The organism is Leeuwenhoekiella polynyae, from assembly GCF_004104075.1.
Taxonomy (GTDB): domain Bacteria; phylum Bacteroidota; class Bacteroidia; order Flavobacteriales; family Flavobacteriaceae; genus Leeuwenhoekiella; species Leeuwenhoekiella polynyae.
Genome location: NZ_QOVK01000001.1, coordinates 346,029 through 461,371 on the forward strand (window position 1 = coordinate 346,029; position 115,343 = coordinate 461,371).

The window sequence follows — 115,343 nt, forward strand, 5'->3', positions numbered from 1 at the left end:
CCTAATTTCATCGTATGAATAACTTCCGGGCGATACCCAAAACTGAACATCTGCGCACGCGTCATTACCATTTGCACGTTGCGTTTCAATTCTAAGGCAGCCAGTGTTGCCATAAATAACTGGTATTGTGGTCTGAGACCGGAACCAAAAGCACCACCTACAAAATCACTTTTTACCTGAACTTTATCGGCTCCGAGGCCGAATACGCCGTTCAGATATTTTAGTGAACTCCCAACTCCCTGTATTTTGTCATACACCACAATACTACCATCATCTTTATATTCCACGCTTGTGGCGTGTGGCTCCATCGGGTTGTGGTAATTGCGCGACTGGCGGTATTCTTGAGTAATGGTATACTCAGAATTTTTAAATGCTTTTTTAAAATCGCCCCTGTTGGATGCCGGATCCGGAGTGCGATCTGCGCTGGCATTTTTCAGGTTTTCATATAAACTTCCTTTAAATTCCTCTTCCTTGTAAGTCACTTTGATGAGACTGGAAGCATACCGAGCCTGTTCAAAAGTTTCGGCAACTACCAAAGCTATAGGTTGACCGTTGTACAGTATTTTGTTGTTATAAAAAGGCCTAAATGGTTTTCCGGGAGGTGAAAGCGGATCGGTATAATCAACCCTATTTTTTAAACGCTCGGGAAGATTCTTATGGGTAAAAATACCTTTCACCCCCTCAAATGCTTCAGCTGCCGAGGTGTCCAGAGCGGTAATACTTCCACAGGCAATGCTGCTTTGCAAAACATACGCATGGTAAAATTGTGAGGTGATATCTGCACTGTAAGTCGCACTGCCACTTACTTTTTGAGGTCCGTCAACCCGTTGTTGTTTGTTTCCTATATTGAGCATCATGATGGATTTAAAGCGTTGTTTAAAGCACGTACGATAGCACGTTTTACCAGTGGAATTTTAAAATTATTGGTCCCAAAACCCTGAGCACCTTTGATTAGTTTTTCGGCTAAGGATTTAAAATTTTCCGTGGAAGCTTCCTTCCCGATAAATTCGTGTTCTACTTCTTTTAATTTCCAGGGTTTGTGAGCGACACCACCCAAGGCGACCCGTACGTCTTCAATTTTACCCGCTGAAACTTTCAGGCATGCCGCCACAGAAACCAGTGCAAAGGCATAAGACTCCCGATCCCGGATTTTTAAATATTCAAAATTCTGTGAAAAACCTTCGTTGGGGAGTTCAATGTGGGTGATTAAATCTCCGGGCTCCAGATTATGGTCTTTTTCAGGATGTTCTCCCGGAAGCCTGTGAATTTGGTCAAAAGGCATAACCAGCGTTGCTCCCTTGCGCAGGATATGCACTTTTGCTTCCAGCGCAGCCAGGGCTACACACATATCTGAGGGGTGCGTGGCAATACAGGAAGCTGAAGTTCCTAAGATAGCATGGATTCTGTTGAACCCCTTAATCGCTGCACATCCACTCCCGGGTTCCCGCTTATTACAGGGCATTGCCGTATCGTAAAAATAGTAACAACGGGTGCGCTGTAGCAGGTTTCCACCGTTAGTCGCACGGTTGCGCAGTTGGGAAGATGCCGCTGACAGTATAGCTTTATTCAAAACAGGATATTTATTTTTTACAGCAGGATGGTAAGCCGTGTCTGCATTGGTAGCCAGTGCACCCAGTCGCAAACCGTCGGCAAATTCTTCAATTTGATCGTAAGGCAGCTGGCCGATATCTGCAATAGCGTCGGGTTTTTCAACCCCATATTTCATCAAGTCTACTAAGTTGGTACCACCCGCAAGAAAGGTTGTATCATACAGTGCAGTATCTGACGAAAGATCGTCGGTCGAAAGTCGGGTGTATTCAAATGGTTTCATAGTGGTTAGGATTCTTCGTAAATGCGACGAGCGGCTTTCGTTATATTTTTATAGGCGGCGCAACGGCAAAGGTTACCACTCATCCAGTCTTTAAGGTCTTCTTCCGAATTGATCTCCCCACGGTTGCGCATCGCAATGGTAGAGCAAATTTGTCCCGGGGTGCAGTACCCACATTGATACGCATCCTCGTCAATGAATATCTGTTGAGCTGTACTCAAATTTTCGGCAGTTCCTAAGCCTTCAATGGTGGTGATCTCTTTTCCCTCCAGACTTACTAAAAGGCACAGGCACGAATTGACGCTATTCCCGTCAATAAGAACCGTGCAGGCGCCGCATTGGCCGTGATCACAGCCTTTTTTTGTGCCAACGAGTTTTTGATTATAGCGTAAGTAATCCAGTAAGGTGGTCCAGGGTTCGATTGAAACTTCGACCGATTCCCCGTTTAAGGTAAAATGGACATGGTTTGTTTTCATAAAGATGCAGTTAGTTAGGCTGTTAGCACAACACCCTGATGTGAGAAGGGTATTCTACTTTCAATTTAGCAGGATCGATTGCGGTAGTCTGTTTAAGAATTCTTAAATAACATATTATTAAGAGATGTTCTATATTTCTAAAAAATATAGAACACTACTTTTCTAAACGCTCGATGGCCGCTGCCATATCAATCCCCGCTCCACGTACTCCTGCAAACAGATCCCCTTTTTTCTGAAGTCTGAAGGGCATTGTTTTTAGAGTGAAATCATCAATTTTCAAACCCGGTTTTACCTCGTGCCATTCGAGGGGCGCGGAGACCGTTGCACCCGATCTGGGGCGTACGCAATAGGCAGCAGCAAGGGTTTGGCCTTTTCTGTTCTGCAGGTAATCTAAATATATTTTTCCTTTTCGTGCTTTTACGGCACGGGTCATACTGGTAAGATCCGGGAGCTGTTCTTCGACAAACATGCACAAGAGTTTGGTGAAATTGCGCGCTTCGGCATACGTGTATTGTGCTGCTAGCGGAAGGTAAATGTGTATGCCGCTCGAACCCGAAGTTTTACAAAGGCCTTCAATCCCCGCCTGGTCCAGAATCTGTTTTACTACCTGAGCTACGGTGATTACGTGTTCAAAAGTGTTGGTGTCTGAAGGATCGAGATCGATAATCGCATAATCGGGTTTATCCAATAGTCCTATCCGCGAATTCCAGGGATTGATCTCAATACATCCCATATTGGCCATATACAACAGCGTAGCTTCGTTTTGACACAAGAGGTAGTTGATGGTGCGGTCTGAAGACTTTGAAAACTGTTCAAGCGTTTCTATCCACGACGGAAGGTGTTCGTGATCCTTCTGGTAAAAACCTTTGTTTTTAATGCCGTCCGGATGCCGGTGCAAGCTCTGCGGCCGGTCTTTGAGGTAAGGCAATATGTACTCAGATACCTGAATGTAGTAATCGATAAGATCATATTTAGTATAACCGGAATCGGGCCAGTATACTTTTTCCAGATTGGTAAAATTCACGTGGTGACCGTCTACGTCCAGACCTGCTTCTGAAGTGGATTGGGTTTTTTGGGAAGCGGAATGCGGCTTCTGTATATGAACGTCATGCGGAATCTTATCCTGCCGTAAGCCTTTAAAACCGGATGGCGCATGATCTTATTTGGTGTCCATGTCTGAAAACTTCACCTCACAAATGAGCTGCGGACTTACCCAATTGGGTTTTCGGCCTTTCAGGTTTATTTTTTTACCAAATGGATTTTCAGCAACCACATGTTTTTTCAGCTGCTCCAGCAACCCCTCTTGTTCGTCCTGACTAAACCCGGAACCGCAATTGCTCACGTAGATGAGTGTATTTTCAGCATACATGCCTAAAATCAAACTCCCAAACCACGTACCACCTTTATCTGAATCGGTATAGCCGCAAATCAGGGTTTCTTCAGTAAGTACGGCTTTGACCTTAAGCCATTTTTCAGAACGGTATCCCGGCGTGTAGGTAGATTCGGTATGCTTTGCAATCACGCCTTCCACACAAACCTTCTGAAGTTGGACTGTTTTATGAAGAGGTCACCTTCCCCTCTATAGATGGAGTTCCGCGAGAAGGATGGTTCCTTCCCGCTGAGGGTTCAGATAATATTATTATAATCAATCATCCCATGGGCTTTACCCGGTCTGGTCTTCCTTCACATCTGGAACCTTGGAAATCAATCTGGCAAGCTAGCGGAAATGATATGGAAGTTAATTTTATACCTGATTTAAAAATACTTGATGAGGCGGGATTCAATATACTAGCGCATGACCTGAGAAACCATGGCCATAGCGGTACAGGTAATGGAGGACTTATCTCTACCGGAATTTTTGAATCTAGGGATGTTCTGGGTTCCATTCGATATGTACGTGAAAGGCATGATACCAAATCCATGAGAATCGCCTTGTTTAGTCGTTGTTTGGGTGCTGATGCTACGTTATACGCAATGAAGCGCAATCCGAAGGATTTTGAACAAATACGATGTCTTGTGGCGGTACAACCTTTGAGCGAAGAATACATTCTCACTAAACAATTAGAGCTGGCAAATATTCCTAAAAACCGCATTAAAGCCTTAGATCATAAGATCAAAATAAAAACTGGCTTTAGCATTGAAGATAGAAATGCAGGAAAATGGGCAAAACACGTGTGTGTTCCCACCTTTATATATCAAGTACATGATGACTTACTTACTGATCCTTCAGATGTACAAGGAATGTATGATGACATTCCTCTAAAAGATAAAAAACTTCAATGGATTGATAATACGACCGCACGCTGGGATGGCTATCTTGAGTTTCAAAGAAGACCTGAACCTATGTTATAATGATTCGATTAGCCCATGTAATTAATAAATCGCTAAAAATCTTATACCAGACAAATTCAAATAAGTAAATTTTAATAGTATGAAAGAAGCAACGAAAAAATTATCAAATTTTAAGGATAACAAAATACCCCAACCATCGAACATTCATGGCTTCGTAGAAAGTAATTACTTAATGTGATCTCTATGTTCTTTTCCCCAGGCAATCATATGTTCAACCAAAGGATAGAGCGATTCGCTATATGGAGTCAACGTATACATCACATCCTTAGGAAAATCAGGATCTTCTGAACGCAAAATAAGTTTGTTCAATTCCATCAGCTTTAATTCTTTGGATAGCATAGCAAAAGTTATGTTAGGAACATTCTTTGCAATTTGTCTATATCTGTGATTACCATTGTAAATAGCTATAAAGACCAGTAGACGCCATTTACCATTGAGAACATAAAGTGTATCCTGAGCATATTTGATCTCAGTCTGATTTTTGATATTACAGATAGTATTTTGTTCTTGTTTGACCATAAAATGATTGTGCTATCATCCACTATAGCATCTCTAAAATTGACAACTAGTGATTGTAATTTAGCCCCAGCTTTAAAAACAAATTTAAAAATTCAATTCACAAAATATGAAATTATCAAAATTAAACGAAAGTCAATTTAAGACATTGAGTATATCTTTAAATGATGGAGTCGCAGAAATCGTACTTAATAGCGGTTCAGTAAATGCGTTAGGTAGTCAGATGATAAAGGAATTACGAGAGCTATTGCACCTGTTAGAAAAGGATAATTCAGTCAAAGTTATTGTTTTTGATAGTGCCAACCCTGATTTTTTTATTGCACATGTTGACATGCGTATTTTGGAGGACAAAAAACTTTTTGACAAATTGGTCGAAGAAACACCTGAAGGCGTTAATTTATTTCAGTCGGTTGGAGAAATGATAAGAACACAGCCCCAGGTAACAATTGTAAAACTAAAAGGAATTGCCAGAGGCGGAGGAGCTGAATTTGTCACATCATCTGATATGATTTTTGCATCTATCGAAAAAGGAAAGCTCTCCCATAACGAAGCATTAATGGGTATACTACCCGGTGGTGGTGGCACACAATATCTGCAAGAAAGAATGACTCGCAACCGCGTGATGGAAATCACATTAGGTGCTGATCTTTTTGACGCAGTGACTGCTGAACGCTATGGATGGATTAATCGTGCACTACCACATCATGAGCTTGACCTATTTGTAAATTCTTTAGCGAAAAATATAGCAAACCTACCCGATGGCGTAGTGAAGCACATGAAACAATTAGTTCCCCCAGCAGGTAACGCCGAAGGTTTGATTGCAGAACATAATGCATGGTTGACTTTAATTTCAAATCCTATAGCAGGCCAAATTATGAGCAAAGCTTTAGAAAACGGGGCACAAACCGTGGAAGGAGAATTAGAATTAGAAAAATTACTTAGAGCATAGAATGATTTAGAATGCTCAATTATAAATTATTAATGTTTACGGAATCCCTAAACATCAGCAATAAACAAATACTTCGGAATAACTGTGAAAAAAATATTTATTACGGGAGCAACAGATGGTCTGGGTTTTATGGCTGCCGAAAAATTTATAGAACAGGGTCATCAGGTGGTACTACCCGCGAGAAATAAAACCAAGGCGGAAATAGTCCATCAAAACTCCCCGGAGCAAAAGCTATTATCACCGGTGATCTGTCAAGCATAGCCCATACCTATGAAATAGCAGAAGCTGTAAACCAACTGGGAACAATGGATAGCGTAATTCATAATGCAGGGGTTGGTTTTAAGGAACCCTACCAAGAAACAGAAGACGCACTGCCGCATGTATTTCAGATAAATAGTCTTGCCCCTTATATTTTGACGTGTTTGATTAATAAACCCAAGCGGTTAATCTATACCAGTTCAGGCTTGCATCAACAAGGAGATACAAAGTTGGAGGACTTATTGTGGAAAAAAAGAAATGGAATGATACACAGGCATATTCCGACACCAAACTGCAGAATATTTTACTGGCTTTTGCAGTTTCCAAACGTTGGCCTGACGTATTTTGCAACGTGGTATCCCCAGGATGGGTGCCACTAAAATGGGGGGTTCGCATGCTACCGATGATTTAGAAAAAGCGACTGAAACACAAGTGTGGTTATCTTCTTCCGATGAAAAAGAGGTTGAAATTTCTGGTGAATTTTTATATCATAAAAGGCTAAAAAACTATCTGTTGGCTGCTGCTGATATCAAATTACAGAATCGATTCATGGACTTTTGTGAATCACTAACTAATATAAATCTACCTAACGGATAAGCTATTATAATTATGTTAAAACGAAATAATACTTATAGACTTACTCTCGAGATTATGAGTTAGTCCGCCCCTACACCAAGCTTCGCTATTCTGCCTCTAGTTTGCGCTATTGTGCATTTCACTTTGCATCCTGGCACAGGTTCCCGAGTTCCGTAAATAAGCCCAAATACTGGTCATGCCTCCTAAATGACGCCTGCCGACCAGCCAATAAACAGGTGTCCGCTGGACTTATAATGTTTGTCATACTTCAAACACTTTTGACAGAAGGTTGCACGTTCTCGACACTTCATCAGAGGTTCATTTGCATTCATCTCCAGTATTCATACCTGACCAGCTCACGGCATAGCCTTTTCCATAACGCTCAATACCCTGGCTCTTTACCAAAGCACCTTATGGTGGTTTAACGCTCTCCCCTGTAGGACAACATTGGTGGGTCACTTCGACTGCGCTCAGCACAGGCGGCTCCACCATCTTATAAACAGTTGCGTAACGACTTTCAGCCGGTCGTTACTCTCGGCACACGTATGATTAGTGGCGTATTTTAAGCACGGAATTTAGCAAATACAAACCGAATAGAAAATCCGCGAGGATTTTCGTAAGTAGGCGAGAACTAGCCATTAATTATACACGGTGTTACCCAACGTTTTTATTCCGCTTTTTTATTTTCAAACTTCGGCTTATTCTATATTCAGCTCTCCACCAAAATTTCTTCCATTCGTGTCTAATTCCTCCTAATTGCCAATTTACATCGAAAAGCTCTTGTTTTTCAGTCGAATTTGGTTTTTTCGCAACGTATGGTGGAATTCCAACTTTACAATGCAACATTGGTTCATTATTCTTTATTGTCGGATAAAATTCATCCGTATGCGAAGTTTTTAAAAAATATCTAATTTCGATTATTGTTTTATTCGGCAACGATTTATAAATGTAAAGATTTATGTCATATAAATTTTCATAAATCGAAGTCAAATCCGCAACAATTCCGCTTAATGATTTTGGTGATTTTCTGTCATTAATCTTTTTCCTGATTTTAGCTCTTTCAAAAAAGTTTTTTCCAATGCTTTCGTCTATTTCCGACATTATATATTCGCAATTTTCCGATATTTTATTCCAGCACATATCTTTTGCCATATCAATCAAACTTGATGTGGCTTTTCGGATTTTTTCTTGAAGTTCGATTTTTTTCAAATGTTGGGTAACTTGTTATATCATAACAAATATAGTTGATTATCAAAGTTTTCGTCGGGATATCAACACTTTTTGGTGTTCATTAGCGTTTTTCGATATTCGGGATAGGGTTACGTCTAGTGGGTTTGCAACGTCTAGCAAGTCGCGTTGAGAACCATGCGTATAAATCATTGTGGTTTCAGGCTTCGCATGATCCAGTAGTTCTTGAATATGCCGTAAAGCCACTCCGTGATCCATCATATGGGTGGCATACCTGTGGCGTAACGTATGCGGAGTTACCGCCTTGAGAATTCCTGCTCGGGTACATTCCTTTTTCAAAAACGCGCGTATAGAACCCGCACTGTATTTTTGCCCATCGCGACCCGGTATCAAATAGTGGGTAGGCGCATAAGGTTCCCTATAGTTAAGCAAAAGGCTTGGCTGATACCGAGTTTATCAGACGCTTTACATTGCACATCCTTCCTAAAGGTTTTGTACGCATCCGTCATTACGGAATCTTAAGCGCTTACCATAAACGAGAAAGTCTTGACCACTTGCATAAAACCTTGGGGAAGATACAGCTCGACGAAAAACCGCCGCTGCAACACCGAATATGCCCAACCTGTAAAAAAGGAAAACTCATAACCCTGGAGACCTTTACCGCACGAGGACCACCGCCATACTGGATCAAAAAACTCAAAAAATATACTAAAGCACACTAAAGAACAAAACGCCTCTTGAAGGGTAAGAGGAACCCTATGGCTTAAACGAAGTAAAAGTGGATAAAACATCCCAAAAAAGGGAGTTCAACAGCATCTAAAAAGCGATACGTATACTCAGGAGAAAATCAAGACCTCAAAAGCAACCAACGGGTTCAAGTGCAGACCTCAAATAACCCATCCTAAAACAGACTAAAACCCATAGCAGGCTGACCGACAATCAACCGGTTCAGTCAACACGGCGTTCATGCTAGGCTCCCGTTCTGCAACGGAACAGGCTGTACCGGCCGCAAGAACGCTAGTTATTAGCCACTGTGTTTTATTCAATTGTAAATTCAGTTTTGTGTTCACGAATATATTTAATTCTTAATTCGCTTACACTTTCTTTATCTCCTAAATCGTAAAATTCATCATCAAGTTTATTCAACGGATTGTCCTTGTATGATTCACTAAAACTTTCCATTGTTCCATCGTCAAATTCCTCTAAACGCTCTCTATTCACTGCATATATTTTATTCGCACGAGTAGTTAATTCCGCATATTTTTCCGCTCCAATTGTTTTAAATCCTATTTCAGCCATTTCAAAAAATTGCCCACTAGAATTAAAATAGAATTGGTTAAATCCTCCGTTATTAACTTCTCCTTCTAAAACCCAAGTTGACCAAAACGCTTGTTGTCCATTTGATAATTTATTTATATTTTCAAATTCATTATCAAAATCATTTTTTATATTTTCATAAATATTATCGAAAACAGCTTGTTCAAGTTCGTCATCAGGAATTTTATCGATAATTTCAGATGTAAGAACTTTATATATTTTCCGATTGTTCCAATCATCTAATATTTTGTCCATTTCAATTTCGTCTTTAGATTTTTCAGGTTGTTTTTTGCATCCGAAAAAACTTAAAATAGAAGTTAGAATCATTATCGTTATTATCCTTTTGTTCATTGGTTGGTTACATTGTGGCTAACGTCTCGGCTATGAGTAGTTGCGTGGTTTAGCACTTAACTTTGCAAGTACACACCGAGTTGGAAATTCCGCAGGAATTTCCAAAGTAGGCGAGAACAAGCAATTACTTATAGCCATTGTTGTGCGTTCGTTTTTATTCTTCATTTAGTAATTCTTGAAAGCTCTCAATTTTTGCTTTTAATTCATCAAAAGTTATAATTTCGACATCTTTACTATTACTTCTTGAAAGTTCAAATGAATATCTTTGGTCTTCGTCCAAATCTGCCAAGTTTCCAATTAATACAATGCATTTAGAATTAAAAGTTTCAAAATTCCCATTTTTCCTACTTTTTGCTTTTAATGCATAAAATTCCTTTTGAAAATTATCTCTTTGGTTCAGAACTTGAGCAGTCGAACCAGAAAGGTCTTTTGAAACACTGTAAACATCTTCTCCTCTGTAAGAACTATTCTCAACAAGTTTAGTTCTATGAGTCTTTATTTCCAAGAAAGAAACGTTATCACTTAGACTATTTTTAATTAAGAAATCATTCATTTTTCCATTTGTATTGTCAAGACTTTTTCCTCCAACGTATGCTTCTCTTTGATATAAAATAATTGGCTGTGCGAATATTGATGAAAAAACCCAGTTATTTTCTTGTAGAAATACTTGCCAATGTTTTTCAAGACTTTCTCCATCGGTTGTCAATGCAAAAAGTTCATTAAATCGTTCAATTGTCTTTTGAATAAATTTACTATCAACAATCTCTTTGGTTTTAGCTAAAGATTCTTTGCTTAAAAAGTCTGTTCCTATTGATAGTTTGTCAAATAAATCTTGAATGGCTTTTTTATCTCCATCTGAAAATTCATCTATAGAATTTCCCCAACTTGCCAAAGAAGAAGCAAGAGCATTTTCAATATATGTCTTTTCAGGTTTGTCAATTACTTTTGGAAAAAGATTGTTTAAAGTTAATTGTAATACAAAATCTATTTCAGCACGATTTTTTTTATAAATAGCACTAAATGAATCTTGTAGCTCTTGTAAGCTAGTTTCATTTAAATAAAGTAGCTTATTAGTAACATCTAATTCTGTTTTTCCTTTCTTTTCAATTATTACTTCTTGAATTTCATAAGTTTCATCAATAAAGTATGAAAATGGATTTAAAGTTTTAGTAAAACCATAACCATATGAAGTAGCTTTGACAACTCCAACAGGCAGTTTGCCACCAAATCCTAAATAGGTGAATTTTTTAATAAACTTGTATTTTTCACCACCTTCAAAGCCTCTTGGGTAATGAATAAGTTTGTCAACTTTTTTGAATACTTCTTTGGAAATTTGTTTTATGCCAGCTTCTGTGTCGTGGTAGAACCAAACTTGTTTTGTGGTTAAATTTCTTTCTATTTTTTCACCTTTAAATTCTTCTGGCATAGTTCTATGGTTATTTTTTTGTCAAATGAAGCACAACTTGTTATATCCACACAAATATAGTTGATTATCAAAGTTTTCGTCGGGATATCAACACTTTTGAGTTGCATTAATAAAAATAGACCTTAGTCTTAGAAGTAGTTTACAGAATTTTGTAATCCCTAGGGTCAACGCAAAAAGGTATAAATCCCCCTAAAACATCCTTTTGTTCGATTGTATTTCCCGTTTTCTTCGGGTGTTGTTCGAGAAACACCCCCTTTTTCCGAAGCCCTCTCGAAGGATACCCCTCTAAAAATCGAATTGCTATGCGAGAGTAGGCTATAGTATGTAAAAGTATGCTGCAGTATGCGAGACCGTGCATTGCCTGCAAGGAAAGGCCATTTAAAACAGCTTATCGTATTGGGAATTTTAGGGATTGTGTTTCTTGAAAAGGTAACATGGCATTCACAACTAGTGCATAAGAACCGCTACCCTGACGTTCCCATAGCGTTAGTATACCGTTACCATGCCTTTGCTATGCAGTATCCCCGGGTGAAACGTGGGTGAACCTCGGGTGAACTGTGGGTGAACCTTGGGTGAATGGAGTTTTGGAAATGTTTAAAATGGGATAATGGCAGCACGTAGTACTCGCTGCAGGTAGTATAGCAAGCTGCTCTTTAGAGAGCTAACTTATAAAAAAAAGAGCCTTCCCCTATCCTAGGCTGTGCGGTTAAGATAAATGCGCCTTAGCTTAGCTCTGCTAATATAAGGCATTTGTAAGGCCTTGTCAAGAGGTATAGCCTATAGCTCTCAATAGCAGTGCAAGCTCAAACATGCTTGTTTAAAAAACTTCCGTTGGCTTTCCCCTTACCTTTAATTTGAGGAGGGTAAACGATGCTTACACTGAAAAATAAATCCTCATAGGGAGGTTAGAAGATTCTGTAGATGCATCTATCGGGGCATAGCTCCAAACGAAAGAAATGCTCGTCGAGTCCAAAAAAGCAAATAGGGTAAGACCTGAGCTTTTTTATTACTCTAAACACCTAAAAACCCTCAAGTTTGACTTGAGATTGATGCTACCCACACTATTGAGGTAGTAGCTTTTTAAATACCGCGTTCTTTCTGAATGGTCTCATATGCGTCCTGCACATTTCTAAACTTTTCTTCTGCACCGGCACGATAGGCTTCATCCATATGTTGTAGTTTATCAGGGTGGTACTTTTTTGCCATCGCTCTATACGCTTTCTTAACCTCAGCATCGGTTGCGGTTTTTTCAACTTCCAGGATTTTATAGGCGCTGTCTGCATTTTTAAAGAACATCGCTTTAAGGCTTTCAAACTCCCCTCTGCTCAATCCCAGATATCCGGCAATTTGAGAGATTTGATTCACCTCTGAGGTAGAAACCGTACCATCTGCCTGAGCAATCCCAAACAAGAAATGCACAATTTGTAAACGTACTTCTCTGCGTGTACGCTGGGTTAAATAAGAACAAATACGCTGGGCATTGATTTCGCGCTTTTTGACTACCTCATTGAATGTTCTAAATGTGGCATTAGCCCGTTCTTTACCATAAGCCTGTACAAAATATTGCCGTACATAGTCCATCTCACGCTGACTTACCTGTCCGTCTGCTTTTATAACAATAGAGCACAGCGAAAGCAAATTGAGTTCAAAATCCCCGGGAGTTACGGTTTGTTCCTGGCTACCAAAAGGAGCGCTGTTTCTGCCTGAAGTTGTACCGGTATTCTTATTGAAAAATAAATTATCTATGAGCATTCCAATTACATAACCTGCAATTCCGCCCATCCAGCCGCGAAAAACCAGGCCAATAATGGCTCCTATCCATCTTACCATTTAATCTTTTTTATCGTGTTTTCGGTCAAAACCGTTATATATGCTTTTAATTGCACGGCAAAAATAAAGCCTTTACAAGATGTGAGTCTGTAAATCTGACAAAATGTTACTGTTTTGCGTATACGCAAAGGATTTAAGTCTTGTGAATCAGTTTACTTCTGGTTTCTGAGTCATTTGTCATTTTCACAAATTGCATAAAGGTAAAAGCTACAGCAGAAAGCCTGCCTATGCCGGCAGGCAGGCCTGACCCCTAGGTATGCGCTTTAAACCTATACTTTTTTAGCGAGAGACTGTAGGGTTTATAAAAAGTACCCGACTATTATTTTGTAACTTTGTAAACCAAAGCCTTACGAACTAAACAGAAGGCCTTGGTTAAACTTAAATTTTAGTTTCGAAGCCAATCTCGAATTGTTAAACGCCATAAAATGGCTAAAAAAGAAAACTTATGTATCCAGCAGAATTAGTAAAACCTATGCGTGAAGACCTTACTTCTGTAGGTTTCACAGAATTACATACTACAGATGATGTGCAGGCAGCTATGAAAAAAGAAGGAACAACCCTTGTTGTTGTAAATTCTGTTTGTGGTTGTGCAGCTGCAAATGCCAGACCGGGAGCGCGTATGGCTTTACAAAATGCAAAAACTCCAGATAATTTATTTACCGTATTTGCAGGAGTAGACCGTGAGGCTACAGATCTTGCTCGTAATTTTATGGTACCGTTTCCTCCCTCTTCGCCTTCTATGGCTTTATTTAAAGATGGGGAACTCGTACATATGTTAGAGCGCCATCATATCGAAGGACGTCCTGCAGAGCTTATCTCAGACAATCTTATTGATGCTTTTAACGAGTATTGCTAATTATTAAATGATTTATGGCGAGTCTAGAAGACTCCGCTTTAAATCTGATATTATTTTAGACTCTATACTTGAGTAAACGATTATATCCCTGCCTTTTACGCAGGGATTTTTTTGTTTTCATAAATACTGCTAATTATATGATATTTTGATTTATACCTCTTACTTTTGCGCCTCAAAACACGATTAAAATGCCTGGTAAAAAACCCCTTTTACATCGCTTTCACGCCTGGCGCTATAAGCATATCTCAAAGACCACCTTTGTTTATTTTTTAAGTGTGATCACAGGTCTCCTTGCGGGGTTAGGAGCTGTATTGATCAAAAACATCACCCACATCATTCAGAATTTGTTAGAGGGGAAACTCGTTGAGAATTACCGGTATGGTTTTTACTTTTTGTTTCCCATTGTAGGTCTGGCATTAACAGTTCTTATCGTAAAGTTTATCATTCGTAATCCGCTGAGTCACGGGGTTCCTATGACCTTACGTGCGATTGCAAAACGCAAGGGTATTTTACGCAACTATCAGGTCTATGCCTCCCTTATCACGGCACCCTTAACAGTAGGTTTTGGAGGTTCGGTGGGACTGGAGAGTCCTACGGTGGTTACCGGGGCCGGTATTAGTTCTTATCTGTCGCGCATCTTTCATATGGATCAGGCACACCGTACTTTATTGTTAGGCTGTGCTGCTGCAGGTGCGATGTCTTGTATTTTTAAGGCTCCCATCGCTGCCATTATTTTTGCAGTTGAGGTGTTTAGCCTTGATCTTACCTTGCTTTCTTTAATGCCCCTACTCTTGGCATCACTTTCTGCGATCCTTACCTCTTACTTTTTCTTTGGTTCAGACACTATTTTACCTTTTGAGCTCAAAGATGCTTTTACGATTGCAGACTTCCCTTACTACATGATTCTGGGACTGGTTGCTGGTTTCACTTCGGTTTATTTCAGTAAGGCTTATTTTGCTACTCAAAAAATTTATACCCGTTGGGATTCTGCCACCATCCGTTTGCTAGTTGCCGGTGGCTCTTTAGGATTACTCTTATTTTTAATACCGCCGCTGTATGGTGAAGGTTTTGATACGATTAACAAACTTTTAGACGGGCATGCTGTAAATGCACTAGGCGCTACTTTTTTCAGTGAATATTTAGACAATATCTGGGTGGTTATCGCCTTACTGGCCGGTCTCGTTATGTTTAAAGTCATTGCTTCGGCGATCACTTTTGCGGGTGGTGGTATCGGAGGTATTTTTGCACCGGTATTGTTTATGGGTAGCGTGATGGGGAATTGTATTGCTAAAATCATCAATAACCTGGGTATAAACGGGGTTCATATTTCTGAAACCAATTTTACACTGGTAGGTATGACCGGTTTACTTGCCGGGGTTTTACATGCTCCGCTTACTGCGATATTTCTTATTGCGGAAATTACAGGTGGGTACGGATTGTTTATTCCGTTGATGATTACAGCTGCAATTGCTTATGGTATTAATAAATATTTTCTACCGCATTCTGTATACGGGATGGAGCTTGCTGTTAAGGGCGAACTCATCACCCATGATAAAGATCAAGCGGTACTTACGCTGCTGAATGTAAATCACATCATAGAATCTAACTTCATCAGAGTGAGACCTGATATGACTTTAGGCGAAATGGTTCAGAAAGCTGTGGCAAAGTCTACCCGAAACCTTTTCCCTGTAGTCAATAAAGAAGATGAACTCGTAGGTGTCATCACGCTAGATGATATCAGAGAAATTATGTTTGACTCTTCACTTTACGATACGACTACTGTAGACAGTTTAATGCACGCCGCACCAGAATATATCTATCTGGAGTCAGACCCTGCCAAAGTAGTCATGCGTAAATTTCAGGAAAGTGGCGCGTGGAATCTTCCCGTTATTAAAGACGGAAAATACCACGGCTTTATTTCAAAATCTAAATTACTTACCGCTTACAGACGTATGTTGGTTAGTTTTTCTAGAAAATAACATCTTTAATATTAAATTTTCAATCTAAAATCTCATCTATGCGTAACGCGATACTCATACTTTTTTGCATACTTTGTCTCACATTGGGCTACGGCTTTTATTTGCGCTATTTTACTGAAGAAACCCTCACCGGAGATCGCTTTTTAGGACTCACTATTCTTGCGGTTGCGTTCATCCTTATGCCTATGTTTTTATACCACCGCTGGAAGGATCGAAAAGTAAAAGATTACATGCTTGACGAGGATAACATCAGGAGAATGAGAGCGTTCAACAACAGTAAAGAGTCCCGTAAAAATTCTGAGAATCAATAACTTTTATAAAATTATTTACGTTAAGGTAACCTTCATGTTGTTTAAACACGTAGTTTTGTATCAATATTAATTTTTTTACAATTTTATAATGAAAGGTACAGTTAAATTTTTCAATGAATCAAAAGGTTACGGATTCATTACTAACGATGACACAGGAAAGGACATCTTCGTTCACGCAACCGGTCTTAACGGTGAAGTATTAGAAGAAGGTGACCAAGTAGAGTACATCGAAGAAGAAGGAAGAAAAGGTATGGTAGCTGCGCAAGTACGCGTACTATAATCCTAAGATATATATAAGTATATTTAAGATTCCAACCCTGCTTAACTCGTTAAGCAGGGTTTTTTGTGTCCTGATTTTAAAGGTCAGGGCGTTCACCCCTGCGCTTAGGCGCTGCTATGCAGGGCTTTCCATTACAATTCCTCTTGCGCTTTGTTACGCCGTTAGGGATTTTCACTGCAATTTCTAATACAATGATACAGCTGCATTTCTATTTTGTAATTTTACGCGATAGATTGAGCGTAAATCTCATTTAATCTTGCTTTAAGATCGTATTAAATATGTCACAAACATTAGAAATCGCTGCAATTCAAGCCAATTTAGTCTGGGAAGATCCGGCTGCCAACCGGGCTTACTTTGATGAGAAGTTAGCAGCAATCAAAAAAGAAGTTGAGCTTATCATACTTCCTGAGATGTTTGCGACCGGGTTCAGTATGAACCCAGACGGTATTGCAGACACAGGCGAAACGCTTAATTGGATGAGAACCAAAGCCGCTGAGCTCAAGAGCGCTATTGCAGGGAGCTTAATGGTCAAAGAAAATGATTTACACTACAACCGCTTTTATTTTGTCACTCCTGGGGGTTTTGTAACCGCTTATGACAAACGACATACGTTTACCCTTGCAGGAGAAAACAAAATTTATAAGAATGGTACTCAGCAAGTATTTGCAAACTACAAAGGTTGGAAAATCTTATTACAAGTCTGCTACGATCTACGATTTCCGGTTTTTGCGCGCAACACGAGCAACTATGATGCGGCAATTTATGTGGCAAATTGGCCTAAGAAGCGTGTTTTTGCCTGGGATACACTGCTAAAAGCCCGTGCTATTGAAAATATGTGCTACTGCATCGGTGTCAACCGAATGGGATTAGATGGCAACAACTATGAATATAATGGTTTTAGCGGCATCTACGATAGCTTAGGCGCTACTTTAGCTTTCGCAAAAGAAAAGGAAACCACGATCTATGCTACTTTAGACAAAGCACATTTAGATGAAACGCGCAACCAACTTAACTTTCTGGCAGATCGGGATAAATTTACTCTTGATTTACAATAAAGGTGTTTTTAGGGTACCAACCCGACCTCAAATCTAGTAAATCAGGATAATACAATACTTCCTCAGGTTGTATTTGTTTTAAAAAGTTACCGCTGTCGTATTTACCATTTTGGTTAAGATCTACTATTACGCGTGCATAATATTTACCCGGCTCAATTCGGTTAAACTGAAAAAATGTTACACCAGGCTCACCAATAAGTTCTCGCTTTACATCTCCTTTTTCAGTAACTAATTGTACGATGTGTTGCACATCTGCAGCACCTTGTAAGGTGAGGTCATATTCCCCATAATCTCCGTATGCTTTTGTAGAAGCTGTAACGTTTATCGTATCGTTTTTAGTCCCGTAAAAATCAGTTAAAGCTTCCGGGAGCATTTGTATTTTGTAGGACTCATTCTCTGCTGTCTCAAAACGCAAATCAAGCTGAAGTCTTTTGGGGTATAGATTAACCTTAAAATCTTCCACTAAAGTTGAATCTTTCCTACTGATTACAATTTTTGAAGTGTCAACAGCCATAATCGGAATCGTACTATTGAGTACATAGGGCTCTTCTAAGATCAATGCACTAGAAGCCGGCTGTATTTGCAGGGAATCTGCTTTTAGCTTTCGTTTACGCACAAAAGCTGTATCGATCGTTTGATTGGCTACGGTTCTAAAAACAAGGGAGTCTGTTTCAGTTTGCGGTTTGTACCAATATTGCAAAGAATCCTGACCCATTTTACGCGTAATCAATTTTTCAAAACCCTCGGGTTTTGCGCTTATCAATTCAACAGCAATACTATCTGGATTTCCTACATAAGGAATAGCGATTCGTTGAGCAGCACCTTGTTTGGGCCGGCCGGGTTTAGGCGCTAACTCTTCATTAAACAGACGCAACACATACACAGAATCTGTGGGCACATCAATAAAGGTGTCGTAAAAAGCGATTTTATCTTTATCGGGTTGAAAGGTGTAGTTACTCGCATCGTCTTTCATCGCCACCAGCTTATACCGTCCTGCTTTTACATTTGAAAGTTCAAAAACCACAGAACTGTCTAAGGTATTGGTCACATAACGGGGTACCTCTTTATAAACTACAGAATCGCGATAGGTAGAATCTGCTTCATACAGCATTACCGTAACATAATTATCAGGTTCTCTTAGAAGTGCATCTCTAATCACACCGGTCACCGTCAACGAATCTATATAATCCCCGGTAGAAAAAACATATTTAAAAAAAGAAAAAGGATTGCCTTCATTATTATCGGTTACGCTTTCACCAAAATTAAAGACATAGGTCGTATTGGGCTCTAGCGTATCTGTAATCTGAATATCTATATAGCGTGAGGCACCGCCCTGGGGTGAGATCTGCGCCTTAGGATCCATAGGTGGAGAAATGATCAAATTCTTACTAAGGTCTTTGAGTTTAATGTATTCATCAAAATAAATACGAATCTCTTTTCCGTTAAAGTTGGTTGTATTATTAGGTGGGTCCGCACGTACCAAAACCGGAGCCGTCTCATCTTTAGGTCCGCCGGTAGGTGTACCTCTTTTAGCACATTGCACCACAAAGAGCAATAAAACTGCCACCAAAACTAGTTGTAATTCCTTTTTTAGCATAACAGCGCAAAGTAACAATTATTTTTAAAGATTAGCTGCAGATACTAGTTTCTTAGAAGCGAGAAAGCTGCTGTTTTTAAACGTAACAATCAATCTGCTATTGCCATAACAGCAACACTTAGTTTGATTCCCCGTATTTTTTGAAGTGCAATGGCACAGCCTTCAACAGTTCCGCCGGTTGTTATCAGATCATCAACAAGCAAAATGTGTTTTCCTGCCAGGCTTTCTATTTCAAGTACATCAAACGAGTCGATAACTTCAGTAGAGCGTAGACCTCTATTGAGAAAAACCTGAGTACGTGTTGCTTTTTTTCGGTATAAAACGGTGTCACAATATGGCTTTTCTAATGCCTTTGCGATCGCTTTCCCAAAACCTGCAACTTGATTATACCCGCGTTCTTTCAATCTTCTTGTATGTAACGGCACAGGCACTATGCAATCTATGTGTTGGTAAGCTTCTATTTCGAGCAACTCTGCACCCAGCCAGTTTCCAAAATAAGCACTCAAATGTTCCTGACGGCGGTATTTTAAATTATGTATAAGTTGTTGCACGCGTGTTTTCTTGTCAAAATAGAAGAGTGCTGTTGCTAATTCTAAAGTAGTACGCCCTCTCAATAATTTTTTGATAGGGTTGTACGTTGTAGTATTCAAATGAGTAACTGGTAGTGCGTGTCTACACGAGGTGCAAATGAGGTTTTCACCCAAACTTAAAAGCTGAGAGCAGGCGCTACATTGATCGGGATAGAAGAGTTTAAGTAAAGACTTCACCTCAATTTGATTAAAAATTATAACTTTCGCACTAAGATATCAAAATAGGCTGCATGAGCGCAACTCGCAATAACAATGCTTTAAAGATTCTTATCGGTATATTATTTCTATTACTGCTCGGTCTGGGTGGATACACCTATAAATTTTATCATGAACTCAGTGCAAGTAAGGTCGCCTTATCTGAAGAAAAAGAATTGCTTAAAGAAGAATTGAGCGCACTTTTGACCAATTACAATTCAGAAATAGAAAGTAATAAACTGCTTACTACAGAGCTCAAACAAGCCCGGTCTCGCATTCAAAACCTACTCGTTCGTCTCGAGAATTCAAATTCTACGCAAACCACTTTACAAAATTATCGCAGAGAACTGGCTATTTTACGAGATGAGCGGGATGCGCTTCGTAAAAAAGCAGACAGTTTGTTGCTGGAAAACGCTTTACTCGTTTCTCAGAAAACCACTGCAGAAGCAGCTTTTGATGAAACCGTTGTACAACGAGATTCACTCAAGCAACAAAATGAAGCGCTTCAAGACAACCTCGCAAAAGGTGCACAACTCAATGTAAGCAAGTTTAAAACCAGCGGTGTGATCTTACGTCGTAGTGGCAAAACAGTGCCTAACGATCGCGCCAGTCGTATTGATAAAATTGAAATTTGCTATACCGTAAATAAGAATATACTTGCAAAACCCGGAGTTCACGATTTTTACATTCAGGTTATAAATCCTAAGAATAATGTGATGGGTGAGCACGTTTCTTTAGCCTTCGGCGAGAATATTTTGATTTATAGCGCGTATCAGCAAATCAATTATCAAAACGAAGAAATTAATTCGTGCGTGTGGATCAACCCTATGGCAGAAGAATTTAAACCGGGAATTTACCGCATCAATCTTTTTGAGAATGACCGTCTGCTGAGCAATAGCGTTATAGAATTAGAATAAACTGCTACAAAGCATTTATTAAAAAAATATCAAGATCATCTTCTTAAAAATCAACCTATAAAAAAACCGCTGCATTGCTGCGGTTTTTTTATTTTTACCGCCTTGTTTCTTCATAAAGAAACAACCTATACCAAACACAAAAGCAACATACCAAATGGCACAACAGGAAGATCATTTTAAAAAGGTAATATCACACGCAAAAGAATACGGTTACATCTTTGGGAGTAGCGAGATTTATGACGGCTTGAGCGCTGTTTATGACTACGGTCAAAACGGGGCAGAACTTAAGAAAAACATACGTGATTACTGGTGGAAAAGTATGGTGCAAATGCACGAAAATATCGTAGGGCTAGACGCTTCTATTTTTATGCATCCCACTACCTGGAAGGCTTCCGGACACGTAGATGCTTTTAACGACCCGCTTATTGACAATAAAGATTCAAAAAAACGTTACCGCGCAGACGTGCTTATTGAAGATTATGCAGAAAAGCTGAATCAAAAAGCAGAGAAAGAAATTGCAAAGGCAAAAAAACGTTTTGGTGATGCATTCAATGAAGAAGAGTTTGTAACTACAAACCCACGGGTTCTTCGCTATCGTGAAGAGCAGGAAACTGTGCTTAAACGCATGGCCCGCTCTCTGGAGGCTGAAGATCTTGCAGATGTAAAAGCCTTGATCGAAGAACTGGGCATCGCAGACCCGGATACCGGTTCTAAAAATTGGACAGATGTGCGTCAATTTAACCTGATGTTTGGGACAAAACTGGGAGCTTCTGCAGAGACTGCAACCGATTTATATTTGAGACCTGAAACGGCACAAGGTATTTTTGTAAACTTCCTAAACGTTCAAAAAACAGGAAGGATGAAAATTCCTTTTGGTATTGCGCAAACCGGTAAAGCGTTTAGAAACGAGATCGTTGCACGCCAGTTTATCTTTAGAATGCGTGAGTTTGAACAAATGGAAATGCAATTTTTTGTACGTCCCGGAGAAGAATTAAAATGGTACGAGCACTGGAAAGAAACCCGCCTCAACTGGCATCTATCGTTAGGATTAGGTAAAGAAAATTACCGTTTTCACGATCACGAGAAACTGGCACACTATGCGAATGCTGCAGCCGATATTGAGTTCAATTTCCCATTTGGTTTTAAAGAATTAGAAGGAATTCACAGCCGAACTGATTTTGACCTTAAAGCGCACGAAGCGCATTCTGGTAAAAAATTACAATTCTTCGATCATGAGTTGAATGAAAGTTACGTGCCTTATGTAGTAGAGACTTCAATAGGGCTTGACCGTATGTTCTTAGCCGTATTCTCGCAATCTCTTGAAGAAGAAGAATTAGAGAACGGCTCTACACGTACTGTTTTAAAACTACCTGCTATTTTAGCTCCGGTAAAAGCAGCGATTTTACCGCTGGTTAAAAAAGATGGTTTGCCAGAAGTTGCTCAAAAAATCATTGATGATCTGAAGTATGACTTTAATGTGGCTTATGACGAGAAAGATGCTGTAGGTCGCCGATATAGACGTCAAGATGCTGCAGGTACTCCATTTTGTATTACCGTAGATCACGACACCCTAGAAGATGAAAGTGTAACAATCAGAGACCGTGATACGATGGAACAAAAACGTGTTAAGATTTCTGAACTCAACACCATTCTACATCAAAAAATAGATTTTAAACACTGGATGAAACACTAGGTTTATGCATTACAAATATCTGGGCGTCAAAATTAAAAGTATTGAATAGTCCCATTTATTATATGATTAAAAAGCTCCCACTGGGAGCTTTTTTTAAATCTCTTTATTTGTTTCTTTCGTACATTTAAAGACCACAACCTGTTCAAATGATATATTTTTATAGCCGCAAGAAACTGAATACAACCATTCTAACCACTATTTTTTTTATAGCTGGTTTTTTTCTGATTCCAGAAACGGCTATCGGCCAGACAAAAGAAAAACCTTCCTTTGTAAGATCTATAAAATTTGTTCGTGAAGTTCCCAGTATAGCTTCTCAAATACAAAACGGAACATTTACAACACCAGACAAATCTATTGAGCCACAAGAAATCAATCCTAAAAGACGCCAGGCCAATCAAGTGGTTCCGGGAAAAGGTTTACCCAAAAACGGAGATCCACTTATTAAAGAACAAAAAGATAAAACAGAAAGCAAATCATTTGATCTGGAGCCTATAAATGTATTTGAAGCAAATACCTCAAATTTTACGCCCTCAGATCCTACAGGAGCCGTTGGTCCCAATCATTATGTTGCTGCCTGGAACGCAGGATTTAAGATTTTTGACAAAGCAGGTAACGAGCTTGCTCCAGAAGCAAGTCTAGGCTCTCTTTTTGCCGACAATAACGCAGGAGACCCTATCGTTCTATATGATGCCCCGGCAGATCGCTTTATTATCACCCAATTTGAAAATGAAGATGAAAGCACTGATAAAAATGAGTTTGTAAACGGATTAAACATTGCCATTTGCCAAGGTTCTGATCCTGTAAATGACGGCTGGTACATCTATACTGCAGGTTTTGAAACCGGTGCCTTCCCGGATTATCCTAAATATTCGGTATGGAGAGACGGTTATTATATAACCTCAAACATCCGGTTAAGCGGTGGAGAGGCAACAGGTAATGCAATTTTTGTGATGGAGCGTGAAAAAATGCTTCAGGGTTTAACTGATGTTGGCTTTATTGGTTTTCCATTACCTACGCTGCAAACTAACGGCTTTTACAGTCCGCAATTTTTCAACATCAGCAGTCCAGATGCTCCTACAACTGGCGGTGCAACTGTTGTGTATTATCAAGACGACTCGTGGTCTGGTGTAGCCGAAGATCACTTAAAATTATGGACCGTTGCTGTAGATTGGACCACACCTGCCAATTCTTCAATTTCTCAACCTGATGTTATACCGGTAACAGATTTTAATGGTGTTTTTGATGGAGGAAGCTTCTCGAATCTGCCGCAACCATCCGGACCAGATATTGATGCCATGCAAGGTACCGTGATGAATCAGGCTCAGTTTAGGAAATTTGATGATCACAACTCGGCAGTTTTCAACTTTGTTGTCAATGTAGCACCTATTGGTGAAGAACAAGCGGGTATTCGTTGGTATGAATTACGTCAAACAGCAGACGGCCAACCCTGGTCAATCTTTCAAGAAGGAACCTATGTATCTCCTACCGGTAATAATGCCTTTGCAGCAAGTATGGTTATGGATGGCTCTGGAAATATAGGTATGGGATACACAACCGTAAGTAAAAATCAGCCGGTCACCATCAACTTTACCGGAAGATACGATAATGACACAGCTGGAGAAATGTCTATTCCCGAAGCACTTATTGCTACCAGTACCGGTGTAAGTTCTTCAGAGCGCTATGCAGATTACACACATCTTACCGTTGACCCTTCAGATGAGGAGACGTTTTGGTTCATCACAGAGTATTTCAACACCCGTCGTAAAGACCTTGTAAGCGTTTTTAGGCTTGCAGTAGATGAAGCTAATGATGTTCAGGTGATCGCTATAGATAATCCCCAAGATGGCGCGTTAACCGATTCTGAAGCAATAACACTTACGATTAGAAATGCTGGTAATTCAACACAAACTGCGATTCCGGTTAGTTATACCCTAAATGGGGTCACCGTCAATGAAACATTTACCGGAAATCTTGCATTCAATGAGACAGGCACCTATACGTTTGCGCAAACAGCAGACTTATCAACCATAGGGCAAGAATATGAAATCACAGCAAGTACCCATCTCAATGGCGATGAGGATACCTCTAACGATGCGATGACTGTGATTGTTCAAAATCTATGGCAAAATGATATTGGTGTTTCATCTATAGACACTCCACAATCTGATTCTGGTTTGGGTTCTGCTGTTTCAATTTCTGTAACCGTAACCAATTACGGTCAGGATGCGCAGAATAACTTCCCGATTTATTACAGTATAAATGGGGGTGAACAAGTTATCGAAATCTATAACCGCACTATTGCAGCTCAAACTTCAGAGACTTTTACTTTTAGTATCACAGAAGATTTTTCTGAAATAGGTTCTTATGAAATAGTTGCAGGCACCAATCTAAATGGAGATAGTGATCCTGCTAACGATGAAGTCAGCAAAACTGTAACCAACAATTATTGCCAGCCGGTTTCTAATTGCGAAGATTTTGGAGATGGAGTTACCTTACTTACCCTTGAGGGAACTCTGGTAACACCAGCGTGTTCAAGTACAGGATATAGTGCAGATCTTGACACTACATTTAACTTAAATGTACAAAAAGACTCTTATATGGGTACTTTGCAAATGGGCTATCAAAATTCTGGCTATGTGATCTTTATTGACTTTAATAACAATGGTGGCTTTGAAGCTTCTGAACTGGTTTCTAGCGGAACAGTACAAACAGCAGATACAGATGCTGTGTTCACAGTCGATTTACCAGACAATGTTGAGCTAGGCACTTACAGAATGCGCATACGCGGAAACGATAATAATGAAGATGGTGACCTCAATGATGCCTGTGGCACGTTAGCCTATGGTCGTACTAATGATTATAGCGTACGCATTTTTAACAGCCTTTCGGTAGAAGAAAATATTTTCCCAGATAGTGAACTGGTAGTTCTTGAGCCTGAAAAAAATCAATTTCAAATCTCGTTAAGCACCAATACAACTACCGAAAAAATGGCAGTAACGGTTTATTCTATTCTAGGTCAAAAATTAGCTGAAAACTGGATCGAAAATGAATACGGAAGCTATGTCTATGATCTGGATATGTCGTACGCTTCAAGCGGGGTTTATATCGTACGGTTAGGAAACGGCGATGGCGGACTTTCCAAAAAAATAATAGTCAAATAATCTAACGCATTTTATTCTAGAAAAATGCACGCAACTGTACCGTACCGGTATGAATGGTGCGTGTAGTTTCACTTTTACGACCAAAATACGACAGATTCAAATCTAAGAACTGAGTAAGTCTTTTTTGTGCCAAAAGATTCCATGTAAAATTGCTTCCGGGTTGTAAACCTTCTAATATTTGATATGCCACAGGCGAAAAAGCACTACCGGCAAAGTCATTTTTGATATATTTTATTTCGGCATTTAAAGACAGTTTTGAAGCGTCACTAAACGAGAATCCCATCCCCAGATCGTGACGGGTAAGGGCTTCTTCATCCCCTATCGTATTTGTTTTTGTATTGAAGGCATAAAATGCTTCAATACGGCAGTTATCACTAAATAAATATGAAAGTTTTGGACTTATTTCTGTAAGCGATAAGTCATAATTACGCTGTTCAAAATTTTCTGAAATACTGGTATTAGAGCCTAGATCTGCTTTTAAATTGATCAGGTAGCTAGCCTTTACTTTATGTAAAAAAACCAGTTGATGACTGCGCAATTCATTAGTTTGCAATCCTAACGATATTAGATTTTTAGTTGAATTTGCTAAGTAGGTGTAACTCGTAGTATACTTTTGTTTTCCACGATTGAAGAAAAGAGAATTTCTAAAATTAAGGTTTAAACCCAGCGTGCTTTCGCTATCATTAAACGGGTTCAAATCAAAACTTTCTCCAGATCTCAAAACTTTACGGTCGATTAAATAACTCGTCTGGTTGTAAAAATGGGAAGCTATTTTTTTAAAGCCTGTTTTACCGCTCCACTGCTGTAAATTGAGGGTTATGATTTGGCTTAGTTTGTTCTGATGTGTTTTTACAAAAACCTGATTGGGCAACAAAACCCGGATAAAATCTGCCTCATCGCTAAATTGAGCCACCTCAAATTCTTGCAACTGCTGCACGCCATCACCGTTATAATCATTCCACGTAAAAACACCCTGACCTTCATCAACTTTTACATAGGTAAATTCTTGCTGCGGAAGCGTCCCACTACTGGTTTCAAAAACCGTGTTGAGCCTGATTAGATTTTTAAACAATTTCTGATCGTATAACAATCTTGAGTTCAACGACTGCTCTGCCTCTATAGCTTGGTTTTCGTAATTCAGTTTGCGGTAATTGGTAAAAATACCCAGTGAAGTGTTTTTGCTTTTTACAAGCTGCGACTTGAAATAATACGTATTGCTGTGGTTTACACGCGTTAAATTGTTACCGCGCAAACTATCATTTACCCGGTAGCGATATCCTACCTCAACAAAAACACCCGTACTGTCTCCCCTACCCACAAACGCTTCGTATGCCTGAAACCGTTGACTCAGCGGATCATAAATTTCGGTTAAAGGGTTTTTACTTTCATTGCTTTCTGCGCGTACTTTTGCACCTATCCAGTTCTTTTTTAATCCATATATAGCGGCGGTATTCAGTCTAAAGAAAGAAGTATTTGCCGTGTCTGCTTCAGTTTTGAGATAACTTCCATTAAACAGGGTTCGCAAGTTTTTATGCCGAAATGCTCCGGAAACACTATTGCGTGATCCGGTATAATTCTCGGCGAAGCTTAAATGCTCAAACTTATAATCAATAAATCCTAAAGCCGTATCTTGATACTGCAGTCCCGAAGTTACCAACGTCTGATTTCCTTGTGGAACAAGCGTCAAATTCCAATCTCTACTGAATTCAATAGCATAGGTACGTTCTATATTTCTAAAATCATCCTGAATGTAATCCAGATCTCCATAGGCATCAAGCGTTTGCTTTTGAGAATTTCCTAAAAGTCGCTGCTTTACCTGAAGTCTTCCGGCGAAGCCATCGTTATTAGCATCGTTCAGATCAGAAAATAAATTGAGATCCTGTTTGCTTCCTGCCCCTTCAAAAGAAATCGCTGTTTTTTCCGAAGGATTATAAGCCCCTTGCATGACTGCCATTTGCAATTTAGTGGGTGCAAAAAGTCGAATTACGGGCGCATAGTTTCCCTGAGGCACTCCGTTTACCGGAGCTACATACTCATAAATTCGACTAATAGCGTTCTGATTTGCCAATATATAATCACCCTGATTGACCCCTACTTGTGTAAAACGCACATTAAAAAGTTCGGCTTCAGGATCGTTAGAAAACACAAAAGCCTCCCGACCTTGAATATTCACTTTTTGATACAATATCTTGTTTTCGTTATAGGCATCAGGATTGGCACTAGGTGCGATCATTTGAGTAGCATCATCACCGGCCTGCTGCAAAACAGCCACCTGTTCCTGATTCAAATTTTGCAAAAGCGGCTGATTTTTAGCATCACTTTCAGAATAGACATGAGCACGTAACTCTAGCTTACTATTTTCAGTTGTATGACCGCCTCCCGCATACGCAATAACACGGGTATAATTCTGCTCACTATATTGATATTCTACCGAAATACGCATCTCACTCGTGATGGGAAACGTGGGATTAAATCGCAATTCACCGGCATTGTAATCTATTACATAATCTGCGGTTTCGCCACGCTCCAGCAAAACGCCATTTACAAAAACCCGTTCGCTACCGCTCACAATAAGCACGTATAACTCGCCGTTAGGTCCGCTTAACTTATACGGCCCTTGATTGCCTTCCTGCCCTGTAAATCTGCTTTGTGTAAACACGCCGCGCACCAATGCGCCAGTCGCAAAAAGATCAGTCTCTGAGTTAGCATGATCCAGTCTTCCGCCCAGCGAAAGTCCCTGAACTTTTTTTGTAAAGCGCCCAAAATAGGAAGTTGAATTTTCAAGATTGATGTCTCCTGCCCGTATGCTCCAATCGTCACTGTAGAGCTCTATAAAAATCTGGTCAAACTCATCCAAACGTTGCGAATACCCGCCGTTTTGCTGCGGAATATTAGCATCTTGTAAAGAGGCACTCAAGGATACCTTTTCACTCAATTTACCGGTTATTTGCAGATCGAGTTCGCTGTTGAGTGTGCTGTTCTGGTTGTTTCCGCTGGTTATCCCGCGCACTAAACTTCCCGAAGTCGTCAAGCCATCAAAAGGCTTAAAAGCCGGTTTCTCGTCTTCTTCGGTTAATGCATAAACTCTGCTTAAGTTTCCTTCGCTGTTTACAACCCGTGCAGGATCATATTCAAAATAAATTTTGGTTAAAAACTCAGGATAAACGCGATACTTAAAAGTCAGAGAATCGGGTCTGGATTCCTTCCGCTTAAGCGAAAAAAGAGATCTACCATAATCTATCGTATAAGCCGAAGAATCAACCAAAACACCTGCTGTCGTATAGACCTCAAAATCAATCGGATTGATACTTACCGAATCTAAACGTATCGTGTCCTGTACCGCAAGAGTCCTGGTCTTATTTTCTTTAAACCGAAGTTCCTGCGCAATACTTGTCGCAGAAAACACCAGTAGAACTATAATTACAAGACTTCGCATCGGCTATAAATCTACGGGAAAAAGTATAAAGGTTACGCAACTCACAGACATTTGCGCACGTGATACACGCTTCTGATTTCTGCTTAAATCGCTACCTTCGCCAAAACCCAAAATGTAAGCATGAAAATTATCACCTATAACGTAAACGGTATCCGAGCAGCGGCACGGAAAGGCCTTTTTGAATGGCTCAAAGCTGCAGATCCTGATGTATTGTTATTGCAGGAAACTAAAGCGCATCAAGAGCAATTAGACATGAATATTTTTGAAGAAACGGGCTATCACGATTACTGGTTTAGTGCTCAAAAAAAGGGATACAGTGGGGTCGCTGTTCTTACTAAGAAAAAGCCAGATAATGTAGTTCACGGCACTGGGATTGAATATATGGATTTTGAAGGCCGAAACATCAGAGTAGATTTTGGGGACCTGAGCATTATGAGCATGTATTTACCCAGCGGAACCAATACAGACCGACTGGATCTCAAATTAAAATATATGGCAGATTTTCAGGCTTATGCTAATGACCTGCGCAAAACCAGACCTAATCTTGTGGTAGGTGGAGATTATAATATTTGCCACGAGCCTATTGATATTCACGATCCTGTGCGGCTTAAAAACGTAAGCGGCTTTTTACCGGTAGAGCGTGAGTGGCTAAGCGGATTTATAAATAGTGGTTTTACAGACAGTTTTAGACATTTAAATCCTGATGTAGAGCAATACAGTTGGTGGAGTTATCGCGCCAATGCCCGCGCTAACAACAAGGGCTGGAGATTAGATTATAATATGGTGAGCGAGCCTTTAAGGAATAAAATAAAACGTTCGGTTATTTTACCCGAAGCGAAACACAGCGATCATTGCCCGGCATTATTAGAGCTTGAACACGACTTTTAAAAATTGTTATTTTCATGGAGCCGGTAAGCCAATATAATAGCTATTGTAAACGTTACTCAACAAATTAACAAACAGATTATATGCTTAAAAAAGTTTGCCTTATCGCTTTTACCGCAGCCACATTGACTTCTTGTGTTTCGGCAAAAGTTTACAAAGATCTTGAAGCACGCTTCGCAGATCTAAAAGCCGAAAACCAAGACCTGGATCACGACTTGACAACTTCAGAACGTTTGCGCAAGCAGTTTGAAGAACAAGCTGCTCAATTAGAAAAAGAGCTTGCAACTACCACTGCAGAACGCGATGATTTACAACGTAAATATGCTGCTGCACAAGCAAATCTTAAAAACCTGCAAGAATCGTATGATGCATTAGAAGCAAACAGCTCTAAAGCACTTGCCGAAAATTCTAAAAAAAATCGCGAGTTATTAGGTGAGTTGGATGAGAAACAAGCTGCACTTGCTGCAGAACAAACCCGTCTTGAAAAAATGCAGCGCGATCTTACAGAGCGCTCTCGCAGGGTTGAAGAATTAGAATCTATGATTGCAGCAAAAGATGCTAAAATGCGTGCGCTTAAAGATGCCATCTCTAAAGCTTTGGTTGATTTTGAAGGTAACGGTCTTACCGTAGAGCAACGCGATGGTAAAGTGTATGTTTCTTTAGAAAATAAACTGCTTTTTGATAGCGGAAGCTGGACAGTAGGAACTAACGGTCGTCAGGCTGTAAACCAATTAGGAAGCGTCTTGGCTCAGAATCCTGAAATCGCTGTCCTTATTGAAGGTCATACAGATAATGTGCCCTATGGTGGCAACGGACCGCTGAAGAACAACTGGGATTTATCTACTAAACGTGCTACTGCTATTGTTGAAATCCTAAGTCAAAACGGTCAGATTGATCCTAAAAACCTTACAGCTGCTGGTCGCGGGGAATTTGCTCCTGTAGCACCTAATACTACTCCAGAAGGTAAAGCTAAAAACCGCAGAATTGAAGTGATTCTTACCCCTAAACTGGATGAAGTCACTAAACTTTTGAATGATATTTAAATATATTTCAATAACCTCATAATCAAAAAACCTCTGCAAATGCAGAGGTTTTTTCTTTTATAAACGTCAGATAATACCTTTGCGAAAACCTTATCGCTTAGAATACCGTATGTTTTTAACAGGATAGTGATTTCAATATCAACTCCTCACCCCGTTTCAACCTTAAAAACTAACAAGTGCTTATGTAGCAACTTTAAAAACTCAGTATTATGAATAGAAAGGACTTTATTTTTTCAGTAGGAAAAGGGGTATTAATCGCTTGTTCTGGTTCGTGTTTACTCGCTTCCTGTAGCAGCAGCGATGACGGTATGGGAGATATGGGCGGTAATACTGGCTCAGGAGGCAACGGCGGTAGTGGTGGTAGCGGCACAACAGTTAATCTGGCCATATCAGATATACCTAATGTAGGAGATCAAAAACGAGTAAACAGTGTTTTATTTATACGCATCGCCACCGGAAATACTGCAGATTCGTTCATTGCTACAGAGGCAGTTTGTCCGCATCAGGGCGGGCAATTGATTTTTAAAGGAGCGCAAAATATTATAGAATGTCAATTGCATTTTGCTACCTATGAGCTTGACGGAGATACTGTTCAGGGGCCTCAAAACTCAGCCGGAAGCACCCGAGATCTAAAAATATATGCAACAACCTTGAACGATACTACTTTAACCGCTACGGTAAGCTGATTGCTATATTTATTGTAATAACTTCGCATCTCGATTTATAAAACTAAAAGAATCTAGATCACATGCGATATACAAAACTTCCTGATACAGAGATCGAAGTAAGTAAAATATGCCTCGGGACGATGACCTGGGGCGAGCAAAACACAGAAGCTGAAGGACACGCTCAGCTTGATTATGCTATTGAACAAGGTATTAATTTTATAGATACAGCAGAACTTTACAGCGTTCCCGGAAGAGCAGAAACCTACGGAAGCACAGAGCGTATCATAGGCAGTTGGCTTAAAAACCGCGGTAAACGAGACGATCTTATTATCGCTTCAAAAATTGTGGGACCGGCAGAAATGTCTAAACACATCAGAACCGGCGGTTATACTAAAGCGGAGTTTAAAGACGCGATTCATAAAAGCTTAAAGCGCTTACAGACTGATTATATCGATCTGTATCAACTGCACTGGCCAGAGCGTAATACCAACTATTTTGGCAAATTGGGCTACAGCCATGATGCCAATGAAAGCTGGCAAGATAACTTTGCTGAGATTCTTGAAAATTTAAAGGATTTTGTAAAAGAAGGTCTCATCAGGCATGTGGGGCTAAGCAACGAGACACCTTATGGTCTTTCCCGTTATTTAGAAGAAAGCCGCAACGGACTTCCTAAAATGATCACGGTTCAAAACCCATACAGTCTTCTTAACAGAAAAGATGAAATAGGTCTTACCGAGATTATGCATCGCGAAGATGTGGGTTACTTAGCCTATTCGCCTATGGCTTTTGGGGTACTCTCGGGTAAATATATAAATGGCACAGATAAACCAGATTCGCGAATCAACAAATTTCCACAATACAACAGATATTCTAATGAGCAGGCGGTTGAAGCCACAAAACGTTATCAGGGAGTTGCTAAAAAGCACAACATTTCTTTAGCACAAATGGCACTGGCTTTTGTCACAGACCGGCCATTTATGACTGCTAACATCATTGGGGCATCTTCTTTAGAGCAACTTAAAGAAAACATAAGCAGCATAGACCTTAAACTAACTCCTGAACTATTAGAGGATATCGAAGCAATACATACTTCAATCCCTAACCCTGCACCCTAATTTTAAAAATATTGATAATAAGAAAGCCCGCTAGTTTAGCGGGCTTTCTTATTATCAATATATGGTTTTACTTTACTTCAAGTAATTCTATATCAAAAATCAAAGTTGAAGACGGTGGAATTTCTCCCATATCACGATCTCCGTACGCCAAATCAGCCGGGATATAAGCACGGTATTTGGCTCCTTCTTTCATCAATTGTAAAACTTCGGTCCAGCCCTTTATAACCTGGCCTACCCCAAAAGTTATGGGTTCTCCGCGCTCGTATGAACTGTCAAAAACGGTACCGTCAATTAATTTACCTTCATAATTTACCTCAACTTTATCTGAAGCTTCGGGCGTAGCACCATTACCTGCACGTATGATTTCATACTGCAATCCGCTTTCGGTAGTGATTATTCCTTCTTTCTTTGCATTTTCGGCTAAGAATTCTTTTTGCGCTTCTATGCGCTTTTTTCGCTCTGCTTCTTTAAGGTCAGAAAGCTCTTGGTTGAACTTTATCATTACCGCTCTCCCCTCTTTCTCAGAAATCGCAGAACTGTCTTTAAGCGCTTCCTGAAAGCCTTCTAAAAAAACTTTTTTCTCAAAATAGTTGTCATAAGCAACCGGGTCTTTTTTAATACTTTCTGCAATGGTCACGCCCATGTAATAGGCCACAGAATCCTGAAAACTTTGAAGTAAAGGTTCCTCTTCAACAACAACTTCTTTTGTGCCACCACAATTTAAAAACAAGAATCCCAACGGGATAAAAAGCAATATTCTTTTCATATAACAAGTATCAAATACAATTAAGCTGCTAAACTACTCATAAATACGCAGTCTGTTTTGAGTTTTTACAAGTTGTCTGTTTAATTTATCAATTTTATCAAGCAGATTGAGAATGACATCTATACCTTCAATATTGATATCTAGTTCATTGTGAATACGCATAATTTTTTCAAAAACAGGAATGCTGTCGTGATGTAAACAGCGCATCTGAGATACGGTAACCACTTCAAGAACTCCCTTGTCGTGTAATTCGGTAAAAAACGTGTGCTCTATGTGGTATTGCTCACATAATTCTAATACTGGTATATAATCTGGAGTGCTCATCAGGACCTTAATTTTGCAAGTTCTTCAAATAATTCTTTTTCCTTATCCGAAAGGTTTTGAGGCATTTTAACCTCGTAAGTGATGTATAGATCACCAGCCTGACCTTCCTTCTTATAAACCGGAAAGCCTTTGCCTTTGAGTTTCACTTGTTTGCCGTTAGGAGTCTCTGGGGCAACTTTGAGCTTGACGCTGCTATCAAAGGTCTCTATGACAAGTTCGCCTCCTAAAATTGAAGTATACAGGTCTAGAGGAACGGTTTTATACAGGTTAGCACCATCTCTTCTAAAAGAGGTGTTGTTGTTTATGATAAATTGAAGGTATAAATCCCCGTTAGGACCCCCACTTACACCCGGACCACCGTAGCCTTTAATCTTTATGGTTTGCCCATTTTCTACTCCGGCAGGTATTGTAAGCCGTATATTTTTACCATTAACGGTAAGTGTGCGTTTGTGTTTCTCAAAAACTTCGCGCAGCTCAAGTTCTAGTGTTGCATTAAAGTCCTGCCCTCTAAATTGTGCCTGGCGACCTCCACCGCGAAAACCACCACCGGCACCTCCGCCAAACATAGAACCGAAAAAATCTGAAAAATCTCCTTCATCAAAACCTCCACTGTATTGGGCGCGTCCACCACCAGAAGCAGATCTGGAATATTGATTGCGCTGTTGTTCTGCCTGCTCGTAAGCGTCAGCATGTTGCCAGTCTTTCCCGTATTTATCGTATTTCTTTCGGTTTTCAGGATTACTCAGAACTTCGTTTGCCTCATTAACCTGTTTGAATTTTTCTTCAGCTTCAGTATCGCCGGGATTCACATCAGGATGGTATTTTCGGGCCAGTTTGCGGTAAGCCTTTTTAATTTCAGCTTCAGTAGCCGATTTATCAAGACCCAAAACCTTATAATAATCTATGTAAGCCATTTTGCTAAATGATTAAAGAATTTAGAAACAGAAGACCTCTGCCTTTCTTCCTTTAAAATTACGCTGTTTGGCGCAAAAGCGATTGCATACTCTTTTAAAATTTAGTTAGAATATGGGTAGATCTGAAGAGTTTCCGCGCAAGCGAACTATTAGCTAAAGCTGTTTAAGTAAAAGGCGAGAACAAGACCTATAGCAGTAGCGATACCTGCCCAATAACTGTCATCTTTGTATGCTTTAGGAAAAACTTCTATAGCGAGAGAAGCAACTACGGCACCCCCTGCAAAGCAACGGATGTAAGCCAGCGTTTCATCTGGAACGTCAGCAAGCAGTTGATTGCCTAAAAGTGCTGCAAGCGATAAGATTAAAGCTGTTGCAGACCACAGCAAAAGCACTTTCTTTTTAGAAGAACCGTTTTTGGTCATTTCTTTAGCTCCGCCTGCTGCTTCAGGAAGATTGGATAAGAAAATAGAACCGGACAGCGCAGCAACGGTAAGCGCATCGGCACCAATAAGTGCCACTCCCAGTGCAAGATTTTCAGGAATTCCGTCCAGAGTAATTGCAGCGAGTAACCCCCCACCACTATCTGAACCCCATTTTTTCTTCACCAGATAATCAAGTGCGGTAAAAACACCTGCACCTGCCATAACAATACCCAGCGCAATACCAATACTGGCTTTTTCTATCGCCGGGTTAATCAATTCTAATACAGTAGAAACAATAAGGGCTCCTCCTGCCAAAGCAACGAGAAAGCCCTCTGTTTTCTTAGATAAACTCCCGTAAATCCCCCAAAAAGCACCTAATATAAGCGCGCCGGATACTACGGAAATTACTATAAATGTCAATTTTTATTCTGAATCTTTAACGTCGATCAATTCTACGGTAAATATAAGTGGCTCTCCCGGACCTATTTTAGCACCAGAACCTCTTTGACCATACGCTAATTCTGAAGGGATATAGAACTCATATTTTGCTCCTTCTTTCATCAACTGAAGACCTTCTGTCCATCCTTTGATTACTTGATTTACACCAAAAGTAGTTGATTCTTCACGCTCGTAAGAGCTGTCAAAAACGGTTCCGTCTAGTAATTTACCTTCATAATTCACTTCAACTTTATCGGTCTCAGATGGACTGTCACCGCTTCCTTCTTCGATTATTTTATACTGCAATCCGCTTTCGGTAGTTTGAACACCCTCTTTCGTAGCATTTTCTTTCAAAAATACCTCTTCTTTTTTCTTATTCTCTTCTGCTTTAGCTTCTTGCTCTTTTTGCTGCTTTTCGCGCAATTGCATCTGGAACTTCTGCATCACTTGCTGCATCACTTGCTGTGGCATTTCTACACTATCAGTAAGCGCTTTGCGCACACCTTGTTCATATACATCAACATCAAAAAACTCATCAGGATTATCTCCTAAAGCTTGTTTAAATTGTGCTCCGGTATTCGCACCTATGATATAAGAAACAGAATCTTTAAAGGTTTTTAAGTCTGCGTCACCTCCTGAGTTCATTTTAGAATCATTACAATTCACTAAGGTAAGTGCAACAGGTAAGGCTAGAAATAATCTATTGAATTTCATTTTATAAATTTTAAAATTTTCAAGTGCAAATAACGGGATATTAAAACACCTATAAAAATCTTTTGGAATCTATTATAAAATAGGTTTAGCTCACAAAAGCACTATAACCGGTGATCGCTCTACCTACAATAAGTGAATTGATCTCCTTAGTACCCTCATAACTGTAAATGGCTTCGGCATCTGCCACAAAACGTGCTACATCATACTCCAGTAGAATACCGTTACCGCCCATTACTTCACGGGCGCGACTTACGACATCGCGGGTGCGCATCGAACAGAAGACTTTTGCTAAAGAAGCGTGCTCATCAGTCAACTGGCCACCATCTTGCATCTCGCTTAAGCGGAAACAAAGCGTTTGCATAGCGGTGAGATTTGAAACCATCTCGACCAAATGGTTTTGTATCAACTGAAAACTAGCAATTGGACGACCAAATTGCTCCCGTTTCTTGGTATATTTTAACGCTGCTTCATAAGCACCACGGGCACAACCTACTGCCTGCCAAGCCACGCTGGCGCGTGTCATTTGCAATACTTTTGCGGTATCTTTAAAGGAGTTGGCATTTTGCAAGCGATCACTTTCGGGAACACGACAATCTGAAAGTGTGATCAACGCATTTTGAACAGTACGCAACGCCATTTTATCTTTCATCTTCTCAGCTTTAAAACCGGGGTTTTCTTTGCGCACGATAAAGCCTTTTACCCGACCGCTTTCTTCATCACGTGCCCAAATGATTGTTATATCAGAGAATGTGGCGTTACCTATCCATTTCTTTTCTCCGTTTAATACCCACTCCTCACCTTCTTTTCTACATGTTGTTCCCAATCCGCCGGCAGCACCAGAACCTACATCGGGCTCTGTAAGACCAAAAGCACCTATTTTTTCAAACTTCTGCATTTTAGGCAACCAGTATTGTTTTTGCTCTTCGCTTCCGCAGAGGTAGATAGAGCCCATTGCCAAACCACTATGTACACCGAAAAATGTCGAAATAGAAACATCAACTCTGGCAAGTTCCATCGCTAAGATTCCTTCCATCAAAAAGGATTCACCGGGACAGCCGTACCCTTTATAAGCGATACCGGCTAAATTAAGTTCAGCAAACTTGGGGATAATCTCATGCGGAAACTCGGCTCGATTCCAAAAATCGTTAGCAATAGGTTTTACCTCGTCTTCCATAAAATTCCGCATCTTCATCTGAAGCGCACGCTCTTCAGGAGAAAGCTTTTGCGCAAGGTTGTAAAAATCCCCATCAATGGGTGGTAATTTATGCTGACCTTTTTTTGCTTGAGAATTCAGCATTTTCATCAAACCTTTCAGTTGACGATCATCAAGATTTCCCACAGCACTCATTACCTGAGACAGATCAACTTTTTGAGAGAGTTTTGCCAGAGCATCTAAATCTACCGATTTCAACAGGCCTATTGTATTTTTTACTTTTCCGAATAACGACATCGTTTGCGTTTTTATAATTCAGTTTAAAAATACCAAGGTTTTGGTGCTCTTGCAGCCAAAAAAACGTTAATTACAACTAAAGCGGAGTCACTAAACTTTTATGAACAAATGCTCGCTTTGCCGTTGAAGTTTCAACATGCAACCAATCTGCTGTTTCACCTAGAAGATTTACTGTATCTAACCGCGTGAGTGAACCTATTTGCTGAGATTTTGCCGAAGCGCTACTTCTCAAATTAGCACGGACTGACTTAACCAAATACCTGTTATAAATTTCTGAAGCTTTCTGATTGTCCGCCAGTTTAGCCTCTTCTTTTACAAACGGCAACGGATTAATCGCACCACTACCCCGACTGTAAACCCCAAAATGCAAATGCGGTGGTGTTGTACGCGCATTACCCGTATTGCCTACCAGACCTAGAGTATCCCCAATTTTCACGCGCTGACCATTAGTTACAATAATACTGTCTAAATGCGCATAATATAAACTGTTACCCAAAAGTCCGTCTCGCAACCATACCTGCTTACCACCCAGACCGAGATTGCCGGTTCTACTCACCTTACCGGCTACACTAGCGAGCACAGGCGTACCCCGTGATGCAAAGATATCTACACCCTCGTGACTGCGTTTACCACCATCCCTGGGCGCTCCCCAATAACTTTGTATGGCTTTACTTGAAATGCCCGCTACCGGAAAACTATAGCCGGGTGTGCTCGATATAGTTAGTGTAAAATTTGACGCAGCGTTCAATTGAGGTTGAAAAACCACTTTAAAAATCGCTGACTTTTTAGGCGAAAAATTCAACGTTGATTGTTCATAAGCCGCCTGCTCCTCAAGTTTAAAAGGAGATATACTATCTGAAGTTTTCTCATACAGATCTATAAAAACTAATGGATTTATGGTATCTGTCAAAACACTGAAATCGTAGTTACGGCCCCGTTCGAGATAGAGTTCATAGGCATAAACCGGATTAATTTTAGGATTGAATATCCCCATTTCCTGATAGGGGGAATTTACGTGTAGACTGTCCTGAAGTGCTTCTTTAAATGCCATATTCCAAAAAATATAGGGCAAAGAATCCGATTCAAAGTTGCGTGCATAAACTTCCCGCGCTGTGGGCTGTGTTATAAAATCGGTAGCCTTAGTCAGCTTGCTACATGAAGCGAATAAGAGCAACCCGATTAATCCAAAATATACCTTTTGATTATTTAGCATAGTTTATAATAATACACAGAAACTATGCCACTTTAAAATATTTAAAAGAGTGAAAGTTGCCCCGGCCTGTATTGCTCAAACAAATCACAATTGAGCGGTGCAATGCTTCTTCCTTTGAGGAATTTGTTACGTCCCAATTCCATTTGCGCTTTTATCTGGTTAGCAAACTCACCACTTCCGCGCATTCTGCGACCAAACTGGGAATCGTTTAAATTGCCCTCGTGACAAGCCGCAATCTGATTGAGCACTTTATCTGCGCGATCTGGCATCGCCGATTTAATCCACTGTTCAAAAATTTTACCGATGGCACCATTGAGCCGCACTACCGTGTACCCTACTGAGCGCGCACCGTGATCAGCTGCTGCTTTGATGAGCGGTAACACTTCGTGACTGTTGATTCCCGGGATTATGGGTGCGGTCATCACATTAACCGGAACGCCCAATTCTGATAACTTTTTTACCGTTTCTAAACGTTTTTTGATACTTGCGGTACGCGGCTCAAGCAAGCGTCTGGTTTTTTCATCTAAAGTTGTAATAGACATATTTACCTGAATCAAGTTGTTTGCAGCCAATTCTTTAATGACATCAAGATCTCGCTGAATCAATGCATTTTTAGTGATAATAGCTACCGGATGCCGGTATTTGTAAAAAGCCTCTAGTAAGTTACGCGTAATTTTAAAACGCTTTTCTGCAGGCTGGTAACAGTCGGTATTTCCTGAAAGAACGATGGGAGCAGCTTTCCAGCCTTTTTTGGTGAGGTGCTTTTCTAGCAAACGCACGGCATTGCGTTTGACTAAAATGCGACTTTCAAAATCGAGACCGGCACCGTAGCCCCAATATTCATGAGAATTGCGCGCATAGCAATATACGCAGCCATGCTCGCAACCCTGATACGGGTTAAGGGAATATCCCATTCCCACATCTGGACTTTCTACTTTATTGACTATAGTTTTGGGAAATGTATCTATAAAGAGCGTCTTGAGATTTTGCGGCTCATCGCCTTCCTGCGCACAGTAGTTTAAAAAATCATCCCGCAGCTCGTGCCTGTTTTGATCAAACCGATTGGCAATATGTTTTTGCGCTCCCCGCCCTTTTAAGTGTTCACCTTCTGCTTGCATAAAATAGGATTTATTACAAATATATGGAATATTTCCTGTTTTGTTAAGATCAAAAAAACCGCTCGTAAGCGGTTTTTTAATTACTCAAATGCAGTGCCTTTAGTTCCCCGGAAACTCCGGTTTGCGCTTTTCTAAAAACGCACTGGTACCTTCTTTAAAATCTTCGGTACCAAAAGAAGCTCCAAAACCTTCGATCTCGGTATCATAACCGTTGACTCCGGTTTTAAAACCGGCATTTACAGCGTGTATCGCTGTAGCAATTGCTACCCCACTGTTGTTTAAGATTTTTGCTGCTATTTTTTCGGCGTGCGACATCAATTCTTCCTGCATCGTCACGTGATTCACCAGACCGTATTGTAAAGCCTGATCAGCATTGATCATACTCGCGGTCATGATCATCTCAAATGCACGACCTTTCCCCACGAGTTGGGGTAAACGCTGCGTCCCCCCATAGCCGGGAATCAGGCCCAGAGAAGTTTCCGGCAATCCCATACGGGCGTTGTCACTCGCAATGCGAATGTGTGCTGCCATCGCCAATTCTAGTCCGCCTCCTAAAGCAAAACCGTTAATGGCTGCGATCACCGGCGTGCTTAAATTTTCGATAAAATCAAATAACAATTTTTGTCCTTTTCGCGCCAGCAACGCTCCTTCTTCTTCTTCAAAATCAGAAAATTCACTGATGTCTGCACCGGCAACAAATGCTTTCTCGCCGCTTCCGGTCAAGATGATAACCCCTATATCTTCATCAGCATCTGCTTCAGCAAAGGCATCATGCAGTTCTTGTATGGTATCGCGGTTGAGTGCGTTTAACTTTTTAGGTCGGTTGATGGTTATGACAGCCAATTGATCATCGACTTCATAAATAAGATTTTCAAAATTCATAGTCGTTATTTTATTCCACAAGGTGGAAGTTATTGCTAGATGTAAGGCTCAATTTCAGGTAGATCTATACCTCAGCAATAGGAAAAGTTACTTTAAAAACGGTTCCTCTTTCAGCCTTAGAAGTAAAGGTAATGGTTCCGTTATAGGTTTCCACAATATTTTTTACCATCGCCAGCCCCAGCCCCATTCCGCTGGATTTTGTGGTAAACTTAGGCTCAAATATCATTTCGGCATTCTCTTCAGAAATACCGTGACCGTTATCACAAACCAGAATGCACACCGTGTCTGCATCGCCTTTAATCTCAACCCTAATTTTAGGATCTTCTACATCTTCGGTAGCCTGAATGGCATTTTTTACCAGATTGGTGATCACTCTAATGAGCTGGGTACGGTCTAACTTTACAATAATTTCTTCGGAATCTGTACCAAAAGTAAGGTAATGCTCTGTGAAAATATCCAGTGCTAATTTGGTCACAAAAACCACATTAAGCGTTTCGTTTTGCTGTGCAGGCATTTTTGCAAAATTGGAAAAAGCCTCCGCAATCGAACTCATCGTATCTATCTGCTGAATGAGGGTTTTGCTGTATTCATCTAACTTTTTATGAATCTCTGGATCTTCAGGGTCAAAACGTCGCTGGAAACTCTGCACTGTCAAACGCATTGGCGTCAAGGGATTTTTGATCTCGTGTGCTACTTGCTTGGCCATCTCGCGCCACGCCGCTTCGCGCTCACTTTGTGCAAGTTTTGCCGCACTATTTTCGAGCTCGTCGATCATCCCATTATAGGATTTTACCAGATTGCTGATTTCTTCACTGGCATCATCAATCTCAATGCGCTGGTTGCGTTTATCTAACCGCGTCTGGATCATCTTATCACTTATGGTTTTTAAACTACGCGTGATGTATCGCGATAAGAAATACGATAGCGCAGTTGCGATCAAGAGCATAAACAAATACCCTTCTGCCAGACGGCGTAAAAATTCGTCCAGTTCACGCGTGATGAAATCATCATCCTGAATGTACGGCAGATTCATAATCGCCAGCGGCTTAAACTGGTTGTCGTTGATGTACGTATATGAAGATTGATATTTAACGCCGTCAATCTCAGATTGTACCACCCAGCGTTTAGTAGGCATGTTTGCTAAACCTTCTAATACATTGGGGTTTAAGGAAGTTTCTAAGGTGTCTTCGGTAAAACTTTCCTTTGATTTGACTAGAAGCTTTCCGTTGAGATCATAAATATTGATGGGTAAATCGTGAACATCTGCAATGCGGTAGATGTCGTTATTAAACTTTAAAATAAACGGAATATTCTCAGAAATAACCTCATAAGTCGTCTGGTCTAAAACATAAGCGATCTCTGCCCTGATCTGATCTTCTTTACGCAACAAACGATCTCTGTGATATTCTTTAGCCTCTTCTTTATATTGAACGACACTAATAATCCCAATGAGGATCGAAGCTCCCAAAATGAGAAATACCATCCCAAAAAAGATGCGCAGGCGTAAAGAAAGCTTATTGAATTTCATTGGCAGATAGGTATCAAAAACCGCGCCGTTAGGCATTGGGATTTTTGTCGCGTATGCTTTTATAGAGTTTTATGCCCAACATTAAAAGTATGGCCAAGGTAATTAAACCGGCCAATCCCCAAATCCAGTTGGTTGTACTTTTTGTAATTACCAGAAAAATAACTGCGAAAAGAATAAGCGTTGGTCCCTCATTCCAGATGCGCATAAACTTGGTGGTGTATTTAAAATTACCGGCCTGCAATTGCTTATAAATCTGATGATTTTTAAAATGGTAGGCATACAGTAAAACCACAAATCCCAGTTTGATCTGCATCCACGGAGCATATAAAATCCCCGAGTTTAAATGCAGCATCATAAAGGCAAAAAGACTGGCTAAAATCATCGAAGGCCAGGTTATTATTTTCCAGAGACGTTTAGTCATCAAAGCCAGTTGATCTCCCAGAATCGTTCTGTCTGGTTCGGGTTTTTCAGAAGCTTCAATCTGATACATAAACAAGCGCGGCACATAGAATAAGCCTGCAAACCACGTCACAATAAATATAAGATGTAGGGATTTTAGATAGTTGTAATATTCCATATCGCAAAGGTAAAGCTAATTGCGCGTTGTGTGAAGGGATAATATAGTGCTAAAACAACTGCAGTAGTATTAAAACCACCCCTCAATTTCTGCGAAATTGTTTCCCCTCCTTTGAAAAGGAGGGAAGCTTCAAAAGGACTAGTCCTTTTGAATAAAAAGGTAGTTGAGCTGCATCGCGTTAAATTCTTTGTTGAATGCAGCAACCTCATCGCTAACCAACTTGTCAAACCTGTTTAATTCTGAATCTATTTTTGCTGTTAGCTCGTCTTTTACCGCTACATCTTGATCTGTAGGAGCAAAATCTCCCATTCCCACCAGTGCATTTAAATGTGCTAATTTGTTAGTGAGTTTTATTGGGAAATTCAAGGGATCCTGACCGCTTCGGTTTTTAGTTTGATACAAGGCTTTTTCAACTTCTTCCAGATCTTCACGCAGCTTTTTTGACTTTTCGCGCAGTTCTTCGGTATCCGGATTGGTTTTGTATTGCTTTTCAAAAGCACTCAACTGTCCGGTAATATTTCTGATCTTTTTGATGCTTTTGTGCGCGTGATCTACCGTTGCATTTACATCGTCTATAAAATCGAATTGCGCCTGCATATCTGCTACAGAAGCTTCAGATCGCGGATCTGCCAAAACCGTATATGGCTGTGAATAATCCGTTCCGTTCACATTGAGTTTAACCGTATAATTTCCGGGAATTTGTTTAGGTCCTTGTGTGCTGGCCCACCATAAAATCATTCCGGGAAGGCGCTCTGCTCCTTCATAAGTCATATCCCAATTGAACTGGTTAGCGCCTTCTTTTACTTCTAATTTATCTTCTTCACTTTTAGTGCTGTAGGATTTGATCGTATCATTTTTAGCATCAAAATAGGTTAGCGATATACTGTCTTTTTCAGCATTGTATTTTGGCAAATAAAAATAAGTCATCACGCCACTGGGATGATTCGTTCCTACGGAATTAGAGTTGTGACTACCTCCATCCATTCTATACGTGTCTTTGGGTTTATACAAATGCACGGCATCTGCATCATTCATCGCTGAAGCCTGATGCAACACACTCAAATCATCTATGATATACAAACTACGCCCCTGAGTCGCGACGATAAGGTTGTTATTTTTCAATGCTAAATCGGTAATGGAAACGATAGGCAGGTTTAGCTGAAAAGGCCTCCAGTTGGCTCCTGCATCAAAGGAAATGTACATTCCGGTTTCGGTACCGGCATATAGCAAACCTTCCTGATCCGGATCTTCGCGAACCACGCGGGTAAAATGCTCGGGAGCGATCCCGTTGGTGATTTTTTTCCAGCTTTTTCCGTAGTCTGTAGTCTTGTATAAATACGGAGCAAAATCTCCTGTTTTATATTTTGTTCCGGCAATGTAGCAGGTTCCTTCATCAAAATAACTCGGTTCTATGCTGTTGATCATCATCCATTCGGGCATTCCTTTTGGAGTTACATTTTCCCAGTTTTTACCTCCGTCACGGCTTACATAAACCAATCCGTCGTCACTACCCGTCCACAGCAATCCTTCTTTCAACGGACTCTCATTTGCTGCGAAAATGGTGCAATAATATTCTACGGAAGTATTGTCTTGTGTGATTGGCCCACCAGAAGAACCTTGTTTTGATTTATCGTCAGTCGTTAAATCGGGACTGATGACCTCCCAGCTTTGACCTTCATTGGTGGTTTTGTGCACGTGATTACTGAAGGTGTACAACACATCAGGGTTGTGTCTGGAAAACATAATGGGAAAATTCCATTGAAAACGGTACTTCATATCTTCGGCACCGTGCCCCATCGGATTATCGGGCCATACCGAAACCGAGCGCACGCTGTTGTTCTCGTGATTCACGCGGGTTAAAAAGCCGTCGTAGCTACCGCCGTAAACAATATCCGGATTTTCCGGATCTACCGCGATATGAGCACTCTCACCACCGGCGGTGCTTTCCCAGTCTTCTTCACTTATGCTATATCCATCGGTGCGATGCGGAATGCGAACAGTAGAATTATCCTGTTGCGCGGCATAAATACGATATGGAAACTGGTTGTCTGTTGTTACCCGATAAAATTGTGCGGTAGGCTGGTTGTGATAGGTGCTCCAGGTTTCGCCTCCATCATAGGTAATCTGCGCACCACCGTCATCGCCCATAATCATACGCATAGGATCCTCGGGAGCAATCCATAAATCGTGGTGATCGCCGTGTGGGGCGTTGTTGCTTTCGAAAGTTTTACCGCCGTCTGTACTTTTATGATAGCTTACATTAAGCACATAAACCACATCTTCATCTTCGGTATCTGCATAGACTTTGGTGTAATACCAGGCACGCTGGCGTAAGTTTCGGTCGTCGTTAATGAGTTTCCAGGTGGCACCGGCATCTTCACTGCGGTAGAGTCCGCCTTTGTCTTTATTTTCAACCATTGCGAAAACCCGCTCAGAATTTACAGGCGAAACGGCAACACCAATAATTCCTAAAGTATCACTAGGAAAACCTTCATTTTTTGATATTTCTTTCCAGGTGTTACCGCTGTCTGTAGATTTCCATAAAGCTGAACCTTCACCTCCGCTTATAAAACTGTATGGTGTTCTTCGGCTGTGCCAGGTTGAAGCATATAAAACGCGTGAATTATTGGGATCAAAAGTAAGGTCAACCGCACCCGAATCTTCATTAGAAAACAGCACTTTATTCCAGCTTTTACCGCCGTCTGTAGTTTTGTAAACACCACGTTCTTCGGTGGGTTTGTAGATATCACCTAAAACTGCCGCATATACCACATCGGGATTATCAGGGTGAATCACAATTTTTGAAATGTGCCTGCTTTTAGGCAAGCCTGCCTGTTCCCAGGTTTTACCGGCATCTGTGGTTTTCCACATGCCGTAGCCGGAAGAAACATTTCCGCGCAGCGTATTTTCTCCACCACCCACATACATAATATTATGATCGCTGGGTGCCACGGCTACCGAGCCGATACTTCCACCAAAAAAGCCGTCTGAAATATTTTCCCAGGAGCGCCCACCGTCTTTGGTACGCCAAACCCCGCCGCCGGTTGCGCCAAAGTAAAACAGATTGGGTTTACCGGGAACTCCGGTTACTGCTGCGCTACGACCGCCACGAAACGGACCCACCAAACGGTATTCTAATGCTTCATAAAGAGACTCGTCAACATCCTGACCAAAACCTGAATAAGTTGAAAAGACTAAAACTGAAAAAAATAAACGAAGTAAAAATTTTTGCATACTTAAAAAACTTAGTTAGTAGCTAACTAAGTTAATCAATCAATTCTTTTCTATAGTACCCGTTTCTAGTTTTAGCCGGGTTTCTCGCCATAAAAAGTATCCTGTAACGAGTGTAGATAGCGTATCTGCCAGCGGAAAAGAGATCCATACGCCTAATTCTCCAAAATAATTGGGAAGTATAAGCACCAGCGGAATGAAGAAAAAACCCTGTCTGGTCAAGGTTAATAATAAAGCCGGTGTCGCTTTACCTATCGCCTGATAATAAGCTGACCCTATCAACTGAATCCCGATAATCGGAATCGCGGCAAACACCCAGCGCATGGCCCAAGGCGTGTCACGTAAAACCGCTTCGTCTTGCGTAAATACCGAAACTATACTTTCGGGAAAAATCATGATCAACGCAAAAATGACCAAAGCCACCCCACAAGCATAGGTAATGGCAAGTTTGATGCTTTCGCGAACGCGTGAATAATTTTGTGCTCCATAATTGTACCCGGCAATCGGTAAAAAACCTTGTGTTACACCCAGAACCGGAAACAGGGCAAACATCAACATTCGTCCAATTATCGCATAAACGGTTACCGAAGCTTCCCCACCCAATTCAAAAAGAATGTTATTCATCAATAAATAAGTAATGCTCACCACCGCCTGACGCGCAAGAGTTACAAAACCCAAGGCAGACATTTCTTTGAGAATGGGAAGATCAAGACCAAAATGACTGATGTCAATTTTCAATTCTGAATTGTCACTCAAAAAATACCAAAGCACATAGAAAAAACAACAGATATACGAAGCCGTAGTTGCCCAGGCAGCTCCTGCCATCCCCATATCGAGAACGTTGATAAGCAAGTAGTCTAGAATTAAATTCCCCAGCGACGGAATGATCATCGCAATCATCGCAAACTTAGGTTTTCCTTCTGCTCGAATCACGTTATTGCCCATCATACAAAATGCCAGTACCGGTACGCCATACAACACAATTCTATAATAAATTTTAGCCGGCTCAAAGATGTCTCCTTTTCCTCCAAAAGCAGGAATCAATTGATTTATAAAAACCAACCCTAAAACCACCATACTCACCGTTAGCAATAACGTAATTGTGATTTGATTGCCAAAAGTTTTTAAAGCCTTTGCCTTATCATTTGCTCCCAAAGCCCTGGAAATAATAGAAGAACCACCAATGCCAATTGCCATACCCAAAGCCGCAATAAAAAATGAAACCGGAAGCACTACGTTTATTGCAGCAATGGCAATACTGCCAATCCAATTACCCACAAAGATGGTGTCTACCAAGATATTAAGTGACATTACCAGAATACCTATTGATGCCGGCAAAGCCTGCTTAATCAATAGAGAACTGATAGACTCATTACCTAAAGCTTCAGATTTATTTGGTTTGAGCAATTTGTATTCTATTTAGAAAGATTTCAGCCTAATCAAGAGATTCCCGCCTCCGCGGGAATTAAATTATGCTATAGCTTTTGAGGCTTCTACGAGCGCCCAATCGTTGATCCAGGTGGCAATTACGTGCGCCCAATCATCCCGGTCATTCAAACACGGGATTGTCGTGAATTCTTTACCGCCCATCTCGTGAAAGATCTCTTCCCCTTCCATCGCGATTTCTTCTAGCGTCTCGAGGCAATCACTTACAAATGCCGGTGTAACGATCGCTATTTTTTTGATTCCTTCTTTACCAAAACGCTCTATGGTACGATCTGTATAAGGCTGCAACCAAGGGTCAAAACCTAAACGCGATTGAAACGAAGTAAAATATTTATCTTTTTCTAAACCTAACTTTTCTGCAACCTGTCTGGTTGTATCATAACACTGATGCCGGTAACAAAACTGGTGTGCTTGTGATGGTGTCTGGCAGCAGCTGCCATCTATTTTACAGTGGCTTTTTGTAACATCACTTTTTCTAATGTGACGCTCAGGAACCCCATGATAACTAAAAACCAATTTTTCAAAATCGAGATCTTTAATCTTTTCCTGAATGCTTCGGGAAAGTACTTCTATATATTCAGGTTTGTTGTAAAATGCCGGGATATCTGAAAAACGCATATGCGGAAAATGCTCTTTGCGCAACTCTTCAGCTAAAACCAAAATAGTTTCGGTAGTTGCCATCGCAAATTGCGGATATAACGGAAGAATCAAAACCTCATCTACTCCTTTTGCATTGAGTTCTTCAAGACCTTCTCTTAAAGATGGAGTTCCATAACGCATTGCCAAAGCAACAGGAACATCTACTTTATCGGAAACCTTTGCCTGAAGTCTTTCACTTAACACAATTAAAGGCGAACCTTCATCCCACCATATTTTTGAATAAGCTTCTGCAGATTTTTTTGGCCTTGTATTCAAGATGATGCCTTTTACAAGCAGCGTACGCGCCCAAAGTGGAACATCAATCACGCGCTCATCCATCAAGAATTCACCCAGATATTTTTTTACGTCTTTAGGGTCTGTGCTATTGGGAGAGCCCAGATTGACCATAAGTACTCCTTTTTTCATGCTTATTTTTTGAATTTCAAAATTACAACTTATACCCCTGTTAAAACAAAAAAGCTATAAGGCTTGTCAGGGCAGGTATTGATGTTTTCTATTGATTTGATTATTCAACCAACCACTTCATCACATCCTCAAGATGTTGCCTAAACTGCGGTTCTGAATACGACTCTTCTGTATGACCGCCGCCTGTATAATACATTTTACCATCGCCTACTTTATGATACCAGGCGTGGGGGTGGTACACCCCGTTTTTACCTCCTTCATAAGAAGACTCATCAAGTGTAAGCGTGACCTCAACATCAGGATTCAGGTTTTTGAAATTGTACCATTCATCGGTACGTTCAAAACTATCGGGGAACGCTTCAACTGTTTTGTGTTTTTCTTTTTTAACGACCCGAGCTTTTTGAGTTTTTGGATGACTCACAAAATACCCCCCTATAAATTCCCCATACCAAGGCCATTCATATTCTGTATCAGAAGCTGCGTGGACACCAAAGAATTTTCCGCCTGATTCCATATAGTTTTGAAAAGCTACCTGTTGCTCTTCGCCAAGAATATCACCGGTTGTATTTAGAAAAATCACTAAATCGAAGTCTTTTAGATTTTCAGAATTAAAGATTAAAGAGTCTTCAGAATGTTGAACTGCCCATTGGTTTTCAGAAGCTATTTCTTTTAAAGCCTTAACACCAGTTTCTATAGAACTGTGTCTAAAACCATTGGTTTTTGTAAAAACCAGGACATTTTTCTTTGTTAAAAAATCACTTTTTTTTGTTGAGTTACAGCTCAGAATTAAAATCGAGACAGAAAGTAAGAGAAATATTTTTTTCATAATTAGCTAAGAGATTGAATGTATTTTTTAGGTGTGGTACCGTATTGTTTTTTAAATGCTGCAATAAAATGACTTGCCGTGCTGTAGCCTATTTTTAGTCCTACTTCATTTACATTATGTGAACCGCTAGCAAGTAACTGCCTCGCGACTTCCATCTTATAATCAAAGAGAAAACTATATACCGAATCCCCATAAATCTGCTTAAAACCTTCTTTCAGTTTATTTAAACTCAGATTGATCTCGTCTGCAAGTTCTTGTAAAGAAGGAGGCTCTGCCATACGTGCAATGATGATATCTTTTGCTCTTTTGATTTTTACTACATTATCTTCATCTACTAAAAACGGACACTGTTCCACATCAGCTTCAGAAGGGCGGTTAAAATACAAACTGAGCAATTCATAAGCCTTTCCCTTAAAATAAAGCGCTTTAACGGAAGCATGCAAATTATAGTTCATCAATTGGTTGAGCACAATTGCCATTGAAGGTGAAATCACACCATCTTTATAATATTTACGATCGCGGTTTTCATCGCTTAAAAAAGTTATGAAATCGGCTTCACGAGAAAATAAAGAATGAAATTTTTTAATAGAAATGAATACTGAAATCACCCAGCTATCCGGAGCGATTTCAAGATTTATAGGTAAATCCCGTTGCGGGTTGTAAAGCAATAAGGAGTGTTCTTCACTTAACGGAAGCTTATAATTACCTTCATTAAACTGAAATACAGAAGTACCTTTTGCACAAAAATGAAACTGAATATAGCTGCTGTCAACCTCACGTGTTACTAACTGTTTTTCAGCAGTTTCATTATTAAATTTCAGTATAAAAAAACCTTCTTCAATATTGGTTTCGCTATACAAACCTGCAGCGATATTTTTTAATGTTTCCATACTCAGAAAAAAGTATTTTATTTAGATTTATTCTAAACAAATGTGAAGAATCACATTCAGAATTCCTCACTAAATTAGCCTATTTTCAGCTTTTTGAAGTCAAAAACGACATTTTATTCGGTCATCGTTAAAAATCATACCTCTAGCGTTACTTTTTAAAGTTTACTCGAAATACATTTGCAGCCGAACTTATGAATACAAACGGCAAACGACATTTTTATCCGGCTTATCCCGGTGATTTTTTCGCCATTGGCTTAAGCTATTTAAAAGCAGATGCTGAGACGCGCGGGCATTTTAGTGTTGACAGTACTATTCAAGAGCAAATTTTAAAACGCGCTCAAGAAGAAGGTATTGAAGGGCTGAGTATCATTTCTACTTGTAACCGTACCGAATTGTATGGTTTTGCTCAAGAACCTCTAGATCTTATTAAATTATTATGTGAGCATACCCGCGGTACCATCGCAGAATTTGAAGCGGTATCGTACTCCTATAAAAATGAGAAAGCCGTTGAGCATTTATTTAAAGTAGGTACCGGGCTTGACAGCCAGATTTTAGGAGATTTTGAGATTATTAGTCAGTTAAAAAATGGGTTTAAGCGTGCTAAAAAACTCAAACTGGTCAACCCATTTATGGAGCGACTTGTAAATGCGGTGATCCAGGCGAGTAAGCGCATTAAAAATGAAACCAATATTTCTAGCGGAGCGACTTCTGTAAGTTTTGCTTCGGTTCAATATATTTTATCACGTGTTCCGTTTATTTCAGAAAAGAATATTTTGCTTTTCGGTACCGGAAAAATTGGGCGTAACACCTGTGAGAATTTGGTTAAACACACCAAAAATGATCACATCACGCTCATCAACCGTACTAAAGATAAAGCGGAAAAAATTGCCGGAAAGTTTAACCTCATCGTTAAAGATTATGCAGACATCCAGTCTGAAATCGCACAAGCAGATGTGTTGATTGTAGCTACCGGCGCACAAAAACCTACCATTTCTAAAGAGCTTTTATATCTCAAAAAACCACTTCTTATTTTAGACCTGAGTATCCCTAAGAATGTAAATGAGAATGTAGAAGAAGTTGAAGGTGTAAGTCTGGTTCATCTAGACCAACTTTCAAAAATTACAAACGATACGCTTAACCGTCGCAAAAAGCAGTTACCACAAGCACAGGCAATAATCACTGAAATTCAAGACGAATTTTATGAGTGGTTGACCACGCGTCAATTTGCACCTACTATTAAGGCTTTAAAATTAAAACTGGTAGATCTTAAAGATGGTGAGATAGACAATCAACGTAGAAAAATAGCCGGTTTTAACGAAGAACAAGCTGAAATAATCAGCGAGCGTATCATTCAAAAAATCACTACACAGTTTGCAAAACACTTAAAGACGGAAGACATTTCACATACTGAAAGTCTTGATCTTATTCAAAAAGTGTTCAAACTTCAAAATCACTAAGCTTTGGCAAAAACCATACGCATAGGTACCCGCGATAGCGAGTTAGCGCTTTGGCAGGCACATACTGTGCAAGATCAATTACAAGCTCTGGGGTATAAAACCGAATTGGTTTCGGTAAAATCTACCGGAGATCTTATTCTAGATAAGCCACTTTACGAATTGGGAATCACTGGTATTTTTACTAAAACACTAGATGTCGCAATGATCAACGGGACGGTTGATATTGCTGTACATTCTATGAAAGACGTTCCTACTCAGCTTCCAAAAGGTATTGTACAAGGCGCTGTTTTACCACGTGCTGCTCAAGAAGATATTTTTGTTTTTAAAGACAACAAAAGCACTGCAGCTTTTGATGAACCGGTAACCATTGCAACCGGAAGTCTGCGGCGAAAAGCGCAATGGCTCAATAAATATCCGCACCATAACGTGGTAGATTTACGCGGAAATGTAAATACCCGTCTACAAAAAGTGGCGGATAACGAATGGGCGGGAGCTATTTTTGCTAAGGCTGGTTTAGAACGCATCAATCTAAAGCCTGAAAATCACGATATTCTTGATTGGATGATCCCCGCACCGGCGCAAGGTGCGATGGTTATCGCCGTTATGGAAAATGACACATTCTGTAAAGAAGCGTGTAACCAACTGAACGATGTGAATGCTGAATTAGCAACACGGATAGAACGTGAATTTCTTAGAAAATTAGAAGGTGGCTGTACAGCTCCAATAGGTGCTTATGCTGAAATAAAAGAGGGACACATCTATTTTCATGGAGCGCTTTTTAGTCTTGACGGAACTCAAAAGTTAGAGATTGAAGAGACCATATCCGTTTCTGAAAGTGAAAATTTTGGAGCCTTGTGTGCGCTAAAAATCTTAGAGGATGGAGGTCGCGAATTGATGGAAGCGATTAAAAAAGAATTGTAAAAAACCCTCATCCTCGATCCTTCTCCCCCAGGGAGAAGGAAGCAATATGGAAAGAAGTAATCACATAAAGTTAGCACGCTTGCTCAGGCAAGATCTTACCGAAGCAGAAAAAGAGCTTTGGGGGTTGCTTCGTGGTCGCAGAATAGACGGATTAAAATTCAGAAGGCAGCATCCTTTAAAAAACTATATAGTTGATTTTTTTTGTTATGAATTAGAACTCGTTGTTGAACTTGATGGCGGGTATCATAATTTCCCAGAACAAAAGGAAAAAGATGAACTACGTGATTTGCATTTGAAAGCATTGGGTTATAAAGTGCTTCGTTTTTCAAATGATACGGTATTCAAAAATCCTAAAGAAGTAATAGAGTCTATTTATGAATATAGCATAATTTACAAAAAGAAGAACAACGCCCCCCTCTCCGTCGGGAGAGGGGCTGGGGGTGAGGGAAAAACAGTCCTCTCCACAAAAAAACTAACACCTTCTCAAAAGAATTTAATTCTTGGAGCAGGATTTTCAGTTGTGGAATATGACGCCATAAAGATTGAACCCTTAGATTTTAAACTTCCGGAGGAATTAAAAAATCTGATTTTCACGAGTAAAAATGGGGTTTATGCTTTTTTAGAGAGAAATCATATTTCTCCAGAAAAAACAAATTGTTTTTGCGTAGGTTCTAAAACTGAAGGTTTACTTAAAGAAAAAGGCTTCCATGTGATTAAAACCGCTCAAAATGCATCAGAATTGAGTGATTTTATTGTAAAAAACTATCAAAAAGAACATTTTACTTTTTTTTGCAGTGCTATACGCAGAAAAGAATTACCTGAGAAATTGACTGAAAATCTGGTGAGTTTTGAAGAGATTATAGCTTATAAGACTCAATTAAATACTAAAACATTCAACAGAGAATTTGATGCCGTTCTGTTTTTTAGTCCGTCTGGAGTAGAAAGTTTTACTTCAGTAAATACATTAAAAAATACGCTTGCTGTTTGCATTGGCCAAACTACCGCAAACGAAGTACAAAAACATACTGAGCATTTTACCGTTGCTAACGCTACCACTGTAGAAAGTGTGATCGCCAGGGCGGTAAAAGCATTAAACTAACATTATGATCAAAAACGATTTATTTTTAAGAGCATTAAAAGGAGAAACGGTTGAGCGTCCTCCGGTTTGGATGATGCGTCAGGCGGGTCGCTACTTACCCGAATTTCAAGAGATAAAAGCTAAATACGATTTCTTCACACGCTGTCAAACTCCGGAACTTGCGAGTGAGATCACCGTACAGCCCATCCGTCGTTATGGTATGGATGCTGCGATTTTGTTTAGTGACATTTTGGTAATTCCACAGGCGATGAATATTGATGTGGAAATGAAACCCGGAGTTGGGCCGTGGTTACCAGATCCTATCCGCTCGATGAAGCAATTAGACCAAGTAATTGTTCCTGATATCCATGACACCTTGGGATATGTGATGGATGCGATCAAAATGACTAAAGAGAAACTCAACGACGAGATTCCTTTGATTGGTTTTGCTGGTAGCCCGTGGACGATATTATGTTATTGTGTGCAAGGTCAAGGTTCTAAGAATTTTGATATCGCAAAAGAATTTTGCTTTACGCAGCCTGAAGCTGCTCACGCATTACTTCAGAAAATCACAGATACAACGATTCTTTATTTAAAGGAAAAAGTAAAAGCTGGTGTTAATGCGGTTCAGGTTTTTGACAGTTGGGGTGGCATGCTTTCTCCTGTTGATTATCAAGAGTTCAGCTGGAACTATATTCAGCAAATAATTGATGCTTTAAAAGACGAAATCCCGGTAATTGCTTTTGGTAAAGGTTGCTGGTTTGCCTTAGGCGATATGGCAAAAAGTGGTGCTTCGGCATTAGGTGTAGATTGGACGTGTAGCCCACGAAACGCTCGTTATTTAAGTGGTGGTAACATCACACTTCAGGGTAATTTTGACCCAACGCGCTTGTTTTCGCCTCCGGCGGAAATCAAACGCATGGTGACCGAAATGATCGATGCTTTTGGTAAAGACAAATACATTGTAAATCTGGGTCACGGTATTTTACCTAATATTCCGTTAGAAAATGCAGGAGCATTTATTGAAGCGGTAAAAGAATATAAAGCAGAACGATGAGCATACGGGCGCGTTTAAAATCAATGAGCCTTGCTCAACTTTTTAAGCTTGCCTCTCTTTTTATTGCGCATCCCGGTTATGTATTTTTAACAGCTCGTGCGTCAAAAAAAGCGATGCACGTTGCAACTCAGGTTTATGGGGATACCCACCATAAAAGCAATCGTGCCAATGCATTTAGACACGCGTTTTGGACGGTTTTATTAGGAAAAGCAGTTTATCAGAAAACCCATAATCTAGAAAAAGCTAAAGGCTGGGCAAAACAATTTACCGATTTGCATGAAGAGTTATTTGTAAACAACGAGTTAGATCGTGCAATGGATTTGCAGAATAACAACTTTGGAATTCAAAAGTTGAAAGAACTGGTTACAACAACCGAAGCAGATACGATTGCATTTTTGAAAACCGAAGCAGAGAAAGCTGTTCAAATAACACAAACTGGAGAAACTAAGCAACATCCGTTAAATTTGGTTTATATTTCAGAATAATGATACAATCTATTTTTAGCGGACTTTCGGCTTATAAAGATTCTATAAGCCTGATGCGCAAACTGCGTTTATGGAAGTTTTTTGCCGTGCCTATGGCTATTAGTTTTTTTACGGCTCTTGTGATTGGTATTACCGCTTATGGGCTTTCAGGTAATATTGGCCATTTTATCGCACAACTTTGGGTATGGGAATGGGGTGCACAAACCGTAGAAACTATAAGTACAGTAGTTGGCGCTCTAATCATTATCGCACTGGGTCTTATTGCTTACAAACACATTATCATGGCTTTTTCTGCGCCATTTATGAGTCCGGTTTCAGAGAAAATAGAAGCGCATTTTTATCCTGGAGTGCATCAACATCGTGATACGACAAATGCCGGTCAACTCGTTCGCGGGATAAAAATAAACTTACGAAACTTAGCCTGGGAACTCCTCATAAGTATTCCGCTTTTGTTGTTGAGTCTTATTCCCGTTGTAGGTATTATTGCCACAGCTTTACTGTTTCTCATTCAGGCATATTATGCCGGTTTTGGAAATATGGATTATACACTAGAACGCCATTTTCCGTACCGTGAAAGCGTTAACTTTGTAAAAGCTAATCGCGGATTTGCCATAGGAAACGGAATTGTTTTCATGCTGTTTTTATTGATTCCTGTTGTAGGAATTATTTTGGTTTTGCCCATTTCGGTTACTGCCGCAAGCAAAACAACGCTTGAACTTTTAGAACAACAAAACAATGAGTGAAGAACCACAATATGAACTGAGGCTTTTAGAAACCGATGATGCTAAAGCATTGAATTTTCTTTTTAAAGAAAATAAAGACTCTTTTAAAGAATATTTTCCCGAAACCTATAAACAAACCAAAACCATTAAAGCTTCTAAAGCTTTGATTGAACAAATCATCAAGCTTGCTGAAGAAAAGAAGTCGTTTTACTTTGGCTTGTTTACCAGCATTCACCCTGAATTAGTCGGTTTGGTAATCTTAAAAGAAATAGATCTGGATAAAGGCGAAGGCGAAATCGCTTATTGTCTGGCAAAACGCTTTAGAGGTCGTGGCTGGATCTCAGAAGCCGTTGAACTCGTAGCAGATTATGGTTTTGTAAATCATAACATACACCACTATAAAATCATTACACATAACAGTAATGAAAAAAGTATCGAAGTTGCTCAACGATCTGGTTTTATCTGGCACAGCACCTTAGAAAAAGAATTTAAACCCCTGCGAGGCAAAGCTCAGGATATGGAGCTTTATGTCTTAAAAAAGTAACATACAAATGAGAGATCAGTTTGTAAACTACATAAAAAAATTACAAAATACCATCACCGCAAAGCTTGAAGCTATTGACGGTGAAGCAACTTTTAAAGAAGATTTGTGGCAACGCAAAGAAGGAGGGGGCGGTCGCACGCGAGTACTTGAAAACGGTGCGGTTATCGAGAAAGGTGGCGTAAACATTTCTGAAGTTTACGGTCCGCTTGCACCGGCGATGCAAAACTATTTTAACGTAGGCGATGTTGATTTTTTTGCCTGTGGATTGAGTTTGGTGATTCACCCTAAAAATCCATTTGCTCCTACGGTGCATGCTAACTGGCGGTATTTTGAAATGCTTGATAAAGAAGGAAACATCGTAGATTCCTGGTTTGGTGGCGGGCAGGATTTGACCCCGTATTATTTATTTGAAGAAGATGCCGTGCATTTTCACCAAACTTGTAAAACAGCCTGTGATGCGCACGACCCGGAATTCTACCCACAATACAAAATGCGCTGTGACGAGTATTTTCACAACAGTCACCGTGGTGAAGCGCGTGGATTAGGCGGTTTGTTTTTTGATTATCTCAAAGCAACAGACGAGCGCTCTATGCAAGACTGGTATAATTTTGTAACGCAAGTGGGCGATAGTTTCCTGGATGCCTATGCTCCTATTTTAGAAAAACGGAAAGATTTGCCTTACGGCGAAAAAGAGCGCGACTGGCAAGAAGTGCGTCGTGGCCGTTACGTAGAATTCAATTTAGTTCACGATAAAGGAACACTCTTTGGGCTCAAAACAAACGGAAGGATTGAGAGTATTTTGATGAGTTTACCACCCAATGTGCAGTGGCGTTACGACCATCACCCGGAGCCCGGGAGTGAAGAAGCTAAGCTGGTTGAAGTGTTAGAAAACCCTAGAGATTGGGTTTAATTATTTCCAGATAGTAGCTTGTTTAGTCTTAACGTGTGTATCTTTTTTGAGCTCGTTAAAGCGGGCTTTTAGAAGTAATTTTCGACCTTTGAGATTTCTGGTGAATATTAATTCTGAAGTTCCTAAATACTGTTTCCAAAACTCATGAAAAACAGACGCTTCTTTCTTTCGCTGTGCAAAAATTTCAGGAATTGTAAAGCAGCTTGAAAAGCCTAATTTTTCTCTTAACCAGTCTGTTTGATTGATGATATACCGTGGGTTATTTACAGGTGCCAGAACTTCTTGTAAATACTTCACAAAAAGCTTCTCTTCTTTTTCTGTAGCACCTTTTAAAAAACAGTTTAATATTCCCGCTTTGGGCTCTTCGATCACTAACTTGATCTGATCAGGAGCTGTATTTATATGTTTCAATCTTACCATAGTATCAAAAACCACCTTTGCAATAGCTTCGATTTCTTTATCTATTCTGCCATAATACAAATACAGTTTTGTCGCTCTGTAAAGCTTAGGTACTAATGTAACAGCCATTGCAGCTGCTAAAGCTACAATAAAATGAATGATTCCTTTTGCAATTAATAAACGTAAATAGCTCAAAAATAATTCTGGAAGAACAACTGTAAGGATGAGTACAATTTCGGCTAAAGCAAATTTCAAAGTACTGTTATAGGCTACTTTTCGCTTTACTGCAAACGGCTTATTATCATCGAAATTCAACTTTAATTCATTGACCATAATAGAGCCAGATTCAATAGCTTCATCCCAGCGTTGTTTTACATTTTTTCGATTTTTAGCCACCTGTACCATATGCTCATTAAGCTCTGGCAATTGATCAGCATTTACATCAAGATCCAATCGTTCGCTACCGTTTTCAATAACCGGTTTTCCGGTTAAGGTTACACCACAAAAGGCTTCAAACCTACGTTGGAGCAATTCATAATCTGCACCACCATTTGTTGCCGTGGGATCTAAACACGCCAAATGCCAGATGGATGCGATCTTGTCTGGTGACTTTGGAGAAACACGTATCGCTCGCCCCCGCATTTGATTAGACATCACAAAAGAGCCTACAAAAGAAGCCAGAATAAGTGTGTTTATCGCAGGACAGTCCCAACCTTCACCAAGCAATGATTTTGTCCCAATTAATATTTTTATAAAACCATCTTCAAAAAGACTAGTGATAATGCCAATTAATTTTGTTTTTGATACAGAATTCGGTTTAATAATTAAATAGGGTGAATCAGGAAGTTGCTCCCAGGTAAGATCGCCGTCAGCCGTTCTTTGCCTTAATACTTCAATAACCGAACTGTGTAAAATAATTAGTGATCCCGTTAAAACAGCAAGGTCTTGTTCTGCAATCTCACTATATCGCAAATGCTGAAAAATTGGGATGACACCCAGTTTATTTAAATCTGAAAGTTGACTTTTTTTAAGTTCTAAAAATTCTTTTCTAATATAATCTGATAAGATTACCGCTCTTAGTGAAGAACCTAAAGATTCAGATTCTGTTTTTGTAATCTCGAGTATGCTATTGAGCTTGGTCGTACTTTGTGAAAGTGATTTGTAAAGACGCTGCTCCCCAATAAGGTTCACTCTTTTTTGATCTAAACCTCCTACTTGCCGAAGCTTCTTTTCTATAGCTATTAGTACAGGCTCTTCTTCAAGATAGTGCTCCCGATGATCTATAAGATAATGCTGCAGTAAAATTTCAACCCACTCATATGAAAAATTAGGAATATGCACTTGCTCTTTTTCATCAAGGCCTAAAACTTCTAGTTTTTCTTTTGGAATCAGTATTCCTGAAGCATTTAGAAATATGAGAATCGCAGAATAACGCTCCGGGTTTTCATAAATATCAGGCAAAACCTCATTGGTTTTTGCGTAAAATGAATGGTCCTTTACAATCTTAATAAATGCTTCATCAAGCGTAAGTGCAGTTACAAAATGATGCAATTGTTCCCGGTATTCCTGAATGTATTTTATACGCTCCTTGCTGGGTTTTGAAAAATGAATATAGTCCTGATGTGGACAAAGATTATTTTCTTTTACGAGTTCGGGTACTGTAATCTCTACATCTACCGGTCCGCACAAATCAAAATAATTGCGCAATTCACGCGGCGAACTATCATACGGAGGTGTAGCTGTTAAACTCGTATAAATACCGTTTTCAAGTTTTTTAAGCTCAAAAAGCGGGACCCACCATTCATTTTTTAAATGATGCGCTTCATCCAGAACAATATGTGTAAGGTCTTGTTCCTTAAAAAAATTGATTAAAGCCTCTGAAGAAGCATTCATTTCATTTTTAAAGAAAGCATGCAACGATTGATACGTAGAAAAAGTTAGCGTTGCTGGTTCTTTTAAATTATAGGAGCACGAAACAGCATCTCGATCCTTAAGAAAACAATTTTGCAAGCGATCGTTCCACTGATTTCTAATCGTAAGCGTAGGGCATAAAACCAGTGTTCTTCGGTTTATTCTACGAATCATTTCGAGTCCTAAAACTGTTTTTCCTGAGCCTGGAGGAGCAATAACATGAAGATGACCATCATTAATATGGGTGTCAAATTCTTTTAAAAATTTAGCTTGATACGATCTCCAAGGAAAAATAAAATTGAGGTGCCGGGTAATAGCAAAATCAGACTTTAAGCTCAAAATATAATAGTAAATTTACCGTGTTATACACCAATACAGGCATTAAAGTAAAACTGTCTTAAATTCGATTCGAGCTCTGAAAGATTTAGTCTCGATTATCGAGTAAATTTGCCCGTAAAATACAGAATATTATGTTCCCATTAAGAAGAAATCGCAGATTACGTACCTCTGAAGCTATGCGCTCGCTTGTGCGTGAGACCAGTATATCACCCAATGATTTTATCGTACCTCTTTTTGTTGTTGAAGGAAAAGGGGTTAAAGATGAAATCGCATCGATGCCAGGCTATTACCGCCTGAGTTTAGACAATCTCGCAAAAGAGATAAAAGTACTCTGGAAAATGGGCTTAAAAAGCGTTTTGCTTTTTGTGAAAGTAGACGATAAACTTAAAGATAATGTGGGTACCGAAGCTTTAAATCCTGACGGATTGATGCAACGCGCGATTAAAACGGTTAAAGATGTCGAGCCTGAAATGGTGGTAATGACTGATGTAGCACTTGACCCGTTCTCTTCTTTTGGCCATGATGGTATTGTGGGCGGCGGAAAAATCATCAATGATGATTCTAGTGCAGTGCTTGCAGAAATGGGACTTTCGCACGCGAATGCAGGAGCAGACTTTATCGCTCCCAGTGATATGATGGACGGTCGCATTTTTGAAATGCGCACCCTGCTTGAAGACGAAGGTCACCACGATGTAGGTATAATGAGTTATTCTGCTAAATACGCCTCTGCATTTTACGGTCCGTTTCGGGATGCGTTAGACAGTGCTCCGGTAGATTTAAAAGACGTGCCTAAAGACAAAAAAACCTACCAGATGGACTACGCAAACCGAAACGAAGCAATCAAAGAAACCTTGATGGATATCGAAGAAGGCGCTGATATTGTGATGGTAAAACCCGGATTATGCTATCTGGATATCGTACGCGATATTAAAAATGCGGTAAACATTCCGGTGTCTGTGTATCAGGTAAGTGGTGAATATGCGATGATCAAAGCTGCTGCAGCAAAAGGCTGGCTCGACCACGATGCAGTAGTTCTGGAACAGACCTATGCTATTAAACGTGCCGGCGCAGACCTGATCGCAAGCTATTTTGCAAAAGATGTGGTTAAATTGATTTCATAGTTATGCGTAATTTTTTCATCTTAATAATTGCCGTTTTGAGTTTCAGTCATATTTCAGCTCAGGAAAGTCTTTACAAAAAGGTCTGGCTTGAAAAATGGCAAAACTCAAAGAACTATTTGATCGCTATTGCCGAGCAAATGCCTGACTCGATGTATAATTACAAACCTACCGAGCGTGAAATGAGCTTCGCGGAGCAACTCGAGCACATAAACGGGAATATGGAATGGCTGGCCACTACTTATTTTGATAAAAAAGAAGCCGAAGTGAGTACTTCAGCGAACCCAAAAAAGCGCATCATTGCCAATCTTGAATCTTCATTTGATCAAATTCAGGAAACCATAAAAAGCTATCCCGAGAATAAACTGGAAGAATCTGTAGATTTCTTTGCAGGTGAAAAATCGCGTTTGCAGATTCTTAATTTGCTTCAGGATCATATCACCCATCATCGCGGGCAACTCATTGTTTATTTAAACCTAAATGATATTAAGCCACCTCGGTATACGGGGTGGTGATTAAAATGATTTCATAGTCCTAATTAATGTTAAATAATGTTATTGACAAATACGGTTCGTTTTCAGATTCCTGGATCAACTCTGTTGAAGCAAGTAAAGAGCACAGTGAAATTAAAATTTCCATAACCTGTTCAAACCTTTTGAACGGTTATAAGTAAGAAACCATTTATTTGATTTTAAGTAATATCGTTTTTTCAAATATTGATATGTTTTGGTTAAAAAAAATAATGGCATTAAAGATGGGCTTCTAGAAATGAAAGGAGATTATATTTTGCTAGATTTTGACCCAATTGATCACTTTGATTATTTAAAAGAGAATTCAGATTCATCATTCCTTGTCATTTGTAAAAAAATAGAAGCCGTGTTTGTTAAGTATCATGATTGCTAAACTACTTCCTGAAAAGGCTTTTTTATTTTAAAATAAACTAAGCTTTTCTTAACCCATTGGTCAGACCTTTTGATTTATAGTATATTTATCGCAAATCAAACTAACCCATGGCTCTACTCATCGCGTTTGCGTTTATATCGATATTTTTCTCCTTTCTCTGCTCGATCTTAGAGGCAGTTTTACTGAGTGTTACTCCAAGTTTTATCCGTATTAAAACCAAAGAAGGTCATGCCTACGCCAAAACTTTGGCCAACTTTAAAAAGGATATAGACAAACCGCTTATCGCAATTTTAACGCTCAATACTATCGCACACACAGTAGGTGCGATTCTCGTGGGTGATCAAGCCGGTACAATGGCAACGGAGTCTGGATGGAATTTCTCGATTTTAGGATTAAATTTTGTCGCGATTGTTTCTACTATAATGACCTTGCTCATTCTGGTTCTTTCAGAAATTATTCCAAAAACCATAGGCGCTACCTACTGGAAATCTCTGGGGAATTTCACGGCTAAAACGCTCTCTTTAATACTGATTTTATTAAAATACACCGGTATTCTCTGGATCTTAATGCAAGTGACTAAGCTTGTCGGAAAATCAGCGCACGTTAGCACCATGAGCCGCGAAGAATTTATGGCCCTTACCGATGCCGCTGAAAAAGAAGGGGTGTTTGAAGACAACGAGACCACGGTGATTAAAAACCTACTCGTCTTTAAATCGGTTATGGCCAAAGATGTCATGACCCCATTTCCGGTTGTGGTTACCGAAGATCAGAGCATGACCTTAAAGGAATTTCAAAAAGAACATCCGCATCTAAAATTTTCCAGAATCCCGGTTTATGAAAACAAATCGCATAACATCACGGGTTTCATTCTTAAAGATGATGTACTTGAAGAGATCGTAGAAGAGCACGGCGAAAAAACACTTGCCGATATCAAGCGCGATATTCTTATTGTAAATTCAGACCAACCCATACCGTTACTTTTTGACACCTTCGTAAAAAGCAGGGATCACTTAGCGCTGGTAACTGACGAATTTGGAAACACCATCGGTATCGTTACCATGGAAGACATTATTGAAACCCTTCTGGGGCTTGAAATAATGGACGAGAGCGATACTATTGAAGATATGCAGGTACAAGCGCGTAAAAACTGGGAACGTCGCGCAAAACGTATGGGAATTCCGTTAGAAAAAGTTAATACGCCACCTGTTAACGTAAAGCTCTCACCACAACATGATACCGACGTGAAGCGAGAAGATATGCCCGATTCTGATAAACCTTCAGCATGAGTGAAGCATTTGTAGATTCGCCATTGGGAACACTCCTAATTCAGGGAGATGAATCGGGACTGCAACGTGTTGAATTTATAGATGAAAAAATTCCGCAAAGTGAAAACATTCCGGTTGCTTTACAACAAGCAGTGTTTCAGTTAACCAATTATTTTGATGGAAAACGCAAAAGCTTCAACCTGAAACTGAATCCACAGGGAACCGATTTTCAGAAACGTGTTTGGCTTCAACTTGCACAAATTCCTTTTGGCAAAACTATTTCCTATCTACAAATGGCTAAAGATCTGGGTGATCCTAAAGTCATCCGTGCAGCGGCCTCAGCAAACGGGAAAAACCCAATCGCCATTATTATTCCGTGCCATCGGGTAATAGGTAGCGACAGCTCTATGACCGGCTATGCCGGCGGAATCTGGCGAAAAAAATGGTTGCTGGAACACGAAAGTCCGGTAATGCAACATTCTCTTTTTTAGAAGTACGGATTTCCTTAAAAAATCATAACCCTTTTTCGGTATCTTTAAGTTATGAAATTTCTTAAACGCCTCTTTATTGGTTTAATAAGCTTTTTGGTCGTACTCATCATTGCATTGTATGTTTTTGATTATGACTATCTGCTCAAGGCTGTACGCACCATCTATTTTACCGGTCACACTACGGCATACCTTGAAGATTACAAGAAGTTTAACAATACGCGTATTGAAGCCGGCAACCCACAGGCCTGGCCACAGGCAAAGAACTACAACACCTATGAACTCAGTGATACGCTACGAAACATTCATAAAACATACGGTTCTATTGCCTACGTGGTGATCAAAAATGACAGCCTAGTTTTTGAAGATTATTATGATGGCTTTGGACAGAATTCTAGAAGCAATTCGTTTTCGATGGCAAAAAGTTATGTTTCAGCAATGCTGGGCAAGGCCATAAAAGATGGGTACATCAAAAGTCTCAATCAGCCGGTTGGTGATTTTATTTCTGAATATTCCACAGGAACAGCAGCTCAAATGACCGTTGGTGATCTGGCCTCTATGGCCAGCGGCCTCAATTGGGACGAGACGTATTACAGTCCGTTTTCAGTAACTACTCGAGCCTATTTTGACGATGATTTAGAGCCAGTAATGCTCAATTTAGGAATGAAAGAAAAACCAGGTACCTGTTACAAATACCTCAGCGGCAACACACAACTTTTAGCAATGGTGCTCGAAAAAGCCACCAGCAAAAAACTCGCAGACTACCTTTCTAAAAGTTTTTGGAAACCTCTGGGTTCCCCGGAAGATGCGCTTTGGCAGCTAGATAGTGAAGAAGGTGGTCTCGTAAAGGCCTATTGTTGTATTGCCTCTAACGCACTTGATTTTGCCCGTCTCGCAAAACTTTACAAAGACTATGGCAACTGGAAAGGAACCCAAATTTTAGACTCTATGTTCGTCACCAAATCGATCACACCCCGATTCTCAGGGGAGCCCTACGGATACGGATTTTGGCTTAAAGATTTTAAAGGCAAAAAGGTCTTTATGATGCGCGGCCATCTGGGGCAATATGTGATGGTAATTCCTGAAGATGATTTAATCGTAGTAAGATTGGGTCACAGTCGCGGTAAGGTAAATGAAACTTTTTATCCCGATGAACTAGACAGCTATCTTGAAGAAGCCTATAAAATGAATTGAATATGATCTCTCGAATCCAACTTGAAAACATCCTGTTTCTGGATATTGAAACCGTACCACAGCATGAGAATTTTAATGATTTGGATGCTGATTTACAACAGCTGTATGCAGACAAAACCGAATATCAACGGAAAGATGAATTCACTGCTGAAGCGTTTTATGACCGCGCGGGTATTTGGGCAGAGTTTGGGAAGATCGTGTGTATTTCAGTAGGCTATTTTCACAATTCCGGGGAGCAACGTAATTTTAGAACCACTTCTTTTCACGGTTCTGAACACCAACAATTATTGGATTTTAAGAAGCTACTTAGCGAGCATTACAACAAACCACAGCACGTGCTTTGTGCACATAATGGTAAAGAATTTGACTTTCCGTTTATTGCCAGGCGAATGATTGTAAATGGCATAAGGCTTCCGTTTAAGCTGGATCTCTTTGGTAAAAAACCATGGGAAGTTCCACATCTGGACACCTTAGAATTATGGAAATTTGGTGACTATAAACATTATACTTCCTTAAAATTACTTACTAAAATTCTGGATATTCCTTCTCCTAAAACAGATATAGACGGGAGTCAGGTACGTGATGTTTTTTATAAAGAAAAAGACATCGAGCGCATAATTGAATACTGCGAGCGCGATGTGGTTGCAGTTGCTCAGATCTTTTTACGGCTACGCAATGAAAAACTTCTGGAGGAATCTGAAGTCACTTCGGTATAGAACAAACAAGATATTGTAATTTTAAAGTGTGAACAAAACAGCACTTCTTTCAGTAGAAAATCTAAGCATAGGTTTTAAGACCGGCAATAAACTCAATCAAGTTTTACACGACATCAACTTTGACGTTTATAAAAATGAAATTGTAGGCGTTGTGGGTGAGTCTGGCTCGGGTAAATCTGTGACCAATCTGGCTGTTTTGGGTTTACTTCCTAAACGTATTTCTGAAGTAATTTCCGGTAAGATTATTTTTGAAGGAAAAGATCTCTTGACGTATTCAGATAAACAGCTTCAGAAGATACGAGGGAACGCGATTTCTATGATTTTTCAAGAACCTATGAGTTCATTGAACCCTTCAATGCGTTGTGGTAAACAAGTCACCGAAATTTTAAAAAGACATCAGCAAATCAGTCACGAAGCAGCAAAAGCTGAGACTTTAAGATTGTTTGAGCAAGTAAAACTTCCCCGTCCCGAGAGTGTTTTTAAAGCGTATCCACACGAGATAAGCGGTGGTCAGAAACAGCGTGTCATGATTGCTATGGCAATTGCTTGTAAACCGCAACTACTCATCGCAGACGAGCCTACAACCGCGCTTGACGTTACTGTTCAAAAAGAGATCATTCTGCTTTTAAAAGAGCTGCAACAGCAAACAGCAATGAGTATTCTCTTTATTTCGCACGATTTGTCTTTAGTTAGCGAAATAGCAGATCGGGTTCTGGTTATGTACCGGGGTAAAATTGTCGAAAGAGGCACTGCAACTTCAATTTTTAAAAATCCACAAGAAGATTACACGAAGGCTTTGATCTATGCCCGACCTTCGACTACCGAACGTCTGAGTAAGCTACCCACTGTTGCTGATTTTTTAAGCGGAAAACCCTTAGCTCAAGCATTGAGTTCCCAATCTCGGGAAAAACAACATCAGGATATTTACAGCAAATCACCCTTATTAGAGATTAAAAACGCACAGAAAGAATATTACTCAAAAGTTTCCTTTTTTGGTAAAACCGAAACCGTAAAAGCAGTTAATAATGTGAGTTTTAAAATTTACGAAGGCGAAACGCTGGGGCTTGTAGGTGAGAGCGGCTGCGGAAAATCAACTTTAGGGAATTTAATTCTTCAGCTCGATAAAGCAACTTCCGGAAGCATTTTCTACAACGGAAAAGATTTGACAAAACTGAAGTCAAACGAACTGCGCAAACTTCGGAAAGATATTCAGATCATCTTTCAGGATCCCTACTCGTCGCTGAATCCACGGTTGACAGTAGGTCAATCGATCACAGAAGCGATGCAGGTTCATAAACTGTATGGCTGTAAAAAAGAGCGCAAAGCAGAAGCATTAAAATTGCTGGAGCAAGTTGGCTTATTGCCTGAGCATTATGATCGCTATCCACATGAGTTTAGTGGGGGTCAACGTCAGCGCATTGGCATTGCACGTACAATCGCGGTAAAACCCAAGTTTATTGTTTGTGACGAATCGGTGTCTGCTCTGGATATTTCGGTGCAGGCTCAGGTTCTTAATCTTCTCAATGAGCTTAAGGAAACTTATCAGTTTACTTATTTATTTATCTCTCACGATCTGGCTGTAGTAAAATATATTTCAGACCGCTTACTAGTAATGCGTAACGGGCAATTCGAAGAAACAGGTGAGGCCGATGCTGTGTATGCAAATCCTGAAAGTACATACACCAGAGAACTTATAGATGCCATTCCCAAAGGGATTTAAAACATAAAAAAGAATACTTTTTTAGCTAAAAAAATAAAAGTATTTGCAGTCGCTAAAAGTTCTTTAAGGGTAATTTTTGTTTGTTGAAAAAAAGCATTCATATCGTATTTGTCAACTAGTTATCTGAAATTAAAAGCGCGGAGCTCCCCCCGCGCTTTTTAACAAATCATAACATCAAAATACTCCTATTCTGAAGTTAACACATTAAGGACTCCTCCTTAATTAAAGTTTCTTGTAAATCGTTGATTTGGGCTTTGCTAAAATAACTTATTTTATAATTATTACAAGTTCAAAGCAACAAAATCTTTAATAAAAGTTAAAAAAAAGTGTTTTTAATCCTTTTTTAGATGTTCCTAATCGGTGATTTGAATAACCTGTGTATGTTACCGTATTAAAAAATCACTTTATAGAATAAACTACCTCGGGGCAAGCCAACGAAGCATTCGTTAGAAATAAATTTTTAATTTCTAGGCAAGACTTAGGGTATTAAACTCTTTGACGACGCCAATAAAAAAAGGGAGCCGTTAAAACGACTCCCTTTTTTTTATTCTTTCTTTTAAACTATCAAGCTAAAATCATTTCAGGGACTTCATCTGGAATTTCTAGTTTCCCTTCTGTAGCGGCCTTGATCTCATCTACGGTAACTCCCGGAGCACGCTCCAGAAGTTTAAAACCGTTTTCAGTTACCTCAAGAACTGCGAGGTTAGTCACAATTTTGGTAACACAACCTACGCCTGTTAGCGGCAAGGTACAGCGTTTTAAAAGTTTAGATTGCCCTGCACGGTTGGTGTGCATCATAGCGACAATAATATTTTCTGCACTGGCAACAAGATCCATTGCTCCGCCCATACCTTTTACCATTTTCCCCGGAATCTTCCAGTTTGCAATATCTCCATTCTCGGCAACTTCCATAGCGCCTAAAATAGTGAGGTCTACGTGCTGTCCCCGAATCATCCCAAAACTCAATGCAGAATCAAAAAACGAAGCTCCTTTAAGCGTGGTAATGGTTTGTTTTCCGGCATTAATAATATCAGCATCTTCTTCTCCTTCAAAAGGAAAAGGCCCCATACCTAAAACCCCATTTTCACTCTGAAATTCGACTTCTATATCGTCTCTTACATAATTGGCTACCAGCGTAGGTATACCAATACCAAGATTGACATAAAAACCATCTTTAACTTCCCGAGCGATCCGCTTAGCGATTCCGTTTTTGTCTAGCATCTTATTTATTGGGTTGTGGAGTCATTCTTAAATAAGGTTTGATCTCTTTATGCCCTTTAGGGAAAAACTCCGGAATTTGTTCGTTGCTTACACTAGGTGAAATCACACAATCCTCACCATCTTTCCAGTTCGCCGGTGTAGCTACTTTATGATACGCTGTAAGCTGAAGCGAATCAATAACACGTAAAATTTCATCAAAATTACGACCTGTCGAAGGCGGATACGTCAATGTCAATTTAATTTTCTTATCCTGCCCGATTACAAATACCGAACGTACCGTTGCTTTCTCACTCGCGTTTGGGTGAATCATATCGTAAAGCTCTGCGACTTTGTGATCTTCATCTCCGATGATTGGGTAATCTACCGTTGTATTTTGAGTCTCATTAATATCTTTAATCCACTCTTTATGCGAAGCAACACCGTCAACGCTCAACGCGATAGGTTTTACATTACGCTTTTTGAATTCGCCATGGTAGTTTGCTACAGTACCCAACTCTGTTGTACAAACCGGTGTATAATCTGCCGGGTGCGAGAATAAAATCCCCCAGCTGTCGCCCAGCCATTCGTGAAAATTGATTTCTCCTTCAGTAGTGTCTACTGTAAAATCTGGTGCTGTATCTCCTAATCTTAAATGTGCCATTTGTTGTATTTAGTTTTAAATTATTTGGAAGTTAATTTTATCGTTTTCTTACTGTGCGTTGTTCAATACGCTTTTCGTAATTCTTTCCTTCAAAAATACGTTGAACAAAAACTCCCGGAATGTGTATCTGGTTAGGATCGAGTTCTCCCGCCGGAAGCAACTCTTCTACCTCAGCAACTGTTACAGTTGCCGCACCACACATTATAGGGTTAAAATTACGCGCAGTTCCTTTAAAAATGAGATTTCCGGCAGTGTCGCCTTTCCAAGCTTTAATGAACGCAAAATCAGCCTTAAAAGCGTGTTCTAAGACATACATTTTACCATCAAACTCACGGGTTTCTTTACCTTCGGCTATTTCTGTACCGTAGCCTGCAGGCGTGTAGATAGCAGGAAAACCAGCTTGCGCAGCACGGCAACGCTCAGCGAGTGTACCTTGCGGAATCAGCTCAACATCAAGTTCGCCACTCAACATTTGGCGTTCAAACTCGGCATTCTCCCCTACATAAGAAGAAATCATTTTTTTGATTTGCTTCTTTTGAAGCAACAAACCCAGTCCAAAATCATCAACTCCTGCATTGTTAGAAATACAGGTCAATCCTTTAACGTTGAGTTTAACTAAATGCGAGATTGCATTTTCCGGAATACCGCTCAGTCCAAAACCGCCAAGCATCATCGTCATATTGTCTTTGACACCTTGCAATGCTTCTGAAACCGAGTCTACCGTTTTTGTTATCATTTTCTCATTTTAGAATAAGAAAATTACAAAATACGTTTTCTAACAGCAATCTTTTAGCAGTATTTTATGCTATCTATAATCTCAGAAAAATTACACTTTCACACTTAAATCTCAGCTCTTAAAAGTCTAACTCATCTGGTAAATCAACTCCTTGATTTCCTTCAGCAGGAACAGAACAATCTACACGAATAGAAAGGTTTTCGGGTCTCTCAAAATCTTCTTTAGAAATCTTAAGGTCTTCATCTGCATAGCATTTTTTCATAAAAACACCCCAGATTGGTAGAGCCATTGTCGCTCCCTGCCCGTAAGTTATAGAAGGGAAATGCACCGAACGGTCATCACCACCTACCCAAACGCCGCTTACCAGATTGGGAACCATCCCCATAAACCAACCGTCACTCTGATTTTGAGTCGTACCGGTTTTACCGGCAATAGGGTTTTTAAACATATAAGGATGACCGGTGATTACATTCTTATAAACACTATTGTTAATTGCTCCTGAGCGCAAACGTGCACCAGAACCATATTGAGTTACTCCTTCCATCAAGTTAACGGTTACGTAAGCAGATTCTTGGCTAATAACATCTTTTGCTTGTGGAATGCTTTGATATAGAATTGTTCCGTTTTTATCTACAATCGTTGATACGATTTGCGGCTCTACATGAACCCCTTTATTTGCAAAAGCAGAATAGGCCGAAACCATCTCAAATAAACTCAAGTCTGCCGTACCTAAAGCAATTGAAGGAACTGCAGGAATATTTTCAATATCTACACCTAACTTTTCAATAAGGTCTATAACCGGCCTGGGACCTACACGATGCATTAAACGTGCAGAAACGGTATTGATTGATTGTGCTAACGCAGATTTCAACGTTACCATACCACCATAATCACCACTTGAATTTTCTGGACACCAGTCTTTTTGTGCCCCCATCTCTCCTGCCGGAATACAATAGGGAATATTAGGTATGGTATCGCAAGGCGAAAGGTGTAATTGATCTATTGCTGTCGCGTACAAAAACGGTTTAAAGGTAGAGCCTACTTGTCTCTTTCCGGTTTTTACGTGATCGTACTGAAAGTGCTTGTAATTGATACCGCCAACCCATGCTTTTACTTCACCGGTTTGTGGCGTCATACTGAGTAAACCTGCTCGCAGAAAACGCTTATAATATAAGATACTGTCTCTGGGTGTCATCACCGTATCAATCTCCTTTGCGCCATCTTTCCAAACAAAAACACGCATATCAGTCTCTTTATCAAAAGAAGCTTTGATTTGCTCAACAGGAATATCACGTGCAGTCATTTTTCTCCAGCGATCAGAATTACGCATTGCACGATTTAAAATACTTGTTTCTTCTTCTTCAGTAATATCCCTAAAGGGAGCTGTTTTGTTTCTTTCGTTTTGTCTGTCAAATTCACGCTGCAGGTTTTCCATATGGGCGGTTACTGCTTCTTCTGCATAACGTTGCATACGAGAATCTACTGTAGTTGTGATTACGAGTCCGTCGCGGTAAATATTGTAATATTCCTCATTACCATCTGCATCAACACCCTTAGGGTTTTGTTCGATCCAATCTGACATAAATGCGCGCAGATATTCTCTAAAATATGTTGCGATACCATCTGCATGACCTTCTGGAGAAAAATTTATCTTCATAGGCATAGCGATAAGACTATCCCGTTCTATTTCGGTGATCTTATCGGTTTCGGCCATTAACGCTAAAACGGTGTTTCTACGCTCTAGTGATTTGTCTTTTGAGATCTCTCTGTACGGATTATACTGACGCGGGTTTTTAAGCATTCCCGCAATGATCGCGGATTCCTCAGGACGTAATTCTATGGGCTCTTTGTCAAAATAAATTTTAGAAGCAGAACGTATTCCCACTGCCTGAAACAAGAAATCCTGCTTGTTCAGGTACATGGTTATTATCTCTTGCTTGGTGTACTGTCGTTCAAGGCGTGCTGCAATAATCCATTCTTTTACTTTTTGAAGAACACGCTCAAATTTACTACTAGGCGTATCAGAAAAAAGCAATTTTGCCAATTGTTGTGTTATGGTACTCGCTCCACCTTTTGAACCTAAAAATGCTACTGCACGCGCAGTACCACGCATATCAATGCCCGAGTGCTCATAAAAACGTCTGTCTTCGGTAGCAACGACGGCATCGATAAGATTTTGAGGTAAATCTTCATATTTAACCGGAGTACGGTTCTCATTGTAAAATTTTCCCAGCGTTTTTCCGTCAGAAGAAAGTATTTCTGTTGCGAGATTACTCTCTGGATTTTCTAGCTCTTCAAATGTGGGTAGTTTACCAAAAACTCCCCAAGAAGCCAATAAAAATATTAAAACTATCGATGCTATTCCGCCTAAAAATAAAATCCAAAAACCCTTAATATACGGGCGATAATTGGTTGATTTTGCCTGTTTTGCAGACTTTTTTTTATTCTGAGCCATTTAATTATTCTTTTGTTTTTTCAATTCGTAGGCCCACATCTCTGATTCCTTCTAAATCTGCAATAGGGTTCACATCTCCATTGCCACGCATTGCCTGTTTTATAGAAAAGGTGTAGGTGCCTGCTTCGTTAAATTGTATATTTTCTTTGTACCAAAGTTTGCTTTCTTTTAAGTCTCCAGAACCGCTGCCCAGCCAAGTGCCGTCTGGTCTGGCCATCTCATACTCTAAGGTATCTGTAATGGTTTTACCATTAGGAAACTGCATATCTGTGATTAAAAACAAATTACTAAAAGCGTACGAGTTGTCATTTCGCAGGCTTATAAACGCATTATAATGTGCTAAAGTGTCTAAATCTTCAATTTTAAATACCACAACAGAATCACTTTGCCAATGATCTGGCAAAGATTTGAATTCATGAAAGACAGCTGTTTTATCACAAGAGGTGAAACAGATCAAACCCAGAATCGCACCAAAAACTCTATGCATCTTTTTTAGGCCCCTTTTTGCGATAATTACCTTTTTTTCTTCGGCTCTTTGAATGCTTTTTTGAAGTCTTAGGCTTATCAAAACGCGTTAAACTGTCTTGACCAACTACGTTACCAAACTCTACTTTAGAATCTGTAAGAAGCTCTACTGCATATTCTTCTAAGCTGGCAACCGGTTGATTTTTCTTGTTTGCTTCTAGAATCTCGTTAGCTTGTGTAGTAGTTAGTTTATGCCAGTTCATCCACTCACCTTCATAAGCGTACCACAAATGCCCCTGAAAAATATCTATCTTCTGGCAAACTGCTGTCCCTTTTTCAGTTTTGAGCTTTTGTTCTGTTTTAGGAAAGTCTTTAAGCGCATCCAGATATGCGTCTAGCTCATAGTTTAAACAGCATTTAAGCTTACCGCACTGACCGGCTAACTTTTGAGGATTTAGAGAAAGTTGCTGGTAACGCGCTGCGCTTGTAGTTACCGATCTAAAATCTGTTAACCAGGTAGAACAACACAACTCGCGACCACAAGAACCTATGCCTCCCAGACGCGCGGCTTCTTGTCTGAAGCCTATTTGACGCATCTCAATACGTGTTCTAAATTCTTGTGCAAATTCTTTGATCAATTGTCTAAAATCTACACGTTCTTCTGCTGTGTAAAAGAATGTTGCTTTAGAGCCATCTCCCTGAAATTCTATATCAGAGATTTTCATCTGCAAGCCTAAACGTATTGCAATCTGACGCGAGCGTACTTTAATCGCCTCTTCTCTGTCTTTTACGTTTTGCCAAACCTCAACATCCTTTTGGTTAGCTTTTCGGTATATTTTTAAAAATTCGTCTGTATTGTAGGGTACTTTTTTCTTTTTCATCTGTATGCGAACCAATTCACCAGTAAGCGATACAATACCTATATCGTGACCAGAAGCCGCCTGTACAGCAAGCACTTCTCCCACATTAATCTGAAGTTTATCTATGTTTTTCACATACTCTTTGCGACCATTTTTAAACCGAACTTCTACGAAGTCAAATTCTTCCTGGCCGTCTGGCAAACTCATATTTGAGAGCCAGTCAAAGACTGTTAGCTTATTACATCCGTCAGTACCACAAGTACCATTATTTTGACAACCACGTGGCTGACCATTTACGGTCGTACCACAATTTCCACACGCCATGAGATCCTATATGTTTGTAAATCTCTGATCTAAAATGATCAGGATTTAGTTATTGGTATATATTGAAAACGGAAGTCTTCCGTCTTAATTGCTGCTAAAGATAACATTTTAGACATGCAAAAATATAGTAAATCTAATTGGTGTTTTGCTTTATCAACACAGAATTTATACTTGAGACTAGATACTTAAAAATGCAGCCGACAATTGCCGGCTGCATTTTATTTATAAACTCTAAGCTTTCCGTTGAAACTTTAATTTCTCAGACCTACCCTTTTTAAAAATCTTATTGCTGTTGGGTATGCCCTTTCTCAATTCTTTTTGCACTTCATAAGGCAAAGCGATTATTTCTTTACACTCGTCTGAGCAGGTATGATTCATGGCCTCTGCACACTCTTCACATTGTATAAATAATAAGTGGCAGGCTTCGTTTTCACAATTTACATGCGTATCGCAAGGTTTACCGCATTGATGACAATTAGAGATAATATCTTCAGAAATACGCTCGCCGCGACGATGATCAAATACGAAATTTTTTCCTTTAAATTTATTCTCAAGTTTCAACTGCTCCACCTGACGGGCGTATTCAATTATTCCGCCCTCAAGCTGATATACTTGTTTAAACCCTTTGTGTTTATAATAAGCGCTCGCCTTTTCACAACGTATTCCACCGGTGCAATACATCACCAGCTTTTTATCTTCCTTATGATTACGCAGGTCTTCTTCAATAAGATCTAAGCTATCGCGAAATGTGTCAACATCTGGAGTTACCGCATTTTTAAAATGGCCTATCTCGCTCTCATAGTGATTGCGCATATCTACCAGCACCACATCATCACTCTCTATAAGTTCATTAAAGGTAGCTGCATCTACGTGAATCCCTTTATCAGTAACATCAAAAGTCTCATCATTCAAACCATCTGCTACAATTTTATCACGCACTTTAACTTTCAGCTTTAAAAAAGACTTGGCATCCTGTTCTATTGCAATATTGAGGCGTACATTTTCAAGAAAGCAAATTCCGTCTAGAAAATTTTTAAAAGCCTCAAAGTTTTGAGCCGGCACAGAGAGCTGGGCGTTAATCCCTTCGTGTGCGACATAAATACGACCTAAAACGGCCATTTCATCCCAGGCGATAAAAAGGTGATTTCTAAAAAGATGTGGATTTCCAATTTTTGCATATTGGTAGAACGAAAGCGTAAGGCGATCTTCGCCGGCCTCATCAATGAGCGCTGCACGTTCTTTTGCACTTAATTTGTTGTACAGTTGCATGCTATACTAGATTTTAAGGTTAAAAGTGGCGCAAAAGTACAGTTTTTAGACGGTTGCGACAACTATGTCTTATATGTAACAAAGCGAAAGCATAGAGTACAAAAAAAATGCCCGCGATAGTTTTCGAGGGCATTTTTCTTGAACGGCTAATTCAGGTTATATATTATTTTGATTTTATCAAAACTTAAACAACCTAACCACCGTCCAATCTGGTATTGCAACTTACAGTGATGCTGATACATCCTAGAAATTTGCAATATCTAACTTGTGTTTTCTGCATCATAGCACTACACATTACTTTGATCTATAGATACACGCATACGCAAAAGGTTGCCTGACACTATGTTAAAATAGCTATCTAGGAATTTTTCCAGATTAATAGTTGTGTATCTATAAAAAGCAATGTATTGTTGGAATTTTTCCAATAATTTAGCAAGCTATCGTTGTTTCCATAAAAAAGAAATGGTACTTTAGCACTTTGATTTATCTTTTCAATTTTTGAAGCATTTTTGCTCAAAAGCACTTGTAAATCAACTTGTGCGGAGAAACATAAGATAATCAAGAGGTGTCATTTATTTTTAGACATCTACAGAATAAGACCTTAACAGGTTATAAAAGAAACTAAAAACTATGAGTAAAGAACAAGAAGCCAAATTAAAAGCCTTAAAGCTTACCCTTGATAAAATGGATAAAACTTACGGTAAAGGTACCGTAATGAAAATGGGAGATAATGCTATTGTAGAGGTTGAAGCTATTTCTACAGGTTCATTAGGACTTGATATTGCATTGGGCGTTGGCGGTTTACCTAAGGGTAGAGTTATTGAAATATATGGTCCTGAATCTTCAGGTAAGACCACATTAACTTTACACGCTATTGCAGAAGCACAGAAAAAAGGAGGTATTGCAGCATTTATAGATGCGGAGCATGCTTTTGACCGTTTTTATGCTGAAAAATTAGGTGTAGATATTGAGAACTTAATCATCTCGCAACCAGATAACGGGGAGCAGGCTCTTGAGATTACAGATAACTTGATTCGCTCTGGCGCTATTGATATTATTGTAGTCGATTCTGTCGCTGCCTTAACTCCAAAAAGTGAGATAGAAGGTGAGATGGGAGATTCTAAAATGGGGCTTCACGCACGTTTGATGTCTCAAGCGCTACGTAAACTTACAGGCTCTATTAGTAAAACCAACTGTACTGTAATTTTCATCAACCAACTTCGTGAAAAAATCGGAGTGATGTTTGGTAATCCTGAAACTACAACGGGTGGTAATGCACTTAAATTTTATGCATCAGTACGATTAGACATACGTCGCTCTACTCAGATCAAAGATTCTAACGGTGCTGTACAGGGTAATAAAACCCGTGTAAAAGTGGTTAAGAATAAAGTAGCTCCTCCTTTCCGCCAGGCAGAATTTGATATTATGTACGGTGAAGGTATTTCTAAAGTAGGTGAGATCATTGACATAGGTGTTGAATATGAAATCATCAAAAAAAGCGGTTCATGGTTTAGTTACCAAGACACAAAATTGGGCCAAGGTCGTGATGCGGTAAAAGCCATCTTAAAAGACAACCCAGATTTATTTGAAGAACTAGAAGTTAAAATAAAAGAAGCTATTAAGCTTGCAATGCAAGCTTAAACTTTTTTTTGCTCTAACGCGCAACCTTTTTCATCATTTTGTATCTACTCTAAAAAAGCAGATAAAAATAAAATGATGAAAAAGGTTTTTTTATTAATTGGTTTATTAGGTTTAGTCGTTAGCTGTTCCCTAGATGATAACAACACTAATGTAAATTATGAATTTGTTCCGGTAGTAGATTATGAGCTACCAGACACCCTGGTATATGGAAAACGTTATCAGTTTCCTGTTAGTTATGTATCACCCTCAAGCTGTAACCAGTTTTATGGTTTTGATTATGACATAGAAGACAGTACGCGTTTTGTATATGTGGTAAACAAAGTTTTTGAAAACGAAACGTGTACCGAAACCCCAACAGATACAATTGAGGCAACACTCAATTTTGAAGTTGTTTATAAATACAGTTATATTTTCAAATTCTTTAATGGCCTTGATGAGAATGATGAGCCTACCTTTCTTACAGACACTATACCTGTAAAGAGGTAAAACCAACTGATTTTAATTAATAGTAGAACAATGTGAGTCAAGAACAACTCATAAAAGACTGTAAAAAGAAAAAGCCAAAGGCTCAGGAAGAATTGTATCGGCGCTACGCTCGAACTCTATTTTCTGTGGCTTTGAAATATGCTCGCAATTATAGTGAGGCAGAAGATATTTTGCAGGAAGGTTTCATAACTATTTTTAATAAAGTAGAGCAGTTTAAATTTAAAGGTTCTTTTGAAGGGTGGTTAAAGCGCATTGTGATCAACACTGCTTTACAACGGTATCGAAAACAAAGTGTTTTTGAACTCGTCAACGAAGAGAACATTGAACAGGTTGAAGTAGAAGTTGATGAAGACGAAATTTCCCTTCAGTTTCTACTTCAGATTGTTCAAGAATTACCAGACCGGTACCGACTGGTTTTTAATCTATATGCATTAGACGGTTATTCTCATAAAGAGATCGCTCTAATGCTCAAAATAAGTGAAGGCACTTCAAAGTCAAATTTGTCACGTGCCCGAATAATATTAAAAGAGAAAGTAGAAAACTTTCAAAAAGATACAACCCTACAAGCATCAACGCCGTGAAAGAGCAAAAAAACATAGACCGCTTGTTTCAGGAAAAGTTTAAAAACTTTGAAGCAGAACCCGGCGACCAAGTCTGGGCAAATATCGCTGCTCAACAGCAAAGTAAAAATAAGACTATCATACCATTATGGCTTAAGATAAGCGGTGCTGCGGCAGCTCTATTACTATTATTTTTAGCAGGAAATGTCTGGTTTACAACTAATCTAAATCCAGAAGAAAACCCCGCTGTGGTTATAGAAGAAACAGCCACAGATAGAGAAAAAGAAAATACAATTGAAGTAACTAAAAAAGAAACTCCTGTTGTAACTTCTCAAGAAACTGAGAACAATACAGAAAGTTCAGAGCACTTAAAAAATACTCATAACGCTTCAAAAAATCTAGGTACAACCCCAAAAAACAACACGGTAGTTTCTACTAAACAGAATAATTCGTCAAGCACTAAAAGTACTCAAAATTCTTCATCTGAGAAATCTAATATTCTTTCGCAAAGCGGAAATGACAATGACAACGCTGTTGCAAATATTCCATCTTCTGAGATTCCTAAAAAGGATGAAGTTTTAACTGAAAATACTTTCGTAGAAAAAGCAGAAAAAACTAACGAAGTAGCTGTTGCTGACAATACTGAAGAAACTAATGTTGAGAGCGAAACCACAATAGACCCAGATGCTTTAGAAAAAATTGCAAATCAAAGTAAAGAACAAGCTATAGCTGAAACTGAAGAAACCTCAGAAACTATAAGTCGCTGGGGAATTTCACCAATGGTTGCACCGGTTTACTATAACAGTTTCGGAGGCTCTGGTATAGATGCCGAATTTTCAAAAAATAAAAAAAGCGGAGATGTTAATCTGAGTTATGGTGTACAAGTAAGTTATGCTGTAAATAACCGTTTAACAGTAAGGTCTGGTATTAATAGAGTTGACCTCGGGTATAAAACAGAGCAGGTTAGCTTTTCGCCAAGTATACAACCAAGCACTATTAGCAGTATCAACTATAATGATAACGCAGGTTTGATCCAGCTATCTAGCTCTAATAAAAGCTCACTTGTTAATTCTCCAAGTTCAAACGCTGCAGAATTTGACACAAATACCATAAACTCTTCAAACGCTCTAAATCAACAAATGGGTTACATAGAAATACCTGTTGAAGCAGAATACGCTTTAATCAATAATAAAATAGGTGTTCAGCTTATAGGAGGTTTAAGTACTTTATTTCTGAATAATAATTCTATTACTCTTGAAGAAGGCAACAATATAGTTTCAGAATTGGGTGAGTCAAATAGTTTAAACGGAACTAGTTTTAGTACTAATGTGGGGCTGGGATTTGATTATAAATTTACAGATCGCATACAGTTCAATTTAGAACCTATGTTTAAATATCAAATTAATGCATATAACAAAAGCGTTAGTGACTTTAAGCCTTATTATTTAGGTCTTTACACCGGGTTTAGCATTAAGTTTTAACAATACATGAAAAAGAAGGGTACAAATCTAAAGTTAGGTTTAGGTTAGTTTTTTAGTTGGTTAGGTTAATTGTTGCGCAAGCAATGATGATAAAAGGTCGCCTCTGGTTAGGGCGACCTTTTTGTTTATAGCGTTTGATCTTTTAAAAGTTCTGCGTGAATCGCTTTAAATGTTTGATCTCTCAAATCACGACGCTCATTAGCTACTTTACCTTTTGTTTCAATAAAGTTTAGAACTTTAACCCGCATTTTACCCGGTGATCCAGTAAAGAAGTCATAAGAAAAGCGCTTTTTATTATCATAAAAAACCATAGGTACAATAGGTATCTGATGGTCTATCGCTAGACGGAAAGCACCATCTTTAAAAGTATCTAAGACTAAAGACAAATCATCGGGCACGCCACCTTCAGGGAAAATGCAAATACTCAATCCTTGACTTAAGCGTTGTTGTGCACTTTCAAAAACTGCTCTTCTGCTTTTAGGATCTCCACGATCTACCAAAATACATGTTTGCTTGTAAAAATATCCAAATAACGGAAAACGTGCCAGCTCTTGCTTACCAACAAAAACAAACGGATTACGAGCGGTATGCAACATGAGCATTATATCGGTCATTGAGGTATGATTAGCCACATACATATAACTTTTACCGGGTTTTGTTTTCTGAAGTCTTTTTACCTGAGGCCAAAACCCCATGCCAAATAATATAAAACGCGCCCAAAATTGTGCCATTCTAAAAAAGTAAACATACCATGAATCTTTTGCCACCGAAATGATCAAAAACGGAAACAAAATCAGAATAGGAATAAGTAAAACAATGTAAAACCAAATGCGCCAAAGCAAAATAAAAAATTTACGCAGCAGAATTATCATAGGTTGTTTGAGTCAGTTAAGGTTTACTCGATAATCGAGATCAAAAATACTCTGAAGCTTGATAAGAAATTAAAAATTTCTTCATTTCAATATCTTACAGGCTTGTCAAGGTGGTTTATTAATTAGGTTGTTTGAGCTATCCAAAAATAGGCATTTTAAAAGGAGTTAATTCGTCAAAAGGGGTAACTTTGCCTAAAATATTAGTTAAGCATGTCACGAATTTTGACTGGTGTTCAAAGTACAGGAACACCTCATTTAGGAAATTTATTAGGAGCTATCATCCCGGCTATTGAAATGGCAAACGACTCAAACAACGATTCGTTTTTATTTATCGCCAATCTGCATACACTTACTCAAATAAAAGACGCCAGCATTTTAAAAGAAAACACCTATTCTGTGGCAGCTACTTGGCTTGCTTTTGGGTTAGATATAGAGCAAACTGTATTCTACAGACAGAGTGATGTACCTCAAACTACAGAATTGACTTGGTATTTAAGTTGCTTTTTTCCTTATCAGCGTCTTACTCTAGCCCATTCTTTCAAAGACAAAGCAGATCGATTAGCAGATGTAAATTCAGGATTATTTAGTTATCCTATGTTGATGGCTGCAGATATTTTATTATACGATGCAGAGTTTGTTCCCGTTGGTAAAGATCAATTACAACATATAGAAATGACTCGTGATGTAGCATCTCGTTTTCACGCGCAAATGGGAGATACTTTTGTATTACCGGAAGCTAAAATTGAAGAAAACACAAAATACATTCCGGGAACCGATGGTGAAAAAATGAGCAAATCCCGAGATAATTATATCAACTTATTTTTGCCTGATAAAAAATTGAGAAAACAAGTGATGGGCATTCAAACAGATAGTACTCCCCTTGAAGAACCTAAGGACCCTGACACCTGTAATGTTTTTAATTTATATAGAGTAATTGCCTCTGAAGAACAAGTGGTTCAAATGCGTCAAAATTATTTAGGTGGAAACTACGGCTATGGTCACGCCAAGCAGGCTTTATATGAGCTTTTAGTTGGTAAATACGAAAAGCAGCGTGAAGCTTATCACTACTATATGAACAATCTTGAAGAGATTGACGCAGCTTTAGAAAAAGGAGCCGAAAAAGCACGTAAGGTTGCTAATGAAGTTTTAAATAGAGTCCGTACAAAGCTCGGATACTAAGTCAGTTCAAATTGCTTCCCGGGAAGTGGTCGTACCACACCTTTCAACTCCATATTAAGGAGTAAACTGGCAACTTTAAATGTGGGCATTTTACAATGGAGTGCAATTAAATCTAATTGTTCTTTGCCCGCATCTCTTAAAAATTTCCAGATTAGTTTTTCTTCCTCAGTAAGTTCTACAAAGAGTTGTTTTTGTACAGGTTTTAACACCTCATCTACTTGCCAATTGAGTAAATAGATCAGATCTGCAGCACTGGTAATGAGTTGCGCTTTTTGTGTTTTAATGAGATTGTTACATCCCAGACTTTGCGAATCTCCAGGTCTTCCGGGTACCGCAAAAACATCTCTGTTATACGAATGGGCAATATCTGCCGTGACTAGAGAACCTCCTTTTTCGGCACTTTCAATAACGACTGTTGCTTCACTAATACCCGCAATGATGCGGTTACGTCTTAAAAAATTAGTGCGGTCAAAATTATCAGAACTCCAAAAATCGGTTACAAAAGCACCTTGGTTTTCTACCGCTTGCGCATATTTAACATGTACTTTAGGATAAATCTGGTTCAATCCGTGAGCGACAACTGCTAGGGTATCTAGCCCGTGATCTAAAGCCGCCCGGTGTGCAGCTATGTCAACTCCGTATGCAAATCCGGAAACGATCAAAGGGTTTAACAGCGCTAAATCTTCAATAAATTTTTTAATGAAATCAATCGCGTGAGTAGTGACTTTACGTGTACCTACTATAGAAAGTATTTTTGGATGGTTATAAGCAGCTTTTCCTCTTTTGAAGAGTAAAATGGGGCCGTCTATGCAATGTTTTAAGCGATCAGGATAATTTGCATCTTGATAACAGCTGTATTCAATTTTGTTTGCTTCAATAAACTCCACTTCATTTTCGGCTTCCAGAGCGTGCTCTTTATTGAAAAACTCTTTCAGTTTATACTCCCCTATTCCTTCTATATTGAGCAAAATTGCTTTAGATTGCCGTAAAACATTTTGAGGAGATTCAAACCTATGCACCAGTCTTTTAATGGAAGTATCTCCCAGATTAGGAATGTGCTGTAATGTTAAATATGCGTGTAATTCTTCTTGACTCACCGTTATAGTATATTGAAAATAAATATATTACAAAATTGTTAACAATTACCGGTTAACAAGATTAGGTCAGAAGGATTTTTTTCTAATTTTACATTATGCATTTTTCAACTTACATCAGCGACCTATTATACAGATACGAGTGTGTGATCATTCCCGGCTTTGGGGCATTTTTAGCACATCGTGTTTCTGCATATCACGATTCTAAGACACAAACTTTTTTTCCACCTCAAAAGCGTATTTCGTTTAATGCTCAATTAAAAGAAAACGACGGCCTTTTGGCTAATTACGCTGCATCTGCAGAAAATTTAAGCTATACAGAAGCCTTAAGGAATTTACAAGAGTTTGCATATGAGCTGGAGCAAAAACTTATAAAAAACGAAACTGTAGTTCTTGATAACATAGGAATGCTTTCTCAAAATGAAGCAGGTAAAGTGATTTTTGAACCGGCAAAGACTACTAATTACCTTACAGAAGCTTTTGGACTTTCTTCTTATGTTTCAAAACCTATTACGCGTGAAGTGCTTAATGAAAAGGTCGAAACTCTTGAAGAAAAAGCACCAATTCATATTTCTGCTGGCCGCCGAAACAACTGGATGAAGTATGCTGCAGTAGGCTTGCTTGCAATCGGGTTATCGGGATCTTTGGGATTCTTCTATTTCAAAGATATTGCTGATCACAATTTTGCTGAAAAACAAAAAGCAGAAACTGCAGTAGAAAATACAATTCAACAAGCAACATTTACGATAGACAATCCGTTACCGGCAGTTACCTTGAACGCGTTTAAACCTAAAGGAAATTATCATATAGTAGCAGGAGCTTTTAGAGTACCTGAAAATGCTGAGACTCGCGTAGAACAACTGCGGGAAGCCGGTTATAAAGCGCGAAGCATTGGTGAAAACAAATACGGTTTACATCAGGTTGTTTACTGTAGCTATACAGACCGTTTAGAAGCAATAAAAGAATTGAGACAAATACGAAACAATGACAATCCTAATGCCTGGATGCTTGTTCAGGAATTGAAATAAGTCAGTGTTTTTAGAGAACATAGTATTTAAGAGCCTCCAACTTTGGAGGCTTTTTAATTTTTAGAAGGTCTATTCTTACTATTTTTACGCAAAATCATTTTATGAAAGAAAAAACTCCTTCAGAATCGCGTACCATGCAGACTGATTTGGTGTTACCTAACGAGACCAACCCATTGAACAATATGTTTGGTGGTGAACTCTTGGCACGTATGGACCGTGTAGCGAGTATAACAGCAAGAAGACATTCGCGTAGAATTGTAGTTACCGCATCCGTAAATCACGTTGCTTTTAACAAAGCGATACCTTTAGGTAGTGTTGTTACTGTTGAAGCATCTATTTCACGCGCTTTTAAGACTTCGATGGAAGTTATCATAGATGTATGGGTGGAAGATCGTGAGAGCGGCTTAAAATCAAAAGCAAATGATGCTATTTATACCTTTGTTGCCGTAGATGAAACCGGTATGCCAGTACCTATTCCTCAAATAAGACCAGAATCTGAACAGGAAGTTCAGCGTTATGAGGCAGCTTTACGCAGAAAACAGTTGAGCTTAGTGCTTGCTGGCAAAATGAAAGCTAAAGAAGCTACAGAACTCAAGGCTCTTTTTGAATGAGTTTTGATAAAATTCAATAAAAAAGGGAGGCAAACAATGCTTCCCTTTTTTGGTTTGTTTAATTCTCACTCTAATTTCTATAATCTAATGCCGGTTCCCGATCTCCCAATAATGGAATGTATTCAAAGTCAGTACCGCGCTTTTCTATGAATTCTTTTTTTGCCGCTTTTAAAATAGAAGGATCATTCAGTAAATCCATTCCGGTCTTAGCAATAGTTTTAGCTGCGATCATCATTCCCTTTTCACCAATGCTCATGCCGCCGGCAGCGACAGCTTGCCAACTGTGAGCCGGAGTTCCCGGGACCCAGGTAGCAGTATATAAACCAACTGTAGGCACTTTAAAACTCACATCACCCACATCTGTTGAACCGCCTGCTTCCGGATTAGGGTTGTAATCGCTAATACCTTCAACATTTTTGATATCTAGTTTATTTCCTAGTGTTTTTGAAATTTCTTCAGCAAACTCGCGTTCTTCAGCTGTATACGTGTAACCTCCCACTTCCTTCAGGTTAGAATACATCAGCTTTTGCAGCGTGAGATTAGGAAGCAATTCATGCGTTCCTCCTATCATCTCATAGTCCATTGTGGTACCTGTTCCCATAGCAGCACCTTCTGCGGCTTTTACCATTCGATCAAAGATTTCAATCACAACATCTCTTGTAGTATGACGGGCATAATAATACACCTCAGCAAAATCAGGAACCACATTAGGAGCCTTACCCCCATCTGTAATTACATAATGAATACGCGCATCTTCGGGAACATGCTCGCGCATCATATTTACCATATAATTCATCGCCTCTACGCCATCTAACGCAGAACGACCTTTTTCAGGGGCTCCTGCTGCGTGGGCAGCGATACCGTGAAATCTAAATTTAGCTGATTTATTTGCCAAAGCGGCTCCGGGATTTGCTCCGTTAGAATTTCCGGGGTGCCAGTTTAATGCAGCATCCACATCATCAAATAAGCCCGCTCTGGTTAAATAAACTTTACCTGAACCGCCTTCTTCGGCAGGGCAGCCATAAAACCGAATGGTTCCTGACTTACCGCTTTCAATTAAATACTTTTTAATACTTATTGCCGCAGCTGCAGAAGCAGTACCAAAGAGATGATGCCCGCAAGCGTGACCGGCTACACCACCAGCAGATTCTTTATGCGTGACCGCTTTTTGAGATAAGCCTGGCAGAGCGTCATATTCACCCAGAACTGCGATCACCGGTTTTCCAGAACCGTAACTGGCAATAAAAGCTGTAGGCATACCGGCAACACCATCTTCAATTGTGAAACCTTCATCTTTTAAAGTTTCCTGAAGCAGTGCAACGCTTTGCTCTTCTTGATACCCCATTTCAGCAAAAGACCAAATTTTATGTGCTATAGCGCCATATTTATCTGCATCTTGCTCAAGTTCTGAAATTATTTTTTCTTGTTTCTTTTGGGCAGAAACTAAACCCGAAATCATTAAAATGGAAAAGAGAAGCGTAATTTTTTTCATAAAACAGAATAGTTTAGAAGATAGAATAGAAGTCTTGTCTAGCTCTAAAATACAATAATCCTATTAATGAATAAATGAGCCGCATAGAAAACACGGAGCTATCGAAGGTTTTTTATCAAATTGAATTCACGATGGAACAAAAATCAGATTTACATATTATAAATCCAATCTTCAGGATTTAAGCGCTCTGAATCTTTATAAACCAAAAACTTTAATATGGTTTTACCACTAAAGGAGTTTTCTGCGATTTCGCCAATGGCTTGCTTTGTGTCAACCTGATCGTTCAATTTAACCTTCAGGTTTTTTAGATTTTGATAAACGGTTAGGTAATTTCCATGTCTGATAAAAACGGCATATCCCCCACCTTTAATTACCTGAATCTGAAATACGGTACCCTTAAAGGAAGCCCGCGCAACGCCACCGGGAGCAGTTTCTATCTCAACTCCGCTATTATAGGTTGTAATATTTGGCAAGGTAGGGTGCTGTGAAGTCCCAAACTTCTTATAAACACGACCGCGTTCTACCGGCCAGTCTAACTTACCTCTATTAGAAACAAAGTCGTTAGCAAGAGCCTTTGCTGCAGGAGTAAGTGCAAATGTTGCGAGTTTACCAACCTCTGGCTTTGCCGTTGTTTTTGTGGCTGTATTTTTATTAGAAGCGGCAATTGCTTCTCTAATAATTCGATCTATTTCTTTATCTATCCTGTTTGCTTCTGCCTGCTTTTTATTGATCTGAGCCACGTAGGTAGATTCTTTTTCACGGATGGTAGCAATGAGCGCATCTTGCTGTTTTTTCTCTTCCTGAAGCTTCTGCTGCTCTAGTTTGTTCTGAGCGATCAATTGTTGTTTTTGCTCTTTCTGCTCAATAAGTTTGGTATTGGTTTCCTGCAAAAGTGCAGTACGCTCTTTAATCTGATCACCTTGTTTTTTACGGTAGTTGCTGTATTGTTTCATATACTGCACCCGCTTATATGCCTGTAAAAAACTCTCAGAAGAAAGCAAAAACATAATTCGACTTTGACTGCTTTTACTCTTGTATGACTTTTGAACCATCGCCGCATAATCATCTTTCAGCTTTTCTAACTCATCCCGCAAAGCGGAAATTCTATTGATATTCTGATTGATTTTTTGCGTAAGTAAATTGGCTTGTGAGTTGGTAACCTTGATCAGGTTTTCACGTGTTTTAATTTTTGAATCCAGATCTTCAACCTGATTCAAAACATTCATTTCCTTTTTCTTATTGCTTTGACGCAGTTTACTCAGTTCTTCAATCTGACTCATCAATGCCCGGCGCTGACGCTCCAGCTCTGCCTGTTTATCATTTTGAGACCAAAGGTTGGCGCTTCCTCCTAAAAAAAGAAGAATCAGTAAACTGAATGTATAAAACTGCTTCAACTGCATTAAAGTTTAATTTCTTTTAACCCGCCGGGAATATTAAACGGAAAGCTTACATCTGCGTTAAAATCAATTCCGCGGTATTCAATATCTATAGTTGTTGTCTTTTCTGTTTCCTGAGCTCTTACGTGGATTTCTGACGGAAAGTAACCGTTTTCCTCCTGAATATAATCGTCATATTGGATGGTAAGATCCCTATTTTCTTCCTGCTGTGTAAGGCGTTGCTCCTGAAGTGTAAATGCTCCAGAATTCAAGTAGAAAAATAGATTGAAAAGTTTAGATTGCTTTCTTGGCGCAATGAGATAACGAGATGAGGTTGATCCTGCACTAAAACCACCATTTCTTAGATCATAAATTGGCTGACCGGTCAATAAAGCTTCAACCTGATCATAGTCTAATTCTGTGCCTAACAAATCACTCAGCAACTCAAAATCACCGTCAAAATAGGTGCCCTCTATCTTCTCATAAAACTGAACGCGATCTCTGGTGATCATTGCTTTTGCAAGAGAAATTCCCAAAACAGAAGCACTCATCCAGATGGTTTCTCCTTTCTGCATACGCAAACTCACCGTCACACTTTGATTGGTTTCCGGATCAGAATATTTAATCTTTAAACGTGCCGCAAGTGTTTCAAATTGCGGGTGTGTCTCATAATGCGTTGCAATTATTTTTGCAGAAGCAAGATCTTCTACTGAAGCGGTGTTTTTTGTAGACTTACAAGCTGCCAAACTTAAAAGAGTTGTAAGCACTAAAACTTTATGGAGTATTCGCATATTATTGTGTCAAATTTGTAAGGCGTTTACGGTAATCTGCAGCTTTAGCCGCGTTACCTAATTTATCATAAGCGCGTGCCAGTTCACTATAAAAATCAGCTTGCATCTTTGGGTTGTCAATGATGTAATCCAAACCCATTTCCAAATAATCTGCAGCTTCTTTTGTATTGCCTAGTCCATTTTGAGCAACACCGTATACTAAATAAAATAAAGCCTGAGCCGGGTATAGCATAAGTGCCTCCTCGCTAAGTGCAGCAGCCTTATCAAACTGACTAGCCTGAAGTTGCAACATAATCAGATTACGCAAAACATTAATATCTGAAACATCTTTTTTGTAAGCAGCTTCGTAGTACGATAACGCCTTTGTGCTATCTTTATTTTTTAAATAGTAAGCACCCAGTTCTTCATTTACATCGGTTTGTTCTTCCGAAGAAAATAAAGCGATCGCCTGTTCCAGTTCCGGTTCATACTCAGGGTTTCTATCCACATAGATCAGAAAATCGTTTAGAACGCTGTGTTTTGCTTTGGGTTCAATGCGGCTGCTTTTCATCACCTTCTCTAAAGAATTGAAGGCTTGCTGTACGTCACCATTCTCTAAATGGAATTTATAAAGCGCCAAATGCACAGCATCTGCTTTAGGATTTATCTTTAATAAACGCTGAGCGATTACATAAGCTTTATCAGTATTGCCTTGCTCGCTGTAAACATAAATGAGATTGAGGTAATTTTGCTCATTCTCAGGGTCTGCATCAATCTCTTTTAGAAGCACACGCTCTTTAACATCACCTCCACTCAGTGCCAGCGCCTGCTCTCTTATCTGGCTGCGGTAGGCATCTTTACCCAAATTGTCATCCAACTCATCCAGAACAGTAAGTGCTTTTTCAAAAGCCCCTTTACGAACATAAATTCGTGCTAAATCTTCTTTATATCTGATATCAAATTTTACCAGATCCTGCACCAAATCTATCGCCTTATCAAAATCCTGACGTGCATAATAAACCTCATAAAGGCTTTCCATCATATCGCGTTGATTCGGTTTGAGCTGTAAGGCTTTTAGGTAATTATTTTCGGCTTCCTGAACATTACCCAGAGCTGCTTCGTTTTTTCCTTTTTCAAAATAGAGAATGGGTTCTTGCGGGCGTAAGGCTATGCATTTATCTAAAGCTGCAATCGCCCGGTCGTAATTCTCGATTCCTTTCTGCTTTAAAGCTTCAAAAAAAGACTCCTGAAAATCATCTGTAACATCTTCAAGATCATCCACATTTACATCTTGTAAAGGATTAGGCTCTTGCGCTTCCGCCAACGGCGAAAACAACAAAGTGATCAACAAGATTATAAATGCTTTCATCTTTATAAATTAAATCAGCTCTGAATAATCTCCGATGCTGATTGCTGTAAAGTTACCATCGAATTTAGCATAATTACCTATCATCGCGTTTTTTAACTGCGCGTTAGTAATTTCACTAAAAGTCTGAATTAAACTTTCTGATATTGTACTGTTCTCTATTACTGTTCCTTCACCTACCGAAACATTAGGGCCAATTGTTGAATCTTTTATCACCGCATCATCGCCAATAAAACAAGGTGGAATTACCGAAGCATTCTCTAATTTAGCCGAAGTTGAAACCATATGCTCCCCTTCCTTATGTAAAAACTGAAGCATTCTTCCGTTTGTTTCAACAGTAACATTTTTGTTTCCGCAGTCCATCCACTCATCGATTTTGCCGGGTTTAAAGGTATAGCCTTTAACCTGCATTTGCTTGATACCGTCATTGATCTGGTATTCGCCACCGTGCATCAATTTAGCATCTAAAACAGCCTGCAATTCATTTTTAAGAATAGCGCCATCCTTAAAATAATAAATGCCAATAACCGCCAAGTCTGAAACAAAATCTATAGGTTTCTCAACAAGTCCTACAATATCGTTTTGCTCATTAAGTGAAACCACACCATAAGCCTCCGGGTTTTTAACCTGTTTAACCCAGATCACACTATCTGCTTCTTTATCTAACGTAAAATCTGCTCTGAAGAGTGTGTCTGCATATGCAATAACACAAGGTCCGCTTAACGAATCCTGAGCACACATAATCGCGTGGCCGGTTCCCAAAGGTTTGTCCTGATAATAAATAGTTCCTTTAGCACCTAAACTTTGAGCGATTTGCTTGAGATTTTTTTCGGTTTCAGCGCCAAAGTCTTCTGCGATCACAAACGCGATTTCTTCAATGTTTTCTTCTAAAACGTGGGCAATATCTTCAACCAGTCGCTGAACAATAGGTTTACCCGCAATAGGAATCAAAGGTTTTGGGACGGTTAAGGTATGTGGACGTAGTCGCGAACCGCGACCTGCCATGGGGACAATGATTTTCATCTTTTGTTTCTGGTTTTTCCCTGTAAAAGGAAGGTTTATACAAAACTCATCTGGTGAAAAAGTTTTGCTTGTTAGTTTTCCGCCTTAGCGAAAAAGAAAAATAGATATTTATTATTTAGTACCAGTACTTCCAAAACCACCGGCTCCGCGTACCGTTTCGCTGAGTACTTCAACTTCATTCCAATCTGCTCGCTCATGTTTTGCGATAACTAACTGTGCGATACGCTCACCGCTTTCTACCGTAAAATCTTCATTAGAAAGGTTCACTAAGATCACTCCTATTTCACCGCGATAATCCGCATCAATGGTTCCCGGAGCATTAAGAACGGTGATTCCTTTTTTTGCTGCAAGACCACTACGCGGTCTTACCTGAGCTTCGATGCCTACCGGCAATTCGATAAACAAACCGGTTTTTATAATGGCTCGCTCCAAGGGTTTTAAAGTTACCGGAGCATCCAAAACTGCTCTGAGGTCCATTCCTGCTGAAGCTTCGGTCTCATAATGAGGTAAATCGTGACTCGATTTATTGATGATATTTATTTGCATACTGTGCTTGATTTAAAGAGCTGCTATTTATTTCGGTTTAAAATGCTTTTCAATTCGGTCTTTTCTAAAAAGAAAATGAGACTTACAAAAGCCAGAATCAACAGCGTGCTCACGATATAATTTACTCTAAATACGTAAAACGAAACTAATGCTCCGGCTGTCGCTACAAAAAGATACAGCCCGATGCGGGAAACGTTATACGGAATATGATAATATTTTTGACCGTAAAAGTACGAAATCAACATCATCACGCCATAAGCCGCAACTGTAGCATATGCTGAAGCCATAAAACCAATAATTGGTATAAAATACCAGTTTAACCCAATGGTAAGTGCTGCTCCCAATACTGAAAAGTACATTCCGTAATGTGTTCTGTCTGTTAGCTTGTACCACACCGCCAAATTGTGATAAATACCTAAAAAGAGATTTGCTAAAAGTATATACGGTACAATCTCTAAAGCTTTAAAGTAATCAGGATCGCCAATTAAAATATCTTTAAAAATATCTATAAAGCACACTATAATCAGCAAACCTCCAGCACCAACGATGACAAAGTATTTTAGAATAGTCGCATAGGTTACAGGAGCATTTTTATTTTTAGCATGATTGAAGAAAAACGGTTCTGCTCCCAATCTAAACGCCTGAATAAAAATGGTCATAAATACCGCCAGTTTATAGCACCCGGAATAAGCACCCATAATGTCTTTGTCTAGCATATCACCCAGCATCAATTTATCTAAGTTCTCATTGACTACAAATGCAAGACCCGCAACAAGAACCGGCCAGCCGTACTGCCAGAGTTCACCAAAGAGTTTTCGGTCAAAAACCAGTTTGATTTTAAAGAAGTCTGGAGCGATCAATAAAAAAGTTACCGCACTTGCAGCAAGATTTGCGATAAAAACGTAGGTAAGTAATTCCCTTGAGTCGTACCAGCTGAAATTTAAATTAAAGTGTGGTATTGCCCAAAGCAAAACCACATTGAGCAAAACATATATTGCCAAATTGACCAATTTAATACCCGCAAACTTTAAGGCTTTGCCTTTTGCTCTCAGATAGGCAAAAGGAGCGACAACCAGCGCATCAAGTATTACAACCCCTACTAGATATGCAAAATACGATGAAGGGAGCTCTAAAGCTTCTGTAATAGGTGCTCTCAACAACCAAAGAATTCCAAGAGCGAAAAGTGTAGTTGTGGTAAGTGCAATTAAAACCGTACTGTAAACACGTTGTTTATCTTCATAGTTTGAAAAGAACCGAAAAAATGCAGTTTCCATCCCATAGGTGAGCAATACGTTAAGAAAAGCAGCTCCAATATAAAAAGAAGTTATACCTGCATAACCGGTCGTGTCCACTTTATCGGTATGCAAATAAACCAGGAATATATTCATAATACGCGGCAGTATAGTTGCCAGACCATAGACCGCTGTATCTTTTACAAAACGTTTCAGTACACTCAAAAAAAAGGGATTTAAATAGTTCTAAAAGGAGTTATATTAATTCAGCAGAAGTTGTTTACACCTTACTGTTATGGGTTAAGCTCAAGTATGGTGAAAAAAGTTTTATCCTTTACTTGATAATTCAATAAGGCTTGATTTTCTGAAATTTTATAAGGTGGTTTAACAGGCACTTGAGGTAAGGGATTATTAGCTTCCTGTGCTCTATCAGCAGAAAGAACACGATCTTCTGAGTTTACTTTAGCATTTGAAAATGTAGCATAATAAGTAGCTCTACTATCCCAAAGAACGCGTGATTTTTTATTCTGAAAATATAGGTCTTTAAAAACTACATCAGCAGGTAATTCTGAAACATCAAAAACAACCTGAACTTTATCAGGCTTCTCAGCTTTTGTTTGTGTTTTATCGACTTTAAATGGAGGGTTCTTCACTAATTCGCTACTACCTCCACAAGAGATATTTAGAATCAAAAGAAGGAAAAAAGATGCTCTGTAAATCATATATACTTTTATATAACAAACGCTTTATAGGGAATCCGATTGTACGGGTTAATACTAAATAATCTTAGTTATGCAATATTGATAATCGAGTAAATCAAAAAAAGCCTTGCAATTGCAAGGCTTTAAGATATGAAATAAAATAGTTTCTAATTATTTAATGCTTCTGCACCACCTACGATCTCAAGGATTTCATTGGTAATCGCAGCCTGACGTGCTTTGTTGTAAGTCAACTTAAGCTGATTTCTCAACTCGGTAGCATTATCAGTTGCTTTGTGCATAGCAGTCATACGCGCACCATGCTCACTAGCAACAGAATCTCTGATTCCTTTAAAAAATTGTGTTTTTAACGCTTTAGGAATAAGCTGCTTAACTATCTCTTCTTTAGAAGGCTCAAAAATATAGTCTGAAGTATTTTCAGGTGTTACATCTTCAAATTGCTCTTTTAAAGGAACAATAGGTAGAAATTGCTCACGAGTTACAATCTGTGTTGCTGCATTTTTAAATGAGTTGTAAAGCAATTCTACTTTATCGTAAGTACCTTCAACAAAAAGGTTCATAACACGTTCTGCAATTTCCTCTACGTTTTCAAAAGTCAAATCATCAAAAATCACAGTGTCGTTAAAAACAACCGTATGTGTTTTTTTAAGAATATCATTTGCTTTTTTTCCCAAGGTTAGAAAGTGAACTTCTTTACCTGCATAGACATTAGCTGCAATGTTCTTAGCTTCTTTAACAATGTTAGAGTTAAAAGCTCCTGCAAGACCTCTGTTAGAAGAGATCGCTACTACAAGTACTTTTTCTACAGGTCGTTCTTCTGCAAAACGGCTCCCGCTATCCCCTTCCATCGAAGCGCTAAGATTTTGAAGTAACTCGGTCAATTTATCAGAATACGGGCGCATAGCTGTAATAGCATCCTGAGCCTTCTTCAATTTTGCAGCAGACACCATTTTCATAGCACTGGTGATCTGCATCGTAGAAGATACTGATGAAATTCGGTTACGTATTTCCTTTAAATTTGCCATTTTTTTTAATTCAAAATGTTGAATTTGGAATTATGAATTTTTGATTATACTAACCAATAACTTTATTAACTCCTCACAATTTCCCGGAAGCTCTTGTGGAACACTAGCTATCCCGGTGTGTTCTATAATTTGCATCCAATATTGAGTTTCTTCTGCTTCTTTTAAAGCGATACCCAACTTATTTTTAAAATCTTTAGTGCTAACAGCTCTTTGAGATTCCCTTATATTAGCTCCAATACTTGTTCCTGATTTTAAAAGCTGACCTCCTATTTCATAGAATCCATTTGATTTCAACGATTGTGTATAAATAACTATATCACAAGCAAAATGAAATGACTTATCAACAATTGCATTATTTCGAGGAACATATGCCATCTTAATTCTCCATTCAGAATTAAGAATTACTTCTTATATCGAGAAGCAAGGTCATTTGCAACAGTAGTCAGCGTATCGATAACTTCGTCTGTTAATTTACCTGCTTTTAAAGTATCTAAAACGTCTCTGTGCTTAGCATTCAAGAATTCAAGATAGTCTGTCTCAAATGCTTTTACTTTATCGATAGGCACATTACGCAATAAGTTCTTTGAACCTGCATAAATAATAGCAATCTGATCTTCTACGGTGTATGGTGTATTCTCAGCTTGCTTTAAGATCTCTACGTTACGTTTCCCTTTTTCAATTACGCTTAAAGTAGCAGCATCAAGGTCTGAACCAAACTTAGCAAAAGCTTCTAATTCTCGGAAAGCAGCCTGGTCTAATTTAAGAGTACCAGAAACTTTCTTCATAGATTTAATCTGTGCTGATCCACCTACACGTGATACCGAAATACCTACATTAATCGCGGGACGTACACCTGAGTTAAACAAGTCACCATCTAAGAAAATCTGACCATCAGTAATCGAAATTACGTTAGTAGGGATATACGCAGAAACGTCACCTGCTTGTGTCTCAATGATAGGAAGTGCAGTTAATGAACCACCACCTTTTACGATAGGTTTTAAACTATCAGGAAGATCATTCATGTTTTTTGCAATATCATCATCTGCAATAACTTTTGCAGCACGCTCTAATAAACGAGAGTGTAAGAAGAAAACATCACCAGGATATGCTTCACGACCGGGTGGACGACGTAATAAAAGTGATACCTCACGATATGCAACCGCTTGCTTAGATAAATCATCATAGATGATCAAAGCAGGACGACCTGTATCTCTAAAGTACTCACCAATTGCAGCACCTGCAAAAGGAGCATATACCTGCATAGGAGCAGGATCTGATGCATTTGCAGCTACAATAGTAGTATATGCTAAAGCTCCCTTTTCTTCAAGAACGTTAGCAATACCTGCAACGGTAGAAGCTTTCTGACCTACAGCAACATAGATACAGTAAACAGGCTCACCTGCATCATAAAATTCTTTTTGATTTAAAATGGTATCGATACAAACGGTAGTCTTACCAGTCTGACGGTCACCAATAACTAGCTCACGCTGACCACGACCTACCGGGATCATTGCATCAATAGATTTGATACCTGTTTGAAGCGGCTCATTTACCGGCTGACGATAGATTACACCAGGGGCTTTACGCTCTAATGGCATCTCATATGTCTCTCCTTGTATAGCACCTTTACCGTCTATAGGCTGACCTAGCGTGTTTACTACACGACCTACAATACCTTCACCTACATTAATAGAAGCAATACGTTGTGTACGTTTTACTGTAGCACCTTCTTTTACTTCTTTAGAAGGACCTAAGAGTACAACCCCTACGTTATCTTCTTCTAAGTTCAATACAATACCTTCAAGACCTCCGTCAAATGATACGAGTTCTCCGTATTGTGCGTTAGAAAGACCATAAACACGGGCAATACCATCACCTACGGTGAGTACTGTTCCTACCTCATCTAATGAAGCTGATGCTTCAAAGCCTGAAAGTTGTTTCTTTAAAATTGTTGAAACTTCAGCTGGTTTTACTTCTGCCATTTTGTTTGATATCTAAGTAAGCTTTGATACAACTCAAAGCTAAGTTGTAATTATAAACGTTTACTAAATTCTTTTTGTACGCTTGCCAGTTGATTATCTATACTTGCATCGTACTGTACATCTCCTACACGAAGAATAAACCCACCTATAATGCTGGAATCTATGTGATGTTCTAAGGTTACTTCGGTACTGTTTGTAAGCTCTTTTACTTTAGCCAAAACTTTAGATTCTAAACTAGAATCAAGTTCTACAGCTGTTGTAACGTGAGCTACTATAATTCCTTTAGACGCATTGTAAAGGTCTAAATAACTTTTTGCTACCTGACCTAAAAGAGAGGTACGCTTTTTATCTACTAAAAGTTCGATTAAGCCTAAAGTGCTGGGATCATATCCTGCAAAAATAGCGTTTAGAGAAGCTCTTTTATCTTCAGCTTTAATAACCGGACTCTTAAGCACACTGCGTAATTCTTTACTAGCACTTAGTGTCGCATCAATAGATTTCATATTACCAAAAACAACTTCTTCAGTACCTTTATCTTTGGCCTGATCTAGAATTGCTTTTGCATAACGTATTGCTGCTCTTGAAGACATGAACTGCTGGTTTTATTAGTTAAGGGTAGCGTCTTGCAGCATTTTTTCTACATACTGCATTTGTTTTTTCTTATCAGAAAGTTCGTCTTTAACCACTTTTTCAGCAATCTCTAAAGACAATTCTGCTACCTGACTTTTAAGTTCTGCCACAGCTGCACGTTTTTCTGCAGCGATAGCTTCCTGAGCCTGAGTAATGATTTTATCAGCTTGTGATTTTGCATCATCTTCAGCTTCTGAGATCATCTTTGTTCTGATCTCACGAGCTTCTTTTAACATAGCATCACGCTCAATACGTGCTTCTTGCAAAGCTTTCTCGTTATCTGCCTGAAGATTTTTCATCTCCAAACGCGCTTTTTCTGCAGCTTCTAATGCTCCTTGAATACCTTGCTCACGCTCATCAAGTGAGTTTAAAATAGGTTTCCAGGCGAACTTCTTCATCAATAAGATGAGGATTAATAAAATAACAGCTTGCATAACAAACAAGCCCGGAGAAAAATCATTTAATAATTGATCCATCTTTAATTTAATGTTTTAAATAAAACAACTCCTGTAACCAACCGTTACAGGAATTGCTTAGTTGTTTAAGCTATGATTATTTACCTAAGATCAACGCACCGAAAGCAAGACCTTCTAAAAGTGCACCAATGATAATCATCGCAGTTTGAATCTTACCAGCCGCTTCAGGTTGACGCGCGATACCTTCCATCGCTTTACCACCGATTTGTCCTAGTCCGATACCTCCACCGATAACGATTAATCCAGCTCCAATTAAATTGTACATAACAATTGATTTAAAAATTAAACAAACTCTTCTCTTACATCCTCTACATCATCTATCTCGTGACCCGCTGCGTCATGCTCATGGTGATGATCGTGTTCTGCCACGGCCATCCCGATGAACAATGCAGATAGCATCGTAAAGATGAATGCTTGCAAGAATGCAACTAATATTTCAATAACCGAGATGAACAAGGTAAGAACCAGAGATAATCCTGTAGAACCTACAGCGCCAAACTGGGCTTTTAATGTAATCATTAAGGCAATTAATCCCATTACCACCACGTGACCTGCGGTGATGTTTGCGAACAAACGAATAAGAAGGGAAAAAGGCTTGGTTAACATACCTAAAACTTCGATAGGTATTAAAATGATTTTCATAATTACGGGCACATCTGGCATCCAGAAAATGTGTTTCCAGTAATCTTTGTTACCGCTAAATTGTACTATAAAAAATGTAAATAATGCTAAACAAACTGTTACTGCTATTTGACCGGTAATATTGAAACCAAATGGCGTCATCCCTAATAGGTTAGAAACCCAAATAAAGAAAAATACCGTGAGCAAGAAGCCCATATACTTACGGTATTTATGTTCCCCAATGTTAGGACGCGCAATCTCATCGCGCACATAAATAACCAAAGGCTCTAATATACGACCAAATCCAGTTGGTATTTTTTTCTTTTTGTATTGCTTTCCTAAAGAAGCGAACCAGAAAATCAATAGTAAACCAACTACCAGAATACCCAATACGCTCTTTGTAATTGATAGATCAAAAGGCTTGTGTGCATTTTCAGGATGGTGATCTTCTCCCATCACAATTGCATCTGCTCCTTCTTCTAATTCATAAATTTTATCGTGAAGATTAACAAAACGGCTTCCGCCCTTTTTTACTACTACTTCCCCATCAATATCGTGATGAAATTCTGAAGACATAAAAGCTACAGGACCATTACTTGCCCATAAAATTATTGGCAGTGAAAAACCCACACTATGACGCTCCCCATCGCTTCCCTGATAAGAGAACAAGTGAAAATCGTGAGAATCCTTTAAGTGATGATTAGTGTAATCGGTAATTTCCTGTTGTGTATTAACAGGTCCTTCGTCATTGGCTTCCGCGACACTATGCTCTTGTGCATTTATCAGTGATCCACACAATAGAAAACTGATAACAGCTAGAAAATGAATGGGTAAAGAAGTTATCTTCATTATAGTTTTTTAAAAAATCAGGCTTGCTAAAATTTGGTGCAAAACTAAACATTTTATTCACAAATGCACCTTTTTTATCAAGAAATAGACTTAAGAATGTTTTTTTAAGATTTTAACAATTACCAAGACCTCATAAATTAAGAATATAAATATGGGTATCAGCATACTAAGGCGTTCCATTCTCGTAAAAACTGTATCTGAAAAAAGTAGATTCTTAAAAATTAACGCCAGTAAAAAGAGTTTTGCAAAAATGGAAAACAAAAACATAAATCCCAGCTTATCGTGAAGCTCCGGAAGCAACTCAGGAAGCGTTATAAATGTTAGGCATATGATTAAACTACTAATCGCTCCAAAAAGATAAAAGTTGAGCAAATTATAAGGCAATTCTATATCAAGCAGGTCTAAAACACCCAGATGTAAAAAATAAAAAACAACACCTAAAGCCACGATAATCAAGGCAGCTGTTGTTAATGGTTTTGTAAGATTCATGAATTAAGGCTTTTTACGGCACGTATGATGACATACATAGACAAGAAAACAGCTATTAGTGACACGACAGGCTCTAAAAATGTGGTTTCAAATTTACGGTCTAACCAGGCTCCAAAAAGATTACCCAGATAAATGGTTACACCCATCTGTATAGCTATGGTCGAAAATTTTGCCCAGCTCTTAAGCGGACTTTCCGGCTTCTTTTCTGACATCGTTGTTGCTTAGATTTTTTACGCCGTTACCCATATTACAGCTCGCATTAAAGTCGGCACCCGGCTCTATCGCTAACCTACCCGTAGCAACATCACCTTTTACTACAGCAGATGCTCTCAAATTTAATAAACCCTCGACATTGAGGTTGCCATCTACAGTACCTTCAAGATCAGCTTCTTTACAAATCAATGTTCCCTTCAGGAGACCATTTTTACCAATTACTACTTTGCCGGTACTTTCAATTTTTCCTTCGAGTTTGCCGTCTATTCTAAAGTCACCTTCAGATTTAATTTCACCTACAATAGACGTCCCTTCACTGATTCTGTTTTGTTTGTTTCCTCCTTCCGGAAGTTTTGCAGATCTGTCTTTTCTCATTGTTCTGATTCTAAATTTTGATATGCATCTATATTTTTATGCAGCTGTATAATTCTGTAGTTTGCAGAACTTATCACAACCGGCTCTTGCTCTTCTTTTCGCGCTAGCAATTTTGCTTCTATCAACCGTTCCTTAAAATATAAGGCTTCGACTTTAGACTTAAAACCGTGAATGGTCAGAAAACTAATCTCACTGTTGTAAACATCTTGAGAAACGCTTATATCACCTAGATTATTTTTTGTTAAATAACTACTTATAGAATCGCGTGTTTTACCAATTGAATCGCGCTGATTGGCTTTAAACTCATACAATAACTTGTAGTTTTTAGCTTCGGTATCAGCTACAAAATTTTTGCTCTTCAATTGAGGTAAAGCTTTATCTAAAAGCTCTTTTGCTTTTTTACCTTCTTCTTGATTGGGGTAATTGAGTGCTACATAATTTAAAGCATCCTCATAAGCCTCATAACCTTGATAACGGCCTATCGCAGTTGCTTTTAGCAGCTCAAATTTTGGAATAAAAGCATCTCCTGCAAACTCATCTATATAGCTGTCTGCCTTTGATATCACATCAGCGTACTGCTGATTTTCAAAACTCTGGTACAATTTGTTATACAACACTTCAGGACTATCTTCATCCTGACTTAAAGCCTCATTAGGATTTCTAATTATACTGGCATAACGTGTATCTGCATAATTCTGAAGGATATCAAACTTGTATTTATCACTGTTGAAAGCATCTCCCTGCGCTTCATAAAGTTGATACAAATTGTATTTAGCCGGAAGCACTAAACGCTCTTCAGGGTCATTAAGTAATAAACGCTCTAAACGATCTATTGCTAAAATAGGTTCTCTCAATTTTTCTTTATAAATCAAACCAAGCTGATAATAAGCAAAATTACGCTCCGTACTAATACTGTCTATTATAGGTTTTTCTGAAGGAATTTTACTAATATAATTGTCTGCATTATACAAACCGTTCTCTGCTGTCTCAAGCAAATCTTCTTCTCCGGCAATCTCATTTTGCTCCAATGCGCTTGCCTGCTTATCAGAAAATCTCCAGTTGTCTTCGTTAGGGCGGTTTCCCCAGCGGGTTTTAAAATCAAGTTTACCCTGAGCTATTTGCACCGGACTATAAAAATAAAATCCGCTTGCAGATGGTGGACTGTTATTGTTATCTGCCACAAAAAATTCGTTGTTAGCCAAAGTAGCTTCAGCAACCTCAGCTGCGATAGAATCTTTTGCTTTTTGCTCTTTTAACTTTGCTATATAACCTTCAAAATAGGCTAAACGATCAGCATCATTCATCTTAACAAGATTTAAAATACTGTCGTTGCGGGTAGCGAGACCTTCATAGAGAATCACGTCGCTAAGATTTTCACGCTTTTTATTGATACTGCGATATTCACGCGTTTTTTCAGGTACAAAAGCAAGCGTACTATCGTAGTAAGCTCCTGCTGTAATATATTCTGAATTATTAAAATTAAGATCTCCCAGACTTAAATAATTACGTGACGTGAGGTATTTGTCTTCGCCTTGAGAAGCGATCGATTTGTTGTAATACGCAACTGCGGAATCTTCACGCCCTACATTGCGGTAAAATTCTGCAAATTGATTCTGAATGATATCTAAATAGGGGCGGTTCTCGCGGTTTTCTTCTAAAGCTGTAAGCAATTCAAAAAGTTGTTCCTGATCCTGAGTTTCGTAGTCAAAATTCCGGATTTTATTGATGTAGGCATTAATCATATACCGGCGTGGTGAACGACGGTTCAAATCGATTACTTTATCATAATTTGCATTGGCCAATTGGTTCTGACCTATCACGTCATACAATTGCCCTTTTATAAAATAATATCTACCTTTTTCTTCACTCTTACGGGTAAGATAAGCGGCTTTTTCAATATAAACCAATGCGCTATCCAGGCGATCTTCATAAATATACCCTTGTGCCAACATCGCTGAAGCATCAGCAAAATCCTGACGATCTAACGCGTCTTCTTCTTCAAGAAGTTTGTGCAAGCTTTCTATTGCAATTTTGGTTTTCTCTAAACGTAAATTGGTTTTTGCCTTCCAAATTTTGGCTTGTGCAATAGTGTTACTCGCAGGATAATACGCTAAGATATAGTTGAAAGCTTCCAGAGCGCGCACAAAGCGCAAATCGTAATAACGGGATTTACCAAGTAGCATAAAAGCCTCATCTATTTGAGGATTCCGCTCGGTGCCGTTAATTTCCATACTGTGTTTTTGTATGGCTTTAATAGCTTTTTCTTCAGAACGTTCAAAACTGGGATCTTTAGCTTCTCCCGGTAGAGGAATAAAATCTGGTGAATCTAAACGCTCAATGGGTAAAATAGCCCAGAAATTATCTTGATAACCATTAATAAGTGCATCACGACCTTCCTCAAAGGCTTGCCGCCCGTTAAAAAGTATGTTATACTCAGCCGTTATCGCGTGAAAATTACGCGACAAAAACTTGTCTTTCTTGCGGGAGCACCCCACAAGAACAGCCAGTATCATTAGAAAAACGAGTAATTTTTGTACCAGAGTTTGCAAATCGTTTTAGAGTATATAGCAATAACTGCAAAGTAGCAAAATTAGTATGAAGGGGTTAAAAAGACGTTAAAATAATTCATTTCATTTTAATCGTTTTTGCTAATCATAAAAAAAGCCCGGCATTAAATACCAGACTTTTTGAAATAATTGAATCTTTTGCTTATAATTTAATTCCGACACCAACACCTATTAACCAGGGGTTTATGTCTACATCAGCATTTACAGTAGCATTTAATGCAGTTGTTGCATTTACTGTAGCATCTGTTTGTAAAAAGAGCTTTTTGACATCGAGGTTGATAAACCATTTATCACTAATCATATAATCAATACCTACCTGAGCCGCATAACCTAAACTATTATCATAATCTACGTCATCAATTACAGAACCAGACTTTGAACTGTAAAAAATAGTGTAGTTAAGACCTGCACCTACATAAGGTTTAAAATTACCCAACTCGGTAACGTGGTATTGAAATGTTAATGTAGGCGGTAATAACCATACACTGCCTAAATCAACATCACCCGCTGCTGTATGTACCGCTTTGACATCGTGCTTTGTAGTTCCTAAAATCAATTCTAAAGACCAGTTCTTTGTGAAATAATACGAAATATCTAATTCTGGAATAAAGGAAGTGGAAATATCTGTACCACCACCAATTACTTCTATTGAAGCGCTCTCATCTGGAGCAACTAAAACACCCCGTACTCTAAACTGCCATGGATTGTCTAAACCATCTGCTTTTGTCTCTTGAGCTTGAATTCCTAACACACCAAATAGTGCGGTAAGACCTGTTAAAATTATTTTTTTCATCTGTTTTTATGTTTAAAAGTTGCCCAAAATTATTGAGAACATTTAACCTAAAAACTGATAAAAATCAGTTGAAAAATCAGCTTTTATATTTCATTGACACCTAAACTCTCCTTACTAAAATAAGCTTCCAGCTCTTTAAGTGTAGCCTCAGAAGTTTTGATGTCGTTTACCACGCTTCCTTTTTCAAGTACTACGATGCGCTCGCAGACATCTGTAACGTGCATCAGGTCATGACTAGAAACCAAAACCGTAACTCCGGTTTCTGATGCTAGTTTTTTGATGATTCCTTTTAAACGAATTTGTGTGGTAGGATCCAAATTTGCAAAAGGTTCGTCTAGAATCACAACTTCCGGATTCCCGATTAGTGTTGCTACGATACCCACTTTCTTCATATTTCCTTTAGAAAGATCGCGTAGGTATTTGCGTTTTCCTAAAATCTCATCATTAAAGAAATCTTCAAAACCAGCAAGTAGTTTGTCTACGTCAGCTTTATTTTGACCGCGTAGTTCACCAATAAAATAAAAATATTCTTCCGCAGTGAGATAGCCTATTAAGAAGCTTTCATCAATAAAAGATGCCGTGTGCGATTTCCAGGCTTCGCTTTCATTCACTTTAGCTTCTCCGTTTTGAATATATCCGGTAGTAGGTTGGATCAAATCGAGCAAAGCACTAAACAATGTGGTTTTACCTGCACCATTATTTCCTACCAAGCCAAAGGATTCTCCTTTAGGAATATGAAGTTCGTCTATTTTTAAAACGGTCACACCGTTGTAGGTTTTTGATAAGTCGTGTATATGTATCATAATTTTAGTTTTTATAGTTCCCTTCCCTTGGGGAAGGGTTAGGGATGGGACATTAGTTTTTCTGTTTGTAAGCGGCTATGGTTTTATACTTTTCGGCTTTATAAATACCAATGATTTTTTTGAACATAAAATCTCTAAATGCAAAACCGGCAACTCCGGCTAAAGCTACTAATGCATAACCAAATACAGGTCCTAGTGTAAAATGCCCAATCGCGTACAAAGCTATTGGCAACAACAGCTTAGGCATCGTGATCAATAACGTTTTTACATTGAAAGACGAACTATCACCAAAGGCTTTTTTATTACTCGTTAGATCAATTGGAGTTTTAATATACGCACCACCCCAAAGCACCACGTGACCGTTAACACCCATATTGTAAATTCCGCCAACGAATACCGCGGCGTAAGCTTCCCAACCAAAATACAAATAGCCCAAACCTAAAATGGTAGAAATCCCAGCAGCAATAACAACCAGCATCCATTTTGACTTTAAATATTCTTCATAACTGATGTTTTGAGTCATCATTAGCGGGTAGTAAGAACTGTCCCAGCTGGGAACAAACTGCCCAAAACTGAATAAGAAACCACCGGTGACAAATATCCCGGCAAAAATCTTCATAAACGGATTATCGTAGCTTTCTATTCCGCCGGTAAAAAAGAGCAATCCGTAGAATAAGAACACAACACTCATAATCACTGTGGTTTTAGAGCGTTTATTGCGTTTAATCAGCTTGATATCATTTTTAAGAAAAAGCGCAGTTTTTCCGAAGCGGTCTAACCAATCTAAATTTTCTGTAGTTGCTTCTTTTGCTTTAGCAGACAAGCCTTGGTCAAGATATAGGCGTTTTAAGAAATACGCGTGTGCTACTTTATACAATACAAGCGCAAGCACAACAGGAATGGCAAACATCCATAACTGCTCAAATAAACCTTGAAAATAAGCTCCTGTATAAGGTGTAACGTCAAAAATACCGTAATACTGCAAAGCGCCAATTCCAATAATTACTGATGCCAGACCAATAACAAGCGGCATCGCATCATTGAGAAAAACGTTGATAAAATTATTGATGTAGATCATTGCCAGCATTCCCAGATGCCAAGTAATTACATGAACAGGGTCATAGCCTTGACCAATTAAAACCACACTAAAAGGAATAAAGAAAAATGCGTGTACGATATTAAAAAACGAGAGCATGGTTTTGCCCAAAGCAAAATCAACAATTTTAGCCTTTTTAAAAGGCAACAACAGCAAGGGCTTGATGTTGACAACCGGCATTTTTTGAAGCATATATTTTATCACAAGATCCAGAACCACATAATAGATCATAAATCGGTTTATGGTTTCTAGTGGTTCAAGTCCGGCTTTTTCCAGTCCAAAATAAGCACCTACTCCGGCAAGCGTAAAAATCCCTATAAAATAAAGCGCACCCAGCGCCATAAAGATTTTTAAAACCAGATTGGTTTGAAAAGCAGCAGACCTAAAAAAGCTCTTCCATTCCAGATTGATAAAGTGTTTAATCATCTATTTTGTTTTTTTAGGATTTTTAGTTAATGCATTAGTGCATAAATTATAAAAATGTTACGCCTCAAAACCGTCTTGCTTTGTATTTTTGCCAAAATTTTTAAGCAATGAGCGATTTTCACGCACTTACTATACAAGATATTACACGCGAGACCGAGCAAGCCGTAAGCATTACTTTTGGTGTTCCAGACGCGTTAAAAAAAACCTATTCGTTTAAAGCCGGTCAATACATCACGATAAAAACAACTATTGACGGCAAAGAAGTTCGTCGTGCTTATTCCTTATGTTCTACTCCGCAAAGCGGAAATTTAAAAGTAGCCGTAAAAGAAGTTGAAGGCGGAACCTTTTCTGTACTCGCAAACAACAAATTAACCGTAGGTCAATCTCTAGAAGTGCATCCACCAGAAGGAAAATTTATTGTTGAGCCTAACGGTAAGAATGCTAAAGATTATGCTGCATTTGCTGCAGGAAGCGGTATTACTCCGGTACTTTCAATAGTAAAAACAATTTTAGAAGAAGAACCTAAAAGTAGATTTGTTCTCGCTTACGGAAACCGTACAGTTGAAGAAACCATCTTTCACAAAGAACTTCTGGAGTTGCAATTACAATATCCCGATCGCTTGTTTATTGAGTTTATCTACAGCCGTAAACAAGAGACTGATGCGCACTTTGGAAGAATAGAAAAAGCAACGGTTAATTTTATATTGAAGAATAAATTTAAATCTCACGATTTTGACCAGTTCTTTTTATGCGGACCAGAAGAAATGATAAATGGAGTTCGTGGAGTTCTACAAGAAAATGAGATTCCTAAAGAAAATGTGAAGTTTGAACTTTTTACCTCTTCTGATGATGGTGAAGAGATCGCCGAAGCTTTAGACGGTCAAACGAATTTAAAAATCATTTGTGACGATGAAGAGTTTGAGTTGGTTATTCCACAGAATAAAATAATTTTAGACGCCGCTCTTGATAATGATATTGATGCGCCACACTCGTGCCAGGGAGGTATTTGCAGCAGCTGTATTGCTCGCGTTACCGAAGGAACAGCCGTGATGCGTAAAAATCAGATTCTAACTGATGATGAAGTTGAAGAAGGATTGATTTTAACTTGCCAGGCACTGGCTACCTCAACAAATCTGGTTGTTGACTTTGATGATATTTAAAGCCCCCTAATCCCCAAAGGGGGAATTTGAAAAAGACCTCAAAAGTTTAAACTTTTGAGGTCTTTTACTTAGTTAGAACTTATCCGCTATATTTTACCATCACCTTGCTTATGGGAGTAAACTCAAGTTCTCCTCCTTCTAATTTTAGAAGCATATCGTTCATCATTGATTTATAGTTTTCCGAAAACTCGAATCTATTTTTGGAATTTTTATCAGACATAATTTGAGAATTTAAACAAACCGTTTAATAATTTTTATCACTGGTTCTATAGCTTTACTATGCTCTATGGTGGGACCGGCAACCCAAACGGTTTTATAGGTAGCTTCGGTAGCGGCTTTAGTCACCATATTGGTTCCTTTTAAAAAACGCAGCATTTTCACGTATTTCTTGAGCCATTTATTTTTATTCAAAAGCTTTTCTAGCCATGTTTGCTCGGTGCCTATTTCTTGCACATAAGGTGTATTAATAACCGTACACGGCGTTCCGCTAATCTTTTGGGTTAGTACGATATCATTAGCTCCATACTGCACACAGGCCTCCTTATATTCATTAGAAACACCTGCTTCTTCTGAAGCAATAAACGGACTCCCAATACTCACGCCAACTGCACCAAATTTTAGCTTCTCTTCCAGCTCTGCTTTAGTCCCCACACCACCTGCAGAAATCACCGGTATACTAAGAGCTTGATTCAATTCTTCAATTAAATTTTGAGGTGAAAGGCTTCCGCGATGACCGCCGGCCTCATTGTTAACAGCAATCACTGCATCACAACCTAAGCTTTCTACTTTTTTTGCCTGCTCTAAATTTACCACATCACAAAACACAAGAATTCCTTTTTTGTGTGCCTCTTCAATCACTTGTTTTGGGTTTCCTAAGGAAGTAATAAAAAAGTCACAACCCAACTCACAGCAAACAGCGAGTTGCTCTGGAAACTTAAGGTTTGATTTATTTACAATAAGATTAAAACCAAACGCACCGTTCTCCGTTTTTGAAGTCTTTAAGTCTATTATTGCCTCTTGTAATTCAGGTATTGTGCGGTAATTTAAAGCTGGGATACAGCCGGCAATCCCGGCATACATGGCGGCTTTTACCATCGCTACATTAGAAACCAAAAACATAGGTGCCATAATGATGGGATGCTCAATTTGTAAGAGTTGCGTAAGCGGAGTTTTCATAACACAAAAATTAGAAAAGGAAGATACCTAAACTTTTTTGTGTTTCTGGCACTATTAACAGTGGTAAAAGTCTAATCTAAAATTTGAATGAGGCGGTTGAAAATGGTTTTAGGCTTAATACTTTGCATTACTTTATCATAACCTTCCGGGACTTTATTTCCATAGGCTGAAGTAGGAATCGCAGGATATTCTTCACGATCTGCTTTAAGCTGATTTTCTTCTGGTTGCATATACGGCGCAAAACCTAAATAAGGGTGTGTCACGCCCCAAAGTGTTACCGTAGGAACACCAAAAAGTGCTGCCATATGACCATTGCCACTATCCATAGCCAGCATAGCATCTAAATGTGAAATGAGCGCAAGTTCTTCTGCAAATGAAAACTTACCGGCTACATTAACCACATTCTTATATTTCGACTCAAAAGCATTCAGCAATTGCTGCTCTTTGGCTCCACCGCCAAAAAGAATGATCTTATACTTTTTAGAAGCCAGATCAGCCAGTAAGACATCTAATAATTCCAGCGGATATTTTTTACCATCGTGTGCTGCAAAAGGAGCTATTCCCAGCCATTTAAAGGGTTCGTTTCCCAATGCCTGAGAAACAGTATTGCTTAATTTTTGCTTCGGTAACACCTCTTCTCCTTTGAGATCAACAGGGAAACCCAATTCTTCAAAAACATCTGCATAACGCTGATGTGTACTTTTAAGAGGCTTAAAGACTTTATTAGTTTCTTGAGTTAGCGCTTTCTTTTCAGCTCTGCCCTTATCTATCTGCGCATTTTTAGTTCCGCGTAAGCGAAAAAAAGATAGCAACACATTAGACCGAAGCACATTATGCAGGTCTGCAACTGCTGTAAACTGTTTTGGTTTTAAAGTTTTATAGAGTTTAAAAAGTCCGCAAACACCTTTATACTCTTCTTTAACGTCAGCGCCGTAAAAAGTGACATTCTGAATTCCGTTAAAAAAAGGTGCAAAAAATGGTTTAGATAAAACCGTTATTTTAAGTTCTGGATACTGGCGGGTAAGTGCCAGCAACACCGGAACTGTCATCGCCACATCTCCCATTGCCGAAAACCGGATGCATAGAATATGTGGCGCTTTTGGAGAAGGCATAACCTACTTTTTATTTTGCCCGCGCAATACAGGGTTGAGCTCGTCGTCGTTATACATTTTCATCTGTTTGTAGACTTTCATGTATTTATCGCCATTGCGAATATCTTTAACCAAGGTGTCTATCGCGGTACACAAATCTACACGCTGCTCTAGTAAAATATCTAGTTTTTGCTGGCAGGACAATCTATGGTCTTCAGAGGCATCTTCACGACTTGCTTCTTCTTCCATATGATAAATCTTTAAAGTAAGAATGGATAAGCGATCTAATGCCCAAGCCGGACTTTCGGTATTTATAGTAGCAGATTTGTTAGGCTCAACATCTTTATATTCATCTAAAAAATAGCTGTCAATATACTCTACCATATCCGTTCGCTCTTGGTTAGAAGCATCTATCTGACGCTTTAATTTTAAAGCAGCAACAGGATCAATTTGTGGGTCTCTAATGATGTCTTCATAATGCCATTGCACGGTATCTATCCATGCCTTACGGTATAATAAATGCTCTAAAAAATCAACATCTGTGTCATACGGATTACTGAATGGCTGATCAACGCGATCTTTAATGTGGTAATCATCTACGGCTTTCTCAAAGATGCGTTTTGCAGTATGTGTAATCATAATATTTTATTTTTCTAATACGTGTAAATATTCGGTTGTTGCGGTTGCTTTATGGTTTCTGCTTTCAGTCTTATCTGCTTTAAAACGCTGATATTCTTTAGTGACTAAATCATATTTACCATAACGCTGCATAATACTTTTTACGGTTTCTGCAGGCATCAACCCCTCGTTGTTATAACTCAAAAAAATCGTTTTAAACTGCGCAGTTTCAATCAACTTTTCAAAGCTTTCTGCAACTTTAACTTTACTGCAAAAAGCACTTTTTGAATAGGTACGCAAACCAGTTTTTCCTTTAGGTACAAAGGTATCTTTTTTTGCGATAGTATTGAGCACATGATAATTGGCGCCATATTGTCGTGCATTGTAGGGCGGATCTAGATATAAAATATCGCCCTCAATATCAGCTATTAAGGAATTACTATCCTGATTATAAACCGAATGCTCATCGGCAGTTATTTTAAAATTTGCAGGCTGAATTTTTAATTCTTTTTGAGCCGATTTTTTAAGCTTTTTTAAATAAGCACCATAAACCGAAGCAGTATTGGCAACCTTATCAGCGCTTTCTAAAAGACTTGCTAAAAGGAAAAAATAAAGATCTTCGTTAATTTTTTTCTTTGTAAACCACTGTTCAATCTGTGCTCTAATGGCATCTATTTTTTTACCATTATCTGAGGAAAAATACAAGCGGTTAGAGCTGCCGTTCTCGCTGTAATTATTAAAAATAAAGCCTTCTATTGCGGTAAGTGTGTTCAGTTTTTCAATATAAAAATCAGCTTCGAGAGCCGTGTTGTTCCCAATATAATTTCGGTTTAAAACATAGCTGTAATACTCTAAATCGTTGGCGATAACATGTTTCACTAGTGGTTTAAATATTTTGCCCACGCTACCTGTACCTGCAAACAAATCACAAAAAATCTGATCAGAAAGGTCGTCACCAGAAACCGCTTTTATGTTGCTAAGCAGCCACTCTGAAAGTTTATGTTTTGAGCCTATATAATTCATCGTATTGCCCAGATTATATCAGAATATGCCGGTTTTGTCTCATCAATATGTGGCCTCTTCAATTGCTCAGGATTAAACTGAGCCACATAATTTTCAACCACCGTACGTAACCAGGCAATTTCGGCTTTCAGTTTATAATGATACCCATCACTACTATACACGATTAAAAACAGTCTATTTTCGGTATGAAATCTTCTACCCATGCTTTGATTTAAATACAACCACTTGATGAGTTTTTGTTCATGACTCTGAGCATATTTTAGATTCCATCCAAAACCTCTGGGAAACTTTGTGGTTTTTAAATCAAATTTTACGCGCTGAATACTAAAATCTACCAGGCGATCTTTTTTATTTTCTGCAGCTATAACGCCCTCAAGCCCGGTGAATATTTGCTCTACAGCTCGAGAGCTCCAGTAATTATACCAGCGGTTGACGGTATAATAGAAAAAGTGCTTTTTATTTAAATCAAATTTCTTTACAGTAAATTCTATACGTTCAATAAGGTTTTCAAATTCCTGAGTATGATAAATAAAATTGCTGTGATTATCCCAAAGATCATTCTGCTTTCTAAACCAGAGATCCCGGTAAGGCCAGCGCTTTTTAAGCTCGGTCTCTAATGCTACTAAATCTAACTCTTTCAAAATAATATCGCTATAGGTAAAAGGAGTGCTAACCACAAAATCATTTCTTTAAACCAAAAACTTTTACTAGTCTCTATGTAGCTGGCCGTTATAATTGCCAGCGGACCAAAGAAAAAATACAATTCGCTCCCATCGTGTAAAGGAGCTAAAAATATAGCAATGGTTAATGCTACCAGCGAACTTATTAAAATAAGAATGTATGAAGCTTTTAGATTTTGAGGTGCATCAGAAATCTGAGCTAAATATCGCAGTCCACACCAAACATAGAGTGCTAAAAAGAATGATGCCGGTATGAGTAATTTTATAGTGCTGTAATTTGTAAAATCTAACGTTGGCAGTTCTACATAATTGAGTGTAAACTCCAGCACGCCTTCATAGTATAAACTGAAAGTAAAAGTTAATATAGCTACTACAAAAATTCCCCCTAGAGGCATCAGCCAGTTTCGATATTCTCCTCTGCCATAAAAGAGTATTGCAAAGTATAATACGATTAAAAATAGAATACTCCAGAAGAAAAAAAGCGATGCAATCGCTATCCAAAAAGCCGCGTCAAATATTTTTTTACTGAAATCAGTAACAGACTTTAAACTGATGATTCTACGTAAGGCTAAAAAAACAAATACCCCAGAAAGTATCACTCCGGTATTGAAAAAGCTCACCGGCACAGCAAACGTAAAACACACAAATAAATACAAAATATAGGTGTTGCGCTTGGTAAGCGTATTGCGTTTTACCACAAAATTGAGTACTCCTAAAGAAAAAAGATAGACTAAAAGAACCATAAACTGACTCAATATCCCATAAGCTGTTAGCTCATAACGATCTGAAACAATGTAAAATCCGGTAAAGTATACGACAACTGCTAAAACAATCATCGCAAAACTTATAGGTTTTGAAACGCCAAAAAAGCTTGTAAGCATTCTAGTTTTTTCTATTTTTGCATTGCACGAATTAAAATAAAATGTGCAAGTGTGGTAATCACGTTGTAAAAGTATACAATTATGGAATTGAAAGATTTATTTTACGGAATTCAAGATTTTTTTGTCAACGTAGCGTTTGCACCTCTAGATGCAATCCGTAGTTTACAAGACAGCAGCTGGTTTGCCGCAAACTTATTAAACTTTGTTTTTATCATTATAGCTGCGTGTGCATTTACATACTGGTGTCTACAATTAAACAAATTTGATAAAGACGAACATCACAACATTCACGGTTAGAATAATCTTGAATACAACATATTAGAAAAAGCCTGCTGATAGCAGGCTTTTTTAAAGCTATCTTTTTTTAATCTTATAGATCAAAACCTATATCTGTACGGTAATTCATTTGATCAAATCTGATCTTCTTAATATTAGTATAAGAAGTTTTAAGTGCTTCTCTAAAATCATCATTTAATGAAGTTACAGCCATTACCCGTCCACCAGCCGTAACAACATCACCATCTTTTAAGCTTGTACCTGCGTGAAAAACCAAAGAATCTTCAACATCTTCACTGCCGGTAAGTACTTTGCCTTTTTGATAAGCTTCAGGATACCCACCACTTACAAGCATTACAGTCGCAGCAGATCGCGGATCCAGATCAAGCTCAACCTCATCTAATTTTTGAGCAGCCACTTTTTCAAAGACTGATACCAGATCATTTTTAATTCTAGGAAGTACAACTTCTGTTTCTGGGTCGCCCATACGCACGTTATATTCAATCACTTTAGGCTCATCTCCTACTTTGATCAAACCAATAAAAATAAAACCTTTGTATTCTATCTCTTCAGTTTTTAAACCTTCTACCGTAGGCTTGATGATTCTATTTTCTATTTTTTCCATTAAGGAAGCGTCTGCAAAAGGTACCGGAGAGATTGCTCCCATTCCGCCGGTATTTAAACCTTTATCACCTTCACCAATACGCTTATAATCTTTTGCCGTAGGTAGCGTGATGTAATTTTTACCATCGGTAAGTACAAAAACACTCAACTCTATACCATCTAAAAACTCTTCAATCACAACCGTTTCACTTGCTGCACCAAATTTTTTATTGGTCAGCATGTCGGTTAATTCAGCTTTTGCCTCATCGAGATCATTCAGAATTACAACACCTTTTCCGGCTGCTAATCCGTCTGCTTTTAGTACATACGGAGGCTTCAATTCTTCTAAAAATGCTTTACCCGCTTCCAGGCTTTCGGCTTTAAAACTTTCGTAAGCTGCTGTCGGGATATTGTACATCGCCATAAATTCTTTAGCGCGCTCTTTACTTCCTTCTAGCAAGGCTCCGCGTTTTGACGGACCAATTACAGCAATCTCACTAAGTGCTGCATCGTTCTTAAAAAAGTCATATACCCCGTGTACCAGCGGATCTTCTGGTCCTACAACTACCATCGTGATGTTCTCATCAAGCACTAGTTTTTTAATGGCTTCAAAATCGGTCACACCAATTTCTACATTTGTGGCTAATGCAGCAGTACCGGCATTCCCGGGAGCTACAAAAAGACGATCACATTTAGAACTCTGTGCAATTTTATAGGCAAAGGTGTGTTCACGACCACCAGCACCAAGAATGAGAATATTCATCGTAATAGCTTAAGATTTGTTTAAGCGTCAAAAATAAATGTTTGTAAATTGACCTACTAATTTTAGTCTTGTGAATTTAACCAACCTCAGTTTACAGCTTACCGGATATGATATCGCTGCCGCGAAAAAAGAACTGGAGGAGTATAATAAGCACATAACTGAAGATTATGAGGGGTATATTGAAGAAAAAAAGACCGAAATTTTAAAGTTTCATCTTAAAAACAATCTGTTTTATTCAACTTTAGTGCAAGATAAACCTCAAAATTGGGAAGATTTACCGGTTTTGACCAAACGAGACTTACAGCAACCCTTGCTAAATCGGTTGTCAAAAGGATTTTCTGCAAAAAATATACACATTCATAAAACATCTGGTTCTTCAGGGCATCCGTTTATTTTTGCCAAAGATAAATTTGCACACGCGCTCACCTGGGCTTCTATTAGCGATTTATATAAGTTAAACAACTTAGACCTCAACAGCTCATACGAAGCACGATTTTATGGCATCCCAAATCACGGATTACCACATTATAAAGAGCGGTTAAAAGATTTGCTGAGTAACCGCTATCGGTTTTCAATATTTAATACTACTTCAGAAAATTTTGATCAGTTTATTACGCGTTTTCAATCTAAGAAATTTGGGCATCTCAACGGCTATACCAGTGTATTGGTACTTTTTGCAAAGTATTTGGGAGAAAAAAAGCTGATTTTAAAAGACCTCTGCCCTAGCCTAACGCATTGTATTGTAACTGCAGAAATGCTTTTTAAGGAGGATTTAGAATTATTAAAAAAGCAATTTGGTGTACAAATTCTTAATGAATACGGTTCTTCTGAAACTGGGATTCTCGCTTTTGGTCCTGCAGAAAATGCTCTAAAAATTGATAGCAGATTGCAATATGTTGAAATTTTAGACGAGCAAAATAAACCGGTTCCTAAAGGAACCTCTGGGAAAATAGTTGTGACTTCTCTTTTCAACAATGCACATCCTTTTATTCGTTATGAAATAGGAGATTTAGGGACGCTCGATTTTGTAAATAATCAACTCGTTCTGACAAAATTAGAAGGAAGAACAGGTGATTTTGCGCTGCTTCCAGACGGAAAAAAAATTCCTGCACTTTCTTTTTATTATGTGACTAAAGAAATAATTAAAGACACTGCAAACGTAAAAGAGTTTGTGATCGTCCAAAATCAGCCCGATACTTTTACGATAGATTATGTTGCTGGTATAGCGTTTTCAAATGCTGAAATTGAAAAAATAAAAAGAGCGATAGGCGTTCATTTAGGCGGAAATATTCAGATTAACATCAATAAAAAATCATCTTTAGACCGAAGCAACCGCGGTAAATTGAAACAGTTTAGACGCGCGTTTTAATTTTGGTATTTGATAAAGCCTTTATACGCCCAG

General features: G+C 39.0%; 111 protein-coding genes and 1 pseudogene (2 of these 112 cut by a window edge). 42 read left to right on the forward strand and 70 right to left on the reverse strand.

What is annotated here, in order from left to right:
* The 5 genes from DSM02_RS01435 to DSM02_RS20530 all read right to left on the reverse strand — a co-directional run.
* Positions 1–857, reverse strand: partial view of a xanthine dehydrogenase family protein molybdopterin-binding subunit gene (locus DSM02_RS01435; protein ID WP_128763975.1) — the beginning only. Its footprint begins 1,336 nt before the window's first position; 857 of the gene's 2,193 nt are visible here — the first part of the coding sequence; it begins with the start codon at positions 855–857; its stop codon lies beyond the left edge, outside the window.
* Positions 854–1,831 (reverse strand): FAD binding domain-containing protein, encoded by a 978-nt coding sequence (locus tag DSM02_RS01440; protein WP_128763976.1) that lies wholly within the window; start codon positions 1,829–1,831, stop codon positions 854–856. Before DSM02_RS01440 ends, DSM02_RS01435 begins: the two co-directional genes overlap by 4 nt.
* Before the next feature lie 5 nt (positions 1,832–1,836).
* On the reverse strand, positions 1,837–2,304 hold the full coding sequence (locus DSM02_RS01445; RefSeq protein ID WP_128763977.1) for a (2Fe-2S)-binding protein: 468 nt from the start codon (positions 2,302–2,304) through the stop codon (positions 1,837–1,839).
* A 154-nt stretch (positions 2,305–2,458) separates the two neighbouring features.
* A complete protein-coding gene (ligD, locus tag DSM02_RS20525; RefSeq protein WP_240673952.1) occupies positions 2,459–3,328 on the reverse strand; it encodes a non-homologous end-joining DNA ligase in 870 nt (289 codons plus the stop codon).
* A gap of 135 nt (positions 3,329–3,463) precedes the next feature.
* On the reverse strand, positions 3,464–3,835 hold the full coding sequence (locus DSM02_RS20530; protein ID WP_240673953.1) for an ATP dependent DNA ligase: 372 nt from the start codon (positions 3,833–3,835) through the stop codon (positions 3,464–3,466).
* Between DSM02_RS20530 and DSM02_RS01455 the strand changes: the two genes are divergently transcribed.
* Positions 3,817–4,656 (forward strand): alpha/beta hydrolase, encoded by an 840-nt coding sequence (locus DSM02_RS01455; protein WP_205875044.1) that lies wholly within the window; start codon positions 3,817–3,819, stop codon positions 4,654–4,656. The two genes, DSM02_RS20530 and DSM02_RS01455, sit on opposite strands and share 19 nt — an antisense overlap.
* A gap of 165 nt (positions 4,657–4,821) precedes the next feature.
* Here the strand turns inward: DSM02_RS01455 and DSM02_RS01460 are convergent, their stop codons facing one another.
* Positions 4,822–5,175: a winged helix-turn-helix transcriptional regulator gene (locus DSM02_RS01460; RefSeq protein WP_128763979.1), complete on the reverse strand. Its 354-nt coding sequence runs from the start codon at positions 5,173–5,175 to the stop codon at positions 4,822–4,824.
* A 106-nt stretch (positions 5,176–5,281) separates the two neighbouring features.
* Between DSM02_RS01460 and DSM02_RS01465 the strand changes: the two genes are divergently transcribed.
* The 3 genes from DSM02_RS01465 (at position 5,282) to DSM02_RS20490 (ending at position 6,976) form a co-directional block, all read left to right on the forward strand.
* The gene (locus DSM02_RS01465; RefSeq protein ID WP_128763980.1) at positions 5,282–6,121 is read left to right on the forward strand and encodes an enoyl-CoA hydratase/isomerase family protein; all 840 of its coding nucleotides are present in this window, start codon (positions 5,282–5,284) and stop codon (positions 6,119–6,121) included.
* Between the two features lie 84 nt (positions 6,122–6,205).
* Entirely contained in the window at positions 6,206–6,382 is a 177-nt protein-coding gene (locus tag DSM02_RS20760; protein ID WP_205875046.1) for an SDR family NAD(P)-dependent oxidoreductase, read from the forward strand.
* Positions 6,383–6,745: 363 nt separating this feature from the next.
* Positions 6,746–6,976 carry a Rossmann-fold NAD(P)-binding domain-containing protein gene (locus DSM02_RS20490; protein WP_205875048.1) on the forward strand — a complete coding sequence of 77 codons (231 nt, stop codon included), beginning with the start codon at positions 6,746–6,748 and terminating at the stop codon, positions 6,974–6,976.
* Positions 6,977–7,609: 633 nt separating this feature from the next.
* On the opposite strand, the gene DSM02_RS01480 is transcribed toward DSM02_RS20490, so the two are convergent.
* Positions 7,610–8,164 (reverse strand): hypothetical protein, encoded by a 555-nt coding sequence (locus tag DSM02_RS01480; RefSeq protein WP_128763981.1) that lies wholly within the window; start codon positions 8,162–8,164, stop codon positions 7,610–7,612.
* A gap of 42 nt (positions 8,165–8,206) precedes the next feature.
* Positions 8,207–8,575 carry a tyrosine-type recombinase/integrase gene (locus DSM02_RS01485; RefSeq protein WP_128763982.1) on the reverse strand — a complete coding sequence of 123 codons (369 nt, stop codon included), beginning with the start codon at positions 8,573–8,575 and terminating at the stop codon, positions 8,207–8,209.
* Positions 8,576–8,580: 5 nt separating this feature from the next.
* Here DSM02_RS01485 and DSM02_RS01490 point away from each other — a divergent pair.
* Positions 8,581–8,865, forward strand: a pseudogene (locus DSM02_RS01490) (transposase); the annotation flags it as partial.
* Positions 8,866–9,181: 316 nt separating this feature from the next.
* On the opposite strand, the gene DSM02_RS01495 reads toward DSM02_RS01490, so the two are convergent.
* From DSM02_RS01495 to DSM02_RS01505, 3 genes are all read right to left on the reverse strand, one after another.
* Positions 9,182–9,787 (reverse strand): DMP19 family protein, encoded by a 606-nt coding sequence (locus DSM02_RS01495; protein WP_164918207.1) that lies wholly within the window; start codon positions 9,785–9,787, stop codon positions 9,182–9,184.
* A 178-nt stretch (positions 9,788–9,965) separates the two neighbouring features.
* Positions 9,966–11,237: a Shedu immune nuclease family protein gene (locus DSM02_RS01500; protein WP_128763984.1), complete on the reverse strand. Its 1,272-nt coding sequence runs from the start codon at positions 11,235–11,237 to the stop codon at positions 9,966–9,968.
* A 1,080-nt stretch (positions 11,238–12,317) separates the two neighbouring features.
* Positions 12,318–13,067, reverse strand: a complete 750-nt coding sequence (locus tag DSM02_RS01505) for a TerB family tellurite resistance protein (RefSeq protein ID WP_128763985.1) — start codon at positions 13,065–13,067, stop codon at positions 12,318–12,320.
* A 445-nt stretch (positions 13,068–13,512) separates the two neighbouring features.
* Here DSM02_RS01505 and DSM02_RS01510 point away from each other — a divergent pair, with 445 nt between their 5' ends.
* From DSM02_RS01510 to DSM02_RS01530, 5 genes are all read left to right on the forward strand, one after another.
* Complete coding sequence (locus DSM02_RS01510; protein ID WP_128759427.1) at positions 13,513–13,923, forward strand: BrxA/BrxB family bacilliredoxin; 411 nt, start codon at positions 13,513–13,515, stop codon at positions 13,921–13,923.
* 188 nt (positions 13,924–14,111) lie between these two features.
* Complete coding sequence (locus DSM02_RS01515; RefSeq protein ID WP_128763986.1) at positions 14,112–15,902, forward strand: chloride channel protein; 1,791 nt, start codon at positions 14,112–14,114, stop codon at positions 15,900–15,902.
* A 38-nt stretch (positions 15,903–15,940) separates the two neighbouring features.
* Positions 15,941–16,213, forward strand: coding sequence for a hypothetical protein (locus tag DSM02_RS01520; RefSeq protein WP_128763987.1), 273 nt, complete (start codon positions 15,941–15,943; stop codon positions 16,211–16,213).
* Between the two features lie 88 nt (positions 16,214–16,301).
* Positions 16,302–16,493, forward strand: a complete 192-nt coding sequence (locus DSM02_RS01525) for a cold-shock protein (RefSeq protein ID WP_009781881.1) — start codon at positions 16,302–16,304, stop codon at positions 16,491–16,493.
* Between the two features lie 278 nt (positions 16,494–16,771).
* Complete coding sequence (locus DSM02_RS01530; protein WP_128763988.1) at positions 16,772–17,548, forward strand: amidohydrolase; 777 nt, start codon at positions 16,772–16,774, stop codon at positions 17,546–17,548.
* Here DSM02_RS01530 and DSM02_RS01535 read toward each other — a convergent pair.
* The gene (locus DSM02_RS01535) at positions 17,529–19,145 is read right to left on the reverse strand and encodes an Ig-like domain-containing protein (protein WP_128763989.1); all 1,617 of its coding nucleotides are present in this window, start codon (positions 19,143–19,145) and stop codon (positions 17,529–17,531) included. The two genes, DSM02_RS01530 and DSM02_RS01535, sit on opposite strands and share 20 nt — an antisense overlap.
* A gap of 89 nt (positions 19,146–19,234) precedes the next feature.
* Complete coding sequence (locus DSM02_RS01540; RefSeq protein WP_240673955.1) at positions 19,235–19,795, reverse strand: ComF family protein; 561 nt, start codon at positions 19,793–19,795, stop codon at positions 19,235–19,237.
* A gap of 170 nt (positions 19,796–19,965) precedes the next feature.
* Between DSM02_RS01540 and DSM02_RS01545 the strand changes: the two genes are divergently transcribed.
* The 3 genes from DSM02_RS01545 (at position 19,966) to DSM02_RS01555 (ending at position 25,701) form a co-directional block, all read left to right on the forward strand.
* Positions 19,966–20,847, forward strand: a complete 882-nt coding sequence (locus DSM02_RS01545; protein ID WP_128763991.1) for a hypothetical protein — start codon at positions 19,966–19,968, stop codon at positions 20,845–20,847.
* A 154-nt stretch (positions 20,848–21,001) separates the two neighbouring features.
* On the forward strand, positions 21,002–22,540 hold the full coding sequence (locus DSM02_RS01550) for a glycine--tRNA ligase (protein WP_128763992.1): 1,539 nt from the start codon (positions 21,002–21,004) through the stop codon (positions 22,538–22,540).
* A gap of 146 nt (positions 22,541–22,686) precedes the next feature.
* Complete coding sequence (locus tag DSM02_RS01555) at positions 22,687–25,701, forward strand: GEVED domain-containing protein (RefSeq protein ID WP_128763993.1); 3,015 nt, start codon at positions 22,687–22,689, stop codon at positions 25,699–25,701.
* A 16-nt stretch (positions 25,702–25,717) separates the two neighbouring features.
* Here DSM02_RS01555 and DSM02_RS01560 read toward each other — a convergent pair whose 3' ends face one another.
* Positions 25,718–29,137 carry a hypothetical protein gene (locus tag DSM02_RS01560; RefSeq protein ID WP_128763994.1) on the reverse strand — a complete coding sequence of 1,140 codons (3,420 nt, stop codon included), beginning with the start codon at positions 29,135–29,137 and terminating at the stop codon, positions 25,718–25,720.
* A gap of 120 nt (positions 29,138–29,257) precedes the next feature.
* Between DSM02_RS01560 and DSM02_RS01565 the strand changes: the two genes are divergently transcribed.
* The 4 genes from DSM02_RS01565 (at position 29,258) to DSM02_RS01580 (ending at position 32,848) form a co-directional block, all read left to right on the forward strand.
* On the forward strand, positions 29,258–30,025 hold the full coding sequence (locus DSM02_RS01565; RefSeq protein WP_128763995.1) for an exodeoxyribonuclease III: 768 nt from the start codon (positions 29,258–29,260) through the stop codon (positions 30,023–30,025).
* An 80-nt stretch (positions 30,026–30,105) separates the two neighbouring features.
* On the forward strand, positions 30,106–31,065 hold the full coding sequence (locus tag DSM02_RS01570) for an OmpA/MotB family protein (RefSeq protein WP_128763996.1): 960 nt from the start codon (positions 30,106–30,108) through the stop codon (positions 31,063–31,065).
* Between the two features lie 209 nt (positions 31,066–31,274).
* Positions 31,275–31,751: a QcrA and Rieske domain-containing protein gene (locus tag DSM02_RS01575; RefSeq protein ID WP_128763997.1), complete on the forward strand. Its 477-nt coding sequence runs from the start codon at positions 31,275–31,277 to the stop codon at positions 31,749–31,751.
* A 62-nt stretch (positions 31,752–31,813) separates the two neighbouring features.
* Positions 31,814–32,848 carry an aldo/keto reductase gene (locus DSM02_RS01580; protein ID WP_128763998.1) on the forward strand — a complete coding sequence of 345 codons (1,035 nt, stop codon included), beginning with the start codon at positions 31,814–31,816 and terminating at the stop codon, positions 32,846–32,848.
* Between the two features lie 67 nt (positions 32,849–32,915).
* Here DSM02_RS01580 and DSM02_RS01585 read toward each other — a convergent pair whose 3' ends face one another.
* The 16 genes from DSM02_RS01585 to DSM02_RS01660 all read right to left on the reverse strand — a co-directional run bounded on the left by DSM02_RS01585 (position 32,916) and on the right by DSM02_RS01660 (position 50,652).
* On the reverse strand, positions 32,916–33,614 hold the full coding sequence (locus DSM02_RS01585) for an FKBP-type peptidyl-prolyl cis-trans isomerase (RefSeq protein ID WP_128763999.1): 699 nt from the start codon (positions 33,612–33,614) through the stop codon (positions 32,916–32,918).
* A gap of 33 nt (positions 33,615–33,647) precedes the next feature.
* Complete coding sequence (locus DSM02_RS01590; protein WP_128764000.1) at positions 33,648–33,938, reverse strand: chaperone modulator CbpM; 291 nt, start codon at positions 33,936–33,938, stop codon at positions 33,648–33,650.
* Positions 33,938–34,852: a DnaJ C-terminal domain-containing protein gene (locus tag DSM02_RS01595; RefSeq protein ID WP_128764001.1), complete on the reverse strand. Its 915-nt coding sequence runs from the start codon at positions 34,850–34,852 to the stop codon at positions 33,938–33,940. Before DSM02_RS01595 ends, DSM02_RS01590 begins: the two co-directional genes overlap by 1 nt.
* Before the next feature lie 149 nt (positions 34,853–35,001).
* Positions 35,002–35,694, reverse strand: coding sequence for a ZIP family metal transporter (locus tag DSM02_RS01600; protein WP_128764002.1), 693 nt, complete (start codon positions 35,692–35,694; stop codon positions 35,002–35,004).
* Positions 35,695–35,697: 3 nt separating this feature from the next.
* The gene (locus tag DSM02_RS01605; protein ID WP_128764003.1) at positions 35,698–36,426 is read right to left on the reverse strand and encodes an FKBP-type peptidyl-prolyl cis-trans isomerase; all 729 of its coding nucleotides are present in this window, start codon (positions 36,424–36,426) and stop codon (positions 35,698–35,700) included.
* Positions 36,427–36,511: 85 nt separating this feature from the next.
* A complete protein-coding gene (locus DSM02_RS01610) occupies positions 36,512–37,876 on the reverse strand; it encodes an acyl-CoA dehydrogenase family protein (protein ID WP_128764004.1) in 1,365 nt (454 codons plus the stop codon).
* A 76-nt stretch (positions 37,877–37,952) separates the two neighbouring features.
* A complete protein-coding gene (locus DSM02_RS01615) occupies positions 37,953–39,089 on the reverse strand; it encodes a M23 family metallopeptidase (protein ID WP_128764005.1) in 1,137 nt (378 codons plus the stop codon).
* 41 nt (positions 39,090–39,130) lie between these two features.
* On the reverse strand, positions 39,131–40,207 hold the full coding sequence (locus tag DSM02_RS01620; protein ID WP_128764006.1) for a PA0069 family radical SAM protein: 1,077 nt from the start codon (positions 40,205–40,207) through the stop codon (positions 39,131–39,133).
* 99 nt (positions 40,208–40,306) lie between these two features.
* Positions 40,307–41,089 carry an enoyl-CoA hydratase/isomerase family protein gene (locus DSM02_RS01625; protein WP_128764007.1) on the reverse strand — a complete coding sequence of 261 codons (783 nt, stop codon included), beginning with the start codon at positions 41,087–41,089 and terminating at the stop codon, positions 40,307–40,309.
* Between the two features lie 64 nt (positions 41,090–41,153).
* Positions 41,154–42,617: a sensor histidine kinase gene (locus tag DSM02_RS01630; RefSeq protein ID WP_128764326.1), complete on the reverse strand. Its 1,464-nt coding sequence runs from the start codon at positions 42,615–42,617 to the stop codon at positions 41,154–41,156.
* Positions 42,618–42,645: 28 nt separating this feature from the next.
* On the reverse strand, positions 42,646–43,194 hold the full coding sequence (locus tag DSM02_RS01635) for a CopD family protein (RefSeq protein ID WP_128764008.1): 549 nt from the start codon (positions 43,192–43,194) through the stop codon (positions 42,646–42,648).
* A 138-nt stretch (positions 43,195–43,332) separates the two neighbouring features.
* A complete protein-coding gene (locus DSM02_RS01640) occupies positions 43,333–46,428 on the reverse strand; it encodes a WD40/YVTN/BNR-like repeat-containing protein (protein ID WP_128764009.1) in 3,096 nt (1,031 codons plus the stop codon).
* 39 nt (positions 46,429–46,467) lie between these two features.
* Entirely contained in the window at positions 46,468–47,832 is a 1,365-nt protein-coding gene (locus DSM02_RS01645) for an MATE family efflux transporter (RefSeq protein WP_205875051.1), read from the reverse strand.
* A gap of 63 nt (positions 47,833–47,895) precedes the next feature.
* The gene (gene hemH, locus DSM02_RS01650) at positions 47,896–48,936 is read right to left on the reverse strand and encodes a ferrochelatase (protein WP_128764010.1); all 1,041 of its coding nucleotides are present in this window, start codon (positions 48,934–48,936) and stop codon (positions 47,896–47,898) included.
* Between the two features lie 100 nt (positions 48,937–49,036).
* On the reverse strand, positions 49,037–49,762 hold the full coding sequence (locus tag DSM02_RS01655; protein WP_128764011.1) for a ThuA domain-containing protein: 726 nt from the start codon (positions 49,760–49,762) through the stop codon (positions 49,037–49,039).
* Between the two features lie 2 nt (positions 49,763–49,764).
* On the reverse strand, positions 49,765–50,652 hold the full coding sequence (locus DSM02_RS01660; protein WP_128759456.1) for a helix-turn-helix domain-containing protein: 888 nt from the start codon (positions 50,650–50,652) through the stop codon (positions 49,765–49,767).
* Between the two features lie 191 nt (positions 50,653–50,843).
* On the opposite strand from DSM02_RS01660, the gene hemA reads away from it, so the two are divergent.
* From hemA to hemF, 8 genes are read left to right on the forward strand one after another with little or no spacing between them, the layout of a single operon-like run.
* Complete coding sequence (gene hemA / locus DSM02_RS01665) at positions 50,844–52,109, forward strand: glutamyl-tRNA reductase (protein WP_128764012.1); 1,266 nt, start codon at positions 50,844–50,846, stop codon at positions 52,107–52,109.
* 3 nt (positions 52,110–52,112) lie between these two features.
* Positions 52,113–53,030 (forward strand): hydroxymethylbilane synthase, encoded by a 918-nt coding sequence (gene hemC, locus DSM02_RS01670; RefSeq protein ID WP_128764013.1) that lies wholly within the window; start codon positions 52,113–52,115, stop codon positions 53,028–53,030.
* 46 nt (positions 53,031–53,076) lie between these two features.
* Positions 53,077–54,129, forward strand: a complete 1,053-nt coding sequence (locus DSM02_RS01680) for a DUF559 domain-containing protein (protein WP_205875053.1) — start codon at positions 53,077–53,079, stop codon at positions 54,127–54,129.
* A 4-nt stretch (positions 54,130–54,133) separates the two neighbouring features.
* Positions 54,134–55,165, forward strand: a complete 1,032-nt coding sequence (gene hemE / locus DSM02_RS01685; protein ID WP_128764014.1) for a uroporphyrinogen decarboxylase — start codon at positions 54,134–54,136, stop codon at positions 55,163–55,165.
* Complete coding sequence (locus DSM02_RS01690; protein ID WP_164918208.1) at positions 55,162–55,650, forward strand: DUF6973 domain-containing protein; 489 nt, start codon at positions 55,162–55,164, stop codon at positions 55,648–55,650. The genes hemE and DSM02_RS01690 overlap by 4 nt, the downstream gene beginning before the upstream one ends.
* Positions 55,650–56,393 (forward strand): EI24 domain-containing protein, encoded by a 744-nt coding sequence (locus tag DSM02_RS01695; RefSeq protein WP_128764016.1) that lies wholly within the window; start codon positions 55,650–55,652, stop codon positions 56,391–56,393. The genes DSM02_RS01690 and DSM02_RS01695 overlap by 1 nt, the downstream gene beginning before the upstream one ends.
* Positions 56,386–56,916: a GNAT family N-acetyltransferase gene (locus tag DSM02_RS01700; RefSeq protein ID WP_128764017.1), complete on the forward strand. Its 531-nt coding sequence runs from the start codon at positions 56,386–56,388 to the stop codon at positions 56,914–56,916. Before DSM02_RS01695 ends, DSM02_RS01700 begins: the two co-directional genes overlap by 8 nt.
* 7 nt (positions 56,917–56,923) lie before the next feature.
* Positions 56,924–57,826, forward strand: a complete 903-nt coding sequence (hemF, locus tag DSM02_RS01705; protein ID WP_128764018.1) for an oxygen-dependent coproporphyrinogen oxidase — start codon at positions 56,924–56,926, stop codon at positions 57,824–57,826.
* On the opposite strand, the gene DSM02_RS01710 is transcribed toward hemF, so the two are convergent.
* Positions 57,827–60,475 (reverse strand): DEAD/DEAH box helicase family protein, encoded by a 2,649-nt coding sequence (locus tag DSM02_RS01710; RefSeq protein WP_240673956.1) that lies wholly within the window; start codon positions 60,473–60,475, stop codon positions 57,827–57,829.
* 131 nt (positions 60,476–60,606) lie between these two features.
* Between DSM02_RS01710 and hemB the strand changes: the two genes are divergently transcribed.
* The 7 genes from hemB to DSM02_RS01745 all read left to right on the forward strand — a co-directional run bounded on the left by hemB (position 60,607) and on the right by DSM02_RS01745 (position 67,879).
* Positions 60,607–61,596: a porphobilinogen synthase gene (gene hemB, locus DSM02_RS01715; protein ID WP_128764019.1), complete on the forward strand. Its 990-nt coding sequence runs from the start codon at positions 60,607–60,609 to the stop codon at positions 61,594–61,596.
* Positions 61,597–61,598: 2 nt separating this feature from the next.
* On the forward strand, positions 61,599–62,108 hold the full coding sequence (locus DSM02_RS01720) for a DinB family protein (RefSeq protein WP_128764020.1): 510 nt from the start codon (positions 61,599–61,601) through the stop codon (positions 62,106–62,108).
* A gap of 495 nt (positions 62,109–62,603) precedes the next feature.
* Entirely contained in the window at positions 62,604–63,782 is a 1,179-nt protein-coding gene (locus DSM02_RS01725) for a CNNM domain-containing protein (RefSeq protein ID WP_128764021.1), read from the forward strand.
* Positions 63,779–64,252 carry a methylated-DNA--[protein]-cysteine S-methyltransferase gene (locus DSM02_RS01730; RefSeq protein WP_128764022.1) on the forward strand — a complete coding sequence of 158 codons (474 nt, stop codon included), beginning with the start codon at positions 63,779–63,781 and terminating at the stop codon, positions 64,250–64,252. Before DSM02_RS01725 ends, DSM02_RS01730 begins: the two co-directional genes overlap by 4 nt.
* A gap of 51 nt (positions 64,253–64,303) precedes the next feature.
* A complete protein-coding gene (locus tag DSM02_RS01735; protein WP_128764023.1) occupies positions 64,304–65,443 on the forward strand; it encodes a serine hydrolase domain-containing protein in 1,140 nt (379 codons plus the stop codon).
* A gap of 2 nt (positions 65,444–65,445) precedes the next feature.
* A complete protein-coding gene (locus tag DSM02_RS01740; RefSeq protein ID WP_128764024.1) occupies positions 65,446–66,159 on the forward strand; it encodes a 3'-5' exonuclease in 714 nt (237 codons plus the stop codon).
* 28 nt (positions 66,160–66,187) lie between these two features.
* Positions 66,188–67,879, forward strand: a complete 1,692-nt coding sequence (locus DSM02_RS01745) for an ABC transporter ATP-binding protein (RefSeq protein WP_128764025.1) — start codon at positions 66,188–66,190, stop codon at positions 67,877–67,879.
* A 564-nt stretch (positions 67,880–68,443) separates the two neighbouring features.
* Here the strand turns inward: DSM02_RS01745 and DSM02_RS01750 are convergent.
* The 7 genes from DSM02_RS01750 to trhO form a co-directional block, all read right to left on the reverse strand.
* Complete coding sequence (locus DSM02_RS01750) at positions 68,444–69,100, reverse strand: 3-oxoacid CoA-transferase subunit B (RefSeq protein ID WP_128764026.1); 657 nt, start codon at positions 69,098–69,100, stop codon at positions 68,444–68,446.
* A gap of 1 nt (position 69,101) precedes the next feature.
* Positions 69,102–69,740 (reverse strand): peroxiredoxin, encoded by a 639-nt coding sequence (locus DSM02_RS01755; RefSeq protein ID WP_128764027.1) that lies wholly within the window; start codon positions 69,738–69,740, stop codon positions 69,102–69,104.
* Positions 69,741–69,777: 37 nt separating this feature from the next.
* A complete protein-coding gene (locus DSM02_RS01760) occupies positions 69,778–70,476 on the reverse strand; it encodes a CoA transferase subunit A (RefSeq protein WP_128764028.1) in 699 nt (232 codons plus the stop codon).
* A gap of 118 nt (positions 70,477–70,594) precedes the next feature.
* The gene (locus DSM02_RS01765) at positions 70,595–72,931 is read right to left on the reverse strand and encodes a penicillin-binding protein 1A (protein WP_128764029.1); all 2,337 of its coding nucleotides are present in this window, start codon (positions 72,929–72,931) and stop codon (positions 70,595–70,597) included.
* 4 nt (positions 72,932–72,935) lie between these two features.
* Entirely contained in the window at positions 72,936–73,418 is a 483-nt protein-coding gene (locus tag DSM02_RS01770) for a gliding motility lipoprotein GldH (RefSeq protein WP_128764030.1), read from the reverse strand.
* The gene (locus DSM02_RS01775; protein ID WP_128764031.1) at positions 73,411–74,580 is read right to left on the reverse strand and encodes a PSP1 domain-containing protein; all 1,170 of its coding nucleotides are present in this window, start codon (positions 74,578–74,580) and stop codon (positions 73,411–73,413) included. The genes DSM02_RS01770 and DSM02_RS01775 overlap by 8 nt, the downstream gene beginning before the upstream one ends.
* 231 nt (positions 74,581–74,811) lie before the next feature.
* Positions 74,812–75,849, reverse strand: coding sequence for an oxygen-dependent tRNA uridine(34) hydroxylase TrhO (gene trhO / locus DSM02_RS01780; RefSeq protein WP_128764032.1), 1,038 nt, complete (start codon positions 75,847–75,849; stop codon positions 74,812–74,814).
* 630 nt (positions 75,850–76,479) lie between these two features.
* Between trhO and recA the strand changes: the two genes are divergently transcribed.
* The 4 genes from recA (at position 76,480) to DSM02_RS01800 (ending at position 80,017) form a co-directional block, all read left to right on the forward strand.
* Positions 76,480–77,490, forward strand: a complete 1,011-nt coding sequence (recA, locus tag DSM02_RS01785) for a recombinase RecA (RefSeq protein WP_128759480.1) — start codon at positions 76,480–76,482, stop codon at positions 77,488–77,490.
* A gap of 72 nt (positions 77,491–77,562) precedes the next feature.
* The gene (locus DSM02_RS01790; RefSeq protein WP_128764033.1) at positions 77,563–77,976 is read left to right on the forward strand and encodes a hypothetical protein; all 414 of its coding nucleotides are present in this window, start codon (positions 77,563–77,565) and stop codon (positions 77,974–77,976) included.
* Between the two features lie 32 nt (positions 77,977–78,008).
* Positions 78,009–78,557 carry an RNA polymerase sigma factor gene (locus DSM02_RS01795; protein WP_128764034.1) on the forward strand — a complete coding sequence of 183 codons (549 nt, stop codon included), beginning with the start codon at positions 78,009–78,011 and terminating at the stop codon, positions 78,555–78,557.
* Positions 78,554–80,017, forward strand: coding sequence for an outer membrane beta-barrel protein (locus DSM02_RS01800; RefSeq protein WP_128764035.1), 1,464 nt, complete (start codon positions 78,554–78,556; stop codon positions 80,015–80,017). Before DSM02_RS01795 ends, DSM02_RS01800 begins: the two co-directional genes overlap by 4 nt.
* Positions 80,018–80,142: 125 nt before the next feature.
* Here DSM02_RS01800 and DSM02_RS01805 read toward each other — a convergent pair whose 3' ends face one another.
* The gene (locus DSM02_RS01805; protein WP_128764036.1) at positions 80,143–80,889 is read right to left on the reverse strand and encodes a lysophospholipid acyltransferase family protein; all 747 of its coding nucleotides are present in this window, start codon (positions 80,887–80,889) and stop codon (positions 80,143–80,145) included.
* 210 nt (positions 80,890–81,099) lie between these two features.
* On the opposite strand from DSM02_RS01805, the gene trpS reads away from it, so the two are divergent.
* Positions 81,100–82,068 (forward strand): tryptophan--tRNA ligase, encoded by a 969-nt coding sequence (trpS, locus tag DSM02_RS01810; protein WP_128764037.1) that lies wholly within the window; start codon positions 81,100–81,102, stop codon positions 82,066–82,068.
* On the opposite strand, the gene dprA is transcribed toward trpS, so the two are convergent.
* Positions 82,065–83,165, reverse strand: a complete 1,101-nt coding sequence (gene dprA, locus DSM02_RS01815) for a DNA-processing protein DprA (protein WP_128764038.1) — start codon at positions 83,163–83,165, stop codon at positions 82,065–82,067. The genes trpS and dprA overlap by 4 nt on opposite strands.
* 95 nt (positions 83,166–83,260) lie before the next feature.
* Between dprA and DSM02_RS01820 the strand changes: the two genes are divergently transcribed.
* Both DSM02_RS01820 and DSM02_RS01825 read left to right on the forward strand, forming a co-directional pair.
* Positions 83,261–84,190 carry an HU domain-containing protein gene (locus DSM02_RS01820; RefSeq protein WP_128764039.1) on the forward strand — a complete coding sequence of 310 codons (930 nt, stop codon included), beginning with the start codon at positions 83,261–83,263 and terminating at the stop codon, positions 84,188–84,190.
* A gap of 101 nt (positions 84,191–84,291) precedes the next feature.
* Positions 84,292–84,801: an acyl-CoA thioesterase gene (locus DSM02_RS01825; RefSeq protein WP_128764040.1), complete on the forward strand. Its 510-nt coding sequence runs from the start codon at positions 84,292–84,294 to the stop codon at positions 84,799–84,801.
* Between the two features lie 70 nt (positions 84,802–84,871).
* Here DSM02_RS01825 and DSM02_RS01830 read toward each other — a convergent pair whose 3' ends face one another.
* From DSM02_RS01830 to DSM02_RS01935, 22 genes are all read right to left on the reverse strand, one after another.
* Positions 84,872–86,293 carry an amidohydrolase gene (locus DSM02_RS01830; RefSeq protein ID WP_128764041.1) on the reverse strand — a complete coding sequence of 474 codons (1,422 nt, stop codon included), beginning with the start codon at positions 86,291–86,293 and terminating at the stop codon, positions 84,872–84,874.
* A gap of 149 nt (positions 86,294–86,442) precedes the next feature.
* Complete coding sequence (locus tag DSM02_RS01835) at positions 86,443–87,693, reverse strand: murein hydrolase activator EnvC family protein (RefSeq protein WP_128764042.1); 1,251 nt, start codon at positions 87,691–87,693, stop codon at positions 86,443–86,445.
* Complete coding sequence (locus DSM02_RS01840) at positions 87,693–88,460, reverse strand: DUF4292 domain-containing protein (protein WP_128764043.1); 768 nt, start codon at positions 88,458–88,460, stop codon at positions 87,693–87,695. The genes DSM02_RS01835 and DSM02_RS01840 overlap by 1 nt, the downstream gene beginning before the upstream one ends.
* Before the next feature lies 1 nt (position 88,461).
* On the reverse strand, positions 88,462–89,808 hold the full coding sequence (locus tag DSM02_RS01845; protein ID WP_128764044.1) for a tetratricopeptide repeat protein: 1,347 nt from the start codon (positions 89,806–89,808) through the stop codon (positions 88,462–88,464).
* A gap of 9 nt (positions 89,809–89,817) precedes the next feature.
* Positions 89,818–90,828 (reverse strand): sugar phosphate nucleotidyltransferase, encoded by a 1,011-nt coding sequence (locus DSM02_RS01850; RefSeq protein ID WP_128764045.1) that lies wholly within the window; start codon positions 90,826–90,828, stop codon positions 89,818–89,820.
* A gap of 111 nt (positions 90,829–90,939) precedes the next feature.
* Complete coding sequence (dut, locus tag DSM02_RS01855; protein WP_128764046.1) at positions 90,940–91,374, reverse strand: dUTP diphosphatase; 435 nt, start codon at positions 91,372–91,374, stop codon at positions 90,940–90,942.
* 23 nt (positions 91,375–91,397) lie between these two features.
* A complete protein-coding gene (locus tag DSM02_RS01860; protein ID WP_128764047.1) occupies positions 91,398–92,831 on the reverse strand; it encodes an oligosaccharide flippase family protein in 1,434 nt (477 codons plus the stop codon).
* Between the two features lie 68 nt (positions 92,832–92,899).
* Entirely contained in the window at positions 92,900–93,328 is a 429-nt protein-coding gene (locus DSM02_RS01865) for a hypothetical protein (RefSeq protein WP_128764048.1), read from the reverse strand.
* A gap of 146 nt (positions 93,329–93,474) precedes the next feature.
* Positions 93,475–94,350 (reverse strand): ATP synthase F1 subunit gamma, encoded by an 876-nt coding sequence (gene atpG / locus DSM02_RS01870; protein ID WP_128764049.1) that lies wholly within the window; start codon positions 94,348–94,350, stop codon positions 93,475–93,477.
* Between the two features lie 30 nt (positions 94,351–94,380).
* Positions 94,381–94,725 carry a four helix bundle protein gene (locus DSM02_RS01875; RefSeq protein ID WP_128764050.1) on the reverse strand — a complete coding sequence of 115 codons (345 nt, stop codon included), beginning with the start codon at positions 94,723–94,725 and terminating at the stop codon, positions 94,381–94,383.
* 26 nt (positions 94,726–94,751) lie between these two features.
* Complete coding sequence (gene atpA, locus DSM02_RS01880) at positions 94,752–96,332, reverse strand: F0F1 ATP synthase subunit alpha (protein WP_128764051.1); 1,581 nt, start codon at positions 96,330–96,332, stop codon at positions 94,752–94,754.
* Positions 96,333–96,382: 50 nt separating this feature from the next.
* A complete protein-coding gene (gene atpH, locus DSM02_RS01885; protein ID WP_128764052.1) occupies positions 96,383–96,922 on the reverse strand; it encodes an ATP synthase F1 subunit delta in 540 nt (179 codons plus the stop codon).
* A 15-nt stretch (positions 96,923–96,937) separates the two neighbouring features.
* Positions 96,938–97,438, reverse strand: coding sequence for a F0F1 ATP synthase subunit B (locus DSM02_RS01890; protein ID WP_128764053.1), 501 nt, complete (start codon positions 97,436–97,438; stop codon positions 96,938–96,940).
* 76 nt (positions 97,439–97,514) lie between these two features.
* The gene (gene atpE / locus DSM02_RS01895; protein WP_004569351.1) at positions 97,515–97,703 is read right to left on the reverse strand and encodes an ATP synthase F0 subunit C; all 189 of its coding nucleotides are present in this window, start codon (positions 97,701–97,703) and stop codon (positions 97,515–97,517) included.
* A 17-nt stretch (positions 97,704–97,720) separates the two neighbouring features.
* Positions 97,721–98,908 (reverse strand): F0F1 ATP synthase subunit A, encoded by a 1,188-nt coding sequence (atpB, locus tag DSM02_RS01900; protein WP_128764054.1) that lies wholly within the window; start codon positions 98,906–98,908, stop codon positions 97,721–97,723.
* A 90-nt stretch (positions 98,909–98,998) separates the two neighbouring features.
* Positions 98,999–99,397: a DUF6168 family protein gene (locus DSM02_RS01905; protein WP_128764055.1), complete on the reverse strand. Its 399-nt coding sequence runs from the start codon at positions 99,395–99,397 to the stop codon at positions 98,999–99,001.
* Positions 99,394–99,609: an AtpZ/AtpI family protein gene (locus DSM02_RS01910; protein WP_073095719.1), complete on the reverse strand. Its 216-nt coding sequence runs from the start codon at positions 99,607–99,609 to the stop codon at positions 99,394–99,396. Before DSM02_RS01910 ends, DSM02_RS01905 begins: the two co-directional genes overlap by 4 nt.
* A complete protein-coding gene (locus DSM02_RS01915; protein WP_128764056.1) occupies positions 99,578–99,985 on the reverse strand; it encodes a bactofilin family protein in 408 nt (135 codons plus the stop codon). Before DSM02_RS01915 ends, DSM02_RS01910 begins: the two co-directional genes overlap by 32 nt.
* A complete protein-coding gene (porW, locus tag DSM02_RS01920) occupies positions 99,982–102,498 on the reverse strand; it encodes a type IX secretion system periplasmic lipoprotein PorW/SprE (RefSeq protein ID WP_128764057.1) in 2,517 nt (838 codons plus the stop codon). The genes DSM02_RS01915 and porW overlap by 4 nt, the downstream gene beginning before the upstream one ends.
* Before the next feature lie 196 nt (positions 102,499–102,694).
* A complete protein-coding gene (locus DSM02_RS01925; RefSeq protein WP_128764058.1) occupies positions 102,695–103,345 on the reverse strand; it encodes an OmpW/AlkL family protein in 651 nt (216 codons plus the stop codon).
* A gap of 83 nt (positions 103,346–103,428) precedes the next feature.
* Positions 103,429–104,148 (reverse strand): ABC transporter ATP-binding protein, encoded by a 720-nt coding sequence (locus tag DSM02_RS01930; RefSeq protein WP_128764059.1) that lies wholly within the window; start codon positions 104,146–104,148, stop codon positions 103,429–103,431.
* Between the two features lie 52 nt (positions 104,149–104,200).
* Positions 104,201–105,670 (reverse strand): DUF5687 family protein, encoded by a 1,470-nt coding sequence (locus tag DSM02_RS01935; protein WP_128764060.1) that lies wholly within the window; start codon positions 105,668–105,670, stop codon positions 104,201–104,203.
* Positions 105,671–105,777: 107 nt separating this feature from the next.
* Between DSM02_RS01935 and DSM02_RS01940 the strand changes: the two genes are divergently transcribed.
* Positions 105,778–106,830 (forward strand): ferredoxin--NADP reductase, encoded by a 1,053-nt coding sequence (locus DSM02_RS01940; RefSeq protein ID WP_128764061.1) that lies wholly within the window; start codon positions 105,778–105,780, stop codon positions 106,828–106,830.
* A gap of 231 nt (positions 106,831–107,061) precedes the next feature.
* Here the strand turns inward: DSM02_RS01940 and DSM02_RS01945 are convergent, their stop codons facing one another.
* From DSM02_RS01945 to DSM02_RS01970, 6 genes are all read right to left on the reverse strand, one after another.
* Entirely contained in the window at positions 107,062–108,006 is a 945-nt protein-coding gene (locus DSM02_RS01945; RefSeq protein WP_128764062.1) for an NAD(P)H-dependent flavin oxidoreductase, read from the reverse strand.
* 71 nt (positions 108,007–108,077) lie between these two features.
* Positions 108,078–109,118, reverse strand: a complete 1,041-nt coding sequence (locus DSM02_RS01950; RefSeq protein WP_128764063.1) for a glycosyltransferase family 9 protein — start codon at positions 109,116–109,118, stop codon at positions 108,078–108,080.
* Positions 109,119–109,121: 3 nt separating this feature from the next.
* The gene (locus DSM02_RS01955) at positions 109,122–109,736 is read right to left on the reverse strand and encodes a DUF4254 domain-containing protein (protein WP_128764064.1); all 615 of its coding nucleotides are present in this window, start codon (positions 109,734–109,736) and stop codon (positions 109,122–109,124) included.
* Between the two features lie 6 nt (positions 109,737–109,742).
* Entirely contained in the window at positions 109,743–110,738 is a 996-nt protein-coding gene (locus tag DSM02_RS01960) for a DNA adenine methylase (RefSeq protein WP_128764065.1), read from the reverse strand.
* The gene (locus DSM02_RS01965; RefSeq protein WP_164918209.1) at positions 110,735–111,379 is read right to left on the reverse strand and encodes a hypothetical protein; all 645 of its coding nucleotides are present in this window, start codon (positions 111,377–111,379) and stop codon (positions 110,735–110,737) included. Before DSM02_RS01965 ends, DSM02_RS01960 begins: the two co-directional genes overlap by 4 nt.
* Complete coding sequence (locus DSM02_RS01970) at positions 111,376–112,299, reverse strand: DUF6427 family protein (RefSeq protein ID WP_128764067.1); 924 nt, start codon at positions 112,297–112,299, stop codon at positions 111,376–111,378. The genes DSM02_RS01965 and DSM02_RS01970 overlap by 4 nt, the downstream gene beginning before the upstream one ends.
* Positions 112,300–112,380: 81 nt before the next feature.
* On the opposite strand from DSM02_RS01970, the gene DSM02_RS01975 reads away from it, so the two are divergent.
* Complete coding sequence (locus DSM02_RS01975) at positions 112,381–112,596, forward strand: DUF6341 family protein (RefSeq protein ID WP_240673957.1); 216 nt, start codon at positions 112,381–112,383, stop codon at positions 112,594–112,596.
* Positions 112,597–112,669: 73 nt separating this feature from the next.
* Here the strand turns inward: DSM02_RS01975 and purD are convergent, their stop codons facing one another.
* Positions 112,670–113,941: a phosphoribosylamine--glycine ligase gene (purD, locus tag DSM02_RS01980; protein WP_128764068.1), complete on the reverse strand. Its 1,272-nt coding sequence runs from the start codon at positions 113,939–113,941 to the stop codon at positions 112,670–112,672.
* 70 nt (positions 113,942–114,011) lie between these two features.
* Between purD and DSM02_RS01985 the strand changes: the two genes are divergently transcribed.
* The gene (locus tag DSM02_RS01985) at positions 114,012–115,310 is read left to right on the forward strand and encodes an AMP-binding protein (RefSeq protein ID WP_128764069.1); all 1,299 of its coding nucleotides are present in this window, start codon (positions 114,012–114,014) and stop codon (positions 115,308–115,310) included.
* On the opposite strand, the gene DSM02_RS01990 is transcribed toward DSM02_RS01985, so the two are convergent.
* Positions 115,307–115,343, reverse strand: partial view of a glycosyltransferase family 2 protein gene (locus DSM02_RS01990; RefSeq protein WP_128764070.1) — the 3' end only. The gene runs 734 nt beyond the window's last position; 37 of the gene's 771 nt are visible here — the last part of the coding sequence; its start codon lies off the right edge, out of view — the gene reads right to left on this strand; it ends in the stop codon at positions 115,307–115,309. The two genes, DSM02_RS01985 and DSM02_RS01990, sit on opposite strands and share 4 nt — an antisense overlap.

Excerpts from the sequence above, each read along its gene's own strand:
- DSM02_RS01620 (WP_128764006.1), bottom strand. The coding sequence starts at position 40,207 with ATGCAAGCAGAAGGTGAACACTTAAAAGGGCGGGGAGCGCAAAAACAT.
- DSM02_RS01915 (WP_128764056.1), bottom strand. The coding sequence starts at position 99,985 with ATGAGAAAAGACAGATCTGCAAAACTTCCGGAAGGAGGAAACAAACAA.
- DSM02_RS01740 (WP_128764024.1), top strand. The coding sequence starts at position 65,446 with ATGATCTCTCGAATCCAACTTGAAAACATCCTGTTTCTGGATATTGAA.
- DSM02_RS01925 (WP_128764058.1), bottom strand. The coding sequence starts at position 103,345 with ATGAAAAAAATAATTTTAACAGGTCTTACCGCACTATTTGGTGTGTTA.
- DSM02_RS01775 (WP_128764031.1), bottom strand. The coding sequence starts at position 74,580 with ATGGCGTGTGGAAATTGTGGTACGACCGTAAATGGTCAGCCACGTGGT.
- DSM02_RS01495 (WP_164918207.1), bottom strand. The coding sequence starts at position 9,787 with ATGATTCTAACTTCTATTTTAAGTTTTTTCGGATGCAAAAAACAACCT.
- atpG (WP_128764049.1), bottom strand. The coding sequence starts at position 94,350 with ATGGCAAATTTAAAGGAAATACGTAACCGAATTTCATCAGTATCTTCT.
- atpB (WP_128764054.1), bottom strand. The coding sequence starts at position 98,908 with ATGAAGATAACTTCTTTACCCATTCATTTTCTAGCTGTTATCAGTTTT.
- DSM02_RS01825 (WP_128764040.1), top strand. The coding sequence starts at position 84,292 with ATGAAAGAAAAAACTCCTTCAGAATCGCGTACCATGCAGACTGATTTG.
- DSM02_RS01445 (WP_128763977.1), bottom strand. The coding sequence starts at position 2,304 with ATGAAAACAAACCATGTCCATTTTACCTTAAACGGGGAATCGGTCGAA.
- DSM02_RS01555 (WP_128763993.1), top strand. The coding sequence starts at position 22,687 with ATGATATATTTTTATAGCCGCAAGAAACTGAATACAACCATTCTAACC.
- DSM02_RS01975 (WP_240673957.1), top strand. The coding sequence starts at position 112,381 with ATGGAATTGAAAGATTTATTTTACGGAATTCAAGATTTTTTTGTCAAC.
- DSM02_RS01625 (WP_128764007.1), bottom strand. The coding sequence starts at position 41,089 with ATGAATTTTGAAAATCTTATTTATGAAGTCGATGATCAATTGGCTGTC.
- DSM02_RS01500 (WP_128763984.1), bottom strand. The coding sequence starts at position 11,237 with ATGCCAGAAGAATTTAAAGGTGAAAAAATAGAAAGAAATTTAACCACA.
- DSM02_RS01615 (WP_128764005.1), bottom strand. The coding sequence starts at position 39,089 with ATGCTAAATAATCAAAAGGTATATTTTGGATTAATCGGGTTGCTCTTA.
- DSM02_RS01700 (WP_128764017.1), top strand. The coding sequence starts at position 56,386 with ATGAGTGAAGAACCACAATATGAACTGAGGCTTTTAGAAACCGATGAT.
- DSM02_RS01565 (WP_128763995.1), top strand. The coding sequence starts at position 29,258 with ATGAAAATTATCACCTATAACGTAAACGGTATCCGAGCAGCGGCACGG.
- atpE (WP_004569351.1), bottom strand. The coding sequence starts at position 97,703 with ATGTACAATTTAATTGGAGCTGGATTAATCGTTATCGGTGGAGGTATC.
- DSM02_RS01970 (WP_128764067.1), bottom strand. The coding sequence starts at position 112,299 with ATGCTTACAAGCTTTTTTGGCGTTTCAAAACCTATAAGTTTTGCGATG.
- DSM02_RS01510 (WP_128759427.1), top strand. The coding sequence starts at position 13,513 with ATGTATCCAGCAGAATTAGTAAAACCTATGCGTGAAGACCTTACTTCT.
- DSM02_RS01840 (WP_128764043.1), bottom strand. The coding sequence starts at position 88,460 with ATGCGAATACTCCATAAAGTTTTAGTGCTTACAACTCTTTTAAGTTTG.
- DSM02_RS01830 (WP_128764041.1), bottom strand. The coding sequence starts at position 86,293 with ATGAAAAAAATTACGCTTCTCTTTTCCATTTTAATGATTTCGGGTTTA.
- DSM02_RS01630 (WP_128764326.1), bottom strand. The coding sequence starts at position 42,617 with ATGAAATTCAATAAGCTTTCTTTACGCCTGCGCATCTTTTTTGGGATG.
- DSM02_RS01560 (WP_128763994.1), bottom strand. The coding sequence starts at position 29,137 with ATGCGAAGTCTTGTAATTATAGTTCTACTGGTGTTTTCTGCGACAAGT.
- DSM02_RS01945 (WP_128764062.1), bottom strand. The coding sequence starts at position 108,006 with ATGAAAACTCCGCTTACGCAACTCTTACAAATTGAGCATCCCATCATT.
- dut (WP_128764046.1), bottom strand. The coding sequence starts at position 91,374 with ATGCAAATAAATATCATCAATAAATCGAGTCACGATTTACCTCATTAT.
- porW (WP_128764057.1), bottom strand. The coding sequence starts at position 102,498 with ATGATACTGGCTGTTCTTGTGGGGTGCTCCCGCAAGAAAGACAAGTTT.
- DSM02_RS01805 (WP_128764036.1), bottom strand. The coding sequence starts at position 80,889 with ATGATAATTCTGCTGCGTAAATTTTTTATTTTGCTTTGGCGCATTTGG.
- DSM02_RS01930 (WP_128764059.1), bottom strand. The coding sequence starts at position 104,148 with ATGATACATATACACGACTTATCAAAAACCTACAACGGTGTGACCGTT.
- DSM02_RS01950 (WP_128764063.1), bottom strand. The coding sequence starts at position 109,118 with ATGCCTTCTCCAAAAGCGCCACATATTCTATGCATCCGGTTTTCGGCA.
- DSM02_RS01575 (WP_128763997.1), top strand. The coding sequence starts at position 31,275 with ATGAATAGAAAGGACTTTATTTTTTCAGTAGGAAAAGGGGTATTAATC.
- DSM02_RS01935 (WP_128764060.1), bottom strand. The coding sequence starts at position 105,670 with ATGATTAAACACTTTATCAATCTGGAATGGAAGAGCTTTTTTAGGTCT.
- trhO (WP_128764032.1), bottom strand. The coding sequence starts at position 75,849 with ATGCAACTGTACAACAAATTAAGTGCAAAAGAACGTGCAGCGCTCATT.
- DSM02_RS01550 (WP_128763992.1), top strand. The coding sequence starts at position 21,002 with ATGGCACAACAGGAAGATCATTTTAAAAAGGTAATATCACACGCAAAA.
- DSM02_RS01530 (WP_128763988.1), top strand. The coding sequence starts at position 16,772 with ATGTCACAAACATTAGAAATCGCTGCAATTCAAGCCAATTTAGTCTGG.
- DSM02_RS01525 (WP_009781881.1), top strand. The coding sequence starts at position 16,302 with ATGAAAGGTACAGTTAAATTTTTCAATGAATCAAAAGGTTACGGATTC.
- DSM02_RS01590 (WP_128764000.1), bottom strand. The coding sequence starts at position 33,938 with ATGAGCACTCCAGATTATATACCAGTATTAGAATTATGTGAGCAATAC.
- hemA (WP_128764012.1), top strand. The coding sequence starts at position 50,844 with ATGAATACAAACGGCAAACGACATTTTTATCCGGCTTATCCCGGTGAT.
- DSM02_RS01520 (WP_128763987.1), top strand. The coding sequence starts at position 15,941 with ATGCGTAACGCGATACTCATACTTTTTTGCATACTTTGTCTCACATTG.
- atpH (WP_128764052.1), bottom strand. The coding sequence starts at position 96,922 with ATGTCTTCAAGAGCAGCAATACGTTATGCAAAAGCAATTCTAGATCAG.
- DSM02_RS01865 (WP_128764048.1), bottom strand. The coding sequence starts at position 93,328 with ATGATTTACAGAGCATCTTTTTTCCTTCTTTTGATTCTAAATATCTCT.
- DSM02_RS01610 (WP_128764004.1), bottom strand. The coding sequence starts at position 37,876 with ATGTCGTTATTCGGAAAAGTAAAAAATACAATAGGCCTGTTGAAATCG.
- DSM02_RS01940 (WP_128764061.1), top strand. The coding sequence starts at position 105,778 with ATGAGCGATTTTCACGCACTTACTATACAAGATATTACACGCGAGACC.
- DSM02_RS01690 (WP_164918208.1), top strand. The coding sequence starts at position 55,162 with ATGAGCATACGGGCGCGTTTAAAATCAATGAGCCTTGCTCAACTTTTT.
- DSM02_RS01760 (WP_128764028.1), bottom strand. The coding sequence starts at position 70,476 with ATGATAACAAAAACGGTAGACTCGGTTTCAGAAGCATTGCAAGGTGTC.
- DSM02_RS01655 (WP_128764011.1), bottom strand. The coding sequence starts at position 49,762 with ATGAAAAAAATATTTCTCTTACTTTCTGTCTCGATTTTAATTCTGAGC.
- DSM02_RS01730 (WP_128764022.1), top strand. The coding sequence starts at position 63,779 with ATGAGTGAAGCATTTGTAGATTCGCCATTGGGAACACTCCTAATTCAG.
- DSM02_RS01585 (WP_128763999.1), bottom strand. The coding sequence starts at position 33,614 with ATGAAAAGAATATTGCTTTTTATCCCGTTGGGATTCTTGTTTTTAAAT.
- DSM02_RS01910 (WP_073095719.1), bottom strand. The coding sequence starts at position 99,609 with ATGTCAGAAAAGAAGCCGGAAAGTCCGCTTAAGAGCTGGGCAAAATTT.
- DSM02_RS01835 (WP_128764042.1), bottom strand. The coding sequence starts at position 87,693 with ATGCAGTTGAAGCAGTTTTATACATTCAGTTTACTGATTCTTCTTTTT.
- DSM02_RS01680 (WP_205875053.1), top strand. The coding sequence starts at position 53,077 with ATGGAAAGAAGTAATCACATAAAGTTAGCACGCTTGCTCAGGCAAGAT.
- DSM02_RS01635 (WP_128764008.1), bottom strand. The coding sequence starts at position 43,194 with ATGGAATATTACAACTATCTAAAATCCCTACATCTTATATTTATTGTG.
- DSM02_RS20490 (WP_205875048.1), top strand. The coding sequence starts at position 6,746 with ATGGGTGCCACTAAAATGGGGGGTTCGCATGCTACCGATGATTTAGAA.
- DSM02_RS01605 (WP_128764003.1), bottom strand. The coding sequence starts at position 36,426 with ATGAAATTCAATAGATTATTTCTAGCCTTACCTGTTGCACTTACCTTA.
- DSM02_RS01720 (WP_128764020.1), top strand. The coding sequence starts at position 61,599 with ATGCGTAATTTTTTCATCTTAATAATTGCCGTTTTGAGTTTCAGTCAT.
- DSM02_RS01725 (WP_128764021.1), top strand. The coding sequence starts at position 62,604 with ATGGCTCTACTCATCGCGTTTGCGTTTATATCGATATTTTTCTCCTTT.
- DSM02_RS01790 (WP_128764033.1), top strand. The coding sequence starts at position 77,563 with ATGATGAAAAAGGTTTTTTTATTAATTGGTTTATTAGGTTTAGTCGTT.
- DSM02_RS01875 (WP_128764050.1), bottom strand. The coding sequence starts at position 94,725 with ATGGCATATGTTCCTCGAAATAATGCAATTGTTGATAAGTCATTTCAT.
- DSM02_RS01890 (WP_128764053.1), bottom strand. The coding sequence starts at position 97,438 with ATGGATCAATTATTAAATGATTTTTCTCCGGGCTTGTTTGTTATGCAA.
- DSM02_RS01845 (WP_128764044.1), bottom strand. The coding sequence starts at position 89,808 with ATGAAAGCATTTATAATCTTGTTGATCACTTTGTTGTTTTCGCCGTTG.
- DSM02_RS01580 (WP_128763998.1), top strand. The coding sequence starts at position 31,814 with ATGCGATATACAAAACTTCCTGATACAGAGATCGAAGTAAGTAAAATA.
- DSM02_RS01750 (WP_128764026.1), bottom strand. The coding sequence starts at position 69,100 with ATGCTAGACAAAAACGGAATCGCTAAGCGGATCGCTCGGGAAGTTAAA.
- DSM02_RS01850 (WP_128764045.1), bottom strand. The coding sequence starts at position 90,828 with ATGAAAATCATTGTCCCCATGGCAGGTCGCGGTTCGCGACTACGTCCA.
- DSM02_RS01695 (WP_128764016.1), top strand. The coding sequence starts at position 55,650 with ATGATACAATCTATTTTTAGCGGACTTTCGGCTTATAAAGATTCTATA.
- atpA (WP_128764051.1), bottom strand. The coding sequence starts at position 96,332 with ATGGCAGAAGTAAAACCAGCTGAAGTTTCAACAATTTTAAAGAAACAA.
- trpS (WP_128764037.1), top strand. The coding sequence starts at position 81,100 with ATGTCACGAATTTTGACTGGTGTTCAAAGTACAGGAACACCTCATTTA.
- DSM02_RS01460 (WP_128763979.1), bottom strand. The coding sequence starts at position 5,175 with ATGGTCAAACAAGAACAAAATACTATCTGTAATATCAAAAATCAGACT.
- DSM02_RS01545 (WP_128763991.1), top strand. The coding sequence starts at position 19,966 with ATGAGCGCAACTCGCAATAACAATGCTTTAAAGATTCTTATCGGTATA.
- DSM02_RS01505 (WP_128763985.1), bottom strand. The coding sequence starts at position 13,067 with ATGGTAAGATGGATAGGAGCCATTATTGGCCTGGTTTTTCGCGGCTGG.
- DSM02_RS01440 (WP_128763976.1), bottom strand. The coding sequence starts at position 1,831 with ATGAAACCATTTGAATACACCCGACTTTCGACCGACGATCTTTCGTCA.
- DSM02_RS01770 (WP_128764030.1), bottom strand. The coding sequence starts at position 73,418 with ATGCATAGAGTTTTTGGTGCGATTCTGGGTTTGATCTGTTTCACCTCT.
- recA (WP_128759480.1), top strand. The coding sequence starts at position 76,480 with ATGAGTAAAGAACAAGAAGCCAAATTAAAAGCCTTAAAGCTTACCCTT.
- DSM02_RS01465 (WP_128763980.1), top strand. The coding sequence starts at position 5,282 with ATGAAATTATCAAAATTAAACGAAAGTCAATTTAAGACATTGAGTATA.
- DSM02_RS01660 (WP_128759456.1), bottom strand. The coding sequence starts at position 50,652 with ATGGAAACATTAAAAAATATCGCTGCAGGTTTGTATAGCGAAACCAAT.
- DSM02_RS01955 (WP_128764064.1), bottom strand. The coding sequence starts at position 109,736 with ATGATTACACATACTGCAAAACGCATCTTTGAGAAAGCCGTAGATGAT.
- hemF (WP_128764018.1), top strand. The coding sequence starts at position 56,924 with ATGAGAGATCAGTTTGTAAACTACATAAAAAAATTACAAAATACCATC.
- DSM02_RS01755 (WP_128764027.1), bottom strand. The coding sequence starts at position 69,740 with ATGGCACATTTAAGATTAGGAGATACAGCACCAGATTTTACAGTAGAC.
- DSM02_RS01570 (WP_128763996.1), top strand. The coding sequence starts at position 30,106 with ATGCTTAAAAAAGTTTGCCTTATCGCTTTTACCGCAGCCACATTGACT.
- DSM02_RS01905 (WP_128764055.1), bottom strand. The coding sequence starts at position 99,397 with ATGAATCTTACAAAACCATTAACAACAGCTGCCTTGATTATCGTGGCT.
- DSM02_RS01640 (WP_128764009.1), bottom strand. The coding sequence starts at position 46,428 with ATGCAAAAATTTTTACTTCGTTTATTTTTTTCAGTTTTAGTCTTTTCA.
- DSM02_RS01960 (WP_128764065.1), bottom strand. The coding sequence starts at position 110,738 with ATGAATTATATAGGCTCAAAACATAAACTTTCAGAGTGGCTGCTTAGC.
- hemE (WP_128764014.1), top strand. The coding sequence starts at position 54,134 with ATGATCAAAAACGATTTATTTTTAAGAGCATTAAAAGGAGAAACGGTT.
- DSM02_RS01820 (WP_128764039.1), top strand. The coding sequence starts at position 83,261 with ATGCATTTTTCAACTTACATCAGCGACCTATTATACAGATACGAGTGT.
- hemH (WP_128764010.1), bottom strand. The coding sequence starts at position 48,936 with ATGAAAAAAGGAGTACTTATGGTCAATCTGGGCTCTCCCAATAGCACA.
- DSM02_RS01735 (WP_128764023.1), top strand. The coding sequence starts at position 64,304 with ATGAAATTTCTTAAACGCCTCTTTATTGGTTTAATAAGCTTTTTGGTC.
- DSM02_RS01765 (WP_128764029.1), bottom strand. The coding sequence starts at position 72,931 with ATGGCTCAGAATAAAAAAAAGTCTGCAAAACAGGCAAAATCAACCAAT.
- DSM02_RS01595 (WP_128764001.1), bottom strand. The coding sequence starts at position 34,852 with ATGGCTTACATAGATTATTATAAGGTTTTGGGTCTTGATAAATCGGCT.
- hemB (WP_128764019.1), top strand. The coding sequence starts at position 60,607 with ATGTTCCCATTAAGAAGAAATCGCAGATTACGTACCTCTGAAGCTATG.
- DSM02_RS01515 (WP_128763986.1), top strand. The coding sequence starts at position 14,112 with ATGCCTGGTAAAAAACCCCTTTTACATCGCTTTCACGCCTGGCGCTAT.
- DSM02_RS01535 (WP_128763989.1), bottom strand. The coding sequence starts at position 19,145 with ATGCTAAAAAAGGAATTACAACTAGTTTTGGTGGCAGTTTTATTGCTC.
- purD (WP_128764068.1), bottom strand. The coding sequence starts at position 113,941 with ATGAATATTCTCATTCTTGGTGCTGGTGGTCGTGAACACACCTTTGCC.